Below are 115343 nucleotides of genomic sequence, written 5' to 3'. Positions count from 1 at the left end.
TCTGCGCCGGTGGCGGTCCTCTCCCTCGCCTCCGCGCCGCCCTCCGTTCCGGAAGCGGACGGCACCGACCGGACAGGCCAGGGCCGCGCAGACCAGGCCAGAACAGGCCAGGCCAGGGGGCGGACAGGCCCTAGAGACCCGCCAGATACTCACGGCCCGCCACCAGCAGCCTCGGCAGCTCGGCCGCCTGCGGATACCAGCGCTTCTCGTACTCCCAGCACACCCAGCAACCGTCATCGAGCAGAGCCAGACACTCGCCCAGCGGCAGCACTCCCGTCCCCAGCGCCAGCGGTGTCGTGTCCTCCGCCGAGGCGATGTCCTTCACCTGTACATAGCCCAGCCAGGGTCCCAGCGCCGCATGTGTGGTGACCGGCTCCTCACCGCCCAGCCAGGTGTGCATCACATCCCATACCGCTCCCACCTGCGGGTGTCCCACCGGTCCCAGCACCCGTGCCGCGTCCGCTCCCGTGCGGTGCGAGTCATGTGTCTCCAGCAGGATCCGTACGCCGAGGTCCGCCGCGAGCTCCGCCGCCGAGGCCAGCCGGCGCGCCGCTGCCGCGTCGGCGTCGGCCAGGTCCTGATCGCCGCCGCCCGGGAAGACACGGATGAACGAGGCGCCCAGATCCCTTGCCAGCCGGAGCAGTTCCTCCAGCTCCCGGCGTAGCCGGTCCTCATCGGCCGTCGCGCTCGCCACCCGGGTGTATCCCGCGACCGTCAGGATCTCGATGCCCGCGCGCTTGAACTCGTCCACCACCGCGGCCCGTTCGCGCGCCCCGATCCCAGGGTGCACCGGCTCCTCCGGATGCGCCCGCAGCTCCACTCCCTGATAGCCGGTCGAGGAGGCGAGCGCGACAACCTCGGGTATGGACAGCCCGGGCACCCCGAGGGTCGAGAAGGCGAGCTTCATGGGCCTGTTCCTTTCCGCTGTCCTTCCGTGGGTATGACCGCTTCTTCCCGCAGCGGCAGCCGCCAGTCCTGGCCGACCAGGTCCGCTCCATAGGAGTGATGCGGTTTCTCGGCGACGAGAGTGAATCCCGCGCGCTGGTAGAGGGTCCGCGCGGCGGCCAGAACGTCATTGGTCCACAGCGTCAGCTCCCGGTACCCCGCCTCACGCGCGAACTCCACCACCGTCCCGACCAGCCGCTCCCCGAGGCCGTGTCCCCGGGCTCCCGGCTCGACCAGCAGCAGGCGCAGCCGCGCGGTGTGCGGCTCGGTGTCCCGTGCCTCCGGCCCGTCGGCCCGTACGCACATCACCGAACCCACCGGACCGCCGTCCAGCTCGGCGATCCAGGCCCGCTCCAGCCTGGAGTCGTGGTCCCGTGCGAAGTCCGCCACGATTCCGGCGACAAGGCCCTCGAATTCGGTGTTCCAGCCGTACTCCGCCGCGTACAGCGCGCCATGACGCTGCACTATCCAGCCCAGCTCGCCGGGGACCGGATCGCGCAGGATCGGTCCGTCCCGGTGCGCCGGGCCGGGACGCCCGGCGCCGAGGATGTCCCGCACCGTCCGCAGCGCGTCCGTGAGCTGTGGCCGCAGCTCGGGCTCGACCTTCGAGAGCAGCGAGCCCACGGCCTCCCGCGACCGCTCGTCGAGCAGTGCCGCGGCCTCGCGGCCTCGCGGTGTCAGCGTTATCCGCCGACGCCGTGAGTCCTGCTCGGACGGCGCGCGCCCGACCAGCCCGTCACGCTCGAACTTGGTCAGCAGTCTGCTCAGATATCCGGCGTCGAGGGACAGCTCGGCCCGCAGATCGGCGGCGTCGGTGCGCGACGCGTGGGCCAGCTCGTACAGCACCCGCGACTCGGTGAGCGTGAACGGCGTATAGAGGTGCTTGCTGTAGTCGAGCGCCCCGATGAGATTCGTATAGAAGCGGTTGAACGCACGGACTTCCTGGACGGCCATGATCCACCCCCGGACTTCCCGGCCTTTTCTTTGACTGAGTCAACATTAAGCCCGGCCGCCGACAGCCGACAAGGATCAATCCGCACTCTGGCGACAACCCGCCAACCGTCGCCTGCCCATCCTCACTCGCGCCCTCAGTTCCCCCGCGGCGGTGCCGTCGACGCCCGCGCCATCAGCTCCGCCGCGATCGTGGCGATCCCGCCCGGCGGCGGCGCCTCCGTCCCCATCGCCAGCCTCCCGGCCCGCGCTCCCGCCTCGTACAGCGGCAGCCGCACGGTCGTCAGCGCGGGCACCGCGTCCACCGCGAACGGCAGATCGTCGAAGCCCGCCACCGAGACATCCTGCGGAATGCGCAGCCCTTGCTCGCGCACCGCCGCGCACGCCCCCAGCGCCACCGTGTCATTGGCCGCGACCACGGCCGTCAGATCCGGTGCGCGGCGCAACAGCTCCAGCGTCGCCTCGTATCCGGAGCGGCGGGTGTACGGGCCGTGCACCGTCAGCGACTCCCGTCCCTCGGCCGTCCCTCCGGCCGGCCAACCCTCGCTCAGCCCGGCTGCCGCCATCGCCGCCCAGTGGCCCTCCAGCCGGTGCCGCGTCGTCGTACGCTCCAAGGGCCCCGCGACATAACCGATACGCCGGTGTCCCAGCGCCAGCAGATGCTCCGTCAGCCGCCGCCCGCCGCCACGGTTGTCGAAGGCCAGCGCCGCCACGATCGCGTCGCTGTCCGGCAGCGGCGGACGCCCGCACAGCACCACCTGAGTCCCCGCGTCGGCGAGTCTCGCCAGCTTCGCGGTCATCGCGGCGGTGTGCCGAGGATCTTCGAGTGCCCCGCCGGTCAGGATGACCGCCGCGGCCCGCTGGCGCTGGAGCAGAGTCAGATAGGTCAGCTCGCGTTCGGGCGAGCCGCCCGTGTTGCAGACGATGGCGAGTTTCTCGCCGCCCGCCCTGCCGGTGCCCTCCTGGCCGCCGATCTCGGTCTGGGCCGCACCGGCCATGATCCCGAAGAACGGGTCGGCGATGTCGTTCACCAGGATGCCGACCAGGTCGGAAGTGGCCGCGGCGAGTGAACTGGCCGGCCCGTTCAATACGTAGTCCAGCTCGTCCACCGCCCGCAGCACGCGCTCCCGGGTGGCGGCGGCGACCGGATAGTTGCCGTTCAGCACACGGGAGACGGTGGCGGGCGACACCCGGGCGCGGGCCGCCACATCCGCCAGGGTGACTGTCATCGCTTCCTCCGAAGGGGACGAGAGAGATCTCCGGAAGAGCGCGCGGGAGATCGCGGGAGAGATCGGGGCGGGCTCTTGTACCGGCCGCTGTCGCAGGCTAGCTTTCTACCTCATAGAAAGCGCTTGCTGCGGCCGTATGGAGGGAACTTCGTGACACGCAGGACAGTGCGGATCGCCATGAACGGCGTCACGGGGCGCATGGGATACCGGCAGCATCTGCTGCGCTCCCTCCTCGCGATCCGCGAGGAGGGCGGGCTGGACCTCGGGGACGGCGACGTACTGTGGCCCGAGCCCGTCCTCGTCGGCCGGCGCGAACACGCCGTCAGGGAGATCGCCGAGCGCCACGGCCTCACCGAGTGGTCCACCGATCTCGACACGGTTCTGGCGGATGGCACGGTCGACATCTACTTCGACGCGCAGGTCACCTCCGCTCGTGTCGAAGCCCTCAAGAAGGCGATCACGGCGGGCAAGCACGTCTATACGGAGAAGCCGACCGCGACGGATCTCGCCGGCGCCCTCGAACTGGCCCGGCTCGCCAGGAGCGCCGGCATCAAGCACGGTGTCGTCCAGGACAAGATCTTCCTGCCCGGTCTGCTCAAGCTGAAGCGCCTGGTCGAAGGAGGCTTCTTCGGCGAGATCCTCTCCGTAAGAGGAGAGTTCGGCTACTGGGTCTTCGAGGGCGACTGGCAGCAGCCCCAGCGTCCCTCCTGGAACTACCGGGCCGAGGACGGCGGTGGCATCACCGTCGACATGTTCCCGCACTGGGAGTACGTCCTGCACGAGCTGTTCGGGCGGGTCACCGGCGTCCAGGCGCTCATCACCACACACATCCCGCAGCGCTGGGACGAGCAGGGCAAGCCGTACGAGGCGACCGCGGACGACGCGGCGTACGGGATCTTCGAACTGGACGGCGGCGCGGTCGCCCAGATCAATTCCTCCTGGACGGTCCGGGTCAACCGAGACGAACTGGTCGAGTTCCAGGTCGACGGCACACACGGCTCGGCCGTCGCGGGACTGCGCGGCTGCCGGATCCAGCACCGCGCAGGCACGCCCAAGCCCATCTGGAACCCCGATCTGCCCGCCACCGAGTCCTTCCGCGACCAGTGGCAGGAAGTTCCGGACAACGACGAGTTCGCGAACGGTTTCAGGGCGCAGTGGGAGCTGTTCCTGCGCCATGTGGCACTTGACGAGCCCTACCACTGGGATCTGCTCGCGGGCGCGCGTGGTGTGCAACTTGCCGAGCTGGGGCTCCGGTCCGCCGCGGAGGGCCGCCGTTTCGAGGTGCCGGAGCTGACGCTGTGACCCTGCGACTGCCCTCAACTGAGGGCGGTATGTATACATACACGCCGCGCTCCGAGCCCGCCCGTTTCACCGCGGGAGGGCCGCCGCTCACCTCCCGTACGGTCTTCGCCGCGGCCCATGTCGTCGCCGATCCGTACGCCGACACCAGCCCCGACGCGCCGGCCGCCGTCGACTGGGACGCCACGCTCGCCTTCCGCCGCCATCTGTGGTCGCACGGCCTGGCGGTCGCCGAGGCCATGGACACCGCGCAGCGCGGTATGGGCCTGGACTGGACGGGCGCCGCCGAGCTGATCCGCCGCTCCGCCGCCGAGGCGAAGGCGGTCGGCGGCCGGATCGCCTGCGGAGTGGGCACCGACCAGCTGGCCCCGGGAGCGGCCTCCCTGGAGGATGTGCGCACGGCGTACGAGGAGCAGCTCGCGCTTGTCGAGGAGGCCGGCGCCCAGGCCATTTTGATGGCCTCCCGCGCCCTTGCCGCCGCCGCGACGGCTCCTGACGACTATCTCGATGTCTACGCCCACCTCCTAAGGAGGGCGGCGGAACCGGTCGTACTGCACTGGCTCGGCCCGATGTTCGATCCCGCCCTCAAGGGCTACTGGGGCAGCACGGACCTCGACGCGGCCACCGAGACCTTCCTCCAGGTCATCGCCGAGCATCCGGACAAGGTCGACGGGATCAAGATCTCGCTGCTGGACGCCGGGCGTGAGACCGAGCTGCGCCGCCGGCTGCCGGCGGGCGTGCGCTGCTACACGGGCGACGACTTCCACTATCCGGAGCTGATCGCAGGCGACGAACAGGGCTTCAGCCACGCTCTGCTCGGTGTCTTCGATCCGCTCGGCCCGCTGGCGGCCGAAGCCGTCCGCGTCCTGGACACGGGTGACACCAAAGGCTTCAGGGAACTCCTCGATCCCACCGTCGAACTGGCCCGCCATCTCTTCCGCTCACCCACGCGCTTCTACAAGACGGGCGTGGTTTTCCTCGCCTGGCTGGCCGGTCACCAGGACCACTTCACCATGGCCGGCGGCCTCCAGTCGGCCCGCTCGCTGCCGCATCTCGCGCGGGCCTACGAACTGGCAGACGGGCTCGGCCTGTTCCCGGATCCCGCACGCGCCGAGGCCCGGATGAGATCGCTGCTGAGTGTGTACGGAGTACACCCGTGACCGGCTCGTCGTACGGCGATCTGAGCCGCCTCAGCATCAACCAGATGACGGTCAGACAGCTGACTCTGCCCGAGCTGACCGAGGCCTGCGTCCGTCTTGGAGTGCCGGCCGTCGGCCTGTGGCGCGAACCGGTCCAGGCGTACGGGGTCGAGGCCGCCGCCAAGCTCGTACGGGAGGCCGGGCTCGCCGTCACCACGCTCTGCCGCGGCGGCTTCCTCACGGCGATCGAACCGGCCCGGCGCGCCGAGGCGCTGGCCGACAACCGCGCGGCGATCGACGAGGCCGCCGTACTGGGCACGGACACTCTCGTCCTGGTCTCCGGAGGGCTTCCGGCGGGCAGCCGGGATCTGCGCGCTGCGCGCGAGCGGATCGCCGACGCGCTGGCCGAGCTGGCGCCGTACGCGGCGGAGCGTGGCGTCCGGCTGGCGATCGAGCCGCTCCACCCGATGTTCGCGGCCGACCGCTGTGTGGTCTCCACCCTCGACCAGGCCCTCGGACTGGCCGAGCGCTTCCCGGCCGGACAGGTCGGGGTGGTCGTGGACACGTACCACGTCTGGTGGGACGACCGGGCGCCCGCGGCCGTCGCACGCGCGGGCGGACGGATCTTCTCCTTCCAACTCGCCGACTGGACGACACCGCTCCCGGCCGGGGTGCTGAACGGCCGGGGCCAGCTCGGCGACGGAGCGGTCGATCTGCGCGGCTGGCGCGAACGGGTCGACGCGGCGGGCTACTCGGGCCCGGTCGAGGTGGAGCTGTTCAACGACGGACTGTGGGCGCGGGACGGTGTGGAAGTGCTGGTCGAGGTGGTCGACCGGTACGTCCGGCACGCGCGGTGAAAATGACTCTGCGAAACCGTGCAACCCTTCCCGGGTGACATGAGTCATATTCGTCAACAGGGCCTTCGGGGAGGGATCCGGGGGGATCGGAAGGCTCTGCTGGAGGGGGGAGCGCGTGGGGCCCGGTCGCAGGACCGGGCCCCTTGTAGCGCCGGAGCGGGCCGATGGCCGCCGGAGTCGACAAGCGGTGCCTGTAGGGAGTTGACGAGCGGACGGTGTCCTCCCGGTCGTCGGGGGACCGGAGTTGTCCACAGGCGCGCCGTGCTGTCGGAGCCGGGCGGTAGCGTCGGGGCATGTCCAATCCAGCAGTGCTCGAAGCCGTCCTCGAGCGGATCACCTACGCCAATGAGGAGAACGGCTATACGGTCGCCCGGGTCGACACAGGCCGTGGCGGCGATCTGCTCACCGTGGTCGGTGCGCTGCTCGGCGCGCAGCCGGGCGAGTCACTGCGCATGGAGGGCCGCTGGGCTTCGCACCCGCAGTACGGCAAGCAGTTCACGGTGGACAACTACACAACGATCCTCCCGGCCACGATCCAGGGCATCCGCCGCTATCTGGGCTCCGGTCTGATCAAGGGCATCGGCCCGGTGTTCGCCGACCGGATAGTCGAGCACTTCGGCCTCGACACGCTCGACATCATCGAGGACGAGCCCAAGAGGCTCATCGAGGTGCCAGGACTCGGTCCCAAGCGGACCAAGCGCATCGCCGCGGCCTGGGAGGAGCAGAAGGCCATCAAGGAGGTCATGGTCTTCCTCCAGGGCGTCGGCGTCTCCACCTCCATCGCCGTGCGGATCTACAAGAAGTACGGGGACGCCTCCATCTCGGTCGTCAGGAACGAGCCGTACCGCCTCGCGGCGGATGTCTGGGGCATCGGCTTCCTGACCGCCGACCGGATCGCCCAGGCCGTGGGCATACCGCACGACAGCCCCGAGCGGGTCAAGGCGGGCCTTCAGTACGCCCTGTCCCAGTCGACCGACCAGGGACACTGCTTCCTGCCCGAGGAGCAGCTCATCTTGGATGCCGTGAAGCTGCTCGCGGTCGACACGGGCCTGGTCATCGAGTGCCTCGCCGAGCTGGCCGGGGAGGACGAAGGAGTCGTACGGGAGACGGTGCCGGGCCCGGACGGCGGCGAGCCGGTCACGGCGGTCTATCTGGTCCCTTTCCACCGCGCCGAGCTGTCCCTCTCCGCCCAGTTGCTGCGGCTGCTGCGCACCGGCGAGGACCGGATGCCGGCCTTCCGGGACGTGGCCTGGGAGAAGGCACTGACCTGGCTGGCGGGCCGTACGGGCGCGGAGCTGGCTCCCGAGCAGCAGCAGGCGGTCCGGCTCGCGCTCACCGAGAAGGTCGCCGTCCTGACCGGCGGTCCCGGCTGCGGCAAGTCGTTCACGGTCCGTTCGATCGTCGAGCTGGCGCGGGCCAAGAAGGCCAAGGTGGTGCTGGCGGCGCCCACCGGGCGTGCGGCCAAGCGGCTCGCCGAGCTGACCGGCGCCGAGGCGTCCACCGTGCACCGGCTGCTGGAGCTGAAGCCGGGCGGCGACGCGGCGTACGACCGGGACCGGCCGCTGGACGCGGATCTGGTGGTGGTGGACGAGGCCTCGATGCTCGATCTGCTGCTGGCCAACAAGCTGGTCAAGGCGGTGGCGCCGGGCGCGCATCTGCTGCTGGTGGGAGATGTGGACCAGCTTCCGTCGGTCGGGGCGGGCGAGGTGCTGCGCGATCTGCTGGCCGAAGGTGGTCCGGTGCCGCGCGTCCGGCTGACCAGGATCTTCCGGCAGGCCCAGCAGTCCGGTGTGGTCACCAACGCGCACCGCATCAACTCGGGAGTGCACCCTCTCACCGAGGGCCTCACGGACTTCTTTCTCTTCGTGGAGGACGAGACGGAGGACGCGGGCCGGGTCACGGTCGATGTGGCCGCCCGCCGGATCCCCGCCAAGTTCGGGCTGGATCCACGGCGCGATGTGCAGGTCCTGGCACCGATGCACCGCGGCCCGGCCGGCGCGGGCGCGCTCAACGGTCTGCTTCAGCAGGCCATCACGCCGGCCAGACCCGATCTGCCCGAGAAGCGGCTCGGCGGCCGGGTCTTCCGTGTCGGCGACAAAGTCACCCAGATTCGCAACAATTATGAGAAGGGGGAGAACGGAGTCTTCAACGGCACCGTGGGTGTGGTCACCTCGCTCAGCCTGGACGATCAGCGCCTGACGGTGCGGACGGACGAGGACGAGGAGGTGCCGTACGACTTCGACGAGCTGGACGAGCTGGCACACGCGTACGCCGTGACCATCCACCGCTCCCAGGGCAGCGAGTATCCGGCCGTGGTCATCCCGGTCACCACCGGTGCCTGGATGATGCTCCAGCGCAACCTGCTCTACACGGCGGTCACCCGCGCCAAGAAGCTGGTGGTGCTGGTCGGCTCCCGCAAGGCCATAGGACAGGCGGTGCGGACGGTTTCGGCGGGCAGACGCTTCACAGCGCTGGACCACCGGCTGGCGGGCGGCCCGCGGCCGGCAGGGACTTTCGCAACCGGGGCGAAGGGGGCAGGATGAGGAGGTTGGCGGCACTGAGTGCCGCCAAAAGGCCGAATGGCCGACCCCGAGTGCACTCTCCTGAGCCAAATGGGGGATGGTAGAGACAGTCAGGGCACCTCGAAGAAGAGGCACTACGTCGGTGAGGGATGACGTGAGCGAGAAACGCGACAACGCGGTAGTACTGCGGTACGGCGACGGCGAGTACACCTACCCGGTGATCAACAGCACGGTCGGCGATGAGGGCTTCGACATCGGGAAGCTCCGGTCCCAGACCGGTCTGGTGACTCTGGACAGCGGCTACGGCAATACCGCGGCCTACAAGTCCGCCATTACCTACCTCGACGGCGAACAGGGCATCCTGCGCTACCGCGGCTATCCCATCGAGCAGCTCGCCGAGCGGTCCAGCTTTGTCGAGGTGGCGTATCTGCTGATCAACGGCGAACTGCCGACGGTCGACGAGCTGGCCTCGTTCAAGAACGAGGTCACCCAGCACACGCTGCTGCACGAGGACGTCAAGCGCTTCTACGACGGATTCCCGCGCGACGCCCACCCGATGGCGATGCTGTCCTCCGTGGTCAGCGCGCTGTCCACGTTCTACCAGGACAGCCACAACCCGTTCGACGACAAGCAGCGCCATCTCTCCACGATCCGGCTGCTCGCCAAGCTGCCGACCATCGCCGCGTACGCGTACAAGAAGTCGATCGGCCATCCCTTCGTCTACCCGCGCAACGACCTCGGGTACGTCGAGAACTTCCTGCGGATGACCTTCTCGGTCCCGGCGCAGGAGTATGTGCCGGACCCGGTCGTGGTCTCCGCGCTCGACAAGCTGCTGATCCTGCACGCGGACCACGAGCAGAACTGTTCGACGTCCACCGTGCGTCTCGTCGGCTCCTCGCAGGCGAACATGTTCGCCTCGATCTCCGCCGGCATCAGCGCCCTGTGGGGCCCGCTGCACGGTGGCGCCAACCAGTCGGTGCTGGAGATGCTCGAAGGCATCCAGGCCGCCGGCGGCGATGTCGACAGCTTCATCCGCAAGGTGAAGAACAAGGAAGACGGCGTGAAGCTCATGGGCTTCGGGCACCGCGTCTACAAGAACTTCGACCCCAGGGCGAAGATCATCAAGGCGGCGGCGCACGATGTCCTCTCGGCGCTCGGCAAGTCCGACGAGCTGCTCGACATCGCGCTCAAGCTCGAAGAGCACGCTCTCGCCGACGACTACTTCGTCTCGCGCAAGCTCTACCCGAACGTGGACTTCTACACCGGTCTGATCTACCGGGCCATGGGCTTCCCGACCGAGATGTTCACCGTGCTGTTCGCGCTCGGCCGGCTGCCCGGCTGGATCGCCCAGTGGCACGAGATGATCAAGGAGCCGGGCTCCCGTATCGGCCGCCCGCGCCAGATCTACACCGGCGAGGTCCTGCGCGACTTCGTCCCGGTCGAGGCCCGCTGACGCGGCGCTCCCGCGCCGTACGGCACCCGCCGTAGCGAAAAGCGCCCCGCCGCCGATCCCCCCACGGGTCGGCGAGCGGGGCGCTTTCCATATCCCCGGAGCGGATTCCCCCCACGGGATCCGGCCGGGCGTCTGCCGTAACCAGCAGCGGCTTACTCGCGCGGTCTGACCGGGGTACGTACGGGAGGGCCGCTCAAAGCTCCCCAGTGCACGTGCCCCGGTCAATTCGCTTGTCCGAGATGTCCCCCAAGACATCTCATGACATCCCTTCGAACGTCCCCCAAGACGTTCTCTGGCATTGTCCTCTTAGACTCGCGAGCCCCCCGGATGGTTACCCTTCAATCTATGTGATCTAGATCTCTTTGTGAAGGAGTTGTGGTTCATGTGAAGGGCCGCGAGCGCAAAGATTTCGTAACCACCCGGGCCGTGGGGGCGTTGTGCGTTCAGGGTGCCCGAGGTCAGGCCTGACCGGCCAGTTCGTACCCGGCCTCGTCGACGGCGGCGCGTACGGCGTCCTCGTCCAGCGGGGTCCGGGAGGTGACGGTCACCTGTCCGGTGGCGGCCACGGCCTGCACGGAGACGACGCCGTCGATCCCGGAGATCTCGCCGGCGACGGCGCCCTCGCAGTGGCCACAGGTCATGCCCGTGACCTGGTAGACGGTCGTGATCCGGCCCGTCTGTCCTTCGGTCGCGTCGCTGTGGCAGGAGCCGGTGGGTGAGCAGCAGGAGTCCGAGGTTCCGGTGGTCTCGGCCTTGGTCTCGGTGGTCATGGCGTTCTCCTCGTCGGGGATAGGGGCGGTTGTCCCGCCGATAATACCCCTAGGGGGTATGAAGATGAACTCCTGGGCCGGTGTCCGGTTCCGCTGTCCCGTCAGAGATCTCCGACGAGCGGATGCAGATAGCGGAAGAGGACCGTCTTGATCTCGGCGATGTACGCGTCTCGCTGGTCCGGCTCCTCCGTGGCGAGGATCAGGTCCAGGCCGGCCTTGAAGACGGTGAAGGTCGTCTGTGCGACGCGGGTGATCTCGGCCTCCGGCGCCTCGGGCAGATAGCCGCCGAGGATCCCTTCGACCCGGGCGAGCATCGAGGAGTGGAGGGCTTCGTGTTCCTGGGTGACACGGCCGGGGATGTCGGAGCCGTGCATGAAGACGGCGAAGGCCGGGTTCTCGTAGTTGAACTGGATCAGCGGATCGAGGACGGCGTCCAGGAGCTGGTCCAGGGGGAGTTCGAGATGGGCGGGGAGGAACGCCTGTCCGTAGGTCGCGCGCCAGCGAGCCAGGAGCTGGTCGCCCAGCTCGATGGCGATGGCTTCCTTGTTGGGGAAGAACTGGTACAGCGTGCCGGGGGAGACACCGGCCTCCCGGGCGATGGAGTTGGTGCTCGCCGCGGTGTAGCCGGTGGTGCAGAAGACCTGGGCCGCCGCTTCGAGGAGCTGGGCGATACGGCGCTCGCCGCGGGCCTGGCGCCGACGTGGCTTCCCCGTTTCCGTGGCGTCGCTCTTCGGCTCCGGCATATGAATCCCCGGCTTTCCTGGATCGGTTGACAAACACGAGCGATGGCTCGCAAAATTGAGAAATGCGAGCGACGACTCGTATTTGTCATTCTATGGCAACGGCTGACCCATGCCATGGGTCACGGTGAAGGGGACACCGCACCATGTCCGAAGTCAATACCGGCCCGCGTCCCGGGGGCTGGACCCGGTTCGTCACCGCGCGGCCCAGGCTCTCTCTGCTGGTCGCGCTGGTGATCACGGCCCTGGCGGTCTTCGCGGGGAGCGGAGTCGCCGACCGGATGGGCAGTGGAGGCTGGGAGGACCCGGACGCCGAGTCGACCTATGCGACCAAGGCGCTGGAGCGGGAGTTCCCCGCCTCCGAGCCGAATCTCCTGCTGCTTGTAGACAGCGGGAGCCGGAGTGTGGACGATCCCGCCGTGGCCGCCGAGGCCGAGCGCCTCACCGACCGGCTGGCGGCCGAGGAAGGCATCACCGGGATCGGCTCCTACTGGCGGACCAAGGCGCCCGCGCTGCGCGCCGAGGACGGGCGGGAAGCGCTGATCGCGGCCCGGATCGAGGGTGACGAGAAGACGGCCGCCGCGGTGCTGGACCGGATAGCGCCCGAATTCCGCGGCGAGCGGGGATCGTTGGAGGTCTCGGTCGGCGGCCCGGTCGCCGTGCGGCACGAGATGCAGACCATCATCCAGGAGGATCTGCTGCGGGCCGAGCTGATCGCCCTGCCGGTGACGCTGGTGCTGTTGGTGATGGTGTTCGGCAGTGCGGTCGCCGCCCTGCTGCCGCTGGGGCTCGGCATTGTCGCCATCCTGGGGACGAACGCGGTGCTGCGCGGCATCACCGAGCTCACCGATGTCTCGGTCTTCGCGCAGAATCTCACCACGGCTCTCGGACTCGGACTGGCCATTGACTACGCGCTGTTCATCGTGCGCCGATTCCGCGAGGAGCTGGCCGAAGGGGCCGAGGTCCGTGCCGCGGTGGGCACCACACTGCGCACCGCCGGGCGCACGGTGCTGTTCTCGGCGCTGACCGTGGCGGTGTCGCTGGCCGCGATGCTGGTCTTCCCGCAGTACTTCCTGCGTTCCTTCGCCTATGCCGGGATCGCGGTGGTGGTGCTGGCCGCGGCGGCGGCGCTGATACTGCTGCCGGCCGCGCTGATGCTGCTGGGCCACCGGGTCAACGCCCTGGACCTGCGGCGGCTGCTGCGGCGTCGCGGGCGTACGTCCGAGCGGGCGCAGGGAGCCGGATGGGCGTGGACGGCGGCGCTGGTGATGCGCCGGGCGCCGGTGTTCGCGGTCGCCACGGCGGCCGGGCTCGTGCTGCTCGGACTGCCCTTCCTGGGAGCCAAGTTCGGCACGGCCGACCACCGCCAGCTTCCGTCGGGCGCCGAGTCCCGAGTGGTCCAGGAGAAGATACGGGACGGCTTCCCGGGCAGCCCCAGCGGCGGCTTGGAGATTCTTACCGAGGGCGCCTCCACACCCGCCGAGTTCGCCGACTACCGCAGCCGGATTGCTGCCCTCCCGGAGGTGGCGAGGATCGACGGTCCCGTCATGGCCGGCGAGCACGGGTACTTCACGGTCCTGCCGAAGGGCGAGGCGGTGGGTGAGAAATCTCAGCAGCTTGTCCGGGAGATCCGTGCCGAACAGGCTCCGTTCGACACCTCGGTGACCGGCGCCGCAGCCGTGCTGGTCGACTCCAAGGACGCGATCGCGGACCGGCTGCCCTGGGCGGCGGGCATCATCGTCGTGGTGACGCTGTTGCTGGTCTTCCTGCTCACCGGCAGTGTGCTGATACCGATCCAGGCGGTCGTGCTCAACGCGCTGAGTCTGACGGCGATGTTCGGCGCGGTGGTCTGGGTCTTCCAGGACGGCCATCTGTCCGGACTGCTCGCCTTCACCTCCACCGGAGACATAGAGACGACTCTGCCGGTGCTGATGTTCTGTGTCGCCTTCGGACTCTCCATGGACTACGGAGTCTTTCTGCTCTCCCGGATCAAGGAGGAGTACGACAGCAGCGGGAACCATGAGCAGGCGGTGGCCTTCGGACTCCGGCGCACAGGAGGGCTGATCACCGCGGCGGCTGTGATTCTCGCGCTGGTCATGGTGGCCATCGGTACCTCACGGGTGACCAATACGAAGATGCTGGGGCTCGGGATCGCGCTCGCGGTGATCATGGACGCGATGGTGGTGCGCAGTCTGCTGGTTCCCGCGGTGATGAAGCTGACGGGGAAGGCGACCTGGTGGGCACCGGGACCGCTGCGCCGCTTCCATACCCGGTTCGGCCTGAGCGAGGGCGAGTCCATACCGGTGGCCGAGGCGGGCCCGAAGCTCTCTGCCAAGGGTGAGGACCGCGACGAGGACCGGGACCGGGACACGGCGGGCGTCTGAGCATTGGTCACGACGGGGGAACGGGGGAGTGAGCGGGGGGAAGCGCAGGGGGAGGTCCCGTACCGACAATCGGTACGGGACCTCCCGCCAGGCCCCTTCTCAACTCACGGTGTGCGCCGCTGCGGTCAGCCTCTGCTGCCTCTGTTGCCGGGGCGGTTGGCCACCCAGGCACGGACGGTGTCCGCGTACCAGTAGGGCTTGCCGTTCTCCACATGGTCGGGCGGCGGAAGCAGTCCATGCTTGCGATAGGAGCGGACGGTGTCCGGTTGTACCCGGATATGCGCCGCGATCTCCTTGTAGGACCAGAGCCTTCTGTCCGTCATCTGTGGCACCTCCCTGCGCCCGCCGCAGGAAGGTCTGTCGACCGTCGGGGGAGCTGCGGCTGAGACGCTGGCGATCACCCAGCCTGTGCCCAGTGAGCGACACAGAGTGATGGAGAAAGCGGAATTGTCGCTTCCCTGTGACGGAAGACCCGCGTAATGGAGATATGCGTGACGTTAATGGGATCTCTGTGACAGATATGGCACATGCGACACATGTGTGTCGGGCGCGGGCCCGGGACGGTGGTGGTCAGGCGCCGCAGCTTCGCAGGAAGCGGCGTGTGCGGGTGGCGATCGGGAGCGGCTTGTCGGGCGGACATGGATACATGTCCTGTTCGACGATGGCGAAGAGATCGACATCCAGCCGCTGTGCCGCCGTCAGGACCGGCTCCAGCGCGGGCACTCCGCCCGGTGGTTCGCACATCACGCCGCGTCCGACGGCCGGCCCGAACGGCACCTTGTTCGCCACGACTTCGGCGAGGATCTCCGGATCCACCTGCTTGAGATGGAGATAGCCGATCCGCTCACCGTAGGTCTCGATCAGCTTGACGCTGTCGCCGCCGCAGTAGGCGTAGTGCCCGGTGTCCAGACAGAGGGAGACCAGTTCGGGATCGGTGGCGTCGAGGAAACGGCTGACGTTCTCCTCGCTGTCGACATGGGTGTCGGCGTGCGGATGGACGACGATGCGCAGTCCGTACCGCTCACGGACCTCCCGGCCCAGGCGCTCGGTCTGGGTGGTCAGATCGCGCCACTGTGCGGCGGTGAGGGTGCGGTCCTCCAGCACCTCGCCGGTCTTGTCGTCGCGCCAGAAGGAGGGAATGACGACCAGATGGTCCGCGCCCATCGCCCGGGTGAGCGCGGCGATGTCCGCGACATGCGCCCAGGTCTGCTCCCAGACGGCGGGCCCGTGGTGCAGCCCGGTGAAGACGGTCCCGGCGGAGACCTTCAGTCCGCGCCGGGCGGTCTCCTCGGCCAGTTGGGCGGGATCGGTCGGGAGATAGCCGTAAGGGCCGAGCTCGATCCACTCGTAGCCCGCCTCGGCGACCTCGTCGAGGAAGCGCCGCCAGGGAACCTGCCATGGATCATCGGGAAACCACACGCCCCAGGAGTCGGGGGCCGACCCGACCCGGATGCGGTTCAGCGTGGGCACGGAAGAGGTCATACCGGTCAGCTTTCCGGCCGTGCCGAAAGAGTGTCAAGGCTTCGTCCGAATGTAAGGACAAAACGTTGACAGGTTCCGAGCGGAGCATTAGACCTGGGGTGGGCCGCAGACGCCCGCAGACCCGGTCATGGCCGCCGAACCGAAGGGACCGCGTATGACCGCGCCGTACGACGTGATCACCATGGGCCGGATCGGCGTCGACCTCTATCCGCTGCGGACCGGGGTCCCGCTGGCCCAGGTGGAGACCTTCGGGAAGTTTCTCGGCGGCTCCGCGACGAATGTCGCGGTCGCCTCGGCCCGTCTCGGCCGGCGCGCCGCCGTCATCACCCGCACCGGACGGGATGCCTTCGGGGACTATCTCCACCAGGCGCTGAGGGAGTTCGAGGTCGACGACCGCTGGGTGACGGCGGTCGACCGCTATCCGACCCCGGTCACCTTCTGCGAGGTCTTTCCGCCGGACGACTTCCCGCTCTACTTCTACCGGCTGCCCAAGGCGCCCGATCTGGAGATCCACCCGCATGAACTGGATCTGGACGCGATCGGCGCGGCCAGGATCTTCTGGATGACCGGCACCGGACTGTGCGCGGAGCCCAGCCGTACGGCGACGCTCACCGCGCTGGAGTCACGCGCCGGATCCGGTATCACCGTCTTCGACCTCGACTGGCGGCCGATGTTCTGGCCGACGGACGCCGAAGACCGGTCCGGCGGCACAGAACCGGCCGATCCAGCAGAGTCGCCACGTGAGCTGTACACCAGGGCCCTGCGGTCCGCCACGGTCGCCGTCGGCAATCTGGACGAGTGCGAGGTGGCCGTCGGGGAGCGCGATCCGGAGGCCGCCGCGCGGGCACTGCTCGCGGCCGGGCCCGAGCTGGCCGTCGTCAAACAGGGACCCAAGGGCGTGCTCGCCGTCCATCGCGACGGCACCCGGGCCGAGGTGCCGCCCGTCCCGGTGGAGGTCGTCAACGGCCTCGGTGCCGGGGACGCGTTCGGCGGCGCCCTCTGCCATGGACTGCTCGCGGGCTGGGAGTTGGAGCGTGTCATGAGGTACGCCAACGCGGCGGGTGCCATCGTCGCGGCCCGGCTCGCCTGTTCGTCCGCGATGCCGTACGAGCGTGAGGTCGCCCAGGTGCTCGCGGGCGGCCCGGTCCCGGCGCAGGACCCGGCCGTGGCTCCGCCGCCGGACACCGGGCCGTCCGCAGGCCCGTCCGCCGCGCCGTCCACCACAGCGACCCCGGGAGCTCCCTCATGACCGGCGTCGATGTGTCGGAGCTGGTCCGGCTGCGTACGCACCATCCCGAGGCCGTCGCCGAGGCCGCGGCCCGCCGCGTCCGCCGCCCTCTGCTGCGCACCGGCGGCCACTCCACCGGCCGGCTGATGATCATCGCCGCGGACCATCCGGCCCGTGGCGCACTCGCCGTCGGGGACCGCCGTCTCGCCATGGCCGGCCGGCTCGATCTGCTGGAACGGCTCTGTCTGGCCCTGTCGCGCCCGGGCGTCGATGGTGTGCTCGCCAGCGCCGACATCCTTGACGACCTGCTCCTGCTCGGTGCCCTGGAGGACCGGGTGGTCGTCGGCTCGATGAACCGCGGCGGCCTCGCCGGCGCCGCCTTCGAACTCGACGACCGCTTCACCGGACACCGTCCCGAGGACCTCGCCAGGCTCGGCTTCGACGCGGGCAAGCTGCTGCTCCGTATCGACTACGAGGACCCGGGCTCCCTGGACACCATGTACTCCGCCGCCCGCGCCATAGACGCCATGGCCGAGCGCAGGCTGCCGGTCTTCGTGGAGCCGTTCATCTGCCGGCGCGTCGAGGGACGGCTCCGTACGGATCTGGGCGCGGAGGCCGTGACACGCTCGATCGCCATCGCATCGGGGCTGGCAGGTACCTCCGCGTACACCTGGTTGAAGGTTCCCGTTACCCAAGACCCCGACGATATGGCCCGGGTGATGGAGACCTCGACACTCCCCGCTGTCCTGCTGGGCGGCGACATCGGAGGCGACCAGGAGGGCGCGTACGAGAAATGGCGCAGGGCGCTGCGGCTGCCCACGGTCCAGGGCCTTGTCGTGGGCCGCTCGCTGCTCTATCCGGTCGACGGTGATGTAGCGGGAGCCGTCGACACCGCCGTGGGGCTGCTCTAGGGGGTACGGAGACATCATGACGACCGACCACCAAGAGCCGGAGCGGTATGTCCCCGCGGGCAGCGCCGCGATGGGCCCGTACACCCTCGACATCGATCCCGAGCGGGCCGGCTGGTCCCACAGCAGTCTCCGCGTCCTGGAACTCCCGCCCGGTGGCACCCACTCCCTGGCCACCGGGGACAGCGAGTGGATCGTGCTTCCGCTCACCGGCGGTTGTACGGTGCACACGCAGGGCGAGTTCTTTGAACTGCTGGGCAGGGAAAGCGTGTTCAGCGGAGTCACGGACTTCGCGTACGTTCCGCGCGACGCCCACGCACAGATCGCCTCCGGTGCGGGAGGCCGCTTCGCCCTGGCAGGAGCGAGGTGCGAGCGACGACTCCCCGCTCGCTACGGTCCCGCGCCGGAGGTTCCGGTCGAGCTGCGCGGCGCGGGCAGCTGCTCGCGCCAGGTCAACAACTTCGCCGCCGCCGGTGTATTCGACTGCGACCGTCTGATCGCGGTCGAGGTGCTCACTCCCGGCGGCAACTGGTCGTCGTACCCACCGCACAAACACGACGAGCACCTCCCGGGCATCGAGTCCGAGCTGGAGGAGATCTACTATTTCGAGATCGACGGCGGCGGTCTCGGCTACCACCGGGTCTCGCCCTCGCGGCCCGGCGGTACGGATGTTCTCGCCGAGGTCCGTACGGGCGACACCGTCCTCATCCCGGACGGCTGGCACGGGCCGTCCATCGCCGCGCCGGGACGCGACATGTACTACCTCAATGTGATGGCGGGGCCGGGCGAGTCCAGGGAGTGGCTGATCCGGGACCACCCCGACCACGGCTGGATCAGAAACAGCTGGCCGGAGCAGACCGTCGACCCGCGGCTGCCGCTGTACGGAGCCGAACCGCCGCGCCAAGACGTCGAACCGCCGCTTCACGGAGCCGAGGAGGGCCCCCGATGAGCACACGCCGTCTCACCGTCGCCCAGGCGCTGATCACCTTCCTGTCCCGGCAGTACACCGAACGGGACGGCCGTAGAAAGCGGCTGGTGAACGCCGTCTGGGGCATCTTCGGGCATGGCAACGTGGCGGGTATCGGCCAGGCCCTTGTCGAGTCCACGAACGAGATGAGGTACTTGCAGGGACGGAACGAACAGGCCATGGTCCACGCCGCCGTCGGCTACGCCCGTCAGAGCAACCGCCTCTCCGCCCATGCCGTGACCACCTCCATCGGCCCCGGCGCCACCAACCTCGTCACCGGTGCGGCACTCGCCACCATCAACCGCCTCCCTGTGCTGCTGCTCCCCGGTGACACCTTCGCCACCCGTCCCGCCGATCCCGTTCTCCAGCAGCTCGAAGTCCCCTCAGCGGGCGATGTCTCGGTCAATGACGCCCTACGCCCGGTCTCGGCGTACTTCGACCGTGTCACCCGTCCCGAGGCGCTGATCCCGGCCGCGCTCGCCGCGATGCGCGTGCTCAGCGATCCCGCGCAGACCGGGGCCGTCACCCTCGCGCTGCCGCAGGATGTGCAGGCGGAGGCGTTCGACTGGCCGGAGGAGTTCTTCGCCGAGCGTGTCTGGCGGGTCCGCCGTCAGGCGCCCGACCCGGATGAACTCGCCGATGCGGTGCGGCTGGTACGGGCAGCCGCCCGTCCTCTGCTGGTCGCGGGCGGCGGAGTCCACTACAGCGCGGCGGAGGAGGCGCTCGCGGCGTTCGCCGACGCCACCGGCATCCCGGTCGCCTCCACCCAGGCGGGCAAGGGCTCGCTGCCTCATGACCATCCCTGCGATGTCGGCGGGATCGGTCACACCGGCACCGCCACCGCCGATGAACTGGCCAGGACGGCGGATCTGGTCATCGGTGTCGGCACCCGCTGGTCGGACTTCTCCACCGCGTCCGCCACGCTCTTCGCGAACCCGGCCGTCCGCTTCCTCAATGTGAATGTCACCGGCTTTGACGCCCATAAGCTCGCGGCCCATCCGCTGGTGGCGGACGCCCGTACCGCCCTGGAAGGACTGACCGCCGCACTCACCGAGGCCGGCGGCCACCGGGTCGCGCCCTCGTACGCGGCCGAGTACGGCGAGGACAAGGAGCGCTGGGAGTATCGCGTCGACGCCGCGTTCGCCGCCGACGAGGAGCTGGCCCGGCCCACCCAGGCCCAGGTCCTCGGCGTGCTCGACGCACTTGTCACCGGCGAGGACATTCTCATCAACGCGGCGGGCTCGCTGCCCGGCGATCTCCACAAGCTCTGGCGGGCCCGCTCGCACGACCAGTACCACGTCGAGTACGGCTACTCCTGTATGGGCTACGAGATCCCGGCCGCCCTCGGTGTGCTGCTCGCGGACCCGGGCAGGCCCGTCTGGGCCCTGGTCGGGGACGGTACGTATCTGATGAACCCCACCGAAATCGTCACCGGTGTCCAGGAACGGCTGCCTCTCAAGGTGGTCATCCTCCAGAACCACGGGTATGCCTCCATCGGAGGGCTCTCCGCGTCGGTCGGCGCCGAGGGATTCGGTACGGCCTACCGCTTCCGGGCGCCCGACGGCACGTACACCGGTGATCCGCTGCCCGTCGATCTCGCGGCCAACGCGGCCTCGCTCGGAATGCGGGTGATCCGCGCCAAGACCATCCGTGACCTGCGCGAAGCCCTGGCGGAGACACGCGCGGCCGACGTCCCCACATGTGTCTACGTGGAGACCGAAACGGCAGACACTATGTCCGGCGTGCCCCCGGCCCAGGCGTGGTGGGATGTTCCCGTGGCCGAGACAGCGACCCGTACGCCCGCGGTCAAGGCCCGCGAGGAGTACGACCGGCACGTTGCCGCCCGGCGCCGTCATCTGTGAAGGAGCACGCAATGAAGACCGTCAACCACTGGATCGGTGGCAAGACCGTCGAGGGCGCGTCGGGCAACTGGGGCCCGGTGACCGACCCGGCGACCGGCGCCGTCACCACTCAGGTCGCACTGGCCTCCGCCGAGGAGGTGGACGGCGCCGTCGCCGCCGCGAAGGCCGCGTACGCCACCTGGGGCACCTCATCCCTGGCCCAGCGCACGGGCATCCTCTTCCGCTACCGCGCGCTGCTCGACGCACACCGTGATGACATCGCCGCGCTGATCACCGCCGAGCACGGCAAGGTCCACTCGGACGCCCTCGGCGAGGTCGCGCGTGGTCTGGAGATCGTCGAGCTGGCCTGCGGGATCACCACCCAGCTCAAGGGAGAGCTGTCCACACAGGTCTCCAACCGGGTCGATGTGGCGGCGATCCGCCAGCCGGTGGGCGTGGTCGCGGGCATCACGCCCTTCAACTTTCCCGCGATGGTGCCGATGTGGATGTTCCCGCTGGCGATCGCGTGCGGGAACACCTTCGTACTGAAGCCCAGCGAGAAGGACCCGTCGGCCGCGAATCTGCTGGCCGAGCTGGCCGCGGAGGCAGGGCTGCCCGACGGCGTGCTGAATGTCGTGCACGGCGACAAGATCGCGGTGGACTCCCTGCTCGCACACCCGGATGTGGCGGCGGTCTCCTTCGTCGGTTCCACGCCGATCGCCCGCTATATCCATACGACGGCCTCCGCCAACGGCAAGCGCGTGCAGGCCCTCGGCGGCGCCAAGAACCATATGCTCGTCCTGCCCGACGCCGATCTGGACGCCGCCGCGGACGCGGCCGTCTCCGCGGCGTACGGCTCGGCCGGCGAGCGCTGTATGGCGATCTCGGCGGTTGTCGCGGTGGGCGCGATCGGTGATGAACTGGTCGCCAAGATCCGTGAGCGCGCCGAGAAGATCAAGATCGGTCCCGGCAACGACCCGATGTCCGAGATGGGCCCGCTGATCACCAAGGCGCACCGTGACAAGGTCGCCTCGTATGTCACGGGAGCGGCGGCCCAGGGCGCCGATGTCGTCCTGGACGGCACGGGCTACACGGTCGACGGCTTCGAGGACGGCCACTGGATCGGGCTGTCCCTGCTCGACCGGGTCTCCACCGACTCCGACGCCTACCGCGACGAGATCTTCGGCCCGGTGCTCTGTGTGCTGCGCACGGAGACATACGAGGAGGGCGTGAAGCTGATCAACGCCTCGCCGTTCGGCAACGGTACGGCGATCTTCACCCGTGACGGAGGCGCGGCCCGCCGCTTCCAGCTGGAGATCGAGGCCGGCATGGTCGGAGTGAATGTGCCGATCCCGGTGCCCGTCGGCTACCACTCCTTCGGCGGCTGGAAGGACTCGCTCTTCGGCGACCATCACATCTACGGCAACGACGGCGTGCACTTCTACACACGCGGCAAGGTGGTCACCACCCGCTGGCCCGACCCGGCGGAGGCCCCGGCGGGCGTGGACCTGGGATTCCCGCGCAACCACTGAGCCGAGAGCTGGGACCGGGCCCGCGTATGGACCCGAGCGCGTGAGCGGCGGCCCGTACGGACAGCGATGTCCGTACGGGCCGCCGCTCGTGAGGCGGTCGTGTCGTGTGGGACCGGGCCGGGTCCCGAGCGGGCGGGCCGCCGCTCGATAGGGCCATTCGGGGTAATTGGTGAAGTTTTTGCCTATGGGCCCAAGCCCGCCTCCATGCCGTCTCCTGGCCACCTCAAAGGCCTTGCCGCGCCCTGAAGACCGCGCGGCGACGCCGTTCCACCTCCCTGCGAAGGCCGGTCGAGATCGCCGTGTCCCGTGACCGGTGCCGTCACGGCCGCGTTGACCGAGCGCACTCGAATGACTGACGCTCGATAGTTAGATGCTGGATACAACTGATCCGGCGACCGGAAGCAGGAGGACACACATGTGTGGCATCACCGGTTGGGTCTCCTTCGACCGCGTACTGCTCGACGCATCCGAAACGCTGGATGCGATGACGGAGACTATGTCCTGCCGGGGCCCCGACGCCGGCGGCACCTGGATCAGCGGTCCCGCCGCCCTCGGACACCGGCGACTGGCGATCATCGACCTGCCGGGAGGGCGGCAGCCGATGACCCTTGTGACACCGCAGGGCACGCTCGCGCTCGTCTACTCGGGCGAGACCTACAACTTTACCGAGCTGCGCGCAGAGCTGACCGGACGCGGTCATCGGTTCACCACCGACTCCGACACCGAGGTCGTTCTGCACGGCTATCTGGAATGGGGCGAGGCGATGGCCGAACGCCTCAACGGGATGTACGCCTTCGCCGTCTGGGACGGCAGGTATCAGAAGCTTGTGATGATCCGCGACCGGATGGGCATCAAGCCCTTCTACTACTATCCGATCCCCGGAGGAGTGCTGTTCGGCTCCGAGCCGAAGGCGATCCTCGCCAATCCGCTCGCCCGCGCCCGGGTCGACCTCGACGGGCTGCGCGAGCTGTTCGGCTTTGTGAAAACGCCCGGCCATGCGATCTGGGACGGTATGCGCGAGGTCGAGCCAGGCACCGTTGTGACCGTCGACCACAACGGACCGCGCCGCCATGTCTACTGGTCGCTGGAGACCAGGCCGCACACCGACGACCGCGACGCCACCGTGGCGCGGGTACGCACGCTCCTCGACGACATCGTGCGCCGCCAGCTCGTCTCCGACGTACCGCGCTGCACCCTGCTGTCCGGCGGACTGGACTCGTCCGCGATGACGGCGCTGGCCGCCCGGCAGCTCGCCGAGACCGGTGAGAAGGTCCGCAGCTTCGCCGTCGACTTCGTCGGGAGGACCGAGCACTTCGTCGCCGATGAACTCCGTACCACGCCGGACACGCCCTTCGTCCATGATGTCGCGCACGCCTCGGGCACGGATCACCAGGACATCGTGCTCGACTCGAACGATCTGGCCGATCCCGAGGTACGGGCCAGGGTGATCAGGGCCCGTGACATTCCCATGGGGCTCGGTGACATGGACTCCTCGCTCTATCTGCTCTTCAGGGCGGTCCGGGAGCGCTCGACGGTCGCGCTCTCCGGCGAATCGGCGGACGAGGTCTTCGGCGGCTATCTCCAGTTCTTCGACGAGGAGGCCAGACGGGCCGAGACGTTCCCATGGCTGGTGCGCTCCGAGCAGTACATCGGGGACGACGCCGATGTACTGCGGCCCCAGGTGAACAAGGCCCTGGACATGCGGGGATACCTCCAGGACAACTACGCTGCCGCCATTGCCGAAGTCGAACGCCTGGACGGCGAGAGCGACTTCGAGTACCGGATGCGGAAGATCTGCGCGCTCCATCTGACGCGCTTCGTCCGGTTGCTGCTCGACCGCAAGGACCGTACGAGCATGGCGGTCGGGCTGGAGGTCAGGGTGCCGTACTGCGACCACCGGCTGGTCGAGTACGTGTACAACGCCCCGTGGTCGATGAAGTCCTTCGACGGCCGGGAGAAGAGCCTGCTGCGGGAGGCGACGGCAGATCTGCTGCCCAAGTCGGTCTACGACCGGGTCAAGAGCCCCTACCCCTCCACACAGGACCCCAAGTACGCGATCGCCCTGCAACAGCAGATCAAGGATCTGCTCGCCGACCCGTCCCACCCGGTCTTCGAGGTGCTCGACCCCGACCGCGTCCGCCACCTGGCGGAACGGCAGACCCCGCAGACCACCATGGCCTCCCGCCGAGGCCTGGAACGCACGCTGGACATGGCGCTCTGGCTGGACATGTACCACCCGGAGATCGTCCTCACCTGACCGAGCCCGGCTATTAGCCCGCGCCCGTGGGCCCGTACTGTAAATAGGTGGCCCGGTCCCGGAGCGGCGCAGCACGCTGGTCCCATGCCAGAACCGAAGTACCGGATCCGCGCGCTGCACACGGCGGCCACGATCACCGTCTACCAGGCGTATTCGCCGGCCATCGGCCTGCCGACGGCCCGTGACGGCCGGTTCCCCGCCGCCTGGAAGCGGGACCGTATGACATGGATCAAGCCTTCGTTCCTGTGGATGATGTACCGCTGCGGCTGGGGCACCAAGGAGGGCCAGGAGACCGTACTCGCCGTGGAGATCTCCCGGGACGGCTTCGAGTGGGCGCTGCGGAACGCCTGTCTGTCGCATTACGACCGTGCCGTGCATCCCGACCAGGCGGCCTGGAAGCGGGAGCTGAGGACGGCTCCCGCCCGGGTGCAGTGGGATCCGGAGCGGGATCTGCACCTTGGTCCGCTGCCGTACCGCTCGCTTCAGCTCGGTCTGTCCGGCGAGGCCGCGCGGCGGTACGCGGACGGGTGGATCGTCTCCGTCACGGATGTGACCTCGCTCGCGCACCGGATCCATGCCCTGGTGCGCGAGGGCGACCGGTCCACCGCCGAGAAGCTGCTTCCCGCCGAGACCGGCTATCCGGCCGGCGAAGAGCTCCTCGCCCACCTGAGCGCCGCCTGAGACCTGCCTGTGTACCGCGTCTGGTGTAGGTGGCCTTCACCTCGTACTACCCGAGGAGGCCACCGAGTTCCGACCGGTGGCAGCGGCATCGGTTGCAGGGCCCGTTTAGGGTTCAAGCATGGAGACCCGAACCCCCCGCCGGTCCCGGCCGCGCCCGCGCTGGCTCGTGGGCGTGGCCGCTTTCGCCGTGCTCGTCGGAGCCGGTACCTGGACCGCCGTCGCCTCGGACGGGCCGCCCGCCGTCCATCAGCAGGACCAGGTGCTGAACATGCCCGGCGCCCGGATCGACACCTCGTACTTCACCACCGACGGCGGACGCAGACCCGCCGTGCTGATCGGGCACGGCTTCGGCGGCAGCAAGGACGATGTACGGGCCCAGGCCCAGAAGCTCGCGCGTGACGGATACGCGGTGCTGACCTGGTCGGCGCGCGGCTTCGGGAAGTCCACCGGAGAGATCGGGCTCAACGACCCCGACCACGAGGTCAAGGATGTCTCCCGGCTGATCGACTGGCTGGCGAAGCGGCCCGAGGTCCGGCTCGACGGCAAGGGCGATCCCAGGGTGGGCGTGACCGGTGCCTCCTACGGAGGCGCCGTGTCCCTGCTCGCCGCCGGATACGACCGGCGCGTCGATGCGATCGCGCCGCTGGTCACCTACTGGAACCTCGCCGACGCGCTCTTCCCCGACGGTGTCTTCAAGAAACTCTGGGCCGGGATCTTCTTCTCCACCGGTGGCGGCTGCACCACCTTCGAGAAGCAGCTTTGCGCCATGTACGAACGCGTCGCAGTCTCCGGCACACCGGACACCGCCGCCCGTGAGCTGCTGGAGGAGCGCAGCCCGGCCGCCGTCGGTGACCGTATCGATGTGCCCGCGCTGATCGTGCAGGGCCAGACCGACTCCCTCTTCCCGCTTGGCCAGGCCGATGCCATGGCCAAGGCGATCAGCGCCAACGGCGCGCCCGTCGACGTCGACTGGATGGCGGGCGGACACGACGGCGGTGACCAGGAGAGCGACCGGCTCCAGGGCCGGATCTCGTCCTGGTTCGACCGCTATCTCAAGGACGAGAAGGGCACGGACACCGGACCCGCCTTCCGGGTCAGCCGTACCGGAGGCATCGACTCCACCGATGGCGAGACCCAGCTCCGTGGCGCGAGCAGCGATCGCTATCCGGGCCTGGAGAGCGGCTCCACCACCGTGCCGCTCGCGGGAGGCACCCAGACGTTCGCCAACCCGGCCGGCGCCAGCCCGCCCGGAGTCTCGGCCGTACCGGGACTGACCGGCGGAGTCTCCCAGCTCTCCTCGCTCGGCGTCGGGCTCTCCCGCGACTTCCCCGGGCAGTACGCGGGCTTCGACTCCCGGCCGCTGGCACACTCGCTGCGGATCACCGGCTCACCGACGGTCCGGGCCACGGTCGCCTCCAGCAGCGGTGACGCGGTGCTCTTCGCCAAGGTGTACGACGTCGGCCCCGACGGCCGGTCACAGGTGCTTCCCTCGCAGCTTGTCGCGCCCGTACGCGTGGAGGACGCACGCCAGGGCAGGACCGTCGAGCTGACGCTGCCCGCCATCGACCATCAGATCGTGCCCGGCCACCGGCTCCGGGTCGTCCTCGCCGCCACCGACCTCGGCTATGCCTCGCCGGTCACTCCGGCCACCTATCGGGTCGCCCTGGACGGTCCGCTGACCGTGCCCACCGTGCCCGCCCTCACCACCGGCTCCGCCGGGCTGCCCTGGTGGGTCTGGGGACTGCCGGCGGCGGGCGCGCTGATCGCAGGCGCCCTGCTGCTCACCGCGCGCCGCCGCACCAACGCCCCGGCGCCCGATCCCGCGCTCGCCGAGGTGCCCTTGCAGATCACCGATCTGAGCAAGCGGTACGCCAAGTCCGCCGACCGGTACGCGGTACGGGATCTCTCCCTCCGGGTCGAGAAGGGACAGGTGCTCGGTCTGCTCGGCCCGAACGGCGCGGGCAAGACCACCACTCTGCGCATGCTGATGGGACTGATCAGCCCGGACGCCGGTGAGATCCGGGTCTTCGGGCATGCCATCCGGCCGGGTGCTCCCGTGCTCTCCCGCGTCGGCTCGTTCGTCGAAGGCGCGGGCTTCCTGCCGCATCTTTCGGGACGCGACAATCTGGAGCTGTACTGGCAGGCCACCGGCCGCCCGGCCGGGGACTCCCATATCGAGGAGGCCCTGGAGATCGCCGGGCTCGGGGACGCTCTCGCTCGGGCTGTACGCACCTACTCCCAGGGCATGCGGCAGCGGCTCGCCATCGCACAGGCCATGCTCGGTATGCCGGATCTGCTGATCCTTGACGAACCGACCAACGGTCTCGACCCGCCGCAGATCCGCGAGATGCGGGATGTGATGATCCGATACGCGGCCGACGGCAGAACGGTCATCGTCTCCAGCCATCTCCTCTCCGAGGTCGAACAGTCCTGTACTCATCTCGTGGTCATGCACCGCGGGCAGCTCATCCAGGCAGGCCCGGTCGCCGAGATCACCGGCTCCGGCGACACCCTGCTCATCACCACCGCCGAGCAGGTGTCCGAGCCCGTCATCGGGAAGGTCGCCGCGCTGGCGGGCATCGGCTCCGCCGTACGCACGGACGACGGACTGCTCGTACAGCTCGACGGTGCGAGCGGCAGTTCCCTGATCACCGAGCTGGTACGGCTGGATGTACCGATCACGGGCGTCGGGCCGCACCGTCGCCTGGAGGATGCGTTCCTCACCCTGATCTCAGGAGGCTCCGCATGAGCGCGCTGATCGAATCGGCACCCGGCTACCGGACACGGCACACCCTGCCGCTCCGCGTCGAGGCGCTGCGCCAGCTCAAGCGCCGGCGGACGCTGGCGATGGGCGGCGTGCTGGTCGCCCTGCCCTTCATCCTGGTCGCGGCCTTCGCGATCGGCGGCACTCCGGGCGCCGGTGAGAACAACCGGGTGACCCTGATCGAGACCGCGACCGCCTCCGGCGCCAACTTCGCCGCCACCTGTCTCTTTGTCTCCGCGGGCTTTCTGCTGGTGGTGCCCGTCGCGCTGTTCTGCGGAGACACCGTGGCCTCCGAGGCGAGCTGGTCCTCGCTGCGCTATCTCCTCGCCGCGCCCGTGCCCAGGGCCCGGCTGCTCTGGAGCAAGCTGGTGGTGGCGCTCGGTATGAGCGCGGCGGCGATGGTGCTGCTGCCGCTGGTCGGGCTGGCGGTGGGCACGGCGGCATACGGCTGGCGGCCACTCGAACTGCCCACGGGCGGCACTCTGGCCTCCGCCGACGCCCTGCCGCGGCTGGCTCTGGTCGTCGCGTTCATCTTTGTCTCCCAACTGGTCACCGCAGGACTCGCTTTCTGGCTGTCGACCAAGACCGATGCCCCGCTGGGCGCGGTCGGCGGCGCGGTCGGTCTGACGATCGTCGGCAATGTGCTGGACGCCGTGACGGCGCTGGGATCATGGCGGGACTTCCTGCCCGCGCACTGGCAGTTCGCCTGGGCGGACGCGCTTCAGCCGCAGCTCGAATGGGGCGGCATGCTGAAGGGCTCGGCGATCTCGGTCACCTATGCGCTGATCCTCTTCGCCCTGGCCTTCCGTGGCTTCTCCCGTAAGGACATCGTTTCCTAGGCCCTGACCCGCTGGCCCCGGCTTTACCGGCCCCCTAGATCCACCCCCTTCGAGCCGCTTCCGCGCCCGCCCGGAAGCGGCTCGTCGTGCCGAGGGCGGTGAGCAGATCGCCGACGCGACGGCTGTATGTCCGGCTCGACATCCCGAGCCGGGTGGCCGCCGTCTCGTCCGTGAGCCCGGCCAGCAGGGCCTCCAGCACGGGCCGGAGCTGTCCCGGCAGCACTCCGGGTGTGGGGAGCGCGGCCGTCGGGAGCTCCTCGCCCGTCTCCCACCATGCCTGGTGCGTACGGACCAGGGCCTGGACGACCACCGGATCGCGGATCAGCAGCAGTCCGTGGTAGTGGAGTTGGAGATCGAGCGGGACCGCCGCCACCGCGCGGTCGACCAGGATCATCTTGAACGGGATGGAGTCCGTCTGTCTGGCCCGGCCGGGAAGCTGACGCGGCAGCGGATACGCGAGCCCGGCCAGCCCGTGCCGTGGCACGATCCGGCGGACGCCGACCGAGGGCGAACGGCCACGTCCCTTTCCGCCGACGCCGGGACCCGTGCCCGGGCCGCCGTCCTGCCAGTCCAGATCGCCCGCCGCCCGTACACAGGCGCTGGCGAACTCAAGGAACTGCTCGGGAATGCACTGGCCCAGACAGCTTCCCGGATCGTCGAAGATCAGCAGCTCACGGCGGGCGGAGCGGACCAGAGCCGTCAGTGTGGCCGTCACCTGACGCACCCCTCGGATCTGCCGGCCGGGAGGATGGAGCGTGTCCACCACGTCCTCCCGCATCACGCCCAACGACAGCGCCGACCTGTTGAGCACGGACCCTGAAACATCCGCCACGGCTGACCACCCCCGCCATCCCCTCGGAGCCGTACGCCACTCCATGTACGCACATCATCGCTCACCGTGACAAGTGCAGTTCAGGGAGTGGCGACTCCATGCCAGAGCCTCGGCAATCCGCCCTTTCTGTCACATGCTGGTGATCACTCGGTATGAAACGACACAAGCTGTCCGGGACAACCCGCGACAAGTGAGACACATGAGACGGAGGGAGGATGACGATGAACCGCCAAGGACGGGCCAGGGACCGGCCGAACCTTCACCGATGAGGATGACCCGCCCGGGCGACTCTTCACCGTGATCGAGGAGTGCTCAAGAACGGTGCCGTGCCTGCCTCTTGGTGCGAGATGATGGACCGCATGGCCACTTTGCTGCTCGCTCTCTCCGCGATCTCCACAGGTCTGTTCGCGGGGAACTTCCTCATATTCCAGACCGGTGTCATGCCCGCCCTCGCCCGGCTGACGGACGAGCAGTTCGTCCCGGCCATGCGCAGGATCAACGAGCTGGTGCCGCGCCCGCTCTTCCTGCTGACCTTCTTCGCCATAGTGGGCTTCCCGATAGCGGCCCTCGCCGTCCCGGTCGACGGCCGCTCCGAGAACCAGAAGTGGCTTCTGGTGGCGGGACTGGTCTGTGTGGTCATCAACCATTTCATCACCATCGGCGGCAATGTCCCGCTCAACAACCAGCTCGCCGCGTCGACTTCCTCTCCTGACAGTGTGGCGCGCAAGGCGTTCGAGTCGCGCTGGAACGCCTGCCACCGGGCCCGCACCCTGTTCTCCGTCGCCGGCTTCATCCTGGTGGTCAGCGCCACCCTCTCGTAACGAGTCGGCGAGGCGGGCGGGGCGGGGCGGGCGGCAGGGCCGTGGAATGTCAGACGACCTTGAAGTTGGCCATCATGCCCATCCCGCCGTGGTCGATCAGATGGCAGTGGTACGGGAACACTCCGCGATGACTGTCGAATGTCACCAGGAGTTTGACGGTCTGACCAGGCATCAGCACCACGGTGTCCTTGCGCCCCGCTTCCGAAGCGGGGACCGGGCCCCCGTCGCGTTCGAGGACGCGGAACTGCACCAGGTGCATATGGAAGTTGTGCGGTATGAGCGTGCTGGCGTTGGTGACGGTCCAGACCTCGGTGGCGCCCCAGTTCACGGTCGTGTCGATACGGTTCGGATCGTAGCCCTTGCCGTTGATGAAGCCCTGCTGAGTGGCGCCCGTCTCGTCCATGCTGAGCTGGAAGCTCCGCTCCACGGTGGCCTTCCGTGGCGCCGGCAGTGAGGTGAGGGTGGCGGGGACCCTGCTCGGGTCGTGCACCCGGGCGCCGACGTCGAACCGCATGACCTGGCCGATCTCCTCCACCGGCCCCGGACCCATCAGGTTCTTCAGAACGAGCTGGGTGCCCGGGCGGTACTGGGCGAAGTCGATGACCAGATCGGCGCGTTCACCGGGAGTGAGCAGAAGCTGTGTGGTCGGGACCGGCTTCTCCAGCAGTCCGCCGTCGGAGCCTATCTGAGTCATCGGGCTGCCGTCGGAGAGCTCAAGCGCGAAGAACCGCAGGTTGGAGGCGTTGACCAGCCGGAGGCGGTATTTGCGTCCCTTGACCTTCATCACGGGCCAGGGCCTGCCGTTCACCAGGATCGTCGTCCGGTTGAAGGCATCGTCCATCTCGTAGACAAGCTGTGCGTCCGCGTCGAACCGCGCGTCGCGCAGGACCAGCGGCACCTCGAACTCGCCGGACGGCAGCCCGAGCGCGTCCTCCCTGTCGTCGCCCAGCAGATAGACATTGGAGAGTCCGCGGTAGACATGCTCGGACTCCATGTGGTGCGCGTGGTCGTGCATCCACAGAGTCGCGCCCGGCTGGGAGTTGGCGTATGTGTATGTCCTGGTGGCGCCCGGCGCGATCGTGTCCATCGCGCCGCCGTCGTCGGCCGGTGGGTTGTTGCCGCCGTGCAGATGCACCGAGGTCGGCATGGACAGCGAGTTGACCTGCTTGACCACCACGGTCCGTCCGGAGCGCGCACGTATCGTCGGGCCCGGGAAGGAGCCGTTGTAGGTGAACAGCTCTGTCGTGGTGCCCGGCAGGATCTCGCGCCGGGCCTTGGCCATCACCACCGAGTAGTAGTCCGTGGTCGCCGATCTGCGGACCGGCGCGAGCACCGGTGGCCGGGTGAGAGGCACGCTGAACGGCGTGACAGGGCCGGCGGGTACGGCCGCCGCCGCTGCCGTACTCCGCGTGCCGCGGCTGCTGAGCGCCTGTGCCGTCCAGCCTGTGGCACCGCTGACGCCGAGGGCTCCCGCGGTGAGCCCGATCCGTATCGCATGACGACGAGAAAGCACAAGAAAATCCTTCCGGGATTCCGGGGAAAAGGAGTCGGTCCCCGTTCCGATCGCGGGGATGCTACCTAGCCGGAAGTGGTCGCCGGTCGGGATCGGTTCCGTGCGGGCGGCGCTCATGGTGTTTGTGCCGTCTATCGGCGGATAGGGACCCAGCGCCGGTCCACTACCGTTCCAGTGCAGGTCCAGCGCGGATCCAGCGCGGATCCAGCGCCGGTCCAGCGGGAATCGAGTGGGAATCGAGCAGGGATCCAGCGCTCCTCGATCCGGCTTTCTCCCGGGAATTCTCAAGGCGCCGTCATGCGTCATGCCTCAGTATGCTCAGTACTTTAATCCTCAGTATTTTAATGCGGAACATCCTCGGGCGCGCGAAAGACTGCTTTATCGGCTGAAGATGCCTTTCTCCAGCCGGTCCAGTGTGCGTAGTCCGCGCTCGGTGACATCGTGTTCGCCATGGGCCGGTCCGTAGGCCAGACAGCTCGCGGCGTCCAGCGCCGCCAGACACGGCAGGGCATGGCGTTCGGCATCGGTCAGCGGGCGGCCGTAGCCCTGGAAGAAGGCGCTGCGCAGATCGTCGCGGTCCTGCCAAGGTCCACAGGCCAGCCGTACGAAGTCCTGGACGGCCGGGGCGTACCGGGACCGCTCGAAGTCGATCATGGCCAGCCGCCCGGATCCGGACCTGGGCGCGGACCCGGTCCCGGCTCCGGGGCCGGGTCCGGACTGGGGCCCGGACCAGAGGGCGTTACGCTCCTGCGCGTCGCCGTGGATATGGCCCGGAGCGAGCAGGTCCGTCAGCCTCAGCAATTGGTCGGCCGCACGGCGTACGAGCGTGCGCCGGTCTTCAGAGAGTCGGTCGCCCACGCGTGCGAGGTGCTTCTCGGCAGCGGCGGCCGTGTGCTCGACCGCCGCCTCCGCTGCCCGGCGGCCCTGCGCGGGCATCTTCTCCGTACCGTGCAGCCGCCGCAGCAGTGTGCCGAACTGCCGGTGCGCGGCACGGTGTTCCGGGACGGTGAGGGTGAGCCGGGAGACCGGCGCGCCGGGTACGGCGGTCAGCAGCAGCGCCAGCCGATGGGCATCGGTGTCCACCAGGCGCGGGGCGCGGCCGAAGCCCAGCGCGGGTACGGCGGACTGATAACCGAAGGTCTCGCGCTCGTAGAACGTTGGAGTCGGTGACTGCTTGACGAAGAAGTGCCGGCCGCGTGTGTCGGTGAGGTCCCACACCCGGGAGTTCTCGCGGGGATGCGAGGCGTCCCGTACGGCGGAGAGGGGGCCGACGGCATGCTCCGCCCAGGTCCGCAGCGACGGCGGCAAAGGCTTGACAGGGCGCATAATTCCTCCGGACGCACGGACGGGCAAGGGCTGGCGCCCGGAGAACGGACCTGATCAAGGGCCTGTCACGGGTCACACCGAGGGAATCATAGAACACGCGTTCGATGACGCTCGGCGATACGGTCATCCGGCCGCGCACGTAAACGCCCGGCGCCCGGTCTCCTTCCGCTGGAGACCGGGCGCCGACTGTGGCGGGGCAGGCGTCGGGCAGTGCCTGGTCGGGCGGTGCCTAGCTCGGAGGCATCAGCACTGTGTCGATCACGTACACGGTGGCGTTCTTGGTCCGGACGTCGCCGCAGACGATGTTCGTCGTCCCGTTGACCTTGAACGACTGATCCGAGCCCGACGTGGTGAGCGTGCCGCCCTCCAGTGTTTTGAAGACACCGTTCGGGAGCTGGTCGGGCGCGATCTTCTTCTCCGTCACGTGGTAGTTCAGGACCTTTCTGAGCTGGGCCTCGTTGTTGCGGATCCCGTCGAGCTGTGTCTTGGAGAGCTTGGCGAAGGCGTCGTTGGTCGGGGCGAAGATGCTGATGTCCTTCGTGGTGTTGAGCTTGTCGGCCAGTCCGGCCTTCTTCACCAGGGCGACGAAGGTGGAGAGATGCGTGTTCTCGGCCAGCGCGGTGGCGGCCGGCTGGGTCGCCATCCTCGCGAAGCTGCCGCCGATGCCCTTTCGCAACAGCGACGAGCACCCGGGGCCGAACGGGACGGCCGCACCGGCGGACGTGGACGGGCTGGGCGAGGCCGAGGTGCTCGGTGAGGTGGACGGGCTCGGCGATGCGGACGTACTACTGGGCGACGCCGGCGTACTGGCCGATGTGGGTGTGCTCTGCGTCGGGGCGGCGAAGGCCTGAGGAGCCATGGCTCCCAGCGAGAGCGGGAGGGCGACCGCGGCGGCGGTGGACATGGCTGTGGTGCGGAGACGGGTGCGTTTCATGGTTCGATTCCTCTTCCTGTGGGAGGAGGGCCCCGGCTCGGGCCCGGAGGCGTCGATGCGGCGGCTGGATCGGCGGGCTCCGCGACGGCCGTGGGAGGCCATTCGATCTTGTGATCGATCAAGCCGCCCGTAAAGCGTAGTCATGCCTCAGGGCGCTCAGCATCTCGGGCGGGACGCGCTGTTTACTGCTATGGAACGCTCGGTCACCGGCGCTCAGCCGCAGGTCCGCCGCGTTCCGACCGCTGTCGACGGCCGTCGGGCCCGCCACTCGATCGGCTCCGGCGTGTCAGGAGCCCGCCAGTCGAGTGGCCGATAGCGTCAAACGTCCGTCGGCGCAGCCGCCTGTCGCCTACGTCCCGCCCGTCCCGCCCGTCCCGTCCATCCCTTCGCTCTCGTCCGCGTCCGCCCGTCCCTCTTCACGGGGTGCAGATGTCCGACCTCATCTATGTCGTGGTCACCCTCGCGGTCTTCGCGCTGATCGGTCTGGTCGGGAAGGGAGTGGGCCGGCTGTGAGCGTCGAGAACATCGTCGGACTGATCGTCGCCGTACTCCTGATCGTCTATCTCGTGTTCTGTCTGCTCTTTCCCGAGCGTTTCTAGCCTCTCCCACCTCCCACCAGAGGAAGGCCCAGGAAAGGTCCTCCATGAACGACACGCTCGCGGGATGGCTTCAGATTCTCGCCCTGGTGGTGGCGCTCGCCCTCTCCTTCCGGCCGCTCGGCGACTACCTGGCGTACGTCCTGACCTCGCCCCGGCACTGGCGGCTGGAGCGGCTGCTCTACCGCCTCGGCGGAGTCTCCGGTGACGCCGATCAGACCTGGACCGCTTTTCTTCGCAGTGTGCTCGCCTTCTCGCTTGTCTCCGTACTGTTCCTGTACGGATTTCTCCGCCTCCAGAATCACTTTCTGCTCGGTCTCGGTACTCCGGCCATGGACGCCGACCAGTCGTTCAACACGGCCGTCTCCTTTGTCACAAACACGAACTGGCAGTCGTACTCGGGTGAATCGGCGCTCGGTCATCTCGTCCAGATGGCGGGGCTCGCGGTGCAGAATTTCGTCTCCGCCGCCGTCGGTATCGCCGTGGTGGCCGCCCTCATCCGTGGATTCACCCGTCAGAAGACCGACCGTGTCGGCAATTTCTGGGTGGACCTCACCAGGATCGTGCTGCGCGTACTGCTGCCCATCTGTGTCGTTTTCGCGATCGTGCTGGTGGCGTCGGGAGTGGTGCAGAATTTCCATGGTTTCCATACGATCCCCACGCTCTCGGGCGCCACCCAGAGCCTTCCCGGTGGCCCGGTCGCCTCGCAGGAGGCCATCAAGGAACTCGGCACCAACGGCGGCGGCTTCTACAACGCCAACTCCTCGCATCCCTTCGAGAACCCGAACGGTTTCACCAACTGGCTGGAGATCTATCTGCTGCTGGTGATCGCCGTCTCGCTGCCGCGCACTTTTGGCACGATGGTCGGCGACCGCCGCCAGGGATACGCGATCGTCGGCGTCATGGCTCTGATCTGGGCCGCCTCCGTCGCCGTCGTCACGGCCAACGAGCTGCACAGCGTGAGCAGTACGGCGGGCCACACGGCCGGCGGAATGATGGAGGGCAAGGAACAGCGCTTCGGTATCTGGTCCTCGGCGCTCTTCGCGGTGTCCACGACATTGACGTCCTGCGGCGCCGTCAACTCCTTCCACGACTCGTACACACCGGGCGGTGGCGGGATGACGATCTTCAATATGATGCTCGGCGAAATCGCGCCGGGCGGTACAGGATCCGGGCTCTACGGAATCCTCGTGCTGGCGGTCGTGGCCGTCTTCGTGGCGGGACTGATGGTCGGCCGTACGCCCGAGTATCTGGGCAAGAAGCTGCGCGGCCGGCAGATGAAGTTCGCCTCGCTCTATATCCTCACCACTCCCGCCGTGGTGCTGGCGGGCGCGGGCATCGCCATGGCGCTGCCCGGTGAGCGGGCGGCGATGCTCAATCCGGGGCCGCACGGTTTCTCCGAAGTGCTCTACGCGTTCACCTCGGCCGCCAACAACAACGGCTCGGCCTTCGCGGGGCTCTCCGTGAACACCGTCTGGTACAACACCGCCCTCGGTCTGGCGATGCTCATCGGCCGCTTCCTGCCCATCGTGTTCATCCTGGCCCTCGCCGGATCCCTGGCGGCGGAGCAGCCGGTTCCCGTCAACGCGGGGACGCTTCCCACGCATCGACTGCTCTTCGTCGGTCTGCTCACCGGCGTGATCCTCATTGTCGTCGGCCTCACCTACTTCCCGGCACTCGCGCTGGGGCCGCTCGCGGAAGGGCTGCGCTGATGCCCAGGAATTCCAGACGCCCCAGAAGTCTTGGAAGCTCCAGAAGTCCTGGAAGCCCCAGGAGTCTCAGCAGTCTCAGGGATCCGGATCCGCTCGCGCCGAACAGCCGCCGTATCTCCGGTGGATTGCTCGAACCACGGCAGTTGGTCACCTCGTTCCCCGGCGCGCTGCGCAAGCTCGATCCCCGGACCATGTTCCACAACCCGGTGATGTTCGTCGTGGAGGTGGGCGCGGTACTGACCACCCTCTCGGCGATCAAGAATCCCAGCGTCTTCGCCTGGGTGATCACCGTCTGGCTCTGGTTGACGACGGTCTTCGCCAATCTCTCCGAGGCCGTCGCCGAAGGCCGTGGCAAGGCACAGGCCGAGACACTGCGCCGGACGAAGACGGACACCATGGCGCGTCGGCTGCCGAGCAGTTGGCGGCCGGGCACACAAGAACCGGCCGAGGAGCAGGTGTCGGCCACACAGCTACGGCTCGGTGACCATGTGGTGGTGGAGGCCGGGCAGATCATCCCGGGCGACGGCGATGTGGTCGAGGGCGTCGCGAGTGTGGACGAGTCGGCGATCACGGGTGAATCGGCGCCGGTCATCCGGGAGTCGGGCGGCGACCGCTCGGCCGTGACCGGCGGAACGAAGGTGCTGTCCGACCGTATCGTCGTACGGATCACCTCCAAGCCCGGCGAGACCTTTATCGACCGGATGATCGCACTGGTCGAAGGCGCGGCCCGGCAGAAGACGCCCAACGAGATCGCACTGAACATCCTGCTCGCCTCGCTGACGATCGTCTTCCTGATCGCCGTGGTGACACTTCAACCGTTCGCGCTGTTCGCGCACGCCGAACAGTCGATCGTCATCCTGGTCGCACTCGTGGTCGCGCTGATCCCGACCACCATCGGGGCGCTGCTCTCGGCGATCGGGATCGCGGGCATGGACCGGCTGGTGCAGCGCAATGTGCTGGCCATGTCGGGCCGTGCGGTCGAGGCGGCCGGTGACGTCAACACTCTGCTGCTCGACAAGACCGGCACGATCACCTTGGGCAACCGCCAGGCCGCCGAGTTTCTGCCGGTGGAGGGCGTCGGCGTCGAGGAGTTGGCGGACGCCGCCCAGCTCTCGTCAATGGTGGACGAAACACCTGAGGGCCGGTCCATCGTCGTGCTCGCCAAGGAACGGTACGCACTGCGCGGCCGGGAGGAAGGAGAGCTGGCGGGCGCCGAGTTCGTACCGTTCACCGCGCAGAGCCGGATGAGCGGCGTCGATCTGCTCCTCCCGGACGGCAGCGGCAGCCGCTCGCTGAGGAAGGGCGCCGCGGCGGCGGTGATGCGCTGGGTACGGGAGAACGGAGGCCTCGCCGTTTCCAGTGGAGCCATTGGTACGGCCGGCTCCGGCAGGGCAGCTGGTACGGCCACTTCGGGCGGCGCGGCTTCGGGCGGTGCGGCCGGTGCGGCCATGAGCGCGGCCGGCGGGATCGTGGACGCCATCTCGGCGAGCGGTGGTACTCCGCTGGTCGTCGCCGAGTCGACGGTGAGTGATGGCAGCGGTGGCAGCGGTGGCGTCCGCAGCGCGCGGGTGCTGGGCGTCATCCATCTCAAGGACGTGGTCAAGGAAGGGATGCGGGAGCGCTTCGACGAGCTGCGCCGGATGGGCATCCGTACGGTCATGATCACCGGCGACAATCCGCTGACCGCGCGGGCGATCGCGGAGGAGGCGGGCGTGGACGACTTCCTGGCCGAGGCCACTCCCGAGGACAAGATGGCGCTCATCAGGAGCGAGCAGAGCGGCGGCAAGCTGGTCGCGATGACGGGAGACGGTACGAACGACGCGCCCGCGCTGGCCCAGGCGGATGTGGGCGTGGCCATGAACACCGGCACCTCGGCCGCCAAGGAGGCCGGGAACATGGTGGACCTGGACTCCAACCCGACCAAGCTGATCGAGATTGTCGCGATCGGCAAGCAAATGCTCATCACGCGCGGTGCGCTGACGACCTTCTCGATCGCCAACGATGTCGCGAAGTACTTCGCGATCATCCCCGCGATGTTCGCGGTCGTGTATCCGGGCCTCGACAACCTCAATCTGATGCGGCTGCACAGCCCGGAGTCCGCGATCTCCTCCGCGATCATCTTCAACGCGCTGATCATCGTGGCGCTGATCCCGCTGGCCCTGCGCGGCGTCCGTTACCGCCCGTCGTCGGCGTCCGCGCTTCTGAGACGCAATATCTGGCTGTACGGGCTGGGCGGGCTGATTCTGCCGTTCGTCGGGATCAAGGTGATCGATCTGATCATCCAGTTCATTCCCGGCCTTGGCTGATTGAGCCCTGGGCGATCGATGAGAAGCAACCGGTGAACACAACCGGTGAAGACAACGAGTGAACGCAACCAGCGAGCGCAACCAGTGCAGAACCGAGCGGAAGGCGACCGACCGCCATGCCCTTGTCTCTCCGTACGCTTCTGCGGCACCATCTGTCGGCGCTGCGGATGCTGCTCGTCCTGACCGTGATCACCGGGATCTGCTATCCGCTGCTGATCACGGGCATCGCTCAGGCGGCTTTTCCTTCCCAGGCCAACGGCTCGCTGCTCGGCGGGAACGGCGGAGCGACGGGATCGCGTCTGATCGGTCAGAGCTTCGATCTGCCGAAGCGTGCCGGGCGGCCGGGCGGGCCGGATCCCAAGTGGTTCCAGCCCCGCCCGTCGGCGGCGGGCGCCTCGGGATACGACCCGACCAGCTCGGGCGCGTCCAATCTGGGGCCCAACAATCCGGTTCTGATCCGGATGATCAAGCAGCGCAGGGCCGCGGTGGCCGCGTTCGACGGCGTACGGCCGAGCACCGTGCCCGTCGACGCGCTCACCGCCTCGGGCTCGGGACTCGATCCCCATATCTCACGGGCGTATGCGAACCAGCAGGTCAGCCGGGTGGCCAGAGTCCGCGGACTGAGTCCGGCGACGGTACGGAAGCTGGTCGCCGATCATGTCGAGGGCCGCGGTGGCGGCTTTCTCGGGCACGGGGATGTTGTGAATGTGGTGGAGCTGAATCAGGATCTCGCGGGAGTGGTGTGACCGGACGGACTCCGGTCGTCACCTCTCGGTCGTCACCTCTCGTCCGTCGCCTGCCGGTCGCCGCCTGTCGGACAGTCTTTGAATCTCCTCCGCATTCAGCTGGGTGAAGCGGATGTGGTTGCCGAAGGGATCGCGGAGGCCGCAGTCGATTCCGTACGGGCGATCGGTGGGTTCCTCGGTGAACTCGACGCCCCGGCCCAGCAGCGTCTCGTATGTCTTACGGCAGTCGTCCGTGCTGAAGATGAGATGGCCGCCCGTCACACCCTTGGTCACCAGCTCGCGGACCTGCTGCGCCGTCTCCTCGGACATCGCCGGAGCGCCGGGCCTCTCCAGCAGGATCTGGCGCTCCGGGTGGCCGGGGACACTGACGGTCAGCCAGCGCATGAAGCCCAGGTCGACATCGGCGTTGACCTCCAGGCCGAGCTTGCCGACGTAGAAGTCGAGGGCCTCGTTCTGGTCGAGGACGTATATCTGTGAGTGCGTGATTGCGTTGAACATGTGCGTCACGCTACCGGGCAAGTCGGACGAAAACTTATCCAAAACTGCTCAGTCGACGGACGGTACGGGCCGTGCGAACGGCGGCGTATCAGGCTCAGGCGCTCGGTCGCGTCCACGCCATCGTGAAGCACGTCGGTACGCCCGCTGGCGCCGCTTCCTTACGGTATGTCCTCGGTGACCGGCCGACGATGTCGCGGAACGTGCGGCTGAAGGTTCCCGGGCTGCCGAAGCCGACCTGGAAGCAGATGTCCGTCACACTGTGATCGGTCTCCCGCAGCAGGAACATCGCACGCTCGACACGACGCCGCTGAAGGTAGCGGTGCGGCGTCTCGCCGAACGTGGCCCGGAAGGTGCGCGTGAAGTGCGCCGGGGACACATGGGCGATCCGGGCCAGGGCCGGGACGTCCAGCGGCTGCGCGTAGGCACGGTCCATCGCGTCCCGTGCCCGAAGCATGCGGCGGTTGGACTCTTCCGTAGCGCGGCTCACGTTGCCATCACACCACGGTTTCCCCTGACAGGGCCTGGTGCACGGGGTTCCCCTGGCGCACGGAGCCCTTTAATGCACGGAGCGGATCGTGCCGCCGTCGACGCGGATCGTGGCGCCGCTGATGTAGTCCGCCAGCGGGCCGGTCAGATAGGCCACGGCGCCCGCGATCTCCTCGGGCCTTCCCAGCCGGCCGATGTCGTTCGGTACCAGTTCCCGCGCCGCTGCCCGCTCGATCTCCTCCCAGGTCTCGCCCCAGCCGTGGTCGGGCGCGATGTCGGTGAGCAGCTTCCGTACCGAGTCCACCAGGATGGCGCCGGGCGCGACGACATTCGAGGTCACTCCGGTGTCCTTGAGTTCACGCGCGAGCGAGACGGCGAGATTGTGCCGGGCCGCCAGTGTCGCGTTGTAGTGCGGCTGCATCGGCAAGGGCTGGATGGCGAGACCGCCGCCGATCTGGATCACCCGTCCCCAGCGCCGCTCCCGCATGGCCGGTACGAGGCGATGGATCATTCGTACGCCCGCGATCACATTGACGTCGTACGACCTGGCCCACTCGGCCGGCGTGGATTGCGGCCAGGAGAGATGGTCGTACGCTCCCGCGTTGTTGACCAGGATGTCGACGGGACCGTCGGCCAGCGCCGCGTCGGCCACGGCGTCGGCGCCCTCGTCCGTGGCGAGGTCGCCGATCGCGATATCGGCCCGGCCTCCCTCCGCGCGAACGGCCTCGGCCACCGCCTTCGCCCGGCCGGGATCGCGGCCGTGGATCACGACCGCCGCTCCTTCCGCGGCGAGCATCCGGGCGATGGCTTCACCGAGGCCGGAGGTCGATCCGGTCACCAGGGCTCGCTTGTCCGTCAGTTGAAGGTCCATGGCCTGCTCCGTTCTCTGTGCTATGTCTACGACCGTAGACTTATCGTGGAGTCATGTCTACAGTGGTAGACATGGCAGCCGTGGAACACAACACCGACGACAGCGGTACGGGCAGTGGGCCGACGGCGGCCGGGCGGCGGCGTGACGCGGCTGCGACACGCGACGCGATCCTGCATTCGGCCGTGGTGGCCTTCACGAGGGCCGGTTACGACGGTGTGGGTGTACGGGAGATCGCGCAGGGCGCGGGAGTGACCGCCATGCTGGTCAACCGCTACTTCGGCTCGAAGGAACAGCTCTTCGCCGAGGCGGTGGATGTCTCCTTCGCGCCGAGGACCGTGGTCACCGCAGGCACCCCAGGCACCGTGGATCCCGGAGACACCGCAGGCCCCGGAACGCTCAGCCGCGACATTGCCCGCTCTCTGACCGCCAGGACGGCGCCGGAGTCGGATCATCTCGATCCGTTCCTGCTGATGCTGCGCTCGGCGTCCAATCCGCGCGCCGCGGAGATCATGCGGGCCGCCACGGAACGGCATGTCGGCCAGGACCTGCGTGATCTGCTGCCCGGCGCGGACGCGGCGGAGCGCGCGGAGCGGGCCGAGCTGGTCCTCTCGCTGATCACGGGTGTCTGGATGATGCGCAGAGTCATCGGTACCACGGCGCTCGCCGACGCGGATCCTGGTCCGCTGGCTCGGCGGATCGAAGCGATGCTGCGGGTGGTTGTCGAGGACGTTGACGATGTCAAGGACGTGGGCGGGGCTGACGTCTGACGGATGGACGGACGAACCTACTGGTCGTGCGGCTCCTGCTCCTGCTTCGAGTCCTGCTTCGACCGCTGCTTCGGCTCCCGCGCTGCTCCGTTGCGCTTCAAGGCCAGTACGAGCCCGCTCGCCCAGCCGATCGGCTGAAGGGCCCAGAAACTCACCACCCGGTACAGCAGCGTCACCGCGATCGCCTGATCCGCGCGCATCCCGTAAAGGACGAGCAGTGCCGTAAGGCTCGTCTCGACCACGCCCAGACCGCCCGGTGTGAGGCGCAGGCTGCCCGCGAACTGCGTCAGTCCGTACGCCACAAGGATTCCGGGCCATGGCACATGGATACCGAGACTCCACGTGGCGGCGATCAGGCAGGCCAGATCGAAGCCCCAGTTGAGCAGCGCCAGAGAGAACGGCCATACCCATGGGCGTACGCCCGGCCGCGTACTTCGGATCTGTCTGCCCAGCCGCGTCAGTGACTCCTCGATCTCGAAGAGCCGCCGGGACCGCAGACCGATGCGTCGCCAGATACGCCACGCGCGCCGCCGTACCCGGGGAAACCGCGACAGGCCGGCCGCCGCGCCCACCACCACGATCACAAAGACCAGCAGCCCGATGACCAGCGGCAGCGCTCCGGCCACAGGCCCGGCCGAACCACTCGCCAGCACACCGGCCAGCAGCAGTACGAGCAGACTCAGCGCGGACAGCAGCCCCGAGACCGCCAGTACGGTCCCCGCGAGCACCTGCCCCACTCCCCAGCGGCGCAGCCGCCGGAACACCCACGCCACAGCGAACGCTGCTCCGCCGGGCAGCGCGCCGGCGATGGCATTGGCCGTCAGCACGATGGCGGAGACACCCCACAGCCGCAGCCGCGCACCGCCCGCCCGCAACAACCACTGCTGAAGCATCGCCACACAGAGCAGGGACGCCGCTTCGAACGCGGCGGCCAGGACGAGCCGTGACGGGTGCACATGGGCGATGAGATCTACAGCGGTGACGAGCTCGTGGCGGCGCGTGATGGCGACGACGACGGCAGCCGCGACGAGGACGGCGGCCACCACCCACCAGATGGGCCGCACCCCCGGCGGAGCCGCGCCCTCCGGCCCCCCGTTCTCCCCCTGCTGCTCCTGCTGCTCCTGCCCCCGCCGGCGGGCTTCCACAGAGCCACGATACGACGCGCGGCCTGCGTTGATCCGCCGCGCCACCAGGGGCTCCTCCGGCGCGGCTGCCACATCTCCGGGTCCGCTTGGTGTCAGTCGTGGTCGCCGAGGCCCGCGTCGCGGGCCAGTAGAGCGGCCTGGACGCGGTTGCCGGTGCCCAGGGCGGTGAGGATGCGGCTGACGTGGGCCTTTACGGTGCTTTCGCGCATTCCGAGTGCTGTCGCGATTTCGGCGTTGGAGTCGCCGAGGGCCAGCCGGGCCAGTACGTCGGCTTCGCGAGGTGTGAGCCGGGAGACTTTTTTGCGTGCCTCCAGTGCGGCCGGGCGCGCGGCGTGGTGGTAGCGGTCGATCAGCCGGCGGGCGGCGGCCGGGTGCAGCATGCCCTGGCCGGCCGCCACCACATGGACGGCCCGGATGATCTCGCGCGGATCCGTGTCCTTGAGCAGGAAGCCGTCCGCGCCGGCGGTGAGCGCGTCGTACACGTACTCGTCCAGGTCGAAGGTGGTGAGAGTGATCACCCGAGGCGGAACCGGAAGCGCGCGGAGATGACGGGTCGCGGTGATGCCGTCCATGCGTGGCATCCGTACGTCGACGAGGGCGACGTCGACCTTGTGCAGGCCCGCCTGTTCGATGGCGGCCAGTCCGTCCGCCGCCTCGGCGACGACGGTGAGTTCCGGATCGGTGGCCAGCAGATCGACCAGGCCGAGCCGCACCAGGGCGTCGTCGTCGGCCACGAGGACATTGATCATGACTTGGCCACCAGGGCATTGGTCATGTGAGGGAGGCCCGGGAGAGATCGGCCGAGGACACCGGCAGCCGCGCGGAGAGCCGCCAGCCGCCGCCGGTGGCACCGGAGTACAGATGACCGCCCAGGGCCGAGACCCGTTCGGCCAGACCGATCAGGCCGTAACCACCGGCCGAACCGGAGGTGGTGTTGACGGTGTTCGCGGTGTTCATGGCGTCCTCCGCCTTCACGGCCGGTCCGTTGACCACTTCGACCGTTGTCGCCGGCCAGCCGTAGTGCACACGTACTCCGACCGGTGTCGCGTGCGCGTGCTTACGGGCGTTGGTCAGGGCTTCCCGTACGAGCCGGTGCACCGCCAGCCGATGACTGGTGGACGCGCTCGCGGCGTCGCCGGAGATCTCCGACTCGATTCGCTGACCTGCGGCGCGTGCCTCGGCGAGCAGTTCGGCGAGATCCTGGAGGGCGGGAGCGGGGACGGCCGCCGTACGTCCTATGGGCTTAGGTGTTCCCCTGGTTGTGCCTTGAAGCGCGTCCCCGGCTGCTCCCTCGGCCGCGATCTCGCCCGTGGCCGCATCCGTGACCTCGGGCGTCCGCTCAGTGGTCTTCCCGGGCACTCCAGGCTCCCCGGGCTCGTCCGAGCGCAGCGCGCCCAGTACCTCGCGCAGATCGTCCAGCGCCTGCCCGGCCGTTCCCCGTAGCAGAGCTATCCGTGCCACGGTGGCCGGCGGAAGCGTCTCCGCCTGTACCTGGAGTACTCCGGTGTGCAGCATCAACAGGCTCAGCCGGTGCGCGAGTACGTCGTGCATCTCACGCGCGATCCGTGCCCGCTCGGCCGATCGCGCCTGTTCCGCGCGGAGTTCGCGCTCCACCCGCAACTGTTCGACCTGGTCCTTCAGCGCCTCCATCAGTCGGCGCCGGCTGCCCGCCCACATGCCGAGGGCCAGTGCCAGGCCCGCCAGTACGGGATTGCCGAAGCCGGTCCAGGTGCCGATGCGCCCTTCGAGGAGCGACTGCTCCCGTACCAGCGCGATGGCGAGCCACGGCAGCCCGGCGGCGACGGCGATTCCCAGGCACACCCACACCTCGCGCAACCGGTTGCGCGAGGCGGAGTGGTACAGCGTCACCAGGAGCGGCAGCATGCAGCCCAGGGCGACCGCGAGCAGCGCGAGGGCCGCCACGGTACGTGGAAACCGGTAGCGGCCGAGGGCATAGAACGAGGCGACCACGCCCACCCAGGGCGCGGGATCGGCCAGCGTGCCACCGGCCGACCGGAAGCCTTCCAGCAGGGACATCAGGGCGAGCGCCACCGCGGAAGGTGCCTCCACCCACATCGGAATACCGCGTCCGGGCTCGGATCTCACCTTGTCATCCTAAGGACGCGCGAAAGTGCCGTACCCCGACGGATGGGTACCGTCACCCCCGACTTTCGTCGTACACCGCCGTCGCACAACAGCCGATTTCCCGCCGCCCGGCGCTCCCTAGCGTCATCGGTATGGCTCTTCCTCCGCCCCGCACACCCCGCACGCCCCGCGCCGCCAGGCACCACCACACCCCGGAGTCCCGGACCCAGGAGTCCCCCATCCCAGGGCCCCGTACTGCGGTGGCTCCGGCGCGCCGGGCGCGTACGCCCGCTTTTGTACGGAGCCCGGCCCGGCGGTTCGCCGACCGGCGGCTGTTCTTCGCCGAGACGTTCCGGACCTTCCGTACGACCGGGGCCGTGACGCCGAGCGGCCGGCGCCTCGCCGAGGCACTCGCCGCGCCGCTGGCGCGCCCTGCCGGGCGGCCACGCGCCGTACTCGAAGTCGGGGCCGGGACCGGTGCGGTCTCGCGGGTGCTGGCCGATCTGCTGGGCCCCGACGACACGCTCGATCTGGTCGAGTCCAACCCTCGCTTCGCGCGGGTGCTGGAGGCGGATCTGCGGACGGATCCACGGCTGGCGGTCCACCGGGAGCGCATCGGTCTGATCGCCAGGCCGGTGGCGGAGATCGATCCCGAGGTGCGGTACGACGTGATCGTCTCCGGGCTGCCGTTCGCCAATTTCCACCCGGAGGAGGTCTCCGACCTGTTGACGCAGTACCTCTCGGCGCTCAGGCCCGGCGGGCATCTGACGTACTTCGGCTATCGCGGTACCGCTCGGCTGCGCGCGCTGGCGGGATCCTCGCGCAGCCTGGCGCGGCATGGCGGAGTGGCGCATGTACTCGACTCGTTCCAGCGGGCCCACGCCACCGGTTACCGGACTGTATGGGCCAATGTGCCGCCCGCGCGCGTCTGGAACCTGTCCGTTCCGTCAGGTCCGTTGGATCCGTCCGGTCCGTTGGATTCGGCGAGAGGGTGATATTGCCTACCGGAGACCTCTCCGGTAGCGTTCCGCGGTGTTCGGAGAGGTCTCCGTTTCAGGAGACCACAGACGACGGAACGCGGAACACCGCACCAGGAGAGCACACATGCACTACATCAAACTCGGCTCCACCGGACTCGACGTCTCGCCCATCGCCCTCGGGTGCATGACCTATGGCGAGCCCGACCGCGGCCATCCCGTCTGGTCGCTGACCGAGGAGCGGAGCCGTCCGCTCATCAAGCAGGCGATCGAGGCGGGCATCAACTTCTTCGACACCGCGAACATGTACTCGCAGGGTTCCAGCGAGGAGATCGTCGGCCGCGCGCTGAAGGACTTCGCCGACCGCGACGAGATCGTCATCGCCACCAAGGTCCGGCACCCGATGCGGCCGGGCCCCAACGGCGCCGGTCTGTCGCGCAAGGCGATCTTCGCGGAGATCGACCACAGTCTGCGCCGGCTCGGCACCGACTATGTCGACCTGTACCAGATACACCGTCTGGACAACGCGACTCCGATCGAGGAGACGCTGGAAGCCCTGCACGATGTGGTGAAGGCCGGCAAGGCCCGTTATATCGGGGCCTCCTCGATGCACGCGTGGGAGTTCAGCAAGCTGCTGCACCTCCAGCGGCAGCACGGCTGGGCGCGGTTCGTCTCGATGCAGGACCACTACAACCTCCTCGCCCGTGAGGAGGAGCGGGAGATGCTGCCGCTCTGCGCCGACGAGGGCGTCGGCACGATCGTATGGAGCCCGCTGGCCCGTGGGCGCCTCGCCCGTGCGAACGACGCCGCGACGGGCCGGTCGGCGAGCGATCCCTTCGCCGACATGCTGTACACCGAGGAGTCGAGCGACCGCGCCATCATCGACGCGGTCGCGGCGGTCGCCAAGAACCGCGGTGTCAGCCGGGCGCAGATCGCGCTGGCGTGGTTGCGCCACAACCCTGTCGTCGTCGCGCCGCTCGTGGGCGCGAGCAAGCCGTCCCATCTGGACGACGCCGTGGCCTCGCTGGAGATCGAGCTGACCGAGGACGAGGTGGCCGAACTGGAGGCCCCGTACACGCCGCGCGCCGATTTCCAGGGCGTCTCCGACGATGCGGAGCTGGCGCGTATATCGGCCAGGATCGGCATCAGGCCGGCGGCGGCCTGACCGGCTCCGGTACGAGGGCGCCGTTACGAGAGTGCCTCGGCTACGAGAGCCTCCGATGCGGGCGTCTGCGATCTGGGTGTCTCCGATGCGGGCGCCTGGGAACGGCGTGACCATCGAAGGTATGGAGCCGCTCGAACCGCTTCCCGTCATCCGGCCGATGCTGGCCACACCCGGCCCGCTGCCCGGTGTCGGAGAGGAAGCGGAGTGGGCGTTCGAGACCAAGTGGGACGGTGCGCGGTGTGTCGTCGCGGTGGCGCATGACGGGTCACTGCGGCTGCGTACGCGCGCGGGCGACGACGTGACCGCGCGGTATCCCGAACTCGCGGAGCTCGGCCGGCTGCTCGGCGGCCGGACGGCCGTGCTCGACGGCGAGGTCGTTGCCCTGGCCGACGGCCGTCCCGATTTCGGTCTGCTGCAACGCCGGCTGGGCGTGGTGAACCCGCGCAGGGCGGCTCAACTGGCCGTGAGATATCCCGTCCATCTGGTGCTGTTCGATGTCATGCATCTCGACGGCAGACCGCTGCTGGCGCTTCCGTACCGGGACCGCAGATCGGTCCTGTCCGGACTGGGACTCGTGGGCCCTCACTTGTCGGTGCCCGGTTATGCGGTCGGCCATGGACAGCGGGCGTGGGACATCACGCTGCGGGCCGGATTCGAGGGCCTGGTCGCGAAGCGGCTGTTGTCGCCGTACACGCCCGGCATCCGCTCCGACCAGTGGCGCAAGATCAAGCACACACCCGCGCAGGACGTCCTCATCGGCGGCTGGACGGAGGGCCGCGGCGGGATCGCCGGACTCCCGGGCGCGGTCCTGGCCGGTGTGGAGGTGCCGGAAGGGCTCCGTTACGTCGGGTCCGTCGGGTCGGGTTTCTCGGCGCTCGAACGGCATGACCTCGCCCGGCTCCTGGCGGTCATCCCGCGCGACACCTCGCCCTTCGTCAACCCGGTGGACCTGCCCGCGCACTGGGTCGAGCCCCGGCTCGTCGCCGAGATCACGATGGCCGGCTGGACGGCGGCGGGCCGTCTCCGTAGCCCGGTGTGGCACCGGCTGAGGAGCGATCTGACGCGTGACGAACTCGGCGGCTGACCGTGCCCGCGAGGGTGCCCTGTCGCGGCCTCGTCGCTGTCTTCTTGCGTCAGCTCGGCTGCCCGGTCGGCATGATCGTCACCTGCTGGAGGTTCACCCGAGGCGGCTGTGTGGCGATGAAGCCGACGGTCTCCGCGATGTCCTCCGGAGTGAGCCATTCCACCGTCTCCTTGGAACCGGCCAGCCAGTCCTGCGCACCCTGGTCGGTGACATGGCTCTGCAACTCCGTACCGACGATGCCCGGCTCGATCGCGGCCACCCGGACGTTCTTCGGGCCCAGCTCGACCCGTAGATGCCGGGAGAGGTGCGTGACGTAGGCCTTGGTACCGGAGTAGACGGCGAAGTTCGGGAAGATGTTCTGCGCCGCGATCGACGCGGTGTTGATCAGATCCGCCACACCGCGCTCGCCCGCGGCCCTGACGAGCTGTGGCGTGAACGCGCCGATGGTGTTCATCAGCCCGGTGATATTGACGTCGATCTGCTGCCGCCACTGGTCGGTGCGCAGCTCCTCGATCGGGGCCGGCAGCATGACACCGGCGTTGTTGAACAGCAGGTCCGCGCTGCCCAGCTCGGCTTTCACCTGGTCGGCGGCGCTCAGCATCTCCTCGGCCTCGGTCACGTCGGCGGTGAGCGCCAGCGCGGTGCCGCCGTTCTTGTCGATCCGAGTGACCAGATCGTCCAGCCGCTCCGCGCGCCGCGCCAGCACCGCGACCTTCGCGCCCAGCGCCGCCAGATGCTCGGCCGAGGCCTCGCCGATACCGCTGGAAGCGCCGGTGATGACCGCGACGCGGCCGTGCAAGGGCTTGGCAGGGTTCTGAGTGGACATGATGAGCACACCTTCCGAGACGGTGTCGATCTGTTTCCAACCACTTCCAGCACACCACCGCCCGGCCCGCCCCGCAGCGCCAGAGGCGGAAGGGCGCGGACCATCGACGTAGGCAGGACCACGGCCCGCCGCGGTAACTCGGTTGCCGGTGCAGCTCCTCAGCCGTCAGTCGGCGATGTCGACGCCGTAGGTGCGTGCCAGCGCGGCCAGGCCGTGGCCGTAGCCCTGGCCTACGGCTCGGAAGCGCCAGAGCGGGCCGCGGCGGTAGATCTCCGCGAGGAGCAAGGTGCGTTCGGTGGTGGCGGCGTCCAGGACGGCCTGGGCCAGAGGCGTCGCGCCGCTGTCCGGGGCCGCGGTGATCTGTACCGCGCCGACATCGCCGAAGGTGGGCGCGCCGTCCATGGCCGCGCAGATGACCACTTTGCGGGCGGCCGGTGGCATGGCGGTGAGGTCGATGGTGATCGTCTGCTCGGTCGGCCCGTCGCTGAGCAGCCGTACGGAACTGTTGGGGCTCTCCGGAGCGCCGTAGAAGACGAAGTCCTCGTCCCGGGAGACCTGTTCGTCCTCGTCCACGATGAAGGCGACGACGTCGATCTCGCAGCTTGTCCGCTGGGCCCAGGAGGCGCGCACGTCCCAGCGCGTCACCGTCCTCGTATCGGGAAGGTCGATCACGCCGCCTCGCGGCAGGACGTACGGCGACCGTGTGCGCGCGCTTCCGTACGCAGCGGCCACCGCCGTGGGTGCGGGTGCGGTGAGCCAGTCGGCGTCGTGGGCCGGAAGCCGGAGGGCGGTGATCCGAGGCATGCGACGGTCGTGTTCGCCGCCGGCGAGGAGCACGACGTCCGTGACGCTGGCGGAGAGATTGACGGCGGCGGCTCCGCCGAGTTCGACGATACGGGTACGGGCCTCGGCCGCGTCCTGGTGGACACCGCCCACGACGAGGACGCGCCGCCCCGCCAGCGGCTTGCGCTTGGCGACGGCCTCCGGCTCGCGCGCGGCCGGTACGGGCACCACGGGCGGTACGGGCACCGCCGCCGCGGCCTGGGCAGGCACCACCGCCGCAGCCGGAACAGGCACCGGCACCACCGCCGAGGCAGCCACCGCGACCGGCTCCGCCGACGTCGGCTTCTCGTGCGGCGTGCCCGGACGTACGTCGTCCAGCAGCCCGAGGAAGGCGCGTTCGTCAATGACCGGAACGCCCTCCGCGAGGGCCCGACGGGCCTTCGCCGACCTCGCAGCGGAGTCGTTGGTGACGAGGGCGCTGGTGTACCGGCTGACCGAGCTCACCATGTTCAGCCCGGCGGCGACGGACCGCGCGACCAGCTCCGCCCGCGCCGTCGCGGTGTCACCGGTGATGGCGATCTTCATGCCCTGGACGAGCCGGCCGTCCGAGGCGAACTTCCCCGGGTTGCGGTACGCGCACGGCGTCTTGGGCGGCTTCGGCGTGAACTGCGGGTCCTGCCGCGGCGGGCAGGCCACCAGCGGCAGCGGCAGGTCGAGGCGGGCGGCCTCCTTGAGCGAGGCACGGAGGATCCCGGCCAGGACACGGGTGTCGTCCAGCGCGTCGTGCGCCTTCGTCTGCGGTACGCCGTAGTGCGCGGCCAGAGTGCCCAGACGCATATCGGCGGTCGGCGGGTCCACCCGGCGGTTCAGTGCCAGGGTGCACAGCCGCTGCGACACCGGCAGATACAGTCGCGCCCGCGCGAACTCGTGCGCCAGGAAGTCGTAGTCGAACTGGGCGTTGTGGGCCACCAGGACCCGGTCCTGGAGCAGGGCCCCGATCCGTCCCGCGATCTCCTCGAAGGCCGGCGCACCGCGCAGCCGTTCCGCGGTCAGGCCGTGTATGTGCACAGGACCGGGATCGCAGCCGGGATTCAGCAGCGTCGAGAACTCGCCGGTCTGCTTCCCGTCCGGGCCGACGGTCACCACGGCGATCGATAACACCCGGTCCCTCCGTGCGATCAGCCCGGAGGTTTCCACATCCACCAGGGCCCAGTCGAAGGCGTAGTCGCGAAGGTCCGGCATGTCCGGAGCGGAGGTGACGAAAGTCATGACGGCAAGGATGATCCGGGAATCGGGCCTCATCAACCGGAATGCCGATATGTCCCGTACTGGATCCCATACCGGGTCCCGTACTGGACCGGAAGTGATCGCGCCGACAGTTCGGCCTCGGGCCGATACTTCGACACTTCGGCCTCGGGAAGTTCTCGGGAAAAGCACTTGGCCATACGGACCGCCGACCTGCCGCAGGTGCCCACCGGCGTCGCTCCGGCATTGACGCCACCCCTACGCCGCGCCCGCTAAGCTCCTCTGACCTGCGCAAAGACTCTCCCGCGCAGGCCCTCCCAGGAGGAGGGCCGTGCACCGCGCGTAGAAGCGCCCCCGGCAGGACTCGAACCTGCGGCCAAGTGCTTAGAAGGCACCTGCTCTATCCACTGAGCTACGGGGGCCGGGTGGTGGCCTCGGTGACCTGGAGCCCGGGGTTGGGTGGTTCCGTGACCTTGCCGGGACAAGGATAGGGCTCCGATCACCTTGACCCGGTTGCTTCACGTGCGTGGCACGTTGTGGAGGTTCAGTGAAGCGAACCGATAATCGCAGGCAGGTGCGATTCCCGCATCGCTTTTGGCCTCCCGCGCCCCGGGTGTTGTGCACTCGTTATGCCTGCGCCCCACTCGTCCCGTCTGTCCACAATGCTTGATCGGCGCGCAGAGATGTCTATACGCTTCAAAAAGGCTCCAAAGTTGGGCATTCTTCGCATGTGGTGACCTTGGATGTACGGCCCGAGCTGATCGACGCACTTTCCGCACTGCGCGACTGTGTCGCTGCCGTGCGTCTTCCACTCCCTCTCCCCGGTGCGCCGCGGGCCCGGCAGACCCGGGCCGAGCTGCTCGCCCAGCTCGACGACTATCTGCTGCCGAGGCTCCGGGACCCCGAAGCACCTCTGCTCGCGGTCGTCGGCGGATCCACCGGTGCCGGAAAGTCCACACTCGTCAACTCCCTTGTGGGACGGCGGGTCAGCGAGGCGGGTGTGTTGCGGCCCACCACACGTACCCCCGTACTCGTGTGCCATCCCGATGACCACCACTGGTTCGCCGGAATGCGGGTGCTGCCGCATCTCACCCGGGTCTGGCTGCCGCAGCAGGAGGAGGACGGAGGAGCGGGCGCGGAGGCCCTGGCGAAGAACACGCTGCGTATCGAGACCGCCTCCTCCCTGCCCCGGGGGCTCGCGCTGCTCGACGCTCCCGACATCGACTCGCTCGTGGTGGACAACCGGTTGCTGGCCGCCGAGTTGATCTGTGCCGCCGACGTCTGGGTCATGGTCACCACCGCCTCCCGGTACGCGGACGCCGTGCCCTGGCATCTCCTGCGTACCGCCAAGGAGTACGACGCGTCGCTGGTCACCGTCCTCGATCGGGTGCCGCACCAGATGATCAACGAAGTGGCGCGGCAGTACGGGGCGCTGATGAAGCGCGCGGGACTCGGTGACGTACCTCGGTTCACCATCCCCGAGCTGCCCGAGTCGGCCGGCGGCGGGCGCGGGCTGCTGCCCACCACCGCCGTCGCGCCGCTGCTCGGCTGGCTCGCGCACCGGGTGCAGGATCCGGCGGCCCGCCAGCAGGCGCTGGAGCGTACGGCGGCCGGAGTGATCAACTCGCTGAACGTACGGATGCCGGAGCTGGCCGGCGCGGTGGCCGCCCAGTACGCCGCCTCCGTACGGCTCACGGGCGCCGTGGAGGAGGCGTACGCGGCCGAGGGCGAGCGGGTACGCAGACAGCTCCAGCGCGGCGCCGTGCTCGCCGGAGACGCGCGTACGCGCTGGCGCGGCTATCCCAGGGACAGCTCGGCGCGCGAGCTGCTCGACTCGCTGGCGGAGAGTCTGGGCGCGCTGTTGCAGTGCGCCGTCGCCGCCGCCGAGGAGCGCGTCACGGAGGCATGGCAGCGCGAACCGGCCGCCGGGGCCCTGCCCGTACCGAGCGCGGACCGTGAGGGAGCGGAACGCGTCGGAATCGCCGTACGCCGCTGGCGCCGTGTGCTGGAGGAACTGGCCGAGGAGGAGGTACGGCGCCTCGACCGCACCGCCGCTCCCGACCCCGAGACCGTGGCGGCCCTGCTCGCGGCGGCCCTGCTGGGCGGCCGTCGGTCGCGCGCGGCGGGAGAGCGGCTCGCGGAGCGGATCGGGGCGCGCAGCGCGCTGCGGCTGCGCGACCGTGGCGGCGCGCTGGTGACGACGTATATCGACCGCGTACTGCACGGAGAGCGCGACCGGCGGCTGGCACCTCTCGACGCCCTTGAGGTGACGCCGGAGCCGCAGGCCGAGCTGATCGCCGCGCTGTCCGTACTCCAGAAGGAGAGATGACCGAAGTGGCCGATGTGACCGCTGTTACGGATAAGACGAATAACGCGGATAACGTGAATAGCACAAATAATGCAAAGAATGTGAATGGTGCGGGCCATGTGAAGAGGGCGGACAAGGTCGCCGACGCCGGCGAATCTCACGGCGGCGAATCCAGGGATGGCGAATCCCCGGGCGGCGAATCCCTGGGCGGTCCCGAGGATGAAAACGCCGGTAGTGGCTCCGTGGGCTCCGAGGGCGCCGGGAGTGCGAGGTCGACGGACGAATCCGGCGCCGCCGCCGAGGCGGGCGCCGCCAAGGGATCCTCCGGCGGCTGGGACGACGGCTTCATCGCCCGCCGCGCCGCCGAGAAGGGCGACCTCGACGCCGACCTGGAGGGACTGGAGGAGGTGGGCGACCTCAGCGGCGTCCACTCCGCGCACGGCGTACAGAGCGCGCGCGACGCCGTGCACGCCGTACACGGCGTACACGGCCTGACCGGCGCCCAGGACGGCAGCGGGAGCGCCTCCGGCGAGAGCGAGGAGCACACGCCCATCGGCGGCGCGTACGGCGGCTCCCTGCGCAGACGTCTGGACGCCCTCGGCGAGCTGGTGGGGCTCTCCAGGGCCCGGCTGGACTCCGCCCTCCTCGCCGAGGCCGGACATGTCCTGGAGGAGGCCTCCGCCCGCCAGCGGCTCTCCTCGTACCACACGGTCGTCGCCATCGCGGGAGCGACGGGCAGCGGCAAATCGACGCTGTTCAACGCCCTGGCCGGAGTGCCGATCTCGGAGACCGGCCTGCGCAGGCCCACCACCTCGGCACCCATCGCCTGTATGTGGTCGGACGGCGCGGCCGGGCTGCTCGACCGGCTGGAGATTCCCGGACGGCTGCGGCGCAGGCCGCTCGCGGGCGGCGACGGCGACGACGAGCTGCACGGGCTCGTCCTGGTCGATCTTCCCGACCACGACTCGGCCCTGGTGTTCCACCGTGAGCAGGTGGACCGCGTGCTCGCGCTCGTGGACGCGGTCATCTGGGTAGTCGATCCGGAGAAGTACGCGGACGCCGCCCTGCACGAGCGCTATCTGCGTCCGCTGGCCGGACACGCCGAGATCACCTTCGTCGTGCTCAACCAGATCGACCGGCTTCCCGGCGAGGCCGCCGACCTGGTGCTGGACGATCTGCGCCGGCTGCTGGACGAGGACGGTATGGCCCTCGGCGAACACGGTGAGCCCGGCGCCACCGTGCTCGCGCTCTCCGCCCTCGGCGGGCAGGGCGTCGGGGAGCTGCGGGAGCTGCTCGGACGGTTCGTACAGGAGCGGAGCGCGCCGGCGCGGCGGCTCTCGGCCGATGTGGACGCGGCGGCCCGGCGGCTGCGTCCCGCGTATGTCGCGGACGGGCGGCCCGGGCTCGGTGAGCGCTCGCGCGAGCAGTTCGCGGACCGGCTGGCCTGGGCGGTCGGCGCGGTGGCGGCGGGCGAGGCGGCGGAGCGCGAGTGGCTCAGAAACGCCGGGCGCGCGTGCGGGACGCCCTGGCTGAGGCTGTGGCGCTGGTACGAGAGCCGGCGGATGCCCGGTTACGGGCGGCCCCGGCCGCCGGCCGTCGTGGAGGAGGAGCTGACGGCGCGTCAGCGCGTCGAACAGGCCGTACGTACGGTCGCGGAGGAGGCGTCCGCAGGGCTGCCCGCGCCATGGGCGAACTCCGTGCGCGAGGCGGCGGCCCGAGGCTCCCGAGGGCTCTCGGAGGCGCTGGACGAGATGGCGGTGAAGGCGGGAACACCCAGCGGCAGGCCGCCGCGGCCTGCCTGGTGGCCCGCCGCCGTACTGGTGCAGGCGACCATGACGCTGCTTCAGATCTTCGGCGCGCTCTGGCTGGTGGGACAGATCATCGGCGTACTGGAGCCCGGGCTGATCCCGCCCGTGCTGGTGATGCTGGCCGGGATCATCGGCGGCCCGCTGGTGGAGTGGGCCTGTGCCGCGGCGGCACGCGGACCGGCGAGGCGGTACGGGCAGGACGCCGAGCGCAAGCTGCGCGAGGCGGCGGCGGGATGCGGCCGGGCGCGGGTGCTCGATCCGATCGCGGCGGAGCTGATGCGGTACCGGGAGGTGCGGGACCAGTACGTGGCGGTGTCCCGGGCAGGCCGCTGAGGCGAGGCGGGTGCGGCGAGGCGGGTGAGGCGAGGGGCTGGCGGCGGATGACGGATGACGGATGACGGGTGAGACGGGCGGCGGCGGGTGACGAGGTTTTCCACAACTGATCGGTAATCCACAGGCGTCGGCAGATTCTTTCCGTCCGGTCCAGCATGGAATCAGTCAATGCAGCCGGACGGGAGGGCCGTTATGAACGACACAGTGGTGACGGTGGTGGGGAATGTCGCTACAGGCGTGGAATTCCGGGAGTCGCCCACGGGCGGAGTGGCGCGCTTCAGATTCGCGGTGAGCGCGCGCCGCTGGGACCGGCAGAAGAACGGCTGGGCGGACGGGCCGACGAGCTTCTACACGGTGTGGGCGTGGCGGGCCCTGGGAGCGAATCTGGCGGCCTCGGTGTCCGTCGGTGAGCCGCTGGTGGTGCACGGCCGGCTGCGGGTGCGCGAGGACGAGCGGGACGGACAGCGCAGAGTCTCCGTGGATATCGAGGCGGTGGCGGTCGGCCACGATCTGACGCGCGGGACCTCCGCGTTCAGACGTGCGGGCAGGGCGGTTCCGCCTCTGACGGAGCGTCATGGCGGAATGGCACAGAGCCAGGACGAGGACCGAGGCCGGAGCCGCGACCAGGAGCCGGGCGCGCCGCCCGGTCCACCCGGGCCGTCCAGTCCACCCGGCCTGCCCGGTCCACCCGGTTCTGAGCCTCTGGTGGCGGCGGTTTCGGAGCGTGATGGCATTGCCGTGGCGATCCCTGTTGCCTGAGAGGTAGTTGTGGAGATTTGTCGATATACCCAGCCGTATTCCATGGTTGCTTCGGAGTGTCGATAACGATTCCGATTCGGAACGGTTGTCTGGGTGCGCGGGCGGGCATTCGCGGTTCTTCCCGTCCATAGGATTCGCGAGTACTCACGGGCACTTGAGTCTGCCGGCGAGGCATCCCCCCACGCGTTCACACGCGACAGGACCTCGCCCGAAGGGGAATTCTGTGTTTTCTGCGATATCTGCGTCATCCGTACGGAGGCGAGGCGCCGCTCGTCTCGCCGCCGCGGTTCTCGTATCGGGTCTGGTCGCGATGGGCTCGCTGGCCGGTGCCGGCGCGGCCGTCGCCGATGACACCTCCCAGCACCCGGGCGGCGCCGCCGCCACGCTCGACGGTCTGAAGACCTACGACGGTGCCGTCCTCCATGCGAACGGCAAGGACCAGCAGCTTCCCGCCGGACTGTTCGAAATGACCGTCGACGGCGGCGGCAAGCTCAAGACGTACTGCATCGACATCCACAACCCGACGCAGGAGCAGGCGAAGTATCTGGAGACGCCCTGGGACCAGACCTCGCTCGGCGCCAACAAGAACGCCGGCAAGATCCGCTGGATACTGGACCACTCCTATCCGCAGATCGACGACCTCTCGGCGCTGGCCGAGGCCGCGGGCACCGGACCGCTCACCGAGAAGACCGCCGCGGCCGGCACTCAGGTCGCGATCTGGCGCTACTCGGACGGCGCCGATGTCGACGCCAGTGACGCCGAGGCCGAGAAGCTCGCCGACTGGCTGGAGAAGAGCGCCCAGGACAGCGCGGAGCCCAAGGCCTCGCTGACTCTGGAGCCCGGCGCGGTCTCCGGCAAGGCCGGCGAGAAGATCGGTCCTGTCACCATCCGGACCGACGCCGACAGTGTCGCGGTGGCGCCGCCCGCCGATGCCGCCGCCACCGGCGTCGAGATCACCGACAAGGAGGGCACACCGGTCACCACCGCCGTCAATGGCACGGAGCTGTACTTCGACGTGCCCTCCGACGCCGTTGACGGCACGGCCTCGCTCGGTGTGCAGGCCACCACCTCGGTGCCGGTCGGCCGCGCCTTCGCCGGTGTGACCAAGAGCCAGACGCAGATCCTGGCCGGATCCAGTGAGTCCACCGTCTCCGCGACGGCGACGGCGACCTGGGCCGAGCGCGGCGCGATCCCGGCGGTCACGGCGGAGAAGAACTGCGCGGAGGGCGGTGTCGATGTCACCGCAGCCAACACGGGCGACGCGCCGTTCACCTTCGAGCTGAACGGCTCCGAGCACACCGTGGCGCCGGGTGCCACCGAGACCGTCACCGTGCCGGTCGGCGAGGACGAGGCGTACGACTTCACCATCACCGGGCCCGCCGGATTCACCCAGAACTTCAAGGGCGTCCTGGACTGCGAGACCACCGGCACTCCCGCTCCGGTGACCGAGCAGCCCTCCTCGCAGCCGAGCGCGGCCTCGGCCGGCGGCGCCGCGGCGGGCGGCCTGGGCGCCATGAGCGGCACGGGCGATCTGGCGGAGACCGGCTCCTCCAGTGCGACGCCGATCATCGCGGGCATCGCGATCGCGCTGGTCGTCCTGGGCGGCGCGGCCGTGTTCCTCCTCCGTAAGAAGAAGGCCTCGGCCTCCGAAGAGTGATCCACTCCTGCCTGGAGTGACCCGAGCGTGAGTACACCTTGGCGCTGAGTGATACGGCGCGCACAGTGGCCTCCGGTACGCGACAGCGCGCCGGAGGCCACGCCCGTACCGGCGGTGCCACGGCGCGCGCGGGTCCGGGGAGCGGTACTGGTTTCCATCAGGGGATGGACGTCAGGCAAGATGGGGTGTATCTGCCTCATGCGGCGGAGCCGCACATTGGCCCTTCTCGATTGCCGGACGGTTTCTCTTGGCTGAGTACATCTACACGATGCGCAAGACGCGTAAGGCGCACGGCGACAAGGTCATCCTCGATGACGTGACGCTGAGCTTCCTGCCGGGCGCGAAGATCGGTGTGGTGGGTCCGAACGGCGCCGGTAAGTCCACCGTGCTGAAGATCATGGCCGGCCTTGAGCAGCCGTCCAACGGCGACGCCTTCCTCTCCCCGGGCTACACCGTCGGCATGCTCCTCCAGGAGCCGCCGCTGGACGAGTCCAAGACCGTCCTCCAGAACGTCCAGGACGGCGCCGCCGAGATCATGGGCAAGCTCAACCGCTTCAACGAAGTGGCCGAGGCGATGGCGACGGACTACTCCGACGCGCTCATGGAGGAGATGGGCAAGCTCCAGGAGGACCTCGACCACGCCAACGCGTGGGACCTGGACACCCAGCTCGAACAGGCCATGGACGCGCTGGGCTGCCCGCCCGGCGACTGGCCCGTCACCAATCTCTCCGGTGGTGAGCGCCGCCGTGTCGCGCTCTGCAAGCTGCTGCTCGAAGCCCCCGATCTGCTGCTGCTCGACGAGCCCACCAACCATCTGGACGCCGAGTCGGTCCAGTGGCTGGAGCAGCACCTCGCCAAGTACCCCGGCACCGTCGTCGCCGTCACCCACGACCGGTACTTCCTCGACAATGTCGCCGGCTGGATCCTGGAGCTGGACCGCGGCCGGGCCATCGGCTACGAGGGCAACTACTCCACCTATCTGGAGACCAAGCAGACGCGTCTGAAGGTCGAGGGCCAGAAGGACGCCAAGCGCGCCAAGCGGCTCAAGGAAGAGCTGGAGTGGGTCCGCTCCAACGCGAAGGGACGCCAGGCCAAGTCCAAGGCCAGGCTGGCCCGTTACGAGGAGATGGCCGCCGAGGCCGACAAGATGCGGAAGCTGGACTTCGAGGAGATCCAGATCCCGCCGGGCCCGCGGCTCGGCAGTGTCGTGGTCGAGGTGGAGCATCTCTCCAAGGCGTTCGGCGAGAAGGTCCTGATCGACGATCTGTCGTTCTCGCTCCCGCGCAACGGCATCGTCGGTGTGATCGGGCCGAACGGCGCGGGCAAGACCACGCTGTTCAAGATGATCCAGGGCATCGAGGAGCCGGACTCCGGTGTCATCAAGGTCGGCGACACCGTGAAGATCAGCTATGTCGACCAGGGCCGCTCGAACATCGACCCGAAGAAGTCGCTGTGGGCGGTCGTCTCCGACGAGCTGGACTACATCAACGTCGGCCAGGTCGAAATGCCCTCGCGAGCCTATGTCTCCGCCTTCGGCTTCAAGGGCCCGGACCAGCAGAAGCCGGCCGGAGTGCTCTCCGGCGGTGAGCGCAACCGGCTCAATCTGGCGCTGACGCTCAAGCAGGGCGGCAATCTGCTGCTCCTCGACGAGCCGACCAACGACCTGGACGTCGAGACCCTGTCCTCGCTGGAGAACGCGCTGCTGGAGTTCCCGGGCGCGGCCGTGGTCGTCTCCCACGACCGGTGGTTCCTCGACCGCGTCGCCACGCACATCCTGGCGTACGAGGGCGACTCCAGGTGGTTCTGGTTCGAGGGCAACTTCGACTCGTACGAGAAGAACAAGGTCGAGCGGCTCGGCGCGGACGCCGCCCGCCCGCACCGTGCCACCTACAAGAAGCTCACCCGGGGCTGAGATGGCCCGGCACTTCTACATCTGTCCTCTGCGCTGGTCGGACATGGACGCCTTCGGGCATGTCAACAATGTGGTCTTCCTCCGTTATCTGGAGGAGGCCCGGATCGACTTCATGTTCCGGCTGGCGCCGGGGGACGGCTCGCCGTCCTTCGCCGGCGGTTCCGTCGTGGCCCGGCACGAGATCGACTACAAACGGCCGCTGGTCCACCGGCACGCGCCGGTGACCGTCGAATCGTGGGTGACGAAGATAAGCGCGGCGTCGCTGACGATCGCGTACGAGATCAAGGACGACGAGGACGCGGAGGAGGTCTACGTACGGGCCTCGACGGTCGTCGTGCCGTACGACCTGGCCGCCGGGCGCCCACGGCGGATCACCGAGGAGGAGAAGTCCTTCCTCCTGAAATATCTGGATGACGACAAGGATGCCATCGCGGCATGACCGCGTCCGTGCCTATGCCTGAGCCCGAGTCCGTACAGCCCGTCTCCGTGCGGGGACTGGAGTTCGCCGACGCGCGGGAGGCGGCCGATCTCGGCGCCTTCCTCGGCCGGCTGATCCACTACGACCGCGCCGCCGCCGTCCGGCTCCAGGCCGGAGGCGGCGCGCTCGCGGTGTTCGGCCGGCCGGCGTCCTTCGAGGTGCTGGCGATCCGTACGGCCAGGCTGGCCGCGCCGTACGAGCTGGATGTCACCGTCTCCGCCGGTGAACTGCTCGAAGCGATCGACGAACACGCCGGTCATGCGCTCGTGCCCGCGGCCGTCACCGGGCCGCCGTGGGCCGGAGTGCTGCCGCCGCGCGGTGGCTGGCGGCAGGTGGCCGGACTGCCGGGCGAGGGCGCGATGCGTGGTGCGCTGTCGGCCGCCGTCGCCGAATTCCGTTCCCGCGACGAGCAGTTGCCGTCCGGCAGCAGGACCAGGGCCGAACGCGACAGGATCGGCCGGGAGATCTGGTCCCGCACTCTCGGCGACACCCAGCTTCCGCTGCGGGCCGTGCACGCGGCACAGTCGCTGGGCTTTCTGCGGCCGGTCCGCGCGATGGTGCCCGTACCCGCGGCGCGTGCGGTGTCCGCCGCGCACGCCATGTCCGGGAAGGCGTCGGTGCCACCGGAGCCGGAGCCGGTGGCGCTGCTGGAGTCGGGAAGCTGGCTCCGGCTCCGTACGCCGTACGGCTCGATAGCGGTACGGCGCGCGGGACTCGGCGCGCTGTCCGTCACTCCGGCCTGAGGATCGGCCGGCGGCCCGGCCGACGAGCGGCCCGGTCCGACGGTCGGCCCGGCGTGAGGGCCGGTCCGGTCAGCCCGCGGAGTTGACCATCGAGGCGGCGGCGTAGGTGAGGTACTTCCAGAGCTGCCGTTCGTGCTCCTCGGACAGGCCCAGCTCGTCGACCGCAACCCGCATGTGCTTCAGCCAGGCATCGTGCGCGGCGCTGTCGACCGTGAACGGCGCATGGCGCATCCGCAGCCGAGGATGGCCGCGGTTGTCGCTGTAGGTGCGAGGGCCGCCCCAGTACTGCATGAGGAAGAGCGTGAGGCGCTCCTCGGCCGGGCCGAGGTCCTCCTCCGGGTACATCGGCCGCAGCAGCGGATCTTCCGCCACACCCTGGTAGAAGCGGCGGACCAGCCGTCGGAAGGTCTCCTCGCCGCCGACCTGCTCGTAGAAGGTCTGCTCCTGAAGCGTGCCGTGCGGAATCTCGTTCACCCGTCCATCGTCTCAGACGCACCGGCCGAGGACCTCGGGCCTAGGACCTGTCGGCCAAGGTCCTGTCGGCCGAGGACTTGTAGGCCGAGGTCCTCTCAAGCTGCTGTCGTCCGGGCGGTACTCGCGTCTGCCTGGCGGGCCCACTCGCTTCCTGGGCGCTCACCCAGGACAGTGGAGGGATGGGCGCACACCGTGACGACGCGTACGGTCCCGACGATCCCGAGGCGGTCGAGGCGCGCGCCGGTCTGGTCGCGGAGATCGCGCTGACCGGCGCGCTGGAGGACCCGGCCTGGCGGGCCGCGTTCGAGGAGGTGCCGCGTCATGTCTTCGTGCCGTACTACTTCGTGGGACGGCCCGGCGGCTACGACCGGCTGTGGAGCGGCGACCGCGATCCGGCGCGGCGGCGGCGCTGGCTGCACGGCGCGTATGCGGACGGGCCGCTGGCGACACGGGTGCGCGACGGTGAGCAGATCTCGTCCAGCAGCCAGCCCTCCCTGATGGCCCGGATGCTGGCGGAGCTGGACGTACGGGACGGCGACCGCGTCCTGGAGATCGGCGCGGGCACCGGCTACAACGCGGCGCTGCTCTGCCACCGGCTCGGCGACAAGTTCGTCACCACCATGGATCTGGATCCGGAGATCACCGAGTCCGCCCGTGCCCATCTCGCGACGGCCGGCTACCGGCCCGCCGTCGTCACCGGCGACGGAGCGCGCGGCTGCCCCGAGCGCGCTCCGTTCGACCGGATCATCGCGACCTGCACGCTGCCGTCGGTGCCGACGGCCTGGCTGGAGCAGTGCCGCCCGGGCGCGCGCATCCTGGCTCCGCTCGCCACGGGAGTGATCGCGCTACAGGTCGGCGGCGGCGAGTACGAGGGCGGGTACGGCGAGGGCACGTACGGCGAGGCCACCAGCGGCGGCGGCGACGGCGCGCGCGGGACGTTTGCCGAAGGGCACTTCCTGCACACCGCCGCGTTCTTCGTCCCGCTGCGAGGCATGCCGGGCACCGCCCTTATGCACCGGCCGCTCGGCGGACTGCCTCGGCGCGCGATCGAGAACGATCTCTTCCGCTTTCTGCTCGCGCTCACCGCGGGCAGCCTCGATCCGCACGAGGCGCTCTCCCTCTGGGAGCGCGAGCACCGTCCCGGACGTGAGCGGTTCGGCGTCACCATCGCCGAAGGCCGCCAGTGGGCATGGCTGGACGATCCGGCCGGACCGTACGTGTGGCCGCTCAGCGTCGGCGGGATCAGCCGCGGCGGATAGTGATCGTCGTCCACGCACCGACATGGACCCGGTCGCCGTCCTTGAGCGGGACGGGAACATAGGGCTGTATCGGGTCCTCGGCGCCGTTGAGCGTGGTGCCGTTGGTGGAGTTCTGATCGACCACGGACCAGCTTCCGTCCGGCTGGTGGACCAGGACGGCGTGCTGGTGCGAGACGCCCGGATCCTCCGGCGGTACGGACAGATCGATGTCCGGGGACTCACCGGTGGAGTGCCGGCGGCGGCCGATGGTGATCTGGTTCCCGTCGAGCTGGAGCCGCTGCTCCGGGGAGTACGCGGGCAGATTCAGCCCGGTGGCCTCGGGGCCGCTGCGCTGCATCATCGCCATGAAGTACTCACGGTCCGGGCCGATGACCGCCGTCCAGCCGGCCGGAGGCTGGTACTGCCCGGCCGGGCTCTGGCCGTGCGGCCCCTGGCCCGGAGCGCCCTGGCCCGGAGCGCCCTGCGCGTGCGAGGGCGGCGGCAGCATCCAGTCGTCGTCGCCGGTCTGCTGAGGCCGCGCCGGCGCGGGCGGCGCGGCGGACTGCTGCTGGAAGACCGGCGGAGGCGGCGGCCCTTGCTGGTACGGCGGAGGCGGCGGCGGGCCCTGCGGCGACGGCTGGGAGGACGGCGAGGGCGCCGACGGCAGCGACGGCGGTGAGAGATGCGCGGGCGGCTCGGGCGCCAGCGGCTCCGCGGGCCGGTTGAGCTGCGAGGGACGCGAACTCTGGTACTCGTACGGGTCGGTCGGCCTGGGCGGTCCCTGCTGGGCCTGGAAGCCGGGCGGCAGATTCAGACCGGGCACCGGGCCGCCGGGACCGCCCGGTCCGCCAGGGCCACCGGGACCGCCGAATCCGCCCGCGCCTCCCGGACCACCGGGAGCCGAGTGCTGCGGCGCCAGCGGTGTGTACGACGTCGCCGTGTTCGTCAGGAAGTTCCAGCGGCACTCCTCGCAGTACGGAGCCATCGGCTCGCGCGGAGTGCGGCACTGCGGGCACAGCTCGGCCTGGGCGGTGGCCCCTGGCCCTGGCGGCGGAAAGCCGTAACTGGGCGCGGGCGGCGGCGGGGGAGGAGGCGGTACGGCGCCGGCCGCAGCGCCCGGCCCGGCCATACGATGGCCGCAGACCTCGCACCAGTCCTCGGAACCCGACTGGTGTCCGTTCGGGCAGGTCGGCATGTCGGCGCTTCCCCCTCTCCTCTTCCGGCCCGGAGGCCGCGTGCTCACCGTGACGGCTCTTGTGCCGCTCCGCCGTCGGCTCCGCTGACGGCTCCTGTGCCGTGTGCTGTTTCTTGACGCTGCTTCTTGATGTTCTTGACGTTCTTGACGCTATTTCTTGACGCGAACGGTCTTGGTGGAGCGCGTTTCGAGTGTCATCTCGTCGGCGTCCGCGACCCTCGCCTTCAGTCGCACAGTACCCGTCGCCGCGTCGACCACGTCCACCACCTTCGAAAGGAGTTTCGCCGTATCGGCGTTTCCGGACGACGCCGCGAGCTGTACCGCGCGTCCCAGTTTCGCGGTCGCGCCGTCGAAATCACCCGACTTGCGGGCGTCGAGGCCCTGTTGGATGACCTGTGCCAGCTCCGCCTGACCGGTGTAGTGCGCGACTTGCGGATTGATGGCGGTGGAGGCGGCCATGTCATCCGTCCACACCGCCCGTACCAGCCCTTGCGACAGCACCTCGGGCGCGCCGCCGCCGGTGCCGGGAAGGATCAGTGAGACGCGCGCGGCCAGCATCTCCTGGCCGATTCCGGCCTCGGGAACCCGTACACACACGTGGTAATCGCGCGACTCGTCACCCCAGGAACCGGTCGGATAATCACCCGCTCTCGGTCCCGCCTCCACGCGTCTTCCGGTCAGGTCCTCGACGGTGGGCGCCACCTGCTTGATGAAGCCGATCTCCACGCCGACGGGCGTCCAGAGCCGCAGTGCCACATCCGCGACCTCCTTGCCCATCGCGTTCTCCATCATCCGGGTGAAGTCCGCGGCCAGGCCGGCCGGATCGGCGACGATATCGGCGGTCCCGAGCAGCGCGGAGGCGATACCGGTGACCTCCTTCACCTCCCAGTCCGTACCGACACCCCGGGCGTCACAGGTGAAGCGGCCCGCGCAGGCGTCCAGCGTGGCCCTCAGATCGGCCGCGGACTCGTGTTCGTTCCGGCCGTCGGTGAGCAGGATGCCGTGCCGGATCGGCACATCGGCCGTGGCCAGCAGCCGGTCGGCCAGCCGCAGCCAGGTGCCGATCGCCGTGCCGCCGCCCGCGCTGATCCGGCGCAGCGCCTCCTTGGCCTGCGCTCTGGTCCGCGCGTCGGCCGTCGCGAGTCCGCCGTTGCCGGGATAGATCTCCTTCGCCAGATGCGTACCGCCGACGATCGCGAACGCGACTCCGTCGCGCAGCGTGTCGACCGCGGCGGCCGTGGCATCGCGCGCGTTGCGCATCTTCGTCGCCGGATAGTCCATCGATCCCGAACAGTCGACCATGATCACCACGGCCGCGTTCGGGCCCTGTCCCGGACGGGCCGCCGGTATGAGCGAGGTCCCGGCCAGCGGCACTCCGCCGGTGGTGCCGCCTCCTGTGGACGTGACCGTGACGATCGCGTTGACCTCGCGCCCGCCCTCGGGCAGGTATTCGTTCTGGTACACGTCGACGGAGAACTGCGGCACGGTCGACTTGGAGAAGTTCGCCATCTGTATCGGCTCCTTGACGCTCCACACAGCAGGGACAAGTGGAGAAGAGACAAGTGAAAACGGTGCGCATATGGGCAGAGCGGCAGTCACGCCGCGTTGTAGGCGGATCCTGCCCCTTGCGGTGGGACGGCGAACGGCAGTACCGCCACTGTTACGTTGTCGTGGCCCCCACCGTCGAGCGCGTGTCCGACCAGTACTTGAGCGGCGTGCAGCGGCCGTCGCGCCGCGTCGGCCGGCAGGGCTCTGGCCATCTCGTCGGCGCCCTCCGCGTAGTTCCACAGTCCGTCCGTGCAGACCACCACCACACCCGGTCGGTCCGGTTTGAAGGACGCGGTGTGCGGCTCCAGTTCGTACGCGTCGGCGCCGAGCCAGCCGGTGATGGCGTGCGCGCGCTCGTCCGCGTACGCCTCCGCCTCGTTCATCAGTCCCGCCGCGACCATCTGGGCGGCCCAGGAGTCGTCCTCGGTGAGCCGGGCGGGCGGGCCCTGGCGGTCGTCGGGCACCCAGTACGCCCTGCTGTCGCCGATCCAGCCGATCACCAGCAGTCCGCTCGCGACCACGGCGCCGACGATCGTGCACGCCGGCGCGTTGCGATGGCGGTGCGGATCGCCGTCCAGGGCGCTGGCGGCCATCGGCGCGAGGGAGTTGACGGCCTCGGCGGCGACGACGATCGCCTCGTGCATCGCCTGCTGCGGATGCGTACCGCGCGCCAGCGACTCCAGCAGGGATTCGTTGGCCGAGGCGGCTGCGGCTGCCGAGGCCTCGTCGGGACGCGTCGCGGAAGAGACGCCGTCACAGACGACCGCGACCACGGCGGGCGTACCGTCGGGCAGGGCGGCGCAGGAGACGGCGAACGCGTCCTCGTTACGGTGATGGCGCAGACCGCGGTCGCTGACGGCGGCCACCGCGCCCAGCTCCTGCTCCACATGGTCCCGTTCGCGCGGCTGGGCGTGCCCGCAGTTCTCGCAGTAGCCGTCGGTGTCGACACGCCCGGCGCGGCAGGCGACACAGAGCTTGGCACCGGCGGAGGCCGAGACGGCCGGCACGGTCGGGGCGGCCGGGACGGGACCGGCGGTGCGCGGATCGGACGGGACCTCGGACGGGACCGGAGCGGCGGCCGGAGCGCTGCCCGGAGCGTTGGCCCGAGGGGCGGGCAGCTCGAAGTCGCCCGGATGCGCGGACAGCCGGCCACCGGCCGAGTCCAGGCCCGGCAGCTCGTCCGGCAGCAGCGCGGGCGCGGGAGCCGCCGAGCTGTCCGTCCCGGCGGCGGCAGGCCACCGCACATCCGCCGCGTCCGGCGCGTTCGCCACGCCCGGCGCGGTTGCGCCGGGCCGCGCGGGCCCCGGAGCGTTCATCACCAGGGTGGGCTGGTCGGCCGGGCGCGGTGGCACGGCCGACAGGTCGTACCCGCAGGCGCCGCAGAACCGGTCGCCGGACTCCAGCGGCTCCTCGCAGCCTGGGCAGGTCGGCAGATCGGCCGACTCGGGCATCTTGGACATCACTCACACCCACGTCCGGGGGCGGAAACGGTTGGCCCGCTCCACCAGTTCGATCCTCTCCTCGCCGCGCTGAGCGAGCCGGGCGAGCACCCGGTACGAGCGTTCCAGTCCGAAACGCAGGCCGCGCTCGTCCAGTTCGCTGCCGAGCAGCTCGGCGCGCACGGGACGGGACCCGGGACTACCGGAGAGTACCCAGTCCAGCGCGGTGCCCAGTACCTCCGTCGAAAGCTGCTCCCGCCGTACCGCGTCCAGACCGAACTGCTGGAGCGCGGACACCTGGTGGGCCGCCGCCGTCAGATCGTCGATCAGCGGCGGCTCCGCGCCGAAGCCTTGGGCGGGCGCCGCCAGGGCGCGCTGCCGCAGTCTGGCCCGTACGGCGGCGACCCGCGCCGCCGTGTAGTGGATCGACGCCTCGGGAACGGACTCCAGTGTCCGTACGGCGCCGGGCCGGTCACCGGCGGCCAGCTGGACCCGGGCCAGACCGAACGCGGCGCTGACATGACTCGGGTCGGTCGCCCAGACGAGACGGTAGTACTCGGCGGCGTTGTCGAGTTGACCGAGCACCTCGGCGCAGACGCCCAGCGCCAGCTTCGGAGCGGGCTCGCCCGGGAACGCGTCGTAGATCGCGTCGAAGGAGAGCGCCGCGATCTCGTGGTCGCCGCTCGCGAGCGAGGCGATGCCGCGGTACCAGACGACCCGCCAGTCGTCGTGCTGCTGCGCCTCCAGCGCGCTCAGCGCCTCGGCGGCGGTGGCCAGATCGCCCATCTCCAGCCGGGCGCGCAGCTCGCGCAGTCCGCGCTCGACGGACTCGGCGGGCGCGGCGGCCAGCGCGGAGATCACCTCGGCGGGCGCCGAGGCCAGCAGACCGGCCAGGAATCCGGCGTTCGGATCGTTCGGATCGACTCTCGGTACGGGCAGGGCCAGCGCCGTCGCCGCCGTGTCGAGCGGCGCGAGCCGAGGCCCGGCGGCGCCGCTCCCGACGGTGGTCGCGGCGGTGGTCGTGGTCATGGCGGCAGTCGTCGCGCCGAACACGCCCTCGACACGCGGTGCGGGCACGGACCCGTACGCGTACATCCCGCCCGGCGCGGGCGGAAGCGCGGCTTGGGCCGGGCCCGACGGCAGGGCGGGCGTCGTCACGCCGTTCGTCCCGATCGCCTTGGCCTGTCGGCCGGATCGGCCACGGCCCGTCGAGGCCGTCCGTACACCCAGCCGTGAGACATCCTCCGTCAGCTCCGCGAACAGCTCCGTGTCCGTGACCCGCAGCTCAGGCCCGAACAGCGTGGAGAGCGCCGGACGCGGCCGGCCCGTCTGGAGCGCGACCACCTCCCGGAGCACGCCCGTGAGCTGCTCGGCCATCTCCTGCGCCGAGGAGAACCGCCGTCCCGGATCCGGGTCCGTCGCCCGTACCAGCAGCCGGTAGAAGGACTCGTACGTCCGGAACACCTCGATGTTGTCCGGGTCGGGCAGTGAGTCCACGAACACATTCGTGTAGCCCTGGAAGTCGAAGGTCAGCACCGCCAGAGTGCGGGCGACCGTATACAAATCCGACGCTACGGACGGGCCGGTCTCGGCGACCTCCGGCGCCTGATAGCCGACGGTGCCGTAGATCGCCGACTCCTCGTCGTCCATCCGGCGGACCGCGCCCATGTCGATGAGCTTGAGCTGATCCTCGGTCTGTATCGCGTTGTCGACCTTGAAGTCGCAGTACAGCAGGTTTCTGCTGTGGAGATGGCCGAGCGCCTCCAGCGCCTCGATGCCGTACGCGCACGCCTGCTCCACCGGCAGCGGATCGCGTCTGCCGCCCTCGGTCCGCCGCTCGTTGGCGATCTCCTTGAGCGACTTGCCGCCGACGTACTCCATGACGATATAGCCGTCCATGGAGCCGGTCCGCTGGTCGAGATGCTCCACGAAGTTGTAGATACGGACGATGTTGGAGTGCTCGATCTCGGCGAGGAAGCGGCGCTCGGAGATCGCGGCCTCCATCGCGTCCTGGTCGCCCGTGTCGAGCAGGCCCTTGAGCACCACCCAGCGGTCCGAGACGGCCCGGTCGATCGCGAGATAGACCCATCCCAGGCCGCCATGGGCCAGACAGCCCACGACCTCGTACTGCCCGTGCACCACATTGCCGGGATGCAGCTTCGGAACGAACGAGTACGGATGGCCGCACTTGGTGCAGAAGCCTTCCGTCCTTCCCGGGCGGTCACCGCGCGCGCGGCCCACCGGCGCGCCGCAGTCGGAGCGCGAGCAGTACCGCTTGCGCTCGGGCACCTCCGGACGCTCCATCACCGCGGACCGCGGATCCGGACGCGGTACGTCCGGTACGGAGACCAGCCCGGCGCCCAGCCGGTTGCGCCCGGACGCGGCCGTGGACGAGCCCGAACTGCGCACCGACACCGAACGGGACGACATCCGGCCCGAGAGCGCGCGCGAGAGCCGGCCCGAGACCGAGCGCCGGGAGGTGGAGGAGCGAGAGGTCGACGAGCGCGAGGAGCGGGCGGAGGAACGGGACGAGTCCCGGGAGGAGGAGCGCGCGGAGCCTCCGCTTTCCGAGCTGCTTCCCGAGCCGCCGCTCCCTGAACGGCCGCTCTCCCTGCCGCCGTTCCCGCCGCCCGTGATGCCCGTGGGCGGCGAGGAGAGCGATCCGTCGGTCGAGACGACGGGAGCCAGACCGCAGGTGTCGCAGTACAGCTCGCCGCCGCCCATGTCCTCGTACGAGCCCTCGCAGCCTGGGCGCTGGCACGCGTTCGTCCCGCTCATCGGTCCCCCCGTTCCTCTTCTGTTCCCGTGTTCACGCGGTGCTCCCGCCGCCGGCGCTGTCGGTGGTTCCCGGGCCGCGCGGGACCAGGACGTCCGCCGCGGCCCGCTGATAGCGCAGCACCGCCTGCTCGGCGACGCGCAGATCGCAGGGCGCGCTCCACAGCATCCGGCGCGCCGCGTCGTACCGCTCCATCAGCACCGGATCCTCGGCCATTCCGTGCCGGGCGACCTTCGCCTTGTACGCGTCGAGACGGCCGCGCAGCTCCGCGCGGACCGCCAGCGGCGCCGTGACCGCCGTCAAGGACTCGCGGGCCCGCAGCAGTTCGTCCTCGGCCTCGCGCTCCAGCGACTCCAGCAGCGGCGAGAGCCGGTGCCACTGCGCGTGTCTGCGGTACTCGGCGGCGGTCGACAGCCGCTCCTGGAGGGCGGTCGGCGGCCCGCTGACGGCCGGCACCTCGGACGCCGCGATCTTCGCCAGTACCTCGCCGCGGGCCGATCTGGCCTCCGTGAGCGTACGGTCCGCGCGCGAGAGCACATCACGCAGCCGCTTCAGCCGCTCCTCCGAGTCCTGGCGCACCGCGAGGACCGCCTCGATCTCGCGCCGTACGTCCTCCAGCGCGCGGGCGGCCCTGTCGTACCGCTCGGTGTCGGGACGGCCGCCGCCCGGCGCCGAACTGCCGGGCGCGGGCCGCCAGAAGGCCAGCGGATCGGAGACCACCTGGGCGCGCAGCGTGCCCAGCTCATGGGTGATCGCCTCCAGATCGTCCCCGGCCGGATGCTCGCCGGGCCGTACGCCGACGGAGTGCGCCAGCGAGCGGGTGCGCTGGAGCTCCGCCGAGAGCAGATCGATCCGGGCGGGCAGCGCCGACCACACCGCGTCGGCGGCCACGACCATGTCGAGCGAGCTCGCGTACAGCTCATTCATCCGGGTGACCAGCTCCGCGAGCGTGAAGTGCTCGGAGAGCTTGGCGGGCCCGGTGAGGGCGGCGAACTGGTGCCCGGGCGTGCCCGCCACGGTGACACCGCGCCCGCGCAGCGTCTCGGTCAGCTCCACCAGATCGTCACGGCTGAGCCAGCGCCTTCTGGCACGTGTCTCACGGGCGCCGGCCAGCGCCGCGGCGTAGCTGTCGAAGTAGCTCCACAGCAGAGTGATCGACTGTTCCGCGGTGGCCCAGCGGTCCTTGGTGATCCCGGTCAGCTCGGCGCCTTCGAGCAGTCTGCGGCCCGCGTGGTCCTGGAGGGCGAGCAGCGAGGTCTCGATCGCCTCGTGCTCCGCTTCGAGGCGCGCCAGCGCACGGTCCACCTCGTCCCGGTCCATCACCGGTCCCGGTGGCCTCCCCGTCGAGTCGGGAAAGGAGCCCGTGCCGCCCATCGATCACCTCTCCGCTCTCGCGTCGGCCGGCGGGCCGACGAGGCCGTTCCCGTACGCGCGCTAGCCGTTCTTGTACCTGGCGGTCGGCGGCGCGGTGATTCCGGGCAGACCAGCCTCCAGCCACTTCTTGTACGACGTCATCCAAGGGCTGTTCGCCCCACCGGCGCGATACCCCACCAGCACCTTGTTCACCCGGCGTATCAGATCGTCATTGCCCAGTTTCGCCGCGACGCCGTAGTACTCGGTGGTGAACGGCTTGCCGCGCAGCTCCACCGCCGGGTCCTGGGCCGCCTGGCCGGCCGCGAGCGCGTTGTCCGTCACCACCGCGTCGACCTCGCCCAACTGGAGCCTGACCAGACAGTCGAGCTGGTTGGGCACCGTCAAGCGGTCCTCGTCGGAGGCCTGTTCGTCGTGCTCGTCCTTGAACACCGCGCCGTACGACTTCTTCTTCAGCTCCTCGTACGCCGTCGAGCCCTCCGCCGTGCAGACCCGCTTCCCGGCGAGCGAGGCGTTGTATCCCGTCACCGGCGAGTTCCTGGGCGCGAGCACCTGCTGCCCGGCCTGGAAGTAGGCGGTGGAGAACGCGACCTGCTGTATCCGGTCGCAGTTGATCGTCATCGTCCTGACGACCAGATCCACCGTGCCGTTCTCCAGTGCCCCGATCCGCTGATTGGTCGGTATCGCACGGAAGATGATGTCGTCCGGATCGCCGAGTATGTCCTTGGCGATGGCGCGGGCGAGATCGATGTCGAAGCCTTCGAGCTTGCCGGTCGCGGGATCGCGGTAACCCCAGCGGTAGCTGTTCTGGTCGACGCCGACGATCAGCTTTCTGTTCTCGCGGGCCTTGATCTTCTGGATGGTGGGACCGTCGGCGCCGGAGGGCTCCAGGCTGGCTTCCGGCGTCTCGCACTCCTCTGCCTGGGCGGGCACGGCCGTGGCGATCCGCTGGGCGGACTTCCGCGAGCCCTCGTCGACCGTGTGGGACAGCGGGAGCAGAGTGAGCGAGGCCGTCAGCACACAGGCACCGGCCATGGCCGAGACACCGCCCCAGCCGCGGAGCCGGCCGGGCGGCCGGAGCCTGCCGGACCGCCGGGGCCTACGGGGCGGGCGGAGCCCGTCCATGGAATCCGTCGGATCCATCTCTCCCCCTCTCACCGGTACTCCGAAAGCCTGCGGCCGATGCCCAGGACCGCGCCCACCGCGGCCACCAGGGCCAGCGCGCCCGCGCCGATCGCCAGTCCGGTCAGCGCGTCCCGTCCGTCCGACGCGGACCGGGTGAACTCCACCTGCTCCTGGGTGAGTGCCCGCTTCAGCGCCGAGTCCACCTGATCGAACGACTGACCGGTGGATGGTCCGTCGCCGATGACCTTGGCGAGCGCGCCCTCGTAGTCACCGGCCTTGTCGGTGGCGCTGGCCGACGCGTGGCGCTCGCGCCACTGGGTGACCGAGGAGATCGCCTCGTCCACCGGTCTGCCGCCCGCGCTGTCGTCGGCGAGCTTCCTGGCCTCGCCGAGCGCGGTGCTGAGCCTGTCCATGCCCGTGTTGTAGTCCGTCTCGTACTTGTCGTTCTTGCCGTCCGGAGTCAGGACGGCGCCCCGGGCGACCAGGGTGAGATTCTCGTTCGCACGGGCCTTGAGGGAGTTGATCCGGGCCTCGTTGAGGACCTTCAGCGACGCCTGGCCGTGCTTCTGCGCGTTGTTCAGCTCGGCCCGTGCGACGGTCTGGCCGACGGCGAGCCAGAGCAGCAGCACGGTGGACGCGGCGGTCGCGGCGAGCAGGCCCTGGTTGAACACCCGGTTCGTCCGCAGATAGTTGCGCCGCTGGGCCCAGAACAGACCGCCGAACGCCAGCACTCCCATCGCCAGCGAGACGAAGGGCCACAGCCGCGCGTCGTCGTTGTCCCGGGCGAGCCGGTCCGTCTCCGCCGCGTACAGCTTCTCGGCCGCGGGCAGCAGCTCGTTGGTCATCTGCTGGTTCGCATACCGCAGATAGGCGCCGCCGAGCGGAAGTCCCATACGGTTGTTGGCGCGGGCCCGCTCGATCAGACCGGTGTAGCGCGGCAGGCCCTCGTTGAGCGTGGCTATCTGGCGGCCCGACTCGCTGGTGCTGTCCGTATGGGTGGCCGCCTTGATCAGCAGTCTGGACGCCGTCCCGATGTCGTCCCGATACCGCTGCTGCACCTTGCGCGGCTCCTCGGCGCCCGCCAGGAAGCCGCCGGCCGCGGCCGTGTCGGCGTCGGCCAGCGAGCGGTAGATGTCCGCCGCGTCCGCGCTGAGCGGCTGACTGCGGCTCACCACGTCGTCGGCGGCGGAGAACCGGTCGGCCGCCTCCCACGCGGTGACCGCTCCGAACGCCACGACCAGCAGCGCCAGGGCGGCGCCGATGATTCTCAGCCGGCCCGGCTCCGTCGTCGCCGCGGTGCGCAGCCGCTCCGTGGTCTCGGCCCACGCGCCGTGCCGTACGGGCGGTGCCGACGACGGCGGTCCGGCCGGCGGCGCCATGGGCGCATACGTCGGAGCCGATGGTGGCGCGGTGCGCACATTCGGTGGATATGTCACGTGACCTCCCCCTCGGTCATCTGACGACGACGGCCCGTCCCCGGCGGGTCGGGGGACAACTCCCGGCCGCCAGTATGGACGCAGGGACCGACAACCACACCAGGCTTGACTGGATCTTGTACGTATCGCCCGTTCCGCTCACGCACCTGCCGAATCCACCGATCCCGCCGCGGCCTTCCGGCCCCGGCACCATGCCCCTGTCCCAGCCCTGTCCTGGCCCTGTCCGCTCTCCCCACCTTGAATACGCCGCAGACCCGTGATCGGTTCCCGTTCAGCGGGTGTTCCCACCCGAACGGGCACAAGCTGGCCGGGCACGGGCCGCCCGGGACAGAGGACTTACTCGTCCGAACCTAGGCCCAGGACTTACGGCTCAGGGTCTACCGCGGCCGAGGATTCTCCTGGCGCACGTAGTGCGCGCCCAGCCGGGCATGGGCCTCCGCGTCGGCCCGTACATGGTCCAGACCGAGCAGCGCCGCGCCCAGCACCGGCGGCGCCGTCACCACCTCGATGACGGCCTTCGGCGCCTTGGCCGCCAGCAGCTCCGCCATCCGCCGGTCGAGCTGCGGATGACGGGCCGCCAGCACACTGCCGCCCAGCAGCACCGGCACCTCCTCGTCCAGCAGATCGAGCTTGCCGAGCGCGACCGTCGCCATCGCGACGACCTCCTCGGCCAGCCGGTCCACGATCGACCTGGCCACCGGATCGCCCGCCGCGCCCGTGGCGAAGAGCACCGGTGTCAGCTCATGGCGCCGCTCGAACGGCAACCGTCCCCGATGCAGCGCCTCGATCAGCTCGTACATCGAGCGCAGACCGAAGTGGCCCGGCAGCGTCCGTACCAGCTCCGTGGGCTCGCCACGGCCGTCCTCCGCGCGCGCCGCGAACCAGAGCGCCTCCTCGGCGAGTCCCGAACCGCCGCCCCAGTCACCGGAGATCCGCCCGATCGCGGGAAATCTCGCCGTCCGGCCGTCCGGCAGCATCCCCACACAGTTGATGCCCGCGCCGCAGACGACGGCCACGCCCCGCGGCGCCTCGCCGCTCGGCAGACCGGCCCGCAGGATCGCGAAGGTGTCGTTGCGCACATCGGTCGTACGGCCCCAGCCGCGCGCTTGTACGGCCTCGGCCAACTCCCGCTCCTCGACCGGCAGATCCGCGTTGGCCAGACAGGCGGACACATGCTCGGCGAAGCCCTGCTCCGGCAGTCCGGCGGCCGAGGCGGCCTCGGCGACCGCCACCGCCAGGGTGTCGATCGCCTCCTCGATCCCGACGACCGGCGGCTGGAAGCCGCCACCGCGGGCCGTGCCCAGCACCGAACCGTCGGCGCCGATCACGGCCACATCGGTCTTGCTGTTGCCGGCGTCGACGGCCAGGACACTCGCGCGCCCCGCCGCCGCACCGGCCGCTCTGCCGGCCGCGCTCTCCGCCGCCGTACCGGTTGCGCGTCCCGTCGCCGTACCGGCCGTTCTCCCTGCCCCGCTCACACCCACGCGAGATGCTCCCGGTTGTGCGCGATCAGCTTGTCGGTGAGCGCCTCGGCGTACTCGAACTGGCCGATCAGCGGATGGGACAGCAGCGCCTTGAAGACCCGGTCCCGGCCGCCGTGCAGCGCGGCCTCCAGCGCCAGGTCCTCGTACGCCGTGACATTGGCGATCAGCCCGGCGTACAGCGGATCCAGCGCGGGCACCGCGAGCGGCACCGCGCCCGACGTGTCCACCCGCGCCTGGACCTCGATCACCGCGTCGTCCGCCAGGAACGGCAGTGTGCCGTTGTTGTACGTGTTCACCACCTGGACCGGGCTGCCGCCGCCGCGCAGCAGCGAGGCCGCCAGATCCACCGCGGCCTCCGAGTAGAAGGCACCGCCGCGCTTGGACAGCAGCTCCGGCTTCTCGGCCAGGGCCGGATCGCCGTACATCGCCAGCAGTTGCTTCTCCATCTCGGCCACCTCGGCGGCCCGTGACGGCTTCGTCCGCAGCTCCCGTACGACCTCGTCGTGCGCGTAGAAGTAGCGCAGATAGTACGAGGGCACCACACCGAGACGGTCCAGCACCGCGCGCGGCAGCCGCAGATCGGCCGCGAGCGCGTCGCCGTGCTCAGCCAGCAGCTTCGGCAGCATGTCGGCGCCGTCGGGCCCGCCGAGGCGCACTCCGCGCTCCCAGGTCAGATGGTTGAGCCCGACATGCTCCAAGTACACCTCGGAGGGCGCGACATCCAGCAGTTTCGCGAATCTGCGCTGGAAGCCGATCGCCACATTGCACAGCCCCACGGCCCGGTGGCCGGCCTGGAGCAGCGCGCGCGTCACGATTCCCACCGGATTGGTGAAGTCGATGATCCACGCCTCGGGATTGGCGCGGCGGACGCGCTCCGCGATGTCCAGGACCACAGGGACCGTACGCAGCGCCTTGGCGAGACCGCCTGCGCCCGTCGTCTCCTGGCCCACACAGCCGCACTCCAGCGGCCAGGTCTCGTCCTGGTTCCGCGCGGCCTGTCCGCCGACACGTAGCTGGAGCAGCACCGCGTCGGCGTCGGCGACGCCCGCGTCCACGTCCGAGGTGGTGGTGATACGGCCCGGGTGGCCCTGCTTGGCGAAGATCCGCCGCGCGAGTCCGCCGACCAGGTCGAGCCGGTCGGCCGCCGGATCGACCAGCACCAGTTCCGCGATCGGCAGGGTGTCCCTCAACCGGGCGAATCCGTCGATGAGTTCGGGTGTGTAGGTGGATCCTCCGCCTACCACTGCGAGCTTCACTTTTCTCAGCCCTTCACTCCGGTCAGTGTGACTCCCTCGACGAACGCCTTCTGGGCGAAGAAGAACACGAGGATCACAGGGGCCATGACCAGTACGGTCGCGGCCATGGTCAGATTCCAGTCGGTGTGGTGCGCGCCCTTGAAGGATTCGAGGCCGTAACTGAGCGTCCAGGCGGCCGGGTTCTCCGAGGCGTAGATCTGCGGTCCGAAGTAGTCGTTCCAGGCGTAGAAGAACTGGAAGAGCGCGACGGCCGCGATCCCCGGCCTGGCCATCGGGAGTACCACCCTGATCAGGGTACGGAATTCACCGCAGCCGTCGACCTTCGCGGCGTCCAGATACTCGTTGGGGATCGTCAGCAGGAACTGGCGCAGCAGGAAGATGGAGAACGCGTCGCCGAACGCCATCGGGATGATCAGCGGCCAGAGTGTGCCCGACAGATCGAGTTGTTTCGCCCAGAACAGATACATCGGAATGATGATCACCTGCGGCGGCAGCATCATCATCGAGATGACGAGCATGAGCGAGAGCTGTCTGCCGCGGAACCGGAACTTGGCGAGCGCGTACGCCACCGGGATCGAGGAGAGCACGGAGAGCACCGTGCCGAGTCCCGCGTACAGCAGGGTGTTCTTCCACCAGGTCAGAAAGCCCGGAGTGTCGAACACCTTGGTGTAGTTGCCCCACTCCCAGGTGTTGGGCGTGAGATCGCGGGTGAGCGCCTGCTGGTCGCTCATCACCGACGTCAGAAAGAGGAAGACGAACGGCAGCACGAAGAACAGCGCCGCCGCGACACCCAGGGAGTGGACGCCGATCCAGTGGAGCAGCGCCCTGCGGCGCGCGGTACGGGCGGCGGGCGTCCTGTCCTGGGCGGACCGTGGCGCGGCGCCGGGACGGTCGTCTGGTACGGCTACGGAGGTCATCTCAGTCACCCGCTCCGATCAGACCGCCGCGCCGCCGCATCAGCAGCGCGGTGAAGGCCATGGCCAGGACGAACAGGACCAGCGCGACCACACAGGCGGCGCCGTAGTCGAAGCGCTGGAAGCCCAGGTTGTAGACGAGCTGCGGCAGCGTCAGCGTGGACTTGTCCGGGTAGCCGGGCTCGAACTGCTGGCCCGAGCCGCCGATGATGCCGGAGGCGACCTTGCCCGCGACCAGCGGCTGTGCGTAGTACTGCATCGCCGAGATCACTCCGGTGACCACCGCGAACATCACGATCGGCGAGATGTTCGGCAGCGTCACGAACCGGAACCGCTGCCAGGCCGACGCACCGTCCAGCTCCGCCGCCTCGTACTGCTCCTTCGGTACGTCGAGCAGCGCGGCCATGAAGATCACCATCAGATCGCCGATGCCCCAGACGGCCAGCAGTGTCAGGGCCGGCTTGGACCAGGCCGGATCGTTGAACCAGCCCGGCGTCGGCAGGCCCAGATCGCCGAGGATCGTGTTGACCGGCCCTGTCCCGGGATTGAGCAGAAAGACGAAGGCGAGCGTCGCGGCGACCGGCGGCGCCAGATACGGCAGATAGAAGAGGGTGCGGAAGACTCCCGTACCCGTCTTGATCTTGGTGATCAGCATGCCGATGCCCAGTCCGAAGACCACCCGGCAGGCCACCATGATCACCACGAGCCAGAGCGTGTTACGCAGGGACGGCCAGAACATCGGGTAGTCGCCGAAGACATACGACCAGTTCCCGAGACCGTTCCAGACGGGCGTGTTGAAACCGTCGTACTTCATGAACGAGAAGTACACGGTCGAGATCAGCGGATACGCGAAGAAGACGGTGAAGCCGATCAACCAGGGCGACATGAACGCCGCCGTACGCAGCGCCGACCTGCGGCGCTTCGAACGGAGCGTGTGCGTGGACATGGCTGGCGTCCCGGCCCGCTAGTTGGCCTGCTCGATGTCACGGTCGATCTGCGCGGCGGTCTGCTCCAGACCGGCCTGGAGATCCTTCACCTTGCCCTGCTCGTACTGGTACCCGAAGTCCTGGAGCGTCTGCTGGTACGTCGCGCCGTTGACGGCGGCCGGCGGTGTGCTGGACTGCGGATGCTGCGCGATGTCGAGGAAGGTCTTGAAGCGCGGATCGAACTTCAGATCCGGCGACTTGAGCGCATCCAGCGTCGACGGCACATTGCGGATGCCGTTGGCGAACTCCACGACCGCCTTGGTGTCGGTGGTCATGTACTTCACCAGCTCCCACGCCGCGTTCTGCTTCTTGCTCTGCGGAGCGATGCCCATGATCGTGCCGGAGAGGAAGCCCTTGCCGTAGCTGTCCGCCTCGTCGTCCGCCACCGGCATCGGCGCGACACCGATCTCGAACGGGACCTTGGCGTCCTCGGCCATACCGAGCCGCCACTCGCCGTCGAGCTGCATCGCGACCTGGCCCGTGTGGAAGGGATGCTTGGCGCCCCACTCGTCGCCGAAGGTGCTGCGGAACTTCTCCAGCTTCTCGTAGCCGCCGAGATCGTCCACCAGCTTCTTCTGGAAGGTGAACATCTTGGCGAAGGCCGGGTCCTTGGCGATGTTCGACTTGCCATTCCGGTCGAAGTACGTGTGGTTCCAGCTCGACATGTAGTGGTCGACGACCGTCTCGTAGCCGTGGTAGGTCGGCATCAGACCGACCCGCTCATAGCTGTCGCCCTTGGGCTTGGTCAGCTTCTTGGCGTCCTCGGCCAGCTCCGACATGGTCCTCGGCGGCGCGGCGATGCCGGCCTCCTTGAAGGCGTCCTTGTTGTAGTACAGCCCGTACGCGTCGCTGAGCAGCGGCAGCGCACAGCGCCTGCCCTCGAACTGGGTGTACTCCAGCAGCACGTTCGGGAAGGTCTTCGCCAGATCGAGCTTCGACTTCTCGATGAACGGCGTCAGATCGGCGAAGGCGCCCGACGAGCAGAACTTGCCGACGTTCGAGGTGGTGAAGGAGGACACCACGTCGGGGCCCTTGGAACCGCCCGCGCGCAGCGCCTGGTTGAGCTTGTCGTCGTTGATGTTGCCGACGACATTCACCTTGATGTTCGGATGGGCGGTCTCGAACCGGTCGATGTTGTCCTGGATCGCCTTGACCTCGGCCGGCGCGCTCCAGCCGTGCCAGAACGTGATGGTCGTTTTGGCGTTCGGATCGTCGGAGGCGGCGGAGCCCGACTGGCCGGTACAGGCGGTGGCGACGACGGATATCGCGGCCACTGCCACGGCGGAGGCGGTGAGACGGCGGTTTCTGAGCATGGCGGTACTCCCGGGGGATGGTCGGGCTTCTGAGAGGACTCGGTACGGGACTGCCGGTGCGGGACTGCCGGTATAGGACTGCCGGGACGGGATCTCTGGAGCGGGCGGAGCGGACGGAGCGGGCCTAGCGGGAGGTGTCGAAGACCTCGTCGCGCGTGGCCGACAGGGCGCTCTCCAGCGCGCCCCGCAGTACGGGATGGCGGTGCACCTCGCCGATGAGGAGCCGTGGGCGGGAGGCGGCGAGCTCGGCCAGCTCCGCCTGGACCAGTGCGCGCAGCGGCTCACCGCCGGCCGTGGTCAGCCCGCCCGCGAGGACGATCAGTTCGGGATCGAGTACGGCGGTCACCGACGCGAGACCGGTGGCGAGCCGCTGGGCGAACAGCCGCAGCAGCCCGGCCAGCCGCTCGTCCCGCTCGTGCCCGGCCGCGGCGCGGGCCAGCAGACCGGCCGCGACCTCGGCGTACGGCTGCTCCGGTGTGTCGATGCCCAGGGACTTGGCGAGCCGCGGTACGGACTGGGCGCCCGCCAGCTCCTGGAAGCCGCCGCTGTTCGCCCGGACCACCTGGCGCACCAGCGGAGTGCCCGGGACCGGCAGGAAGCCGACCTCGCCGGCGCCGCCGGTGAAGCCGCGGTGCAGCCGTCCGCCGATGACGAGAGCGGCGCCGAGGCCGTCCTCGTTCCACAGCAGGACGAAGTCCTCATGGCCGCGTGCCGCGCCGAGACGCTGCTCGGCGACCGCGGCGAGGTTCACGTCGTTCTCGTACTCGACGGGCATGGGCAGCACGGCGGCCAGCTCGTCCAGGAGCGTGGTGGAGTGCCAGCCGGGCAGATGGGACGCGTACCGCAGCCGGCCGGTCGACGGATCGAAGGCGCCCGGTGTGCCGATCACCGTCCGGTGGATGTCGCCGCGTGTGAGCCCGGCGGCCTTGACGGCTCCCTCCAGGGCGTCCGTCACCTGCCGTACGACACTGACGGCGCGGCGGCCGGGCGTCGGCAGTTCGAACTCGCCGACGGTGGTCCCGGTGATGTCGGCGACGGCCGCGCGTATCCGCTGCGGATTCACATCGAGTCCCGCGGCGAACGCGGCGCGCGCGTTGACTGCGTAGAGCTGTGCGTTGGGTCCCGGCCGTCCCTCGGTGGTCCCGGTGGCGACGACCAGTCCGGCGGCTTCGAGCCGGGCCAGCAGCTGTGACGCGGTCGGCTTCGACAGGCCGGTCAGCTTGCCTATCCTCGTACGGGAGAGCGGCCCGTGGGCCAGCAGCAGATCGAGCGCGGCCCGGTCGTTCATGGCCCGCAGCACACGCGGCGTCCCCGGTGACGGAGTGGGCGGTCCGGCCACATCGCTCATGGACGCGACACCTGCCTTTCGCTGCTCGCTGTCCCGCACTGTTAGGAAAGTTTCCTATTGGGGTGCGAGGAAAGTAAGCCGGACGTCAGGAAGGCGTCAATACTCTCCGGCGCGACACACCCCCGAGGCAACCAAAGCGTTACCTGCGGAGGTGCGGGTGCCGGATCGCGTTACTTGGCCAGATTCGGCGGCGGATTGAGCGGAGCCGCCTGGAGCGACTGCGGCGATGTGGGACTGGCCAGGGCCGAGGGCGCGGCCACACCGGCCGTCGGATCCGGCGCGGGCGCCTCCTCGACGGCCAGCGGCAGACCGCCGACGATCCGGATACCCGCCTCGTCGAAGGCCCGCTTGATCCGCCAGCGCAGCTCGCGCTCCACGCTCAGCGACTTGCCGGGCATCGTCTTCGCCGAGAGCCGTACGGTCATCGAGTCCAGCAGCACCGAGTCCAGCCCGAGGATCTCCACCGGGCCCCACAGCCGCTCGTTCCACGGATCGTCCTTGGCCATCCGCGCGGTGACCTCGGCGATGACCGTACGGACCCGGTCCAGGTCCTCCGACGGCCGCACCATCACATCGACGCCGGCGGTGGCCCAGCCCTGGCTCAGATTGCCGATCCGCTTGACCTCGCCGTTGCGTACGTACCAGATCTCGCCGTTGTCGCCGCGCAGCTTCGTCACACGCAGACCGACCTCGATCACCTCGCCGGAGGCCACACCCGCGTCGATGGTGTCCCCGACGCCGTACTGGTCCTCCAGGATCATGAAGACGCCGGAGAGGAAGTCGGTCACGAGATTGCGCGCGCCGAAGCCCAGCGCGACGCCCGCGACACCGGCGGAGGCCAGCAGCGGAGCGAGATTGATGTTCAGCGCGCCGAGCATCATCAGCGCCGCCGTGCCCAGGATCAGGAACGAGGTGACCGAGCGCAGCACCGAACCGATCGCCTCCGAGCGCTGCCGACGCCGCTCGGCGTTGACCAGCAGCCCGCCCAGCGCGGTGCCCTCGACCGACTGGACGCTGCGGTTCATCCGCTCTATCAGCTTGGTCAGGGCCCGCCGGATCACATGCCGCAGCACCAGCGCGATGATCAGGATCAGTACGATCCGCAGCCCGATGCTCAGCCATGTCGCCCAGTTCTGCTCCACCCAGCCCGCCGCGTCCGTCGCCCGGGCGGCTGCTTCGTCAAGAGTCACGGGATCGGACGACGAGGGGCCGGCGGCCGGCAGGGCGGACCAGGACACGACAGAAACCTCCAGGTGTGGGCGGTCCCACCACACTAACGGGGCAGTGCGGCCCGTCCGGTGCCGCGACCGGGGGAGAGACATGGCTCACGCGCGTCCCGGGCGGTCGTCATGGGCCCGTGAATACGGGGGAAGAGGCCGGTGTGGTCGAAAACACTCCCAGCCCGTTACCGGGACGTGGTGGCGTTTCGACCAGGCATGAGGAGAGACTGAGAGCAGATCGTCCCGGCGCGAGCCACGCGCCGCCGGCGTAATAGGAGGCATCCGTGCCGCATGTCCTGGTCCTCAACGCGTCGTACGAGCCGCTCGGCGTCGTACCGCTCCGCCGCGCGCTCGTCCTCGTCCTGGAGAACAAGGCCCTCTGCCTCGAGGAATCCGGCGCCTTCATGCACAGTGAAACCCGAGTCATCCCAGCACCCAGCGTCGTACGGCTGAAGCGTTTCGTACGGGTCCCTTACCGGGGGCCCGTTCCACTGACGCGCCGTGCGCTCTTCGCCCGCGACGGCGGTCGCTGTATGTACTGCGGTGGTGTCGCAACCAGCGTCGACCACGTCATTCCGCGCAGCCGTGGCGGACAGCACGTGTGGGACAACGTGGTGGCGGCGTGCCGCCGGTGCAACCACGTCAAGGCCGACCGTCATCTGCGGGAGCTGGGCTGGAGACTCCACCAACAACCCGCCCCGCCGTCGGGCCTGGCCTGGCGGATCATCGGAACGGGGCACAGGGATCCGCGCTGGTTGCCGTACTTGCAACCGTATGGCGCGGAGGACGCCATGGCTCGGATCGACGGCATTTCAGCCTGACGATCCGGGTCACCTCTGTTTTTTGGGCTCGGTTCGCCTCCGGGGCGCTTTATGTCGACGGGCGTGCGGGGCCGGAACGTCTCCGCAGCCGTTCGTCCTCAATCGCCGGACGGGCTGGTTTTTCCGGCCTGCGGCCGTACGGCGAAGGGGCTGGCCCCTCCGAGCGGGAACCCGGGGCCAGGGCGGGCCGTTCCGTCCTCAAACGCCGGACGGGCTTGATTTTGCCCCACCGTCCGGGAGCCCGGCACCGGGGTTGGCGGTTCCGTCCTCAAACGCCGGACGGGCTTGGTGGGTGCCCGGCACCGGGCGGAAACCCGGCGTGCGGCGGGAGGGGGTCGGGGTCGGAGGAGGTGCGTGTCCGGACACTAAAGCGTGATTTGTGCCGCACACGAAACCCGCACCAGACAACCGGCCCGCACGCGGCGTAAATCATGCCGTCCGGACATGTACCTCCGGAGTGCCCCGGCCCCCGCACCCACCGCGCACGCGGCCCCGCGCCGTCAGGCGCGTAAAGCCCCCGCCGCAGGCGCGTACCGCAGGTGCGTTCTGAAGGGCAGCGATCGGCAACCCGCACACGACAACCGGCCCGCGCCGAAACGGACCTGGAACCACGGCCCCCTAGCCGGGAGGCCCTAGCCGGGAGGCGCCACGGCGAACGCCTCCACCGCGAACAGCGAGTAGCCGAACTTCGTTCCGCGCGCCTCGCCCTGGACGCGGATGAAGCGTGTTTCCTTCGCGTCCATGCCGATCGCCTCGCGGCCTCCCTTGCCGTCCCGGACCGTTGCCGCCGTGCGCCAGGTGTGGCCGTCCGGGGAGACCTGGATGCGGTAGCGGCTCGCGTAGGCGTCCTGCCAGTGCAGTACCACCTGGCCCAGCCGCGCGCGCCGCGGCAGTTCGAGCTGCCACCAGGCGCCGTCCTCCACGGGTGAGGACCAGCGCGTGGCCGGGTCGCCGTCGAGTGCGGCGGAGGCCGGGAAGTCCGGCGTCTCGTCGCCGGAGGACGAGGCCGTCCCCGTACGGGCCAGGTCGGGACCGCCCGTACGCGGCGAGGCGCGGACCGTCAGCGTGCGCTCCTCGCCGGCGAAGGCGAGCGGCACCTCGTACGTACCCGCGGGCGTGCCCGCCGGGACGCTGACCTCGACGGGAACGTTCGTGAGCGAGCCCCGCGGCACCGTCGTCTCCTTCGGCACCCTCACCCGGATGCCGGACGGCGCCTTCGCCGTCAGCGCGCCCCGCACCTCGCCGGGCCGCTGCGCCTCAAGCCGCGCCTGGACCTGCTGCGGCTTGCCGCCGATCTGCGCGTCCGCCTCGCCGCGTACGAGGTCGAGCCGGGCCCGCGGCTCGTCGGCGTACCAGGGCACCACATGGCGTACGGACGGTGTCGGCGCGCCGGGACCGGCGACGCCCGAGCCGGAGCCCGCGCCGGGCGGGACGATCCGTACCGCGTCGATCCGCAGGCCCTTCGCGTCCGATTGCGTCCAGCCGCTCGTCGACAGCGGGCCCAGCGCGCGCCAGCCCTGGCCCGGGACGTGCGCCTCGACCGTCGCGCCGGCGCCCGTGCCGGGCTCGGACATGGTGTTCACCGCCTCGACGGGCCTGGCCGCGCCGAGGTCCACGGTGTATGAGCGTCCGTCCTTGGCGACCTTCTCGGCGTCCGGCGCCCGGTCCGCGCCCGTCCACACTGACGACTCGTCCACGGCCCGGTCCAGGAAGGGCCCGAGCACACCCTTGCCGACCGTCGCCCGGTCCGTACGGGCCTCCTCGCGCAGCGGCTCCAGATCCAGCAGTGCCTGCCAGGCCGCCGCGCCGTCGCCGCGGTCCTGCGCCTGGAGCATGTCGACGGCCAGCTCACCGGCCCGCCCGTAGCGCGCGAGCTGGTCGAGCCAGGGCCGTACCTCGTCGTCCAGCCGGCCGTCCGCGATGCCCGCCAGCCGCTCCGGAGCCTCCCGCATCACCGTGAAGGCGGCTCTGAGCCTGTTCGCCGCGGCCGTTCTGGTCTTGCCGTCCGTGGTCGTACGGGACCGCCAGAAGTCCGTCAGCAGCGGCTTCAGATACGCGGACTCCGACGAGCTGAGGATGGACGAGGCGTCATTGCCCGCGAGCGCGGTGAGCGCCTCGCGCGCCTCGGCGTCGCCGCCCGCGAGATCGTTTATGGCGGCCCGCCAGGACTCCTGCGGCTGGTATCCACGCGGATTCCAGGCGTAGTCCGCCGCCGTGAAGAGCGGGATACGGGACGCCGACGCCTGCTCCATGGCATTGGCGAGCAGGGCGGCGGAGCCGGTGGCCACGGCCGGCTCGCGGCCGGTGTACGGACCGAGGAAGATACGGCCCTGGTCGTAGTCGTTGACCGGATAGTTGTCCATGGTGACCAGCGGACGGCCGAACGCGGCGCGCGCGCCGGCCAGCTCCAGGCCCGTGATCGTGCGCGGTACGACACCGACTCCCGTCCACGCCACCTGCACGCGCGCGTCGAGCGCCCCGGCGAGCGCCTCGCGGTACTCCGTCGTGCCGTCCTGGTAGTACTCCGTCGGCATCACCGTGAGCGGCTCCGCGCCGGGACGGCGGTCCGCGAGATGCTCCGCCACCGCGTTCGCCACCCGCGCCTGGGCCGCCGCGGCGGCGGCCGGCCCGGAACCGAAGGTGTCCGCGTCCTGGCCGCAGTGCCACTCGCTGTAGCTGACGTCCTGGAACTGGAGCTGCACCGCGCGCACGCCCAGCGCCCACATCGCGTCGATCTTGCGGGTGAGGTCCCGCAGATCCCGCCGCGAGGTCATGCACATGGCCTGGGCGGGAGCGACGGCCCAGGCCGGCGTCACATGGTTGCGCCGGGCACGCTCGGCCAGCTCACGGAACTCCGTCCGCTGCGCGGCGGGATACGGCTCGCGCCAGCGCGCCTGGCGGTACGGATCGTCGCCGGGCGCGTACAGATAGCGGTTCTGCTTGGTGCGGCCCATGAAGTCGAGCTGGGCCAGCCGCTGCCGGTGGTCCCAGGGCTGCCCGTAGAAACCTTCCGTCGTCCCTCGTACGGCCGTACCCGGCCAGTCGAGCACGGCCACACCGGGGACGGAAGGACGGCCGGCCCGTTCCACGACGAGCTGGCGCAAGGTCTGTACGGCGTGGAAGAGACCGTCCTCGCCGACGCCGTCCAGCGCGACGGTGTCATGCCCGGCCACGCTGCCCACGGCGATCCGGTAGCCGCCTGAGGGCAGATCGGCGCTGTCCGGCGCGCGCAGGGCGCGCAGCGCCTCACGCGCGCCGCTGCCGCCCATGAGGACGAGCGGTCCGCCGCCGGTGGCCGAGGTGGTGGTGCGTACGGAGGCGGTGCGTACGGTACGGACACCGGCCGCGCGCAGCACCTCCGTCAGCGCGTCCAGGGCGTACGCGTCGGCGTCCGGATCCGCGACGACGGTCACCTCGTCACCGAGGGCCACCGCCTGTCCGGCCGCTTTGATCGTCTGCGGCCTGGGCCACACGGCGGGCACGGCGCCGCCGCCCTCGCGGTCGGGCGTGGTGGCCGAGGGCGAGCCAGGCTCATGAGGCGCGGCCAGCGCGCCCGGCGCGGTGCCGAGGAGACCGCCGATCACGGCGACCGCGACGGCGGTCGCGGTGCCCTTTCTCCGCCCGAGCCGCATCTCCTGCTCCTCTCGTGCTTCCAGGTCCCGTCCGGCCGGACAGGTCCTGGTCCCGATCGACGCGGCACCGAGCCCACCACCCTCGCGGTGAAGGTGTCAATGCGCGTGGCCGTTGTGTCGTAAATGCCGGTCTGTGATAGGCAGGACGTTCAACTGCCGCACAGGGAACGGATCGTGACTCGACACACGTTTACCGGCAGTACGCGTCTGCGGCTCCGCCCGCTGGGTAGGGCTGCTGTGTCCTGTCCTGATTCCCTGTCCACGGGAGGCGCCGCCATGGACGCATCCGTACAGATCGTGCCGTCCGCCCGCTCCAAACAGACAGACCCGACCCCGTTGACCAGCGAGCCTCCGCTCGCCGACGCAGCCCCTCTGACCAGTGAGCCACCGCTCGCCGATGCCGCTCCGCTGACCAGCGAGCCGACCGCGCCCGGTACGGCCGGCGGCACGGAGTCCCCCGGAGTCTGATCCACAGGAGTGCGTATGGGCCTGGCCAGGCTCGCCGAGCTGCACGGTGTCGCCACCTCGTACGCACCGTCGCCGGGCGTCAGTGTCGCCGTTCCCGACACCACCGTTGTCTCGGTGCTGGCCGCGCTCGGTGTCGACGCGTCCACTCCCGAGGCGGTGGACGACGCGCTGAGCCGCGCCGAGTCCGCCGCCGCACGCCGTCTGCTGCCGCCGACCTTGGTGCTGTGGTCCGCACAGGGCGCGCCGGAGGGCGCGGCCGATACGGAGCTCGTGCTGCCGCCCGCCCTGGCGGCGCTTCCGGCCGGCTCGGTGCTCCGGGCGGAGACCGAGTGCGGCAAGTCGGTGGAGCTGCCGCCGGCAGGGCCCGACGCGTCCGCCGCCTGGGCGGAGCTACCGCTCGGAGTGCACCGGCTGACCGTCCGCGCGCCCGCCTCCGACGACAGCCCGCCGCGGGCCGAGCAGGCCGTCCTCGTCGTCGCGCCCGACCGGGTGCCCGCGCCCGAAGGCCGTGCCCATGGCTTTCTGGTGCAGCTCTACTCGCTGCTCTCCAGCCGCTCCTGGGGCATGGGCGACCTCGGCGATCTCGCCGAACTGGCCGCGTGGTCCGGGCGGTCGCTCGGCGCCGGCTTCGTCCAGATCAATCCGCTGCACGCCGCCGTACCGGGCACGCCCACCGATCCCTCGCCGTACCGCCCTTCCTCGCGCCGCTTTCCCGATCCGGTCCATCTGCGGATCGAGGCCGTCCCGGAGTACGCGTACGTCCATGGCGCCGACCGTGAGCGGCTCGACGGGCTGGCCGAGCGGGCCGCGGCCCTGCGGGAGTCCGTGCTCGACAAGACGCCGGGCACGTCGAACAATCCTGGTGATTCGGGCAAGGCCGCGCTGATCGACCGCGACGCCGTATGGGCACTCAAACGGGCCGCCCTGGAGATCCTGTACACCGTCGAGCTCGGCCCGGGCCGCCGCGCCGAGTACTGCGACTTCCTCGCCGCACAGGGCCGGGCCCTGGAGGACCACGCCACCTGGAACGCCCTCGCCGAGGTGCACGGCCCGCGGTGGCGTGAGTGGCCGTCCGGGCTGCGCGATCCGCGCTCCGCCGAGACGGCCGCGGCCCGGCGGCAGCTTCTCGACCGCGTCGACTTCCACAGCCGGCTCACCTGGCTGACGGACGAACAGCTCGCCGCCGCCGACCGCGCGGCCGAGGACGCCGGTATGGCCGTCGGGATCGTCCATGATCTCGCCGTCGGCGTTCACCCGGACGGCGCCGACGCCTGGGCCCAGCAGGACGCCTTCGCCGCCGGAATGTCGGTCGGCGCTCCGCCCGACGCCTTCAACGCGCTCGGCCAGGACTGGGGCCTGCCGCCATGGCGCCCCGATGTGCTGGCCGCGTCCGGCTACGCGCCGTACCGAGGGCTGCTCAAGGGACTGCTGCGGCACGCCGGCGCGCTGCGGATCGACCATGTGATGGGCCTGTTCCGGCTCTGGTGGGTGCCGGAGGGCCAGGATCCCACCCGGGGAACGTATGTCCGGTACGACGCCGAGGCGATGCTCGCCGTTCTCGCCCTGGAGGCCCACCGCGCGGGCGCGGCCGTCATAGGAGAGGACCTGGGCACCGTCGAGCCCGGCGTACGGGAGGCGCTGGAGCGGCGCGGAGTGCTCGGCACATCCGTGCTCTGGTTCGAGCGCGACTGGGACGGTACGGGCGAGCCGCTGCCTCCCGAGAGCTGGCGCGAGGGCTGTGTGGCCACCGCCACCACGCACGATCTGCCGTCCACGGCGGCCCGGCTCACCGGAGAGTATGTGGAGCTGCGCCACCGGCTCGGGCTGCTCACCCGCCCGCTGGAGCAGGAGCAGTCGGAGGCGCAGGCCGAGATCGCGGAGTGGCTGGGCTGTCTGACCAGGCTGGGACTGCTGCCCGGCGGCGACGAGGAGGAGCGGATCCGCGCGGTGTACCGGTTCCTGCTGCGCACTCCGGCGCGGCTGGTCGGCGTCTGGCTGCCGGACGCCGTGGGCGACCGCAGGCCGCAGAATCTGCCGGGCACCTGGGACCAGTACCCCAACTGGCGCCTGCCCGTCGCGGACGCCGAGGGCCGCCCGGTGACCTTGGAGGAGCTGGCCGCCTCGCCCAGGCTGCACGCGCTGATGGAGGTGTTCCGTACGGGTACGGCACCTCGTACGGGACGCGGTACGGCACCCCCGCCCGCGCGGCCGGTGTAGGCGTTCGCTACGTTTGCACCGTGGACAAGAAGAACGCTCTGCGCGCCGGCGCCCTGGCGGCCGGTACGACGCTGATGATGCTGCTCATGTCGTCCCCGGCGCTCGCGCTCACCCGGGACGACGGTGACTATCCCGGCCCCGGTCTGAGCATCGCCGAGACGCTCGGTCTGTATGTGGTGGCCCCGCTGGTGATCTTCGGAGTCATCGCGGGCCTGGTCATGGTTCTCGACAAGTCCCACAAGCACGTCTGACCGTCCGGCCGCACAGGCCGGCGAAGGCGCCGCCCCGCACGCCGAGTGCGCCGGGCGGCGCCTTCGCGCGTTCCGGGCCGTACGGTCGGCCCGGTCGGTCATAGCCCGCGCTTCTCCCGCTCCCACTCCCACTCCCGGTCCCTCTCCCACTCCCGGTCCCTGTTCCGCAGCCGTAGCTTCGTCCACTCGCCGGGCGCGAGCTGGTCCACCACCTCGGCCAGCGTCTCGCACGCCTCCTCGATCTTCATATGGATGTTCTTCTGCTCGGTGACGGTCGCCGTCAGCAGCAGCGAAGTCAGTGCCAGGGACCCGTTGAACGCCTGAATGCTGATCATCCGTTCGAGCAGGGTGTGATGGGCGAACGCTCCCGTCGGGGAGGTCGTCTCCCAGACCGCCCTGAGGGAGACGAGCAGTGCGAACGGCGCGCTCCCGGCGAGATGGAAGCGCAGCGCCGCCCAGATCAGCACGGGAAAGACGAGAAAGAGCAGAGTGAACGGAGTCACGGTGGCCAGCCGTGTCACCACGGCGGCGGTGACCACCAGCGCCGATGCCTCGGCCCAGCGGTGGAAGCGCAGCGGCAGCCGCAGCCGGCTCAGCAGAAGCAGAAAAGGAGTGACGAGCAGCACGCCCATCGCGTCGCCCGTCCACCAGGCCAGCCAGGCCGTCCAGAATCCCACCGGCAGCTCGCCGCTGGTCAGCAGGATCAGCGATCCCGTGGTCGCGCTGACCAGCATCCCGGCCAGCCCGCCCAGGAAGACCAGCGCCACTGCGTCCCGCAGCCGGTCCAGCTCGGTACGGAAGCCCACGCGCCGCAGGAGCAGCAGCGAACAGACCGGTCCGAGGGTGTTCGCGGCCAGGACCACGAGCTGGACGCCGTCCATGGTGCCGAGCGTCGTGATGTTGGCGAAGGCGCCCAGGGTGATCCCGGGCCAGACGCCGGCGCCCAGGAGGAGCAGAGCGGCCACGGCGATGCCGGTGGACGGCCACAGAGGTGAGATGCCGGTGGCGTCGGCCCTGATGACTTCCTTCTGGAGGCCGAACCACGCGCCTGCGTAGTAGGCGCCGGCGACGCCCAGGATCCGGAGGGCGGCCAGGGACAGACGTCGGAGTTCCTCGGTGCGCACCACGCGGCCATCAGACATCGCGTCCCGCCCGGTCCGGCCGTGACACGCACTGCGGTGGTGCCCATGTCACCCGGTGCCGCGTGCGTGCGGTGCCTGCGGTGCGCGCGCGTGCGGTGGGGGACGGCCCGAGCCGCCTTCCGGGCCCGAGCTGTCTCCCAGACCCGGACCGTCCCCCACGCGCCGTTACGCCGTGGCCGCCGCCTCGTCCGCAGCCTGGGCCCTCAGCGCGCGCTCCACGCCCGACCTCGACTCCGAGATCAGCCGGCGCAGTGCCGCGTTCGGCCCTGCCGAGGCGAGCCAGGCGTCCGTCGCGTCCAGCGTCGCCCGGGAGACCTGGAGGGACGGATACAGGCCCACCGCGATCTGCTGGGCCATCTCGTGGGAGCGGGACTCCCAGACGTCCGCGACCGCCGCGAAGAACTTCTCCGTGTACGGCGCCAGCAGCTCACGCTGGTCGGTCTGGACGAAGCCGCTGATCACCGCCTCCTGGAGCGCGTTCGGGAGCTTGTCGCTCTCCACCACCGAGGCCCATGCCTCCGCCTTGGCCTCCGGCAGCGGACGCGCCGAGCGTGCCGCCGCCGCGTGGCGCTCGCCCGCGGCCGTCTTGTCGCGCTCGTACTCGGCCGCGATCTCCTCCTCGTCGTGCAGACCCACCGCCGACAGCCGCTGGACGAACGCCCAGCGCAGCTCGGTGTCGACGGCCAGGCCCTCGATCGTCTCCGTACCGTCGAGCAGGCTCTGCAGCAGATCGAGCTGCTGCGGTGTGCGCGCCGTCGCCGCGAACGCCCGTGCCCACGCGAGCTGGTGGTCGCTGCCGGGCTCGGCCGCGCGCAGATGCGCCAGCGTCGCGTCCGTCCACCGCGTCAGTCCGGCCTCGCGCCACGCGGGCGCCGCGTACAGGTCGAGCGCCAGCTTCACCTGGCGGTGCAGCGACTGCACCACACCGATGTCCGACTCCTTCGTGATGCCGGAGAGCACCAGCTCCAGATAGTCGCGTGTGGCCAGCTCGCCGTCCCGTGTCATGTCCCACGCCGACGCCCAGCACAGCGCGCGCGGCAGCGACTCCGTGAAGTCGCCGAGATGCTCGGTGACGACGCGCAGCGACTCCTCGTCCAGCCGGACCTTCGCATAGCTCAGATCGTCGTCGTTGAGCAGGACCACCGCAGGACGCGGCGTGTTCACCGGGAACGGTACGTCCGTGCTCGCGCCGTCCACGTCCAGCTCGATCCGGCTCGTACGGACCAGCTTGCCGCTCCCGTCCAGGTCGTAGCAGCCGATCGCGATCCGGTGCGGGCGCAGCACTGGCTCACCCTTGGCGCCCGCGGGCAGCGCCGGCGCCTCCTGCCGTACGGAGAACGACGTCACATGGCCCGACGCGTCCAGCTCGATCTCCGGACGCAGGATGTTGATGCCCGCCGTCTCCAGCCATGCCTTCGACCAGGTCTTCAGATCACGCCCGGAGGTCTCCTCCAGCGCGCCCAGCAGATCCGCGAGCCGGGTGTTCCCGTACGCGTGCGCCTTGAAGTACGCCTGGACGCCACGGAAGAACTCGTCCTGCCCGACATACGCGACGAGCTGCTTCAGTACGGAGGCGCCCTTGGCGTAGGTGATGCCGTCGAAGTTGACCAGCACGTCGTCCAGATCGCGGATGTCCGCCATGATCGGATGCGTGGAGGGCAGCTGGTCCTGACGGTACGCCCAGGTCTTCATCGAGTTGGCGAACGTCGTCCAGGACTGCGGCCACCGCGAGCCCGGCGCGGCGGCCAGACAGGCGATCGAGGTGTAGGTGGCGAACGACTCGTTCAGCCAGAGGTCGTTCCACCACTCCATGGTGACCAGATCGCCGAACCACATGTGCGCCAGCTCGTGCAGGATCGTCTCGGCCCGCGTCTCGTACGCCGCGTCCGTCACCTTCGAGCGGAAGACGTACTGGTCGCGGATGGTCACCGCGCCCGCGTTCTCCATCGCGCCCGCGTTGAACTCCGGTACGAAGAGCTGGTCGTACTTGGCGAAGGGATAGTCGTAGTCGAACTTCTCCTGGAACCAGTCGAAGCCCTGCCGGGTGACCTCGAAGATCGCGTCCGAGTCCAGATACCCGGCGAGCGAGGGACGGCAGTAGATGCCCAGCGGCACGGACTGCCCGTCCTTCTCGTACGAGCTGTGCACCGAGTGGTACGGACCGACGATCAGCGCCGTGATGTACGACGAGATGCGCGGCGTCGGCTCGAAGCTCCAGACGTTCTCCTTGGGCTCCGGCGTCGGCGAGTTGGAGACGACGGTCCAGCCCTCGGGAGCCTTCACCGTGAACCGGAAGGTCGCCTTGAGGTCCGGCTGCTCGAACGAGGCGAAGACGCGCCGCGCGTCCGGCACCTCGAACTGCGTGTAGAGATAGGCCTGCTGGTCGACCGGATCGACAAAGCGGTGCAGGCCCTCGCCCGTGTTGGTGTACGCGCAGTCCGCGACGACCGTCAGCTCGTTCGGGCCCTCGTGCAGATGCGGCAGCGCGATCCGGGAGTCCCGGAAGACCGCGGCGACATCCAGCGCGGTGCCGTTCAGCACGACCTCGTGCACGGCGGGCGCCACCAGATCGATGAAGGTCTCCGCCCCGGCCTCCGCGCTCTCGAAGCGCACCGTGGTCACGGACCGGTAGGTGCCGCCCTCCTGCGCGCCGCTGAGATCGAGGTCGATCCCGTACGAGTCAACGGTGAGCAGGCGCGCACGCCGCTGCGCCTCTTCGCGGGTCAGATTTGTGCCTGGCACCCGGGTCATCTCCTCGGTATGTGACGTTTCCCGCCATCCTTCCACGCGGACCGGCCCGTACGCCCGGCAGTAATGGGGTGGCACGACCGCCGCGGCAGCGGCTCGGCGCCGTATCGAAGGCTCGGACGCGCGGGCGCGCGAGCCGTGAGCCTCCTCGGCGCGCGGGCGCCTTCTCGGACAAGGCGCGCTCTGCGGCGTTGTTCCGCTCCGGCGCGCGGCGAAGTCTGGTCCTCATGGAAGAGACCATCCGGCGGTCCGGCGGCCGGCGCGCGTTACCGCCGTCCGTCCTCGCCCTCGCGACCGCCACCTTCTGTGTCGTCACGACGGAGATGCTGCCGGTGGGACTGCTCACCTCCCTCGGCCACGGTCTGCACACCTCCGCCGGTACGACAGGCCTCACCGTCACGCTCCCGGGCCTGGTCGCGGCGCTCGCCGCGCCTCTGCTGCCCGTCGCCGTGCGCCGCGCGGACCGGCGTACGGTCCTGTGCGTGCTGCTGGCCGTCCTGGCCGCCGCGAACGCCCTCTCCGCGCTCGCGCCCGCCTTCGGTGTGCTCCTCCTGGGCCGGGCCCTGGTCGGCGTCTGTATCGGCGGAGTGTGGGCGGTCGCGGCGGGACTGGCCGTACGGCTGGTGCCGGAGGAGTCCGAGGGCCGCGCCACCGCCGTGATCTTCAGCGGGATAGCGGTGGCGTCCGTGCTCGGTGTGCCGGCCGGGACGCTGATGGGCGGTCTCGCCGGCTGGCGCTGGGCGTTCGCCGTGATGGCGCTGCTCGCGCTGGCGGTCGCGGCGCTGCTCGCCGCCCTGCTGCCGCCGCTGCCCGCCGAAGGAGCCGTACGTCTGGGCGAGGTCGCGGGAGTGGTCCGTATCCCGGCGGTACGGGCCGTGCTGCTCGTGGTGGCCTTTCTGATCACCGGCCACTTCGCCGCGTACACCTACATACGCCCGGCCCTGGAGCGGGTGCCCGGGCTCGGCGCGGGCGCGGTCGGTGCGCTCCTGCTGGTGTACGGCGTCGCGGGCATCGCGGGCAATTTCCTGGGCGGTGCCGCAGCCGCCCGCGATCCGCGCCGGGCGCTGCTGGTCATCTCGGCGGTGCTGGCGGGATCGGTGCTGCTGAGCGTGCCGGCGGGCGGTTCGCTGCCGGCCGCGGCGGCGCTGCTCGTCGTCTGGGGACTGGCGTACGGCGGAGTCTCGGTCAGCGCGCAGAACTGGCTGATGGCCGCCGCGCCTGGCCGGCGGGAGGCGGGCTCGGCGCTCTTCGCCGGGCTGTTCAACGCGGCGATCGCGCTGGGCGCGCTGCTCGGCGGCCGGGCGGCGGACCGCTTCCAGGTCGAGGGCGCGCTCTGGCTGGGCGGCGCGCTTGCCTTGGCGGCCGCGGCGGTGGCGCTGAGGTTGCGCGGTCTACGACCGCGCCGTGTCCTCAAACGCCGGACGGGCTGGCTGTGCTGTGTCCTCAAACGCCGGACGGGCTGAGATTCAGCTCGGCCGCCACCAGCTCCGCGATCTGGACGGCGTTGAGCGCCGCGCCCTTGCGGAGGTTGTCGTTGGAGACGAAGAGCGACAGACCGTTCTCCACGGTCTCGTCGTTACGGATCCGGCCGACGTACGAGGCGTCCCGGCCGGCCGCCTGGAGCGGCGTGGGAATCTCGGACAGCTCCACGCCCGGCGCGTCCTTGAGCAGCTCGTACGCGCGCTCCACACCGAGCGGACGCGCGAAGCGGGCGTTGATCTGGAGCGAGTGGCCCGTGAAGACCGGCACCCGGACACAGGTCCCGGACACCTTCAGCTCCGGGATCTCCAGGATCTTGCGCGACTCGTTGCGGAGCTTCTGCTCCTCGTCGGTCTCGAAGGAGCCGTCGTCCACCAGATTGCCGGCGAGCGGCACCACATTGAAGGCGATCGGCCGCCGGTAGACGACAGGCTCCGGGAAGTCGACGGCCTCGCCGTCATGGGTGAGCCGGTCCGCCTCGTCGACGACCTTCCGCGCCTGGCCGTGCAGCTCGGCGACACCGGCGAGACCGGAGCCGGAGACGGCCTGGTAGGTGGCGACGACCAGCGCGGTCAGCCCGGCCTCCGCGTGCAGCGGGCGCAGCACGGGCATGGCGGCCATCGTGGTGCAGTTCGGGTTGGCGATGATGCCCTTGGGACGGTTCCTGATCGCGTGCGCGTTGACCTCGGAGACGACCAGCGGGACCTCGGGGTCACGGCGCCAGGCGGAGGAGTTGTCGATCACGACGGCGCCCTGGGCGGCGACCTTCTCGGCGAGCGCCTTCGAGGTGGCGCCACCGGCCGAGAAGAGCACGATGTCGAGCCCGGAGTAGTCGGCCGTGGAGGCGTCCTCGACCGTGATCGCCCGGCCCTGCCACTCGATGACGGAGCCCGCGGACCGGGCGGAGGCGAAGAGCCGCAGTTCGGCGACGGGAAAGTCCCGCTCGGCCAGGATGCTGCGCATGACCGTGCCGACCTGACCGGTGGCTCCGACGATTCCGACCTTCACTGGGGCTCCTCACTCGCGACTGTCCCGGGAACGCGTTCCCACATCATGCGTCGGTACCGGGCCGGGTTGTCCAATCCATTGTCCAAAGGACGGAACTGTCCAACGGAACTGTCCGAAGGACGGAACGCCGAAGGGGCGGGCGTCCGTGTGGACACCCGCCCCTCCATTACCGCACGAGTTACGGAGTGACGCTCTCGATGATCACACTGCCGGTGCCCGCGGCCGTACCGCGCGCGTTCAGCAGCTGCACCTCACCGAAGAACTGCCGGCCCTCGGGAGCCGCGCTCTTCACCAGCACCTCGGCCGCGGCCTGCGCCGACGCACCGCTGTCGAGCTTGACCGCGCCGCTCGCGCTGATCGTGCCGAGCGAGCCCGAGTAGTACACATCGCGGTAGTCGTACGCCGTGGTCCCGGCCGGGACCGAGTAGGCGTCCACGACGGCGGTGTACGTACCGGCGGCCGGGTTGGTCAGGCTGACCGTCTCGTCCGCGCTGGCGCTCGTGGAGGAGCCGATCAGCACACCGTTCCGGTAGACCAGGAGGTCCAGGTCGGCGCCGTTGTCCGAGGCACCGCCGATGGTGAAGTCGAGCTTCTCGACTCCCGCACCGATGGTGACCGTGGACTCGATCTGGTCGCCGTCCGCGATCGTCGGGCGCGTGACCTTCGCCGAGCCCAGCGAACCGCCGCCGAGCTTGCCGTCGATGGCGGCGGCGCTGTTGGTGACCTTCCACTCGACCGGAGCGGGCGTACCGATCGTGGCCGACGGGATCGTGGTGACCGCCGGGTCGAAGACGGCGCCGAGGATCGACACGTCCAGCTTGTACGGGTTGTCGAGCAGCGGCGACGTACGGCGCGACTCGACCTCGATCTCCCAGACGCCGGGCTGCGGGTTCTGGTACGACCGCAGATCCGGGCGGCAGGTGTTGCTCGGGTTGTTGTAGTTCGGGTAGCAGTAGATCGTGGAGCTGTCCTCCAGCGCCACGCCGTACGGGTGGATGGAGATGAACCGGGTCTGGCTGCCCGTGGCCAGCCCGCCCAGCGCCACCTCCAGCGTCTTGGCGCCCGCGGGCACCGTCAGGAAGTACGACTTCGAGCTGTTGCGCTGGACCGTGTCGGACGCCGAGAAGGCGTACGAGGGCTTGTCCACCGGCTTCGAGACGACCACGGTGGCGAGGATCTGCTTGTCCACGCCCTCCGAGTCACGGTCGTCCAGCTCCAGGATGGCGCTGTGCACACCGGCGGAACCGGGCTTCGCCTCGACGGCGACCGTGACCGGCTTGTTCAGCGGCAGCTCGACGTTGTGGCTGCCGACCAGCCGGAAGGTGTCGTCATCGTTGTACTTCCACTTCAGCCGGTGCTTCACCGGGCCCGTCGGGCCGGTGGTCCGGGTGATGGTGATGTCGTACTTCCTGCTTTGGCCGGCCTGGAGGCCGCCCTCGCGGTCGTACAGACCCGTGCCGAAGCCGGGCGTCTTCAGGAACTCGTCGATCGCGGTGTCGACCGGCGCCTTCACCGCGTACTCGTACGAACTGGTGTCGCGCTGGATGGCCTTCCACGCCGCCACGACATCGATCAGACCCGCGCCCTGCTCATGCGCCTGGAGACCGTCGATCTCCTCGGCGGTGCTGGTGAGCGCCGTCCGCAGCTTGGCCGGAGTGAGGTCGATGTGCTTCTGCTTGGCGGCCGAGATCAGCAGCGCGCTCGCGCCCGCCGCCTGCGGCGAGGCCATCGAGGTGCCCTGGAGCATCGAGTAGCCGGGCGGCAGCGTGTAGCCCGCCTCGGCGACCGGGCTGCCGGGCAGCCAGGTCTGGGTGCTGTTGATGGCCGCGCCCGGAGCGGTGATGGTCGGCGTGAAGCCGCCGTCCTCGCGCGGGCCTCGGGAGGAGAACGGAAGCAGCGCGTACTTCTTCGTCACACCGGAGCCGTAGTTGGCGGCCCAGGTCTCCTTGGAGATCGACGCGGCGACGGAGATGACCTTGTCGGCCAGGGCCGGGTCGCTGATGGTGTTCGTACCGGGACCGTCGTTGCCGGCCGAGATCACCAACTGCACGCCGTAGGTGTCGATGAGCCGCGTGTACAGCTCGGCACGGGCGTTGTTGCCGTCGTTCAGCGGAGGCAGACCGCCGATCGACATGTTGACGATGTCGACACCGCGGTTGACGACGAGGTCGATCATGCCCTCGGTCAGCGCGATGCTGGTGCAGCCGCCGCTCCAGGAGCAGGCGCGCGAGGAGACCAGCTTGGCGCCGGGAGCGGCGCCGCTCATCTTGCCGCCGAAGAGCCCGTTGGCGGCGGTGATACCGGCGACGTGCGAACCGTGCGCGCCCTCGATGACACCGATGCTGACGAAGTCGGAGGTCGCGCCGGCCGCGTTGTAGACGACGTCCTTGCGGATCTCGACCACGAACGGGATGCGCTCGACCACCGGCGTGGCCGGGTTGTCCGTACCGAAGTAGCCGATCTGGAAGCCGTCCTTGTACGGCTTCATCGCCACGTCGTTGGTGAAGTCGCCGTCGTTGTTCAGATCGACGCGGACGGTTCCGGCGGCCTGGTCGTAGAGCACGCCCCAGACGTCGGTGGTGTCACCGTCGCGGTTGAGGTCGCCCGCCATCTCGCCGCCGAGCGTGGCGTTCTCGCGGAACAGGTTGAACTTGTACGAGCCGGCCGGAGCCGTCCACGTACGTCCGCCCGCCGTGAACGACGGGCCCGACACCGCGGTGTTCATGATGCGCCAGGTGGCGTCACCGTCGGAGACCGGGTCCGTGGCCGTCACCCAGTCGACGATCTTGCGCTCGCCGGTGGTGGTCTTCTGGAGCGCGGGATGGCCGAGGTCGACGCCCGAGTCCAGGATGCCGATGGTGACTCCGCGGCCGTCGGCCGTCGGGTTCTTCCTGACGAAGTCGACCGCACCGGTCTCGAAGGACGGGTTGTACGGGTTCTCCGCGGCGGTCTTGCTGCTCGGCGCCGGGTACTTCTCGACGTCGCCCGAAGCCTTGGCGGAGCCCTTCGAACCCTGGTCCGCGTCCGCCGCGGGCCTCGGGTCGTCAAGCTTGATCTCCTGGTTGAGATCGATGCCGTGGACGGAGGAGAGCTTCTGGGCCGCCCTGATCGCCGCGTCCGCCTTGGCGGTGGGGAGCGTCGCCCGTACGTAGCCGAGTTTGTCGTACGTCTTGCCGACCACGGCGCCGGGAACGGCGTCGAGCTGGTCGGCGACCTGCTCGGTCGCCCCGGGAGCGGTGGCGACCATCAGGGATATGTTCTTCTCGCCCGCGGCCTCGGCCTTGGCGAGCAGATCCGCGTCGGCCGACCCCAGTTTGTCTGAGGACGACTTGACGGGAGCGGGGGCGGCCGGGTCGTCGGCGCCTGTGGCGGAGAACGCGGGCACCGCACCGGAGGCGATCAGCGCGGCCACCAGGCCGGCCGCCGCCGCGACCCTGGCCACGCGTCTCGGTCCGGATATGGAGCGCTCGGATTCGGAGGTCATCAGCATCCCTGCTTGTGAAAGAGACAGTCCGGATTTCGGTACCGGATGACCGCTCAGCTTTTCCTAAGTGACAGGGGTTTGTGGAGAGCTGTCAGGGATGCGTTTCGGTCATGGCGCACATCCGCCAGTGCGATGGTTGCGCCATGAAGGATCAATCGGACAGATCCACCGGAGCCCCGGATCTCGTCGCCGTCATGGTTCTACCCTCGCGGGATGAACCAGGAGCTACGAGTTGCCGCCTACGCCGTGTGCGTTCAGAGTGAACAGATCCTTCTCGCACGGTGGGTGGCCCGTGACGGCACCAAACGCTGGACGCTCCCCGGCGGCGGCATGGACCACGGCGAGGATCCCATCGACACGGCGGTCCGCGAGGTCGAGGAGGAGACCGGCTACGCGGCCGAGATGACGGCGCTGCTCGGTGTGGACTCGATCCGCCGCCGCTATCCGCGCAAACTGGGCAGCTTCGCGGACTTCCAGGGCCTGCGGATCATCTACGAGGCCCGGATCACCGGCGGTTCACTGCGCCCGGAGACCGACGGCTCCACCGATCTGGCCGCCTGGTACCCACTCGACGAGGTCCGGGACCTGGACCGCGTCGAACTCGTGGACACCGGCCTGGGACTGTGGCGCGAGCGGCCGGCGCTCGGCCGCTTCCCGGTGAACGGCTGAAAGTGGGTCAACCCGTCCGGAGCGGAAAACCCTTTCGCCGCTTCGGGCGTCCTGCCTGCCGATCGCATCGGTACAACAGGGGAGTTCGCATGGCAGTACGTACGGTCCGGATCGCGCTCACCGGCACACTTGCGGCGGTGGCCCTCACGAGCACCGCCCTTGTCGCGCCCTCCGTGGCGAGCACGGCCCCGGACAGAACCGCCGCCGCCCACCGTGCCACCCAGGAGGCCCTCGACGCCGCCGTCGAGGAGGGCGTACCGGGAGCGCTGGCCCGCGCCGACGACCGCGCGGGCACATGGAACGGCGCCGCGGGCGTCGCGGACCGTGCCACCGGCCGGCCGCGCCTTCCGCAGGACCGTTTCCGTGTCGGCTCCATCACCAAGACCTTCGTCGCCACGGTGCTGCTCCAGTTGGAGGCGGAGGGCAAGGTCGATCTGGACGACACCGTCGACAGCGTGCTGCCCGGCGTGGTGCGCGGCAACGGCCACGACGGGCGCCGGATCACCCTGCGCCAGCTCCTCAACCACACCAGCGGCGTCTTCAACTACACCGAGGACGAGGAGCTCCAGCAGAAGATCTTCGGGGACGGCTTCTTCGAGCACCGCTACGACACCTGGAAGCCCCGCGAGCTGGTCGGCATCGCCCTGGCCCACCAGCCGAATTTCGCGCCCGGCACGAGCTGGAGCTACTCCAACACGAACTTCATCCTCGCCGGGATGGCCGTCGAGAAGCTGACGGGCCGTCCGTACGCCACCGAGATCGAACGCCGGATCCTGCGGCCCCTGGCCCTGCGCGCCACCACCGTCCCGTCCACCGACGCCCGTATGCCCCAGCCGTCGGGCCGCGCATACTCGATCCTCATCCCGGACCCGGCCGCGCCGATCCACGACGTCACCGAACTCAACCCGTCGGTGGCGGGGGCGGCGGGCGGGATGATCTCCAACCCGGCGGACCTGAACCGCTTCTACAGCGCGCTGCTGAAGGGCAAGCTGCTGCCGAAGCAGCAGCTCAAGGAGATGAAGACGACGGTCTCGATGGGCGACGAGGCCCCGCCGACCTACCGCTACGGGCTCGGCCTCCAGGTCCAGGAACTCTCCTGCGGCGAAACGGTATGGGGCCACGGGGGCGGGATCCACGGCTCCTCGTCGGGCGCGGTGACGACGGCGGACGGCAGGCATTCGCTGTCGCTGAACTTCAACGCGGACTGGACGGGGGACGCGGGGGCGGTGATCGAGGCCGAGTTCTGTGCGTAGGCCTCCCGGCGGTGCGCCTCCCGGCGGGGGGCCGTGGTTCTGGGGTGCGTTTCGGCGCGGGCCGGTTTTCGGGTGCGGGTTGTCGGTCGCTTCCGTGCGGTGCGGTGCGCCTCCCGGCGGGGGCCGCCTGCGGCGGGGCGGTGCGCGCCTGACGGCGCGGGGCCGCGTGCGTGGTGGGTGCGGGTGTCGGGGCCTCCGGAGGTACATGTCCGGACGGCATGCTGTGTTTTCCCGGGGGACACCCCCGGACCCCCGTACGCCGCGTGCGGGTGGGTTGTTGGGTGCGGGTTTTGTGTGCGGCACAAATCACGCTTTAGTGTCCGGACACGCACCTCCTACGACCCCGCTCCCCTCCCGCCCGGACCCCGGCTTTCCGCCCGGTCCGGGCCGCCTATCCAGCCCGTCCGGCGTTTGAGGACGGAACGGCCAACCCCGGTGCCGGGTGCCCAGACTGTGGGGCAAATCCAGCCCGTCCGGCGTTTGAGGACGGAACCGGTGACCCGGTGCCGGGTTCGTGGTCGGTAGGGGCCTGCCCCGTCGCGCCTCGGCCGCAGGCCGGAAAAACCAGCCCGGCCGGCGATTGAGGACAACCGGGCGCGTTATCTCGGGAGCACTACCACCCGCGCCGCCGGATCCCGCGCATCTGCGGTCATGAGCGCCGTGCGGACCACCGTCGCCTGTTGTTCCAGCGACTCCCGGAGTTTTCTCGGCGTCAGGTGGACGACGGTGATGCCCAGCCGCTCCAGGTGTTCGCGCTTGCGGACGGTCGCCGACCACTCCGCCTCTTCGTCCGGGCCGTCGGCCGCGCCCTCGCGGTGCGGGGCCCTGGTGTCCAGCTCCACCGCGACCGCGAACTCCGGCCAGTACGCGTCCACGCTGCCCAGGCCCGGGCCGCCGGGAAGGCGTAGGTCGACGTTCCAGACCGGCTCGGAGAGTTCGTAGGTGCGCACCATCTCGTACAGCCGCCTCTCCGCCAGCGCCCGCCCTTCCGTGAGCAGTGAATCCACCGCCTCCACCACATAGGGCCGGGCCAGCAGGCCGGAGAGGTTCAACTCCTGGACCACCGCGGCCGGTTCGCAGCGGTCGCCGCGTACCGCCTCGGTCAGCAGGTCGACCACCGTGCGCGCGTCGGTCAGTTCGGCGATCGCGTCGGCCACCGCGCGGGCCACGGGCGCCACCGGGAGCCCGGTGATCTGCTCGGGCGGAGGCAGGGAGTGGGTACGGATCAGCCGGGCGCCGCCCGTCGACCGCAGCCGCCGGGTACGCGGGACCAGGACGTCGATCCGCTCCAGCGAGAGCAGTCCCGGAGTGGAGGTGAAGCCGTACAGCGCCAGCGCCGCGAGTCCTGTGATCATCACGGAGTCGTACGGCGGCGGGGGCGACGGCAGCGTGGCGGACGCCGACGACGGGCCCGGCTGCACCGGTACCGCCTTCGCGCTCGGCCGGCCCGCGTACAGCAGCACCGCGTGCAGCCGCTCCTCGCTCGTCGGCGTCCCCGCGTGCAGCAGATAGATCCCGGGCAGCAGTTGCTGCCAAGGGCCACCGGGCCGGCACTGCGCCGCGGCCCGGCCCGCCGCCACTCCGTGCTCGCGCAACTGCGCGAGCGAGAGCACACGGCGCCGCACATCACCGGAGCCGGCGAGGTCACTGAGGAGGCAGGGGGAGAGGGGGGTGGTGTTGTTGTTCATGTCCCGGTCCTCCCCTCGGTCCGCCAGTCCTCTAACCCCTGTTACGAGTTCGTCGACAAAATTGGACAAGCTCGGCCTAAAGTACGGGCGTTCGACCGCCGATCACGCGAGACTCTTCGTACGAATCACACAGGCAAAGCCGTGAGGCTCTTCGTACGATCGGGCCGGGCCCGCCACGGAGGACCAGGCCCGCCCCGGAAGCCCTCAGCCCCGGCCCGGCCACGCCGGCATCGAGTCCGGGCCCGCCCATCCGCCGCGTCCCGCCGCCTCGTCGCACTCCTGTCCGCGCAGCGCCCGCGCCAGATCGTCCCCGGCCTCCAGCACCAGCCTGCGCAGCGCCGGCGCCGCGTCGCGGTGTGCGTCGAGCCAGGCATTCGTGGCGTCCAGAGTCGTACGGTCGCCCTGGAGTCCCGGGTACAGCCCGCGCACCACATGCATGGCGATCTGGATCGACCGCTCCGCCCACACCCGCTCGATGACCTCGAAATACCTCGCCGCGTAAGGAGCGGTCAGCTCCCGCTGCCCCGGCTGCGCGAAACCGCCGATCACCGCCTCGACCAGCGCGTTCGACAGCGCGTCCGACTCCACGACCTGCGCCCAGGCCTGCGCCTTGACCGCCGCCGACGGCCGCGCCGCCAGACACCGCACCTGGTGGCGCTTGCCCGACGCCGTGTCGTCCAGGGCCAGTTCCGCGTCGACGACCGACTCGTCCGCCGCTCCGTGCGCGGCCAGCGGCTCCAGGAACGCCCAGCGCAGCTCCTGGTCGACCTGGAGGCCGTCGATCTTCGCCGTACCGTCCAGCAGCCCGCGCAGCAGCTGGAGATCCTCGTCCGCCGCCGCGACCGAGGCGAAGAACCGCGCCCAGGTGAGCTGGTGCTCACTGCCCGGCTCGGCCGCGCGCAGCTCCCGCAGCGCGTTCCCGGCCAGCAGCCACCGGCCATGCTCGCGCCACTCCGGCGCCGCGTAGTGGTGCAGCGCGGACCGCGCCCAGGCGTGCACCATCTGGAGCACACCGATGTCCGTCTCACGGCCCGCGTGGGTGAGCACCAGTACGACGAAGTCCCGCGCCGGCATCAGCCCGTCCCGGGTGAGGTTCCAGGCCGCGGACCAGCACAGGGCGCGGGCGAGCGGATCGGTGAGATCGCTCAGATGGGCCCGCAGAGTGTCCAGCGACGCGGCGTCGAAGCGGATCTTGCAGTACGTCAGATCGTCGTCATTGACGAGGATCAGATCGGGATGCTCGGCTCCGGCCAGCTCGGTCACGACCGTACGCGGCCCGGCGACATCCGTCTCGGCGCGCGCGTACCGTACGAGCTCGCCCTCCGGCGTACGCCGGTACAGCCCGACGGCCACCCGGTGCGGACGCAGCTCCGGATGCGACTCCGGCGCGTCCTGCACCACGGCCAGCTCCACGATCCGCCCGTCGCTGAGATAAGTGGCCTGCGGAGTAAGGGAGTTGACGCCGGCCGTCTGGAGCCAGGAGCGGGCCCAGCCCGCCATGTCGCGCCCGGACGTCTCCTCCAGCGCGGAGAGCAGATCGCCCAGCTCCGTGTTCCCGTACGCGTTCCGCTTGAAGTAGCGCCGGGCGCCCTCCAGGAACGCGTCCTGGCCGACGTACGCCACCAGCTGCTTGAGCACCGACGCGCCCTTGGCGTACGTGATGCCGTCGAAGTTCAGCTTGGCGTCCTCCAGGTCCCGGATGTCGGCCGTGACCGGATGGGTGGAGGGCAGCTGGTCGGCGCGGTACGCCCACGCCTTGCGGTTGTTGGCGAAGGTGATCCAGCCGTTGGTGAAACGGGTCGCTCCGACCAGCGAGAGCGAGCCCATGAAGTCGGCGAACGACTCCTTCAGCCAGAGGTCGTCCCACCACCGCATGGTCACCAGATCGCCGAACCACATGTGCGCCATCTCGTGCAGGATGGTCGTCGCCCTGCGCTCGTACGACGCCCGTGTCACATAGCCGCGGAAGATGTACTCCTCGCGGAAGGTCACCAGGCCCGGATTCTCCATCGCGCCGAGGTTGTACTCGGGCACGAACGCCTGGTCGTACTTCCCGAACGGATACGGGTAGTCGAAGTGGTCGTGGAAGAAGTCCAGGCCCTGCTTGGTGACCAGGAAGATGTCGTCCGCGTCGAAGTGGCGGGCGAGGCCCTTGCGGCACATCGCGCCGAGCGGGATCTCCAGTACCGTGCCGTCCTCGAACGTACGGCGGTAGGAGTCGGTCACACAGTGGTACGGACCGGCCAGGACGGCCGTGATGTACGTCGAGATCGGCTTCGTCTCCGCGAAGTGCCACACGCCCGCCCGTCGCCCGCCACCACCCTTCTGCGGAAGCGCTTCGCGCCCTTCATCCTTCAGCGTGCCCTCGCCGTTGCTCCGGACCGTCCAGCCCTCGGGCGCGGCCACCTCGAAGCGGTACGGCGCCTTGAGATCAGGCTGCTCGAAGTTGGCGAAGACGCGGCGGGCGTCGGCCGGCTCGTACTGCGTGTAGAGATAGACCTCGCCGTCCTCCGGATCGACGAAGCGGTGCATGCCCTCGCCGGTGCGGCTGTACGCGCACTGCGCGTCCACGGTCAGTACGTTCTCGTCCCGGAGGCCGTCCAGGGCGATCCGCGAGCCGTCGAAGACGGCGGCCGGGTCGAGCTCCGTGCCGTTGAGGGTTACGGAGGTGACGCTCGGCGCGATCAGGTCGGCGAAGGACGAGGCGCCGGGCTGCGAGCAGCGGAACCGGATGGTGGTGACCGAGCGGAAGGTCCGAGGCGCGGCGGGCTCGGGCGTGGCGGGCTTGGCGGGCTCGTGCGCGGCGGTGGGCGCGTCCGCTGCCGCGGTCGTGGCCGCGTCCGCGTCCGGCGTCCCGTCCACCGCCGAGCGCAGGTCGAGGCGGACCTCGTACCTGTCTACGGACAGCAGGCCGGCCCGCTCACGGGCCTCGTCGCGGGACAGGTTCTCACCGGGCACGGTCACTCCTTCGTGGCTCGCCGCATGGTTTGGCGGTGCTTGGCGGTGCTTCTCTCGGATCCCGGCGATCCTCCCATGTGCGCCTGGCGGGCGGCCCGGGGAATGCTCCCGGCCGTCCGGAACGTTGCTCCCAGGAGGTGTATCCGAGGTGTGTTCACCGCCTTTACGAGGAGAGTCATGTCCGACAAGACGCCTGTCGATTTCTGGTTCGACCCGCTGTGCCCCTGGGCCTGGATGACCTCGCGCTGGGTCCTCGAAGTGCAGAAGGTCCGCGACATCGAGGTGCGCTGGCATGTGATGAGCCTGGCCGTCCTCAACGAGGACAAGGATGTGCCCGAGGAGTACCGCGAGGGCCTGGCCAAGGCCTGGGCCCCGGTCCGTGTGGTGACCGCCGCCCAGCAGAAGCACGGCGACGAGGTCGTCGGCGAGCTCTACACCGCGCTCGGCACCCGTTTCCACAACCGAGGCGAGGGCGCCACCCGCGAGGCGATCGCCGGTGCGCTGGACGAGGTCGGACTGCCCGCGGATCTGCTTGATTACGCTGATACCGACACCTATGACGCGGAGCTGCGCGCCTCCCACAAGGAGGGCATCGACAAGGTCGGCCAGGAGGTCGGCACTCCCGTCATCGCCGTCCCCGGCTCGAACGGCGAGCAGATCGCCTTCTTCGGCCCGGTCGTCACGCCGGCCCCGAAGGGCGAGGATGCCGTGAAGCTGTGGGACGGCACGCTGATGGTGGCGTCGATCCCGGGGTTCTACGAGATCAAGCGCACGAGGACCGCAGGACCCAGCTTCGAGTAGATCCCCTAGATCCCCGCGGACGCGGGGCATCGGCCCTGCTCAAGGCAGAAGGGCCCCCGCGAGTCACGTCCTCGCAGGGGCCCTTCCTCTTACCGCCCGCACGTGAAAGCTGAGAAGACGATCACGGGCAGGACGCGCACGGCCCCGGCCGGGACGGGACTCCAAACGAGAGGCCCTAGGTGTCAGGGCGCCAGCAGCAGGTTGTTCGCGCGCTCCTTGGCCGCGGCGTAGCGCTTCGCCACGTCCTGCCAGTTGACGAGACGCCACATCGCCTCGATGAAGTCCACCTTCTGGTTCTTGTACTGGAGGTAGAAGGCGTGCTCCCAGGCGTCGAAGACCAGGATCGGCACCGAGCCCTGGCCGACGTTGCCCTGGTGGTCGTAGATCTGCTCCACGATCAGCCGCCCGCTGACCGGCTCGTACGCGAGCACGCCCCAGCCGGAGCCCTGAGTCGTCGCCGCGGCCTTGGTGAGCTGGGACCTGAAGCCGGCGAACGAGCCGAAGGACTCGGCCAGCGCGTCCGCCAGCTCGCCGGTCCCGTCCTCGGCGAGCGGCTCGCCGCCGCCGTCGCCGGTCATGTTGTGCCAGTAGATCGAGTGCAGGATATGGCCGGATAGATGGAACGCGAGGCTCTTCTCCAGTCCGTTGATCGCACTCCAGGACTCCTTGTCGCGCGCCTCCGCGAGCTGCTCCAGGGTGTCGTTGGCGCCCTTGACGTAGGCCGCGTGGTGCTTGTCGTGGTGTAGCTCGATGATCTGCGGACTGATGACCGGTTCGAGCGCCGCGTAGTCGTACGGGAGTTCAGGAAGCGTGTACGTGGCCATGTGTGCGAGCCCTCCGACTTCTTATTGCAAGTCATGTGCAAGTGCACGCTAGCAGCAATACGGCGTTGTCGTCGTTCTGTCCGGCGCCGTGTGCGCGGTGTGCGAGGTGGCACGATGTGCCATCCCCGACAAGCCTCTGGCCTTCGCTTTGTGGACGGCCGACGGTGAAACGGCAGGAACTGCTGGGTTACCGTCGGGCTGTCCCTGCGCTTCCTAGGTTCCTGTCCTAGGTTTCTGTCCCACGTTCCCGCGCTTCCGTACCTGCGCCTCCTCGACCGCGGAGTCCTCATGACCACTGCCGCCGCAGCCCCTCGTACCGGAGCGGTCCTCGCCGATCTGCTTCCCGCCACCCGCGCCCGGGACATCGCCCTGGTCCTCGGCGGTGCCGTGCTCACCGGCCTCGCGGCGCAGCTCTCCGTACCGGTCCCGGGCTCGCCGGTTCCCGTCACCGGTCAGACCTTCGCCGCGCTGCTCGTGGGCACCTCCCTCGGCGCCCGGCGCGGTTTCCTCTCCCTCGCCGTCTACGCGCTGGTCGGTTCGGCCGGGATGCCGTGGTTCTCGGCGGGTTCCTCCGGTCCCGGCGGTGCCTCCTTCGGCTATGTCCTGGGCATGCTGCTCGCCGCCACGGTGGTGGGCGCGCTGGCCCGCCGCGGCGGCGACCGTTCCGTACTCCGTACGGCCGGGACGATGGTGGCGGGCTCCGTGATCATCTACGCGGTCGGCGTGCCCTACCTGGCCGTCTATGCCGGTATGTCACCCGGTGCCGCGATCTCGGCGGGCCTGGTGCCCTTCCTGCTCGGTGACGCGCTCAAGGCGGCGCTGGCGATGGGCGCGCTGCCGGCGGCCTGGAAGCTCATCGGCCGCCGGGACTGACGTCGTCTCGTTCAGGCGCCTTTCGTCCGGGTGCGTTTCGCCCAGGCGCGTTTCGTCCAGGTGCGCGGCACCGGCGCCGGGCCACGACCCCGCTGACCGCTACTCGGCGTTACGCATGCCACACTCGGACCATGCGCGTGTATCTCGGTTCCGACCATGCCGGCTTCGAACTCAAGAACCACCTCGTCGAGTGGCTCACCGCACACGGCTACGAGCCCGTCGACTGCGGACCGCACATCTATGACGCCGAGGACGACTATCCGCCGTTCTGTCTGCGCGCCGCGGAGCGCACGGCCGCGGACCCGGACAGCCTCGGCGTCGTCATCGGCGGTTCGGGCAACGGCGAGCAGATCGCCGCGAACAAGGTCAGGGGAGTACGGGCCGTACTCGCCTGGAGCGAGCAGACGGCGGCGCTCGGCCGCGAGCACAACAACGCGAATGTGATCTCCGTCGGCGGCCGTATGCACAGCCGCGACGAGGCGGTCTCGTTCATCGAGGTGTTCCTCAAGACGCCGTACTCGGGCGCGGAGCGGCACTCGCGCCGGATCGGGATGCTCACGGAGTACGAGGCGACGCACGAGCTGCCGCCGATCCCGGCCCACCACCCGAAGCAGGACTGACCGAACCGCGTGCCGCCGGGCGGATTCCGGCGGCACAGCCATGCCGCGGGTCTGTACGGACCGGGCGCCGCGCAGAGCAGTCCCGTACGGACCGGCCCCGTGCGGATCAGTCCCGTACAGAGCGGGCCCGTGCGGATCAGTCCCGTACAGAGCGGGCCCGTGCGGAGCAGTCCCGTACAGAGCGGGCCGGCCGTCATGTCCACCAGGCCCCGTACCGAGTACCGATCAGGAGAAACCGTGCCCGAAGGGCATACGATCCACCGCCTCGCCGAGGACCATCTCGACCGCTTCGGAGGCAGGGCGGTACGGGTCACCAGCCCGCAGGGCAAGTTCTCCGACAGCGCGGCCCTGCTCGACGGCCGGATCTTCGAGAGCGTGGACGCCCACGGCAAACATCTCTTCCTCGGCTTCGGCGAGGACACCGGCTGGATCCATATCCATCTCGGGCTCTTCGGCAAGGTCGGCTTCGGCGGTGCGCCCGCGCCGCCGCCCACGGACACCGTCCGGCTCCGTATCGCCTCCGGCACGGCGTACATGGATCTGCGTGGTCCCACCACCTGCGCCCTGATCACCGAGCCCGAGAAGCGGGCGATACACGACCGGCTGGGCCCGGATCCGCTGCGTCCCGCCGACGACGGCGAGAAGGCCTGGGCGCGCATCTCCCGCTCCCGTACGACGGTCGCCGCCCTGCTCATGGACCAGAAGGTGATCGCGGGCGTCGGCAACGTCTACCGCGCGGAGGTCCTCTTCCGGCACGGCATCGATCCGTACCGCGCGGGCAAGGACCTCACCCGCCGCGAATGGGACGCGATCTGGGCGGATCTGGTGGCCCTGATGCGCGAGGGCGTACGCAACAACCGCATCGACACCGTCCGTCCGGAACACACACCGGAGGCGATGAACCGTCCGCCGCGCGTGGACGACCACGGCGGCGAGGTCTACGTCTACCGCCGCGCTCAACTTCCCTGCCACCTCTGTGCCACCGAGATCCGCACGGCGCTTCTCGCCGCCCGGAATCTCTTCTGGTGTCCCACCTGCCAGCCGGGCGCCTGAGCGAGCCCTGACCGCCCGCCGGCACGTTTCAGAAGCCGTGAGGGAGCCAGGGCGCCAGGTCCGAGCCGAAGGCTGTGGAGGCTTCCGCGAGGGCGCCCGGGCGGGCTTCATGGACTCGGCCCGCGCGGGACAGGGACGTCAGGGAGATTCCGCCCAGATAGGCAGAGCCCAGTTCGGTGGCCGTCAGGAGCAGATCGGGTTCGTCGGAGGTGCGTTTGCAGGATGCGCCCTTGGCGTCGCCCGTCAGCCGCCAACGGCCCTCGTTCCAAGGGCAGAAGGCGTCCTCGACCTCCAGCACCACATCGACGGGCGTCCGGTACGTACGGGCCTCCAGCGCCGCGCCCACGTCCACCAGCCGTACGTACAGCGCGTCGCGCACCATGAGCTTGCAGCGGCGTACGTCGGACACGAGATGCTGGAACGGATCGTCCACCGGGCGGCTGCGGACGCGGAGCGTCGACGTCAGATCGATCTCGGCGAGGAAGCGCCAGAGCGAGGCGTACGCCACCGGGTCCAGCGCGTACAGGTCCTGGAGTTCGATCGTCCCCATAGGTACAGAGTTGTCCCATTCGGGACGGTTCCGGAAGTGTGTGAATCCCACCACTTCGCCGTCCCGTTCCGCGAGGACGCACTGGAGCGGCGACGCGCCGTCCAGCTCCTTCTCGACGTCGATCACCGGCAGCAGCTCCCAGCCGGGCCGGCGGGCGAGCATGCCAGGGCGCGTGGCGACCTCCGCCGCGTAGATGGCCTCGCAGGCGTCCCGTACGGCCGGATCCTGCGGTTCCGCTTGGCGCAGCCGTATCTCCGCCGCGTCTCCGGCGTCTCCGGCGTCCCCGGCGTTCCCGGCGTTCCCGGGCTCCTCGGGTACCGAGATCCGCACGCGCGATGTGTCGATCTCCGCCCGCAGATCCTGCGTCGCGGCGCCGTATCCGTACCGTCCGTAGATCGGCGGCTCGGACGCCGTCAACACGGCGAGTGATTCTCCCCACGTCCGTACATCGTCGAGCTGGCGCCGCATCATCGACGTGAGCGTTCCGCGTCTGCGGTGGGTCGCCGCGACGCTCACCATCGTGACTCCCGCCGCGGGCACCAGCGCACCGCCGGGCACCGCCAGCCGGAAGCTGAACGCGCCTGCCGTGCCTACGCATTGGCCGCTGTCCCAGACGCCGATCGACCGCTCGTGCTCGGTCAGTACCTCCGTCAGTGCGCGTCTCTCCGGCGTCTCCAGAACACCTCCGAAGGCAACCTCCAGTGTCCGGTACCAGCTGTCCCACTCGGCCGGGTTCAGCACCCGGAGATCAGTTGCCATATGCCATGAGTATCAGGGCGATGTCGACGAAGCGACCCGATTTCGAACGCAATGTCACGGGGTCCCTCTGCACGGTCGCCGACCGGATCGGTAGGGTCCACACGATGGCCGGAGTCGCGCGAGCGGAGTCGTATTCGGCCCGGTTGCGCAGGAAGCTGCACCGGGTCCGCAACGGCGTGCGCAAATCCGGCGTCGACTACTTCCGCGGGGACGGCTCCGACTGGATCGCCCTCGCCGGTCTGCTGCTCATGATTCCGGCCATCGCGCTCACCACGATCGCCGTGCCGGTCTGGTGCGCGCCCTCCGCGCTCGTCCTGCCGATCGTGGCGGGCGGGCTGCTCCTGCGGCCGTCCAGCCTGCTCAGCCTGTACGCCGCGGCGGCAGCGGCGCTGATCGTCGAGTCGATGGTCCTCGGCCCGTATCCGGACGGCCCGGCACGCGTCACTCCCGGCACGGTCCTGGTGGTGGCCGCCTGCGGTCTCTTCGGACTGCTGATCGCCCAGTTCCGGGCGCGTGTCGGTGTGCCCTGGCGGCGCGGCGGAACGATGCTCTTCGACCTGCGTGAACGCATCCGGGTGCAGAGCGCCCTGCCGCGCCTGCCCAGCGGCTGGCACCGCGAGATGGCGCTGCGCCCGGCGGGCGGCCAGTCCTTCTCCGGCGATTTCGTCGTGGCGGCCCGTACGAACGGCGGGCGCACGCTCGAAGTCGTCCTCACCGATGTCTCCGGCAAGGGCATGGACGCGGGCTCACGCGCCCTGCTGCTCTCCGGCGCCTTCGGCGGACTGCTCGGCTCGCTCCCGCCGCACGGCTTTCTCCCGGCCGCCAACGGCTATCTGCTGCGCCAGGACTGGGACGAGGGCTTCGCCACCTCCATCCATCTCGTCCTCGACCTGGACTCGGGCGACTACGAGCTCCTCTCCGCGGGCCATCTCCCTGCCCTCCAACTCCACGCGGGTAGCGGACGGTGGGAGGAGAAGTCGGGCGAGGGCCCGCTGCTCGGCGTCTACGACGGAGCGCAGTTCGATTCGGCCAAGGGCTCGCTGCGGCCCGGCGATGTGCTGATGCTCTTCACGGACGGTCTGGTGGAGGCCTCGGGCCGCGATCTCGGCGAGGGCATCGACCGGCTGACGGGCGAGGCGGACCGCTATGTGGCGCCGGGCTTCCAGGGCGCGGCGTGGCATCTGATCGAGGCGGTGGCGAAGGACGTGAACGACGACAGGGCGCTGCTGCTGATCTGCCGGGAGGGGTAGGGGCAGGCGGGAGGGGTAGGGGCCGGAAGGGGGTGGGGGGCACGGTTACTGTCGCGGTCGCGGTTGCGGTTGCCAGGGAACGCGCCGGCGAGCTTGTCGAGCGGGTGCTCGAACCGTCCGAGGGCATATGGCGTGTTGAGGCGCACGCGCTCGGCTGGCTTGTGAGGTGCCAGTCCCGGAAGTGGATCGACACCCGGGACCACCGGGATCTGTACATCGGCGCCGGGCCCTACCTCGTGGACGGCGAGGACGGCAGCGTCCACATGATCCATGTCGTGGCCGCCCGGGGAGACGAGTGGGAGGCCGAATACCGCCACCAGGTCAGAGGACTACCGCGACCTGATCCGCTCGCGGCCGAGATCTCCCGTGTCCTGAGGACGAGCGGCCGAGTGGCGGCGATGAGCCAACTCCGCTCTATGGCAGGGGCAGGGCTCCTGACGTTGAGTCAGGCCAAGGAGTATGTGACGGCCCTCGGCCGGGGAGAAGCGCCACCGGCAGAACTGGCCGCCCTCGCGGCTGGCCCGCCCGATACCGTTCCTTTTCCGGCGTTCTGGAGGATCTCCGGCCCGGATTTGCGGCAGGGTGATGCGTGCCCACCCTAGGTTGGTTGTGGGTTTCGTGGGCCGCTTAAGGCTGTTTAAGGCTGCTTGGGTCGCTTGGGCTCGGTCGTACGGTCGCGGCGGCGCAGTTTGAGGGAGAGCAGTGCCATCGCGCCCATCAGCGCCGGCAGAACGAACATGGCGGCCCGCAGATCCACGGCCTCGGCGATGCCGCCGATGACGGGAGGCCCGGCCAGGAACCCGACGTACCCGACCGCCGAGACCGCGGCGATCGCCGGACCGGGACGCTCCGGCCGGAGCTGCGCGGCGTGGCTGAAGATCACGGGAATGACGGCCGCCATGCCCAGCCCGAGAAGCGCGTAGCCGGCGAACCCGGCGCCGGTGGTGGGAACGGAGATCGCGACCACCGCGCCGACAGCGGCGACGAGGGCACAGCCGAGCGTGAAGCGTACGGTGCCGGTACGGGCCCGTATCCGGTCGGCGGAGAGCCGCCCGGCGACCATCCCGGCCGAGAAGAGAGCGAACCCGGCGCCCGCCGCGCCGGGCGAGGCGCCGGTCACATCGTGGAGATAGACGGCGCCCCAGTCGTTCATGACGCCTTCTCCCATGAGAGCGCAGAAGGCGACGAGCCCGGGGATCCAGAGTCCGGTGGTGGGGAGGGCGAAGAGGGGGGTGGGGTTTTGGGGGTGGTGGCCGGTGTTTTCGGCCCGGTCCTGTGGGTCGGGGATCAGGGCGGTCGCCGCGACGGCTGCCGCAGCGCACAGGACCAGCGCGGTGATTGTGAAGTGCGGGCCGGTGCCCACGCCGGCGGAGGCCGCGAGGCTGCCGGCCACGGCGCCCGCGATCCCGCCGAGGCTGAACATGGCGTGGATTCCGCCCAGTATGTTGCGCCCATAGGCGCGTTCGACCAGCACGCCCTGGGTGTTCATGGCGACATCGACGGCGGTGTTCCCGCAGGCGAACAGGGCCAGGGTTACGGTCAGCACCGGAAGGCTGGGCGCGAACGCCAGGCCGGTCAGGCCGGCCAGGTAGACGGCCATACCGGTGAACAGCACCGGTCGGCTGCCGTACCTGGCCACCAGACCGCCCACAAGGGGAAGGCCGAGGAACGCGCCGCCGCTCAGACCCACCAACGCCACGGCGAGCTGTCCTTCGGACAGCCCGAGCTGCTCCTGGATCGCGGGAACCCGCGAGGCCCAGGCGGCGAAGGCCGCGCCGGTGATGAAGAACACGGCGGAGACGGCCACGCGCGTGGAACGAAGGCGGGCGGGCGTGGGGGAGGGGGAAGGGACGGAGGGGCCGGAGGAAGGAGGGCTGGACTGCTTGGCTGACGTTCCGGGTGGGGCTGTCTGTGTACCGGATCGTGCCGTCTGTGGGCCCGATAAGCCCGAGGTCCGGTCGTCCGCCGCGTCTGCCGCATCCGGCTTGTTCCTCATGGAGTTGTGCGTCCTTCCGCCGTTCGTGCGGGTCACGACCGAGAGGTAGTCGGGGTGGGCCGGTTGGTTTGGTGTGACGTGGGGGCCGCCCCTCTGTTTTTGATTGTGGCGGGGTCGTGCCGGGCGTCAAGGGCGCTCCTTCGTCGCGTCGGCTGCGCCGATTGCGCTGCGC

89 protein-coding genes, 1 tRNA gene and 1 pseudogene are annotated in these 115343 nt (G+C 69.8%); 46 read left to right on the top strand and 45 right to left on the bottom strand.

Annotated features, from left to right (window positions below; translation table 11 throughout):
• Positions 1 to 130 precede the first annotated feature (130 nt).
• The 3 genes from ACFV6H_RS32385 to ACFV6H_RS32375 form a co-directional block, all read right to left on the bottom strand.
• Complete coding sequence (locus ACFV6H_RS32385) at positions 131 to 907, bottom strand: sugar phosphate isomerase/epimerase family protein (RefSeq protein WP_385549491.1); 777 nt, start codon at positions 905 to 907, stop codon at positions 131 to 133.
• Entirely contained in the window at positions 904 to 1899 is a 996-nt protein-coding gene (locus tag ACFV6H_RS32380) for a GNAT family N-acetyltransferase (protein WP_385549488.1), read from the bottom strand. The genes ACFV6H_RS32385 and ACFV6H_RS32380 overlap by 4 nt, the downstream gene beginning before the upstream one ends.
• Before the next feature lie 134 nt (positions 1900 to 2033).
• Positions 2034 to 3125: a LacI family DNA-binding transcriptional regulator gene (locus ACFV6H_RS32375; protein ID WP_385549485.1), complete on the bottom strand. Its 1092-nt coding sequence runs from the start codon at positions 3123 to 3125 to the stop codon at positions 2034 to 2036.
• Between the two features lie 150 nt (positions 3126 to 3275).
• On the opposite strand from ACFV6H_RS32375, the gene ACFV6H_RS32370 reads away from it, so the two are divergent.
• The 5 genes from ACFV6H_RS32370 to ACFV6H_RS32350 all read left to right on the top strand — a co-directional run bounded on the left by ACFV6H_RS32370 (position 3276) and on the right by ACFV6H_RS32350 (position 10395).
• A complete protein-coding gene (locus ACFV6H_RS32370; protein ID WP_385549482.1) occupies positions 3276 to 4427 on the top strand; it encodes a Gfo/Idh/MocA family protein in 1152 nt (383 codons plus the stop codon).
• Positions 4424 to 5584: a dihydrodipicolinate synthase family protein gene (locus ACFV6H_RS32365; protein ID WP_385549479.1), complete on the top strand. Its 1161-nt coding sequence runs from the start codon at positions 4424 to 4426 to the stop codon at positions 5582 to 5584. The genes ACFV6H_RS32370 and ACFV6H_RS32365 overlap by 4 nt, the downstream gene beginning before the upstream one ends.
• Before the next feature lie 44 nt (positions 5585 to 5628).
• A complete protein-coding gene (locus ACFV6H_RS32360) occupies positions 5629 to 6420 on the top strand; it encodes a sugar phosphate isomerase/epimerase family protein (RefSeq protein ID WP_385549585.1) in 792 nt (263 codons plus the stop codon).
• Positions 6421 to 6713: 293 nt separating this feature from the next.
• Complete coding sequence (locus tag ACFV6H_RS32355) at positions 6714 to 8963, top strand: ATP-dependent RecD-like DNA helicase (protein ID WP_385549476.1); 2250 nt, start codon at positions 6714 to 6716, stop codon at positions 8961 to 8963.
• A gap of 133 nt (positions 8964 to 9096) precedes the next feature.
• Complete coding sequence (locus ACFV6H_RS32350) at positions 9097 to 10395, top strand: citrate synthase (protein WP_176732392.1); 1299 nt, start codon at positions 9097 to 9099, stop codon at positions 10393 to 10395.
• A gap of 458 nt (positions 10396 to 10853) precedes the next feature.
• On the opposite strand, the gene ACFV6H_RS32345 is transcribed toward ACFV6H_RS32350, so the two are convergent.
• Entirely contained in the window at positions 10854 to 11165 is a 312-nt protein-coding gene (locus ACFV6H_RS32345) for a heavy-metal-associated domain-containing protein (protein ID WP_385549472.1), read from the bottom strand.
• Positions 11166 to 11266: 101 nt separating this feature from the next.
• Positions 11267 to 11908 (bottom strand): TetR family transcriptional regulator, encoded by a 642-nt coding sequence (locus ACFV6H_RS32340; protein WP_385549469.1) that lies wholly within the window; start codon positions 11906 to 11908, stop codon positions 11267 to 11269.
• 143 nt (positions 11909 to 12051) lie between these two features.
• Between ACFV6H_RS32340 and ACFV6H_RS32335 the strand changes: the two genes are divergently transcribed.
• Complete coding sequence (locus tag ACFV6H_RS32335; protein WP_385549466.1) at positions 12052 to 14289, top strand: MMPL family transporter; 2238 nt, start codon at positions 12052 to 12054, stop codon at positions 14287 to 14289.
• Positions 14290 to 14414: 125 nt separating this feature from the next.
• On the opposite strand, the gene ACFV6H_RS32330 is transcribed toward ACFV6H_RS32335, so the two are convergent.
• Both ACFV6H_RS32330 and ACFV6H_RS32325 read right to left on the bottom strand, forming a co-directional pair.
• Positions 14415 to 14612 (bottom strand): AlpA family transcriptional regulator, encoded by a 198-nt coding sequence (locus ACFV6H_RS32330; protein ID WP_066942495.1) that lies wholly within the window; start codon positions 14610 to 14612, stop codon positions 14415 to 14417.
• 247 nt (positions 14613 to 14859) lie between these two features.
• Positions 14860 to 15771 (bottom strand): sugar phosphate isomerase/epimerase family protein, encoded by a 912-nt coding sequence (locus ACFV6H_RS32325; RefSeq protein WP_385549463.1) that lies wholly within the window; start codon positions 15769 to 15771, stop codon positions 14860 to 14862.
• A gap of 154 nt (positions 15772 to 15925) precedes the next feature.
• Between ACFV6H_RS32325 and iolC the strand changes: the two genes are divergently transcribed.
• From iolC to ACFV6H_RS32280, 9 genes are all read left to right on the top strand, one after another.
• On the top strand, positions 15926 to 17020 hold the full coding sequence (iolC, locus tag ACFV6H_RS32320; protein ID WP_385549582.1) for a 5-dehydro-2-deoxygluconokinase: 1095 nt from the start codon (positions 15926 to 15928) through the stop codon (positions 17018 to 17020).
• On the top strand, positions 17017 to 17910 hold the full coding sequence (locus ACFV6H_RS32315; RefSeq protein WP_384987417.1) for a deoxyribose-phosphate aldolase: 894 nt from the start codon (positions 17017 to 17019) through the stop codon (positions 17908 to 17910). Before iolC ends, ACFV6H_RS32315 begins: the two co-directional genes overlap by 4 nt.
• 16 nt (positions 17911 to 17926) lie before the next feature.
• Positions 17927 to 18856, top strand: a complete 930-nt coding sequence (gene iolB / locus ACFV6H_RS32310; protein ID WP_384987415.1) for a 5-deoxy-glucuronate isomerase — start codon at positions 17927 to 17929, stop codon at positions 18854 to 18856.
• A complete protein-coding gene (iolD, locus tag ACFV6H_RS32305) occupies positions 18853 to 20736 on the top strand; it encodes a 3D-(3,5/4)-trihydroxycyclohexane-1,2-dione acylhydrolase (decyclizing) (RefSeq protein WP_385549459.1) in 1884 nt (627 codons plus the stop codon). Before iolB ends, iolD begins: the two co-directional genes overlap by 4 nt.
• 11 nt (positions 20737 to 20747) lie before the next feature.
• On the top strand, positions 20748 to 22247 hold the full coding sequence (gene mmsA / locus ACFV6H_RS32300) for a CoA-acylating methylmalonate-semialdehyde dehydrogenase (RefSeq protein WP_385549455.1): 1500 nt from the start codon (positions 20748 to 20750) through the stop codon (positions 22245 to 22247).
• Between the two features lie 415 nt (positions 22248 to 22662).
• Positions 22663 to 24504, top strand: a complete 1842-nt coding sequence (gene asnB / locus ACFV6H_RS32295; protein WP_385549452.1) for an asparagine synthase (glutamine-hydrolyzing) — start codon at positions 22663 to 22665, stop codon at positions 24502 to 24504.
• Between the two features lie 84 nt (positions 24505 to 24588).
• A complete protein-coding gene (locus ACFV6H_RS32290; RefSeq protein ID WP_385549449.1) occupies positions 24589 to 25185 on the top strand; it encodes a DUF4291 domain-containing protein in 597 nt (198 codons plus the stop codon).
• A 118-nt stretch (positions 25186 to 25303) separates the two neighbouring features.
• Positions 25304 to 27934, top strand: a complete 2631-nt coding sequence (locus ACFV6H_RS32285; protein WP_385549446.1) for an alpha/beta fold hydrolase — start codon at positions 25304 to 25306, stop codon at positions 27932 to 27934.
• Positions 27931 to 28788 (top strand): ABC transporter permease, encoded by an 858-nt coding sequence (locus ACFV6H_RS32280; RefSeq protein WP_384778115.1) that lies wholly within the window; start codon positions 27931 to 27933, stop codon positions 28786 to 28788. Before ACFV6H_RS32285 ends, ACFV6H_RS32280 begins: the two co-directional genes overlap by 4 nt.
• A gap of 34 nt (positions 28789 to 28822) precedes the next feature.
• Here the strand turns inward: ACFV6H_RS32280 and ACFV6H_RS32275 are convergent, their stop codons facing one another.
• Positions 28823 to 29620, bottom strand: coding sequence for a DNA-binding response regulator (locus tag ACFV6H_RS32275; protein WP_385549442.1), 798 nt, complete (start codon positions 29618 to 29620; stop codon positions 28823 to 28825).
• Between the two features lie 359 nt (positions 29621 to 29979).
• On the opposite strand from ACFV6H_RS32275, the gene ACFV6H_RS32270 reads away from it, so the two are divergent.
• On the top strand, positions 29980 to 30441 hold the full coding sequence (locus ACFV6H_RS32270; RefSeq protein ID WP_384986338.1) for a DUF1772 domain-containing protein: 462 nt from the start codon (positions 29980 to 29982) through the stop codon (positions 30439 to 30441).
• Between the two features lie 49 nt (positions 30442 to 30490).
• Here ACFV6H_RS32270 and ACFV6H_RS32265 read toward each other — a convergent pair whose 3' ends face one another.
• The 3 genes from ACFV6H_RS32265 to ACFV6H_RS32255 form a co-directional block, all read right to left on the bottom strand.
• Complete coding sequence (locus ACFV6H_RS32265) at positions 30491 to 31954, bottom strand: multicopper oxidase family protein (RefSeq protein ID WP_385549438.1); 1464 nt, start codon at positions 31952 to 31954, stop codon at positions 30491 to 30493.
• Positions 31955 to 32332: 378 nt separating this feature from the next.
• On the bottom strand, positions 32333 to 33280 hold the full coding sequence (locus ACFV6H_RS32260) for a phosphotransferase enzyme family protein (RefSeq protein ID WP_385549435.1): 948 nt from the start codon (positions 33278 to 33280) through the stop codon (positions 32333 to 32335).
• A 229-nt stretch (positions 33281 to 33509) separates the two neighbouring features.
• Positions 33510 to 33923 (bottom strand): fasciclin domain-containing protein, encoded by a 414-nt coding sequence (locus ACFV6H_RS32255; RefSeq protein ID WP_385549432.1) that lies wholly within the window; start codon positions 33921 to 33923, stop codon positions 33510 to 33512.
• Between the two features lie 19 nt (positions 33924 to 33942).
• On the opposite strand from ACFV6H_RS32255, the gene ACFV6H_RS32250 reads away from it, so the two are divergent.
• The 5 genes from ACFV6H_RS32250 to kdpC all read left to right on the top strand — a co-directional run bounded on the left by ACFV6H_RS32250 (position 33943) and on the right by kdpC (position 39574).
• Positions 33943 to 34131 carry a hypothetical protein gene (locus tag ACFV6H_RS32250; RefSeq protein WP_385549429.1) on the top strand — a complete coding sequence of 63 codons (189 nt, stop codon included), beginning with the start codon at positions 33943 to 33945 and terminating at the stop codon, positions 34129 to 34131.
• Between the two features lie 592 nt (positions 34132 to 34723).
• Positions 34724 to 34813 carry a K(+)-transporting ATPase subunit F gene (gene kdpF / locus ACFV6H_RS32245; protein ID WP_107469283.1) on the top strand — a complete coding sequence of 30 codons (90 nt, stop codon included), beginning with the start codon at positions 34724 to 34726 and terminating at the stop codon, positions 34811 to 34813.
• Between the two features lie 44 nt (positions 34814 to 34857).
• Positions 34858 to 36522: a potassium-transporting ATPase subunit KdpA gene (gene kdpA, locus ACFV6H_RS32240; RefSeq protein ID WP_385549426.1), complete on the top strand. Its 1665-nt coding sequence runs from the start codon at positions 34858 to 34860 to the stop codon at positions 36520 to 36522.
• On the top strand, positions 36522 to 38828 hold the full coding sequence (kdpB, locus tag ACFV6H_RS32235) for a potassium-transporting ATPase subunit KdpB (protein WP_385549423.1): 2307 nt from the start codon (positions 36522 to 36524) through the stop codon (positions 38826 to 38828). The genes kdpA and kdpB overlap by 1 nt, the downstream gene beginning before the upstream one ends.
• 116 nt (positions 38829 to 38944) lie before the next feature.
• Positions 38945 to 39574 carry a potassium-transporting ATPase subunit KdpC gene (gene kdpC / locus ACFV6H_RS32230; protein ID WP_385549420.1) on the top strand — a complete coding sequence of 210 codons (630 nt, stop codon included), beginning with the start codon at positions 38945 to 38947 and terminating at the stop codon, positions 39572 to 39574.
• 90 nt (positions 39575 to 39664) lie between these two features.
• On the opposite strand, the pseudogene ACFV6H_RS32225 reads toward kdpC, so the two are convergent.
• From ACFV6H_RS32225 to ACFV6H_RS32215, 3 genes and pseudogenes are all read right to left on the bottom strand, one after another.
• A pseudogene (locus ACFV6H_RS32225) lies at positions 39665 to 40072 on the bottom strand (VOC family protein); the annotation flags it as partial.
• Between the two features lie 94 nt (positions 40073 to 40166).
• Positions 40167 to 40559 carry a helix-turn-helix domain-containing protein gene (locus ACFV6H_RS32220; protein ID WP_384986330.1) on the bottom strand — a complete coding sequence of 131 codons (393 nt, stop codon included), beginning with the start codon at positions 40557 to 40559 and terminating at the stop codon, positions 40167 to 40169.
• 69 nt (positions 40560 to 40628) lie between these two features.
• On the bottom strand, positions 40629 to 41429 hold the full coding sequence (locus ACFV6H_RS32215) for an SDR family NAD(P)-dependent oxidoreductase (RefSeq protein ID WP_385549416.1): 801 nt from the start codon (positions 41427 to 41429) through the stop codon (positions 40629 to 40631).
• A 71-nt stretch (positions 41430 to 41500) separates the two neighbouring features.
• Between ACFV6H_RS32215 and ACFV6H_RS32210 the strand changes: the two genes are divergently transcribed.
• The gene (locus ACFV6H_RS32210) at positions 41501 to 42196 is read left to right on the top strand and encodes a TetR family transcriptional regulator (RefSeq protein ID WP_385549413.1); all 696 of its coding nucleotides are present in this window, start codon (positions 41501 to 41503) and stop codon (positions 42194 to 42196) included.
• Between the two features lie 17 nt (positions 42197 to 42213).
• Here the strand turns inward: ACFV6H_RS32210 and ACFV6H_RS32205 are convergent, their stop codons facing one another.
• From ACFV6H_RS32205 to ACFV6H_RS32195, 3 genes are all read right to left on the bottom strand, one after another.
• The gene (locus ACFV6H_RS32205; protein WP_385549410.1) at positions 42214 to 43341 is read right to left on the bottom strand and encodes a YbhN family protein; all 1128 of its coding nucleotides are present in this window, start codon (positions 43339 to 43341) and stop codon (positions 42214 to 42216) included.
• Positions 43342 to 43433: 92 nt separating this feature from the next.
• Positions 43434 to 44090: a response regulator gene (locus ACFV6H_RS32200; protein WP_385549407.1), complete on the bottom strand. Its 657-nt coding sequence runs from the start codon at positions 44088 to 44090 to the stop codon at positions 43434 to 43436.
• Positions 44091 to 44112: 22 nt separating this feature from the next.
• Positions 44113 to 45447, bottom strand: coding sequence for a sensor histidine kinase (locus ACFV6H_RS32195; RefSeq protein WP_385549404.1), 1335 nt, complete (start codon positions 45445 to 45447; stop codon positions 44113 to 44115).
• A 239-nt stretch (positions 45448 to 45686) separates the two neighbouring features.
• Between ACFV6H_RS32195 and ACFV6H_RS32190 the strand changes: the two genes are divergently transcribed.
• The 3 genes from ACFV6H_RS32190 to ligD all read left to right on the top strand — a co-directional run bounded on the left by ACFV6H_RS32190 (position 45687) and on the right by ligD (position 48652).
• The gene (locus tag ACFV6H_RS32190) at positions 45687 to 46421 is read left to right on the top strand and encodes a class I SAM-dependent methyltransferase (protein ID WP_385549401.1); all 735 of its coding nucleotides are present in this window, start codon (positions 45687 to 45689) and stop codon (positions 46419 to 46421) included.
• 109 nt (positions 46422 to 46530) lie between these two features.
• Positions 46531 to 47568 carry an aldo/keto reductase gene (locus tag ACFV6H_RS32185; RefSeq protein ID WP_385549398.1) on the top strand — a complete coding sequence of 346 codons (1038 nt, stop codon included), beginning with the start codon at positions 46531 to 46533 and terminating at the stop codon, positions 47566 to 47568.
• A 121-nt stretch (positions 47569 to 47689) separates the two neighbouring features.
• Positions 47690 to 48652 carry a non-homologous end-joining DNA ligase gene (ligD, locus tag ACFV6H_RS32180; protein WP_385549395.1) on the top strand — a complete coding sequence of 321 codons (963 nt, stop codon included), beginning with the start codon at positions 47690 to 47692 and terminating at the stop codon, positions 48650 to 48652.
• 49 nt (positions 48653 to 48701) lie between these two features.
• On the opposite strand, the gene ACFV6H_RS32175 is transcribed toward ligD, so the two are convergent.
• The 3 genes from ACFV6H_RS32175 to ACFV6H_RS32165 all read right to left on the bottom strand — a co-directional run bounded on the left by ACFV6H_RS32175 (position 48702) and on the right by ACFV6H_RS32165 (position 51928).
• Positions 48702 to 49478, bottom strand: a complete 777-nt coding sequence (locus ACFV6H_RS32175; protein ID WP_385549392.1) for an SDR family oxidoreductase — start codon at positions 49476 to 49478, stop codon at positions 48702 to 48704.
• Between the two features lie 165 nt (positions 49479 to 49643).
• Positions 49644 to 51530, bottom strand: coding sequence for a TerD family protein (locus tag ACFV6H_RS32170; RefSeq protein ID WP_385549389.1), 1887 nt, complete (start codon positions 51528 to 51530; stop codon positions 49644 to 49646).
• A 325-nt stretch (positions 51531 to 51855) separates the two neighbouring features.
• Positions 51856 to 51928, bottom strand: a tRNA-Arg gene (locus tag ACFV6H_RS32165).
• Between the two features lie 317 nt (positions 51929 to 52245).
• Here ACFV6H_RS32165 and ACFV6H_RS32160 point away from each other — a divergent pair.
• From ACFV6H_RS32160 to ACFV6H_RS32130, 7 genes are all read left to right on the top strand, one after another.
• On the top strand, positions 52246 to 53835 hold the full coding sequence (locus ACFV6H_RS32160; RefSeq protein WP_384778848.1) for a dynamin family protein: 1590 nt from the start codon (positions 52246 to 52248) through the stop codon (positions 53833 to 53835).
• Positions 53832 to 55955, top strand: a complete 2124-nt coding sequence (locus tag ACFV6H_RS32155; protein ID WP_385549386.1) for a GTPase — start codon at positions 53832 to 53834, stop codon at positions 55953 to 55955. Before ACFV6H_RS32160 ends, ACFV6H_RS32155 begins: the two co-directional genes overlap by 4 nt.
• 192 nt (positions 55956 to 56147) lie before the next feature.
• The gene (locus ACFV6H_RS32150) at positions 56148 to 56714 is read left to right on the top strand and encodes a single-stranded DNA-binding protein (RefSeq protein WP_385549383.1); all 567 of its coding nucleotides are present in this window, start codon (positions 56148 to 56150) and stop codon (positions 56712 to 56714) included.
• Between the two features lie 223 nt (positions 56715 to 56937).
• Positions 56938 to 58371, top strand: coding sequence for a Cys-Gln thioester bond-forming surface protein (locus ACFV6H_RS32145; RefSeq protein ID WP_385549379.1), 1434 nt, complete (start codon positions 56938 to 56940; stop codon positions 58369 to 58371).
• A gap of 247 nt (positions 58372 to 58618) precedes the next feature.
• Positions 58619 to 60283, top strand: a complete 1665-nt coding sequence (gene ettA / locus ACFV6H_RS32140) for an energy-dependent translational throttle protein EttA (protein ID WP_093591748.1) — start codon at positions 58619 to 58621, stop codon at positions 60281 to 60283.
• Position 60284: 1 nt separating this feature from the next.
• Positions 60285 to 60722, top strand: a complete 438-nt coding sequence (locus tag ACFV6H_RS32135; protein ID WP_093591751.1) for a thioesterase family protein — start codon at positions 60285 to 60287, stop codon at positions 60720 to 60722.
• A complete protein-coding gene (locus tag ACFV6H_RS32130) occupies positions 60719 to 61504 on the top strand; it encodes a hypothetical protein (protein WP_385549376.1) in 786 nt (261 codons plus the stop codon). The genes ACFV6H_RS32135 and ACFV6H_RS32130 overlap by 4 nt, the downstream gene beginning before the upstream one ends.
• A gap of 69 nt (positions 61505 to 61573) precedes the next feature.
• Here ACFV6H_RS32130 and ACFV6H_RS32125 read toward each other — a convergent pair whose 3' ends face one another.
• A complete protein-coding gene (locus tag ACFV6H_RS32125) occupies positions 61574 to 61978 on the bottom strand; it encodes a globin (RefSeq protein WP_384986316.1) in 405 nt (134 codons plus the stop codon).
• Positions 61979 to 62157: 179 nt separating this feature from the next.
• Here ACFV6H_RS32125 and ACFV6H_RS32120 point away from each other — a divergent pair, with 179 nt between their 5' ends.
• Entirely contained in the window at positions 62158 to 63237 is a 1080-nt protein-coding gene (locus tag ACFV6H_RS32120; protein ID WP_385549373.1) for a methyltransferase domain-containing protein, read from the top strand.
• Here the strand turns inward: ACFV6H_RS32120 and ACFV6H_RS32115 are convergent.
• The 14 genes from ACFV6H_RS32115 to ACFV6H_RS32050 form a co-directional block, all read right to left on the bottom strand.
• Positions 63221 to 64411, bottom strand: a complete 1191-nt coding sequence (locus ACFV6H_RS32115; protein WP_385549370.1) for an FHA domain-containing protein — start codon at positions 64409 to 64411, stop codon at positions 63221 to 63223. The genes ACFV6H_RS32120 and ACFV6H_RS32115 overlap by 17 nt on opposite strands.
• A gap of 150 nt (positions 64412 to 64561) precedes the next feature.
• A complete protein-coding gene (locus ACFV6H_RS32110) occupies positions 64562 to 65920 on the bottom strand; it encodes a VWA domain-containing protein (protein ID WP_385549367.1) in 1359 nt (452 codons plus the stop codon).
• Between the two features lie 86 nt (positions 65921 to 66006).
• Entirely contained in the window at positions 66007 to 67419 is a 1413-nt protein-coding gene (locus tag ACFV6H_RS32105) for a protein phosphatase 2C domain-containing protein (RefSeq protein ID WP_385549364.1), read from the bottom strand.
• A 3-nt stretch (positions 67420 to 67422) separates the two neighbouring features.
• On the bottom strand, positions 67423 to 70176 hold the full coding sequence (locus tag ACFV6H_RS32100; RefSeq protein WP_385549361.1) for a tetratricopeptide repeat protein: 2754 nt from the start codon (positions 70174 to 70176) through the stop codon (positions 67423 to 67425).
• A gap of 31 nt (positions 70177 to 70207) precedes the next feature.
• On the bottom strand, positions 70208 to 71548 hold the full coding sequence (locus ACFV6H_RS32095) for a hypothetical protein (RefSeq protein ID WP_385549358.1): 1341 nt from the start codon (positions 71546 to 71548) through the stop codon (positions 70208 to 70210).
• 60 nt (positions 71549 to 71608) lie between these two features.
• Positions 71609 to 72670 carry a glutamate ABC transporter substrate-binding protein gene (locus tag ACFV6H_RS32090; RefSeq protein ID WP_385549578.1) on the bottom strand — a complete coding sequence of 354 codons (1062 nt, stop codon included), beginning with the start codon at positions 72668 to 72670 and terminating at the stop codon, positions 71609 to 71611.
• A 29-nt stretch (positions 72671 to 72699) separates the two neighbouring features.
• Complete coding sequence (locus ACFV6H_RS32085; protein ID WP_385549576.1) at positions 72700 to 74049, bottom strand: hypothetical protein; 1350 nt, start codon at positions 74047 to 74049, stop codon at positions 72700 to 72702.
• A gap of 434 nt (positions 74050 to 74483) precedes the next feature.
• Positions 74484 to 75473 carry an N-acetylglucosamine kinase gene (locus ACFV6H_RS32080; protein ID WP_385549573.1) on the bottom strand — a complete coding sequence of 330 codons (990 nt, stop codon included), beginning with the start codon at positions 75471 to 75473 and terminating at the stop codon, positions 74484 to 74486.
• Positions 75474 to 75580: 107 nt separating this feature from the next.
• Positions 75581 to 76846 carry a 6-phospho-beta-glucosidase gene (locus tag ACFV6H_RS32075; protein ID WP_385549355.1) on the bottom strand — a complete coding sequence of 422 codons (1266 nt, stop codon included), beginning with the start codon at positions 76844 to 76846 and terminating at the stop codon, positions 75581 to 75583.
• Positions 76847 to 76851: 5 nt separating this feature from the next.
• Positions 76852 to 77763, bottom strand: a complete 912-nt coding sequence (locus ACFV6H_RS32070) for a carbohydrate ABC transporter permease (protein WP_385549570.1) — start codon at positions 77761 to 77763, stop codon at positions 76852 to 76854.
• A 1-nt stretch (position 77764) separates the two neighbouring features.
• On the bottom strand, positions 77765 to 78706 hold the full coding sequence (locus tag ACFV6H_RS32065) for a carbohydrate ABC transporter permease (protein ID WP_384986307.1): 942 nt from the start codon (positions 78704 to 78706) through the stop codon (positions 77765 to 77767).
• Between the two features lie 18 nt (positions 78707 to 78724).
• Complete coding sequence (locus ACFV6H_RS32060; protein ID WP_385549352.1) at positions 78725 to 80059, bottom strand: ABC transporter substrate-binding protein; 1335 nt, start codon at positions 80057 to 80059, stop codon at positions 78725 to 78727.
• A 124-nt stretch (positions 80060 to 80183) separates the two neighbouring features.
• Positions 80184 to 81407, bottom strand: coding sequence for an ROK family transcriptional regulator (locus ACFV6H_RS32055; RefSeq protein ID WP_385549349.1), 1224 nt, complete (start codon positions 81405 to 81407; stop codon positions 80184 to 80186).
• Positions 81408 to 81577: 170 nt separating this feature from the next.
• On the bottom strand, positions 81578 to 82645 hold the full coding sequence (locus ACFV6H_RS32050; protein WP_385549347.1) for a mechanosensitive ion channel family protein: 1068 nt from the start codon (positions 82643 to 82645) through the stop codon (positions 81578 to 81580).
• Between the two features lie 266 nt (positions 82646 to 82911).
• Between ACFV6H_RS32050 and ACFV6H_RS32045 the strand changes: the two genes are divergently transcribed.
• Positions 82912 to 83448, top strand: coding sequence for an HNH endonuclease (locus ACFV6H_RS32045; protein WP_046504717.1), 537 nt, complete (start codon positions 82912 to 82914; stop codon positions 83446 to 83448).
• A 632-nt stretch (positions 83449 to 84080) separates the two neighbouring features.
• Here the strand turns inward: ACFV6H_RS32045 and ACFV6H_RS32040 are convergent.
• Positions 84081 to 87080 carry a beta-N-acetylglucosaminidase domain-containing protein gene (locus tag ACFV6H_RS32040; protein WP_385549343.1) on the bottom strand — a complete coding sequence of 1000 codons (3000 nt, stop codon included), beginning with the start codon at positions 87078 to 87080 and terminating at the stop codon, positions 84081 to 84083.
• 171 nt (positions 87081 to 87251) lie between these two features.
• On the opposite strand from ACFV6H_RS32040, the gene ACFV6H_RS32035 reads away from it, so the two are divergent.
• The 3 genes from ACFV6H_RS32035 to ACFV6H_RS32025 are packed head-to-tail and all read left to right on the top strand — an operon-like array spanning position 87252 to position 90016.
• Positions 87252 to 87548: a hypothetical protein gene (locus ACFV6H_RS32035; RefSeq protein ID WP_384778830.1), complete on the top strand. Its 297-nt coding sequence runs from the start codon at positions 87252 to 87254 to the stop codon at positions 87546 to 87548.
• A 15-nt stretch (positions 87549 to 87563) separates the two neighbouring features.
• On the top strand, positions 87564 to 89765 hold the full coding sequence (gene malQ / locus ACFV6H_RS32030) for a 4-alpha-glucanotransferase (protein ID WP_385549340.1): 2202 nt from the start codon (positions 87564 to 87566) through the stop codon (positions 89763 to 89765).
• A gap of 20 nt (positions 89766 to 89785) precedes the next feature.
• Entirely contained in the window at positions 89786 to 90016 is a 231-nt protein-coding gene (locus tag ACFV6H_RS32025; protein WP_093600227.1) for a hypothetical protein, read from the top strand.
• Between the two features lie 98 nt (positions 90017 to 90114).
• On the opposite strand, the gene ACFV6H_RS32020 is transcribed toward ACFV6H_RS32025, so the two are convergent.
• Positions 90115 to 91143 (bottom strand): MASE1 domain-containing protein, encoded by a 1029-nt coding sequence (locus tag ACFV6H_RS32020; RefSeq protein WP_385549336.1) that lies wholly within the window; start codon positions 91141 to 91143, stop codon positions 90115 to 90117.
• 180 nt (positions 91144 to 91323) lie between these two features.
• The gene (gene pepN / locus ACFV6H_RS32015; RefSeq protein WP_384986300.1) at positions 91324 to 93900 is read right to left on the bottom strand and encodes an aminopeptidase N; all 2577 of its coding nucleotides are present in this window, start codon (positions 93898 to 93900) and stop codon (positions 91324 to 91326) included.
• A gap of 233 nt (positions 93901 to 94133) precedes the next feature.
• Between pepN (ACFV6H_RS32015) and ACFV6H_RS32010 the strand changes: the two genes are divergently transcribed.
• Complete coding sequence (locus tag ACFV6H_RS32010; protein ID WP_385549331.1) at positions 94134 to 95369, top strand: MFS transporter; 1236 nt, start codon at positions 94134 to 94136, stop codon at positions 95367 to 95369.
• Here the strand turns inward: ACFV6H_RS32010 and ACFV6H_RS32005 are convergent.
• Both ACFV6H_RS32005 and ACFV6H_RS32000 read right to left on the bottom strand, forming a co-directional pair.
• Positions 95350 to 96393, bottom strand: coding sequence for an aspartate-semialdehyde dehydrogenase (locus ACFV6H_RS32005; protein ID WP_385549328.1), 1044 nt, complete (start codon positions 96391 to 96393; stop codon positions 95350 to 95352). The two genes, ACFV6H_RS32010 and ACFV6H_RS32005, sit on opposite strands and share 20 nt — an antisense overlap.
• A 178-nt stretch (positions 96394 to 96571) precedes the next feature.
• Positions 96572 to 99883 (bottom strand): S8 family serine peptidase, encoded by a 3312-nt coding sequence (locus tag ACFV6H_RS32000; protein WP_385549325.1) that lies wholly within the window; start codon positions 99881 to 99883, stop codon positions 96572 to 96574.
• 207 nt (positions 99884 to 100090) lie between these two features.
• Here ACFV6H_RS32000 and ACFV6H_RS31995 point away from each other — a divergent pair, with 207 nt between their 5' ends.
• Positions 100091 to 100546, top strand: a complete 456-nt coding sequence (locus ACFV6H_RS31995) for an NUDIX hydrolase (protein WP_385549322.1) — start codon at positions 100091 to 100093, stop codon at positions 100544 to 100546.
• 89 nt (positions 100547 to 100635) lie between these two features.
• Entirely contained in the window at positions 100636 to 101799 is a 1164-nt protein-coding gene (locus ACFV6H_RS31990) for a serine hydrolase domain-containing protein (RefSeq protein WP_385549319.1), read from the top strand.
• Positions 101800 to 102398: 599 nt separating this feature from the next.
• Here the strand turns inward: ACFV6H_RS31990 and ACFV6H_RS31985 are convergent.
• Positions 102399 to 103487, bottom strand: coding sequence for a hypothetical protein (locus ACFV6H_RS31985; protein WP_385549316.1), 1089 nt, complete (start codon positions 103485 to 103487; stop codon positions 102399 to 102401).
• 204 nt (positions 103488 to 103691) lie between these two features.
• Positions 103692 to 106445: an aminopeptidase N gene (gene pepN, locus ACFV6H_RS31980; RefSeq protein ID WP_385549313.1), complete on the bottom strand. Its 2754-nt coding sequence runs from the start codon at positions 106443 to 106445 to the stop codon at positions 103692 to 103694.
• 177 nt (positions 106446 to 106622) lie between these two features.
• On the opposite strand from pepN (ACFV6H_RS31980), the gene ACFV6H_RS31975 reads away from it, so the two are divergent.
• Positions 106623 to 107246: a DsbA family protein gene (locus ACFV6H_RS31975; RefSeq protein ID WP_384986292.1), complete on the top strand. Its 624-nt coding sequence runs from the start codon at positions 106623 to 106625 to the stop codon at positions 107244 to 107246.
• 182 nt (positions 107247 to 107428) lie between these two features.
• On the opposite strand, the gene ACFV6H_RS31970 is transcribed toward ACFV6H_RS31975, so the two are convergent.
• Positions 107429 to 108070, bottom strand: coding sequence for a superoxide dismutase (locus ACFV6H_RS31970; RefSeq protein ID WP_385549308.1), 642 nt, complete (start codon positions 108068 to 108070; stop codon positions 107429 to 107431).
• A 288-nt stretch (positions 108071 to 108358) separates the two neighbouring features.
• Here ACFV6H_RS31970 and ACFV6H_RS31965 point away from each other — a divergent pair, with 288 nt between their 5' ends.
• From ACFV6H_RS31965 to ACFV6H_RS31955, 3 genes are all read left to right on the top strand, one after another.
• A complete protein-coding gene (locus ACFV6H_RS31965; protein ID WP_384986291.1) occupies positions 108359 to 108943 on the top strand; it encodes a biotin transporter BioY in 585 nt (194 codons plus the stop codon).
• A 131-nt stretch (positions 108944 to 109074) separates the two neighbouring features.
• Entirely contained in the window at positions 109075 to 109563 is a 489-nt protein-coding gene (locus tag ACFV6H_RS31960) for a ribose-5-phosphate isomerase (protein WP_093604567.1), read from the top strand.
• A 237-nt stretch (positions 109564 to 109800) separates the two neighbouring features.
• A complete protein-coding gene (locus tag ACFV6H_RS31955) occupies positions 109801 to 110616 on the top strand; it encodes an Fpg/Nei family DNA glycosylase (RefSeq protein WP_385549304.1) in 816 nt (271 codons plus the stop codon).
• 28 nt (positions 110617 to 110644) lie between these two features.
• Here the strand turns inward: ACFV6H_RS31955 and ACFV6H_RS31950 are convergent, their stop codons facing one another.
• The gene (locus tag ACFV6H_RS31950) at positions 110645 to 111925 is read right to left on the bottom strand and encodes a GNAT family N-acetyltransferase (protein WP_385549301.1); all 1281 of its coding nucleotides are present in this window, start codon (positions 111923 to 111925) and stop codon (positions 110645 to 110647) included.
• Between the two features lie 104 nt (positions 111926 to 112029).
• Between ACFV6H_RS31950 and ACFV6H_RS31945 the strand changes: the two genes are divergently transcribed.
• Positions 112030 to 113175: a PP2C family protein-serine/threonine phosphatase gene (locus ACFV6H_RS31945; protein WP_384986345.1), complete on the top strand. Its 1146-nt coding sequence runs from the start codon at positions 112030 to 112032 to the stop codon at positions 113173 to 113175.
• Between the two features lie 32 nt (positions 113176 to 113207).
• On the top strand, positions 113208 to 113777 hold the full coding sequence (locus tag ACFV6H_RS31940; RefSeq protein ID WP_385549298.1) for a YrhB domain-containing protein: 570 nt from the start codon (positions 113208 to 113210) through the stop codon (positions 113775 to 113777).
• A gap of 35 nt (positions 113778 to 113812) precedes the next feature.
• On the opposite strand, the gene ACFV6H_RS31935 is transcribed toward ACFV6H_RS31940, so the two are convergent.
• Positions 113813 to 114982 (bottom strand): MFS transporter, encoded by a 1170-nt coding sequence (locus ACFV6H_RS31935; RefSeq protein WP_385549295.1) that lies wholly within the window; start codon positions 114980 to 114982, stop codon positions 113813 to 113815.
• Positions 114983 to 115343 lie beyond the last annotated feature (361 nt).

The organism is Streptomyces sp. NPDC059743 (assembly GCF_042732975.1).
GTDB lineage: Bacteria > Actinomycetota > Actinomycetes > Streptomycetales > Streptomycetaceae > Streptomyces.
The sequence above is the reverse complement of the archived record's forward strand: the minus strand, read 5'-3'. Positions and strand labels throughout refer to the sequence as shown.

Bases quoted from the DNA above. Each gene is read 5' to 3' on its own strand.
- ACFV6H_RS32385 (WP_385549491.1), bottom strand. From the start codon at position 907: ATGAAGCTCGCCTTCTCGACCCTCGGGGTGCCCGGGCTGTCCATACCC.
- ACFV6H_RS32380 (WP_385549488.1), bottom strand. From the start codon at position 1,899: ATGGCCGTCCAGGAAGTCCGTGCGTTCAACCGCTTCTATACGAATCTC.
- ACFV6H_RS32375 (WP_385549485.1), bottom strand. From the start codon at position 3,125: ATGACAGTCACCCTGGCGGATGTGGCGGCCCGCGCCCGGGTGTCGCCC.
- ACFV6H_RS32360 (WP_385549585.1), top strand. From the start codon at position 5,629: ATGACGGTCAGACAGCTGACTCTGCCCGAGCTGACCGAGGCCTGCGTC.
- ACFV6H_RS32355 (WP_385549476.1), top strand. From the start codon at position 6,714: ATGTCCAATCCAGCAGTGCTCGAAGCCGTCCTCGAGCGGATCACCTAC.
- ACFV6H_RS32345 (WP_385549472.1), bottom strand. From the start codon at position 11,165: ATGACCACCGAGACCAAGGCCGAGACCACCGGAACCTCGGACTCCTGC.
- ACFV6H_RS32340 (WP_385549469.1), bottom strand. From the start codon at position 11,908: ATGCCGGAGCCGAAGAGCGACGCCACGGAAACGGGGAAGCCACGTCGG.
- ACFV6H_RS32335 (WP_385549466.1), top strand. From the start codon at position 12,052: ATGTCCGAAGTCAATACCGGCCCGCGTCCCGGGGGCTGGACCCGGTTC.
- ACFV6H_RS32330 (WP_066942495.1), bottom strand. From the start codon at position 14,612: ATGACGGACAGAAGGCTCTGGTCCTACAAGGAGATCGCGGCGCATATC.
- ACFV6H_RS32325 (WP_385549463.1), bottom strand. From the start codon at position 15,771: ATGACCTCTTCCGTGCCCACGCTGAACCGCATCCGGGTCGGGTCGGCC.
- iolC (WP_385549582.1), top strand. From the start codon at position 15,926: ATGACCGCGCCGTACGACGTGATCACCATGGGCCGGATCGGCGTCGAC.
- ACFV6H_RS32315 (WP_384987417.1), top strand. From the start codon at position 17,017: ATGACCGGCGTCGATGTGTCGGAGCTGGTCCGGCTGCGTACGCACCAT.
- iolB (WP_384987415.1), top strand. From the start codon at position 17,927: ATGACGACCGACCACCAAGAGCCGGAGCGGTATGTCCCCGCGGGCAGC.
- iolD (WP_385549459.1), top strand. From the start codon at position 18,853: ATGAGCACACGCCGTCTCACCGTCGCCCAGGCGCTGATCACCTTCCTG.
- mmsA (WP_385549455.1), top strand. From the start codon at position 20,748: ATGAAGACCGTCAACCACTGGATCGGTGGCAAGACCGTCGAGGGCGCG.
- asnB (WP_385549452.1), top strand. From the start codon at position 22,663: ATGTGTGGCATCACCGGTTGGGTCTCCTTCGACCGCGTACTGCTCGAC.
- ACFV6H_RS32290 (WP_385549449.1), top strand. From the start codon at position 24,589: ATGCCAGAACCGAAGTACCGGATCCGCGCGCTGCACACGGCGGCCACG.
- ACFV6H_RS32285 (WP_385549446.1), top strand. From the start codon at position 25,304: ATGGAGACCCGAACCCCCCGCCGGTCCCGGCCGCGCCCGCGCTGGCTC.
- ACFV6H_RS32280 (WP_384778115.1), top strand. From the start codon at position 27,931: ATGAGCGCGCTGATCGAATCGGCACCCGGCTACCGGACACGGCACACC.
- ACFV6H_RS32270 (WP_384986338.1), top strand. From the start codon at position 29,980: ATGGCCACTTTGCTGCTCGCTCTCTCCGCGATCTCCACAGGTCTGTTC.
- ACFV6H_RS32260 (WP_385549435.1), bottom strand. From the start codon at position 33,280: ATGCGCCCTGTCAAGCCTTTGCCGCCGTCGCTGCGGACCTGGGCGGAG.
- ACFV6H_RS32255 (WP_385549432.1), bottom strand. From the start codon at position 33,923: ATGGCGACCCAGCCGGCCGCCACCGCGCTGGCCGAGAACACGCATCTC.
- ACFV6H_RS32250 (WP_385549429.1), top strand. From the start codon at position 33,943: ATGCCCTTTCGCAACAGCGACGAGCACCCGGGGCCGAACGGGACGGCC.
- kdpA (WP_385549426.1), top strand. From the start codon at position 34,858: ATGAACGACACGCTCGCGGGATGGCTTCAGATTCTCGCCCTGGTGGTG.
- kdpB (WP_385549423.1), top strand. From the start codon at position 36,522: ATGCCCAGGAATTCCAGACGCCCCAGAAGTCTTGGAAGCTCCAGAAGT.
- kdpC (WP_385549420.1), top strand. From the start codon at position 38,945: ATGCCCTTGTCTCTCCGTACGCTTCTGCGGCACCATCTGTCGGCGCTG.
- ACFV6H_RS32215 (WP_385549416.1), bottom strand. From the start codon at position 41,429: ATGGACCTTCAACTGACGGACAAGCGAGCCCTGGTGACCGGATCGACC.
- ACFV6H_RS32210 (WP_385549413.1), top strand. From the start codon at position 41,501: ATGGCAGCCGTGGAACACAACACCGACGACAGCGGTACGGGCAGTGGG.
- ACFV6H_RS32200 (WP_385549407.1), bottom strand. From the start codon at position 44,090: ATGATCAATGTCCTCGTGGCCGACGACGACGCCCTGGTGCGGCTCGGC.
- ACFV6H_RS32185 (WP_385549398.1), top strand. From the start codon at position 46,531: ATGCACTACATCAAACTCGGCTCCACCGGACTCGACGTCTCGCCCATC.
- ligD (WP_385549395.1), top strand. From the start codon at position 47,690: ATGGAGCCGCTCGAACCGCTTCCCGTCATCCGGCCGATGCTGGCCACA.
- ACFV6H_RS32175 (WP_385549392.1), bottom strand. From the start codon at position 49,478: ATGTCCACTCAGAACCCTGCCAAGCCCTTGCACGGCCGCGTCGCGGTC.
- ACFV6H_RS32170 (WP_385549389.1), bottom strand. From the start codon at position 51,530: ATGACTTTCGTCACCTCCGCTCCGGACATGCCGGACCTTCGCGACTAC.
- ACFV6H_RS32155 (WP_385549386.1), top strand. From the start codon at position 53,832: ATGACCGAAGTGGCCGATGTGACCGCTGTTACGGATAAGACGAATAAC.
- ACFV6H_RS32150 (WP_385549383.1), top strand. From the start codon at position 56,148: ATGAACGACACAGTGGTGACGGTGGTGGGGAATGTCGCTACAGGCGTG.
- ACFV6H_RS32135 (WP_093591751.1), top strand. From the start codon at position 60,285: ATGGCCCGGCACTTCTACATCTGTCCTCTGCGCTGGTCGGACATGGAC.
- ACFV6H_RS32130 (WP_385549376.1), top strand. From the start codon at position 60,719: ATGACCGCGTCCGTGCCTATGCCTGAGCCCGAGTCCGTACAGCCCGTC.
- ACFV6H_RS32120 (WP_385549373.1), top strand. From the start codon at position 62,158: ATGGGCGCACACCGTGACGACGCGTACGGTCCCGACGATCCCGAGGCG.
- ACFV6H_RS32115 (WP_385549370.1), bottom strand. From the start codon at position 64,411: ATGCCGACCTGCCCGAACGGACACCAGTCGGGTTCCGAGGACTGGTGC.
- ACFV6H_RS32110 (WP_385549367.1), bottom strand. From the start codon at position 65,920: ATGGCGAACTTCTCCAAGTCGACCGTGCCGCAGTTCTCCGTCGACGTG.
- ACFV6H_RS32105 (WP_385549364.1), bottom strand. From the start codon at position 67,419: ATGTCCAAGATGCCCGAGTCGGCCGATCTGCCGACCTGCCCAGGCTGC.
- ACFV6H_RS32100 (WP_385549361.1), bottom strand. From the start codon at position 70,176: ATGAGCGGGACGAACGCGTGCCAGCGCCCAGGCTGCGAGGGCTCGTAC.
- ACFV6H_RS32095 (WP_385549358.1), bottom strand. From the start codon at position 71,548: ATGGGCGGCACGGGCTCCTTTCCCGACTCGACGGGGAGGCCACCGGGA.
- ACFV6H_RS32090 (WP_385549578.1), bottom strand. From the start codon at position 72,670: ATGGACGGGCTCCGCCCGCCCCGTAGGCCCCGGCGGTCCGGCAGGCTC.
- ACFV6H_RS32085 (WP_385549576.1), bottom strand. From the start codon at position 74,049: ATGGCGCCGCCGGCCGGACCGCCGTCGTCGGCACCGCCCGTACGGCAC.
- ACFV6H_RS32070 (WP_385549570.1), bottom strand. From the start codon at position 77,763: ATGACCTCCGTAGCCGTACCAGACGACCGTCCCGGCGCCGCGCCACGG.
- ACFV6H_RS32065 (WP_384986307.1), bottom strand. From the start codon at position 78,706: ATGTCCACGCACACGCTCCGTTCGAAGCGCCGCAGGTCGGCGCTGCGT.
- ACFV6H_RS32060 (WP_385549352.1), bottom strand. From the start codon at position 80,059: ATGCTCAGAAACCGCCGTCTCACCGCCTCCGCCGTGGCAGTGGCCGCG.
- ACFV6H_RS32055 (WP_385549349.1), bottom strand. From the start codon at position 81,407: ATGAGCGATGTGGCCGGACCGCCCACTCCGTCACCGGGGACGCCGCGT.
- ACFV6H_RS32040 (WP_385549343.1), bottom strand. From the start codon at position 87,080: ATGCGGCTCGGGCGGAGAAAGGGCACCGCGACCGCCGTCGCGGTCGCC.
- malQ (WP_385549340.1), top strand. From the start codon at position 87,564: ATGGGCCTGGCCAGGCTCGCCGAGCTGCACGGTGTCGCCACCTCGTAC.
- ACFV6H_RS32010 (WP_385549331.1), top strand. From the start codon at position 94,134: ATGGAAGAGACCATCCGGCGGTCCGGCGGCCGGCGCGCGTTACCGCCG.
- ACFV6H_RS32000 (WP_385549325.1), bottom strand. From the start codon at position 99,883: ATGCTGATGACCTCCGAATCCGAGCGCTCCATATCCGGACCGAGACGC.
- ACFV6H_RS31995 (WP_385549322.1), top strand. From the start codon at position 100,091: ATGAACCAGGAGCTACGAGTTGCCGCCTACGCCGTGTGCGTTCAGAGT.
- ACFV6H_RS31990 (WP_385549319.1), top strand. From the start codon at position 100,636: ATGGCAGTACGTACGGTCCGGATCGCGCTCACCGGCACACTTGCGGCG.
- ACFV6H_RS31985 (WP_385549316.1), bottom strand. From the start codon at position 103,487: ATGAACAACAACACCACCCCCCTCTCCCCCTGCCTCCTCAGTGACCTC.
- ACFV6H_RS31975 (WP_384986292.1), top strand. From the start codon at position 106,623: ATGTCCGACAAGACGCCTGTCGATTTCTGGTTCGACCCGCTGTGCCCC.
- ACFV6H_RS31970 (WP_385549308.1), bottom strand. From the start codon at position 108,070: ATGGCCACGTACACGCTTCCTGAACTCCCGTACGACTACGCGGCGCTC.
- ACFV6H_RS31965 (WP_384986291.1), top strand. From the start codon at position 108,359: ATGACCACTGCCGCCGCAGCCCCTCGTACCGGAGCGGTCCTCGCCGAT.
- ACFV6H_RS31960 (WP_093604567.1), top strand. From the start codon at position 109,075: ATGCGCGTGTATCTCGGTTCCGACCATGCCGGCTTCGAACTCAAGAAC.
- ACFV6H_RS31950 (WP_385549301.1), bottom strand. From the start codon at position 111,925: ATGGCAACTGATCTCCGGGTGCTGAACCCGGCCGAGTGGGACAGCTGG.
- ACFV6H_RS31945 (WP_384986345.1), top strand. From the start codon at position 112,030: ATGGCCGGAGTCGCGCGAGCGGAGTCGTATTCGGCCCGGTTGCGCAGG.